The following is an 87,467-nucleotide window of genomic DNA, read 5'->3' on the forward strand; positions in this document are numbered from 1 at the left end:
CCGAATACCGGGATCACAGTAGCGCCTTCTTTGTTGTAGCCGGCGTTCTGGAGAGCGGTAACGGATCCGATCGCCATCTCGTCGTTGTTGGCGATAACAAGCTCAACCATGTTGTTGTTTGCTTCGCTGTACTGGGACAGGATCGTCTGCATATACTCGGTAGCTGCTGCTGCGGACCACAGACCGCCCTGGTCAACCAGATATTTGTTTGTGTTGCTTGCGTCATAGAAAGCTAACGGCTTCTTGCCGGCTGCTTCCAGGACCTTGTCCGCATCTTCCTGGCCAAACTGGGTACGTGCGATTGCCTCGGCGTTGCCCTCCTGGCCCTTGAACATTACGTAGGAGATCTGGCCGTCGCCGTTGAGATCTACGGTATCGTAATTCTCAACCAGGTACTCACCGATCATTTCGCCCTGCATATGGCCGGCCATCTCATAATCTGTACCTACGAATACAGCCTTGTCGTATGCGGAAACGACTTCCTCGCTTACAGAACGGTTGAAGAAGATCACCGGGATGCTCTGTGCCTTTGCCAGCTCGATGATATTCTTTGCAGCGTCGTCAGAACCGCTGTCCACCAGGTTTACTACCAGAAGAGAGGTTCCTTTTGCGATGGCTGTGGAAACCTGCTCGGTCTGGGTCGTCTGGCTGTTGTTGGAGTCGTAGTCCTGGTACTTGATGCCAGCCTTATCAAGAGCTGCATCCAGTGCGGAACGCACGCTGGAGATATATGTATCGCCGTATGTATAGTATAATACGGAGATCTCTCCTGCGTCTGCTAAATCCTTGGCGGCTTCTGTAACTGCTTCTGTAACTTTTTCTGTCTCTTTTTCGTCTGCTTTTGTTGTCTCTGCTGCTGCGGCTGTTGTCTCTGCCGGTGCTGCTGCGGACTCCTTCTTATCGCCGCCGCCGCATGCTGTCATGCTGGCTACAAGGCCGGCTGCAAGAAGAACGCTTACTAATTTTTTCATTTTGAATTCCTCCTCTTCTTTCGGTTTGTTATATATTAAACAACCATACCGTATTATACCCCATTCCATAGGTTTTGTAAAGGATTACCGATATTTTTTTATATAGCCTTCCATTTTTTGTATAAATCGGCCCAATCCGACAGAATCCGAGGAGAAATCTCTTGTTTTATATCTACAATTTTCCTTATTTACATCTTTTCACCCGGAACTACCGGTACTGCGCCTTCGGGAACCGGGCAGAAATAGCCGCCGTAGCGTTTCATTTTTGCCTCGTATTCATCCCTGGCCGCCTGTAAGACCTCCGGCTTTTCCATCAGATCCACAGCGGCTGCCGCCAGGACCTTGCCGGCCATGAGCATGGCCTTATGGGCAATGGAGGTGCGTCCGCAGGACACGTTCTGCCAGGAATGGCCCGGAGCCTTGGACGGATATGTGGCGGTATTGATCTGTGCCGTAGGAACCAGCCAGCTCACGTCGCCCACATCTGTGGAGCCCATGCGCGGATGCTCCGAATAGAAATACGGGATCAGGAAGTCGTTGATGGCTTTTGTCCCATGCTCCGAGGCTTTATCTACAAATTCGTAAAGCTCCTCGCTGTCCTCTGTAAAATCTCCTGGGAGCTTATTGTCCTTCATCTCCACAGAATCGCAGAGGGCCTGGGCGTAGGCGATCTCTTCCTCTGTATATTCCGGCATCTCCACCTGGCTGAAGTTTTCCCAGAGGAGCTTCTCCAGCACCTTATTGGGAACTGTATTGGAGCAGCCGTCAATGAACTTCTTCTCCATGGTGGTATCCGTCATCATGGACGCAGCCAGGGCGATCCGGTCCACACGCTCCTGAAGAGCCAGGGCCTCCTTGGCCCAGATGGAGCGCACCATATAGAGCACCTGTGCCCTGGGCTGCACCACATTGGGTGAATCTCCGCCGGCATCAGTGATGGAATAATGGATCCTGGCCGTATCCGGCATATGCTCCCGCAGGAACTGGACTCCAATGTTCATCAGCTCCACAGCGTCCAGGGCGGAACGGCCCTGCTCCGGGGCTCCCGCCGCGTGGGAGGCAACGCCGGTGAATTTATACTCTGTCTGGATGCAGGTATTGCAGGTACCGGAGGTTACCTGGTTTTCTGTTCCCGGATGCCAGGTGAGGGCCGCGTCGCATTCCTTAAATACGCCGTCCCTGGCCATGAAGGCCTTGGTGGCAGCTCCCTCTTCGCCGGGACAGCCATAGAGGATCACCTTTCCGCTCCCCTCTCCCTTTTCCTCCAGATAGTGCTTGATGGCAAAGGCAGCCGCCATGGATCCGGCTCCCAGAAGATTGTGGCCGCAGCCGTGGCCGTTGCCGTTGGATACCAGCTCTTCACGGCTCTGCTGTCCGGCCACCTGGGAAAGCCCTGTGAGGGCGTCGTACTCGGCCAGGATCCCGATCACCGGCTTTCCGGAGCCATAGGACGCACGGAACGCCGTCTCAATGCCGCAGAAGGGGTGCTCCACCTCGAAGCCCTCCTCCTTTAATACCTGGGCGTACAGCTCCCCGGATTTAAATTCCCTCAGGGAAAGCTCCGCAAAATCCCAGATCTTATCGGATGTGTCGATGATCACGTCTGCTTTCTCGTCAATATAGCTTAAAACCTTCTTTTTTTCGTCGGTCATGGTTCTGCCCCTCCTGTTTTCTTCTTAATACAATACCTTGCTTAAAAATTCCTTTGTACGCGGGTTGGACGGATGATTGAACACCTGGTCCGGACTGCCCTTTTCGGCGATGATCCCGCCGTCCATGAAAAATACCCGGTCAGAGACCTCCTTGGCAAAGCCCATCTCATGGGTCACGATCACGGTGGTCATTCCCGTCTTTACCAGGCTCTTTATAACCTGGAGCACCTCTCCCACCATCTCCGGGTCCAGGGCCGAGGTGGGCTCGTCAAACAGCATCACATCCGGCTCCATGGCCAGGGCGCGGACGATGGCAAGACGCTGCTTCTGGCCGCCGGAAAGCTTTTTGGGATACTGGTCTGCCTTTTCCTGAAGGCCTACCCGGGCCAACAGCTCCGCTGCCATCTCATCGGCCTCCTTCTGGCTCTTCTTCCCCAGGAGCACCGGAGCCAGGGTCACGTTCTTCCCCACGGTCAGATTGTTGAATACATTAAAATGCTGGAACACCATTCCCATCTTCTGCCGATGGAGGTTGATGTCCACGCTCTTGTCGGTGATGTCGGTGCCCTCAAAATAAATACGGCCGGAGGTGGGCGTTTCCAGCAGGTTCAGGCACCGCAGGAAGGTGCTCTTTCCTCCTCCTGACGGACCGATGATGGAGACCACCTCGCCCTTGGAGATGGTTTCAGACACGCCCTTTAACACCTGAAGGCTTCCAAACGATTTATGCAGATCCTCCACACGGATCAGTTCACTGCTAGCGCTCACTTGCGTTCATCCTCCTCTCCAGTAATGCGATCAGCTTGGACATAACGAATGTCACAAGGAAATAAATGATGCCCACGATGGTCAACGGCTCCAGAACACGGAAGGTAATGCCGTTGATGGTCTTAAACTGAGTCATCAGCTCTCCGATAAAGAAGGTGGATGCCAGGGATGTTTCCTTGACAATGGCCACAAACTCATTGCAGAGAGCGGGAAGGATATTTTTTACTGCCTGGGGCAGTACGATATGGATCATGGCCTGACGGCTGTTTAAGCCTAAGGACCGGGCCGCCTCGGTCTGTCCCGCGTCCACAGCCTGGATCCCGGCCCGGACGATCTCACAGACATAGGCTGTGGAGTTGACGCAGCAGGCGATCATCACGCAGGTGAACTCGCTGAGATCCAGCGCCGGAAACCACTGGGGCAGCATAAAATAGAAGAAATAAAGCTGTAAGAGGATCGGCGTTCCCCGGATCACCTCCACGTAGACCACGGCAGCAGCGTGAAGGGGCTTAAACCTTCCGATCCCCCAGCTGCTGCGGTGCATCATCGCCATCAGAGAGCCGGACACGGTGCTGATCAGCACCGTGAGAGCTCCCATATATAATGTCATCCATAAGCCATGAAGGAAGAGGGACGAATATTCGGTCCACACCTTTCCCATAACTGTGAAAAATTCCATTGGATCTTCTCCTTTCTTTCCGGCCTATTTCATCTCTATGCCAAGGCTTTCTGCCAGAGCCCGGGCTTCCTCGGTCCACTGGCTGTAAAGGCCCGATTCATTGACCTCTGCGATGATCCCGTTTAAGGCCTCCAGAAGCTCATCCTCGCCCTTTTTAACGGCGATGACATTGCCCTCGTCGGAATGATCAAATTTAAACTCCGTCATGGCGATCTCCGGGTAGGACTTCATCAGCATCTCTCCGTTATCGTAGGAGACTGCCAGAGCGTCGGCCTTCCCTGTGGTCAGCATCAGAACGCCGTCGGTGATAGCTGTAACTGGCTGGAACTGGATATCCGACGGAAGCTGTTCTGTCACCAGGGACTGCTGCAGGGAGGCATTCTGGGCTACGACCTTCTTTCCGGAAAAATCCTCCGCTGTTTTATAGGAAGCCGCATCCTCCTTCAGCACCAGAAGGGTATGGCCCTTATCCTCAGACTGGATGTTGTAACGGTCCGAAAGTCCCAGGGTCTCGGCACGCTCCTCAGTATAGGCAAATCCGGAGATTCCCATATCGATGGTGCCGGAGGCAAGTCCCTGCTGGATCGCGGAAAACTCCATAGCCTTGATCTCCAGCTCCACTCCCAGCTTTTCAGCGATATATTTGCCCAGCTCAATATCGGAGCCCACGTACTCGACGCCCTTCGCGCCAACGTTTTTAAACTCCATGGGAGCGAAATCCGGCGCGGTCCCCATGGTGATCTTTCCAGAAGCCAGGATCTTTCCCAGACGGCTTTCGGGATCCACATCCACGGCGGACACGGTGGCTTCTGCCTCACTTCCATCTCCGGCCTTTTCAGTCTCTTCTGCCGCAGCTGCTGTGCCGGAGGACTCTGCCTTCGTATCTGCTGCAGTCTCCTTGCTTTCTCCGCCGGAACATCCGGTCATCCATGCCATGGATATCATCGCTGCCATTGCCACAAATACATGCTTTTTCATAATTATTCCTCTTTTCTTTTTTTTATGCTTCATATATGCAGTTTCCAACGGCCATTTATTGGTGGCCTTTGTTTATGTTACGCATTATAATGCATAAATATTCTTTTGTAAAGAGATTTTTTGAAAAAATATGCATTTTATCCATTCCGTATAAATTTTTATGCATACCACCCGAAGGCGGTATGCATAATGGATAATCATTTATGGATTTAGATGTCTGCGATATTGATGAGCGTAAGCTCCTGGGCACGGTTCTCCATACTGGTCACCAGGGCCCTGGCCGTATCAATGGCTGTAAGGACCGTTACGCCGGTCTCGATGGCGTTTCTGCGGATGATAAAGCCATCGTGGCTGCGCTCGGCTCCCTGGGCCGGGATGTCGATGACCAGGTCGATCTCATGTCCCAGGATCAGATCCAGGATATTGGGAGACTCCTGCTCGATCTTGCGCACAGGGATGGTCACTACGCCCTTCTGGTACAGGTACCGGGCGGTTCCGTTGGTACAGAAGATCCGGTAGCCCTGGGCCTTGAAGCGGGCGGCAATGTCCACCATCTCCTCCTTATCGGAATCGCGGACAGTGATGATCATGTTCTTATACTTGGGCAGCTTGATACCTGCGCCCTGGAACGCTTTATAAAGGGCCTCGTTGAAGGTCTTAGCGATACCCAGGCACTCTCCGGTGGATTTCATCTCCGGCCCCAGGCTGATGTCTGCGCCGCGGATCTTTTCAAAGGAGAATACGGGCATCTTGATCGCAAAGTAATCGGCCTCTTTCTGGAGTCCGGGAGTATAGCCCAGTTCCCTGATGGTGTGGCCGCAGATGATCTGGGTCGCCAGGGGAACGATGGGGATCCCCGTTACCTTGCTGATATAGGGAACCGTTCTGGAGGAACGGGGATTTACCTCGATGATGTAAACATCCTCTCCGTCCACAATGAACTGGATGTTGATCATTCCCTTTACATGAAGGGCCCTTGCCAGCTTTTCTGTATACTCCACCAGGGTCTTCTTATTGCCCTCAGTGATGCTCTGGGCCGGGTAAACGGAGATACTGTCGCCGGAATGGATACCGGTACGCTCGATATGCTCCATGATACCCGGGATCAGGATATCGGTGCCGTCGCAGATGGCGTCCACCTCGATCTCCTTGCCCATGATATATTTATCCACCAGGATCGGATGCTCCTGGGCGATCTGGTTGATGATGCCGATGAACTCGTCGATATCCTCGTCGCAGATGGCGATCTGCATGCCCTGGCCGCCAAGAACGTAGGAGGGGCGCACCAGTACCGGATAACCCAGCTCGTTGGCTGCCTTTTTGGCCTCCTCTGCTGTAAATACGGTCTGCCCCTTAGGTCTGGGGATGCCGCACTGCTCCAGGATCTCATCAAACCGCTCTCTGTCCTCGGCCGCGTCCACGTCCTCGGCTGCGGTTCCTAAGATCGGGACACCCATTTTCATCAAAGCCTCCGTCAGCTTGATGGCTGTCTGGCCGCCGAACTGGACAACGGCTCCGTCGGGCTTCTCGATATCCACGATGCTCTCCACATCCTCAGGAGTCAGAGGCTCAAAGTACAGCTTGTCGGCAATATCAAAGTCCGTGCTGACGGTCTCCGGGTTGTTGTTGATGATGACGGTCTCATAGCCCTCTTTCTCAAAGGCCCAGGTGCTGTGTACGGAACAGAAGTCAAACTCGATGCCCTGGCCGATCCGGATGGGGCCGGAGCCCAGGACCAGCACCTTCTTCCTGCTGGTGGTTCCGTCCGCCTCATTCTCACTGCCGAAGCAGGAGTAGTAATACGGCGTCTCAGCCGCAAACTCAGCGGCGCAGGTATCCACCATCTTGAAGGCGGCGCGGATGTTGTTCTCATAGCGCATGGCCTTTACCTCATCCTGGGAAAGACCTGTGAGCCTTGCGATCACGTTATCCGGGAATTCGATGCGTTTTGCTTCCTTTAAGAGCTCCGGAGTCAGATCTTTTCCGGCGGCCTTAAGGGCAGCTTCCATCTCCACCAGGATCGCCAGCTTGTCGATGAACCAGATATCGATCTTTGTGATCTCATGGATCATGTCATAGGAGAAGCCGCGGCGCAGGGCCTCGGCGATGACCCAGATCCGGCGGTCATCCACACGGTTCAGCTCCTCTTTAAGCTCCGCGGATGTAAGTCCGGAATAGTCATAAGAAAGGAGGCAGTCCACGTGCTGCTCCAGGGAACGGATGGCCTTCATAAGGCCGCCCTCAAAGCTGGTGCAGATACTCATGACCTCGCCGGTAGCCTTCATCTGGGTTCCCAGGCTGTGGCTGGCGTTGATGAATTTATCAAAGGGAAGACGCGGCATCTTCACGACTACATAGTCCAGCATGGGCTCAAAGCTGGCGTAGGTTTTTTTCGTTACGGCGTTTTTGATCTCGTCTAAGGTATAGCCCAGGGCGATCTTGGCGGCAACCTTTGCAATGGGGTAGCCGGTGGCCTTGGAGGCCAGTGCAGAAGAACGGCTCACTCTGGGGTTTACCTCGATCACGCAGTATTCAAAGCTGTTGGGATTTAACGCGTACTGCACATTGCAGCCGCCGGTGATCCCCAGCTCAGTGATGATCTTTAAGGCGGAGGTACGGAGCATCTGGTACTCCTTGTCTCCTAAGGTCTGGGACGGAGCCACAACGATGGAGTCGCCGGTATGAACGCCCACCGGATCGATGTTTTCCATGTTGCAGACGGTGATCACGTTTCCGGCGCCGTCGCGCATTACCTCGTACTCGATCTCCTTCCAGCCGGCAATACACCGCTCCACCAGGACCTGTCCCACACGGGAAAGGCGCAGGCCGTTTTCCAGGATCTCAGCGCACTGCTCCGGATCTTCTGCAATACCGCCGCCGGAGCCGCCCAGGGTATAGGCCGGACGAAGCACCACCGGATAGCCGATCTTTTCTGCCACGGCCAGACCGTCCTCCAAGCTTTCCACGATCTCGGACGGAGCCACCGGCTCGTTGATCTTTTCCATGGTCTCCTTGAACATTTCACGGTCCTCGGCCTTTTTGATGGTCAGAGGCGTGGTTCCGATGAGACGCACGTTATTTTTTGCAAGGATACCGGCCTCTTCCAGCTCCATGGCCAGGTTTAAGCCGGCCTGGCCGCCCAGGGTCGGGAGAACGCTGTCGGGCTTTTCCTTCATGATCAGCTGCTCCACCACCTCTGTGGTCAGCGGCTCAATGTATACCTTATCGGCAATGTCCTTATCGGTCATGATCGTGGCCGGGTTGGAGTTTAAGAGCACGACCTCCACGCCCTCCTCCTTTAAGGAACGGCAGGCCTGGGTTCCTGCATAGTCGAACTCTGCGGCCTGGCCGATGATAATGGGGCCGGAGCCGATCACTAGTACTTTCTTAATATCTGGGTTCTTTGGCATTATCTTCCCTCCTCCATCATACGCATAAAGCGGTCAAACAGGTATCCGGAATCCAGAGGACCGGGACAGGCCTCCGGATGATACTGCACGGTGAAAATATTCTTTCCCACATACTTTAAGCCTTCGTTGGTCTTATCGTTCACGTTCACGAATGCCGGGACAGCCACGCTGGGATCCAGGCTTTCCTCATCGACTGCATAGCCATGGTTCTGGGAGGTTATGTATACCCGTCCTGTTTCCAGATCCTTGACCGGATGGTTTCCACCGCGGTGGCCGTATTTCAGCTTATACGTCTTCGCTCCGGTAGCCAGGGCCATTAACTGGTGGCCCAGACAGATGGCAAAGATCGGAACGCTGGACTCATATAACTTCCTTACTTCCTCAATGATCCCCACGTTCTCGGCCGGGTCTCCGGGGCCGTTGGATAACATGATCCCGTCGGGATTGGTCTTTAAGATCTCTTCAGCCGGAGTATCTGCCGGATAAACCGTCACCTCGCAGCCTCTCTTATTTAAATTCCGGGCAATATTGTCCTTTGCACCGCAGTCCAGCAGCGCAACCTTTTTTCCGTCTCCGGGAAGCACATAGGGCTTCTTCACAGAGGTCTTTAACACAACGCCCTTCACCGTATACTGACGGATCTTCTCCTTCACTTCCTCCAGGTCATAGTCCCCGTTGGTGGTGATCATACCGTTCATGGTTCCTTTTTCTCTTAAGATCTTCGTAAGGGCTCTTGTATCGATTCCGCTGATACCTGGAATATCCTGTTCTTTTAAGAAATGATCGATGGTGTCCCCGCTTCTGAAATTGCTGGGAATTCTGGATAATTCTCTGACAATATAGCCGTCCGGCCATGCCTGTCTGGACTCCATGTCCTCACGGCAGATACCGTAATTGCCAATTAAAGGATAAGTCATTACCACTGCCTGTCCCGCATAGGAGGGATCGGTAAGGACTTCCAGATAACCGGTCATGGATGTATTAAACACAATTTCACTGATTACTTCTCTGGAGGAGCCGATGCTTGTTCCTTCAAACACAGTTCCGTCTTCCAGTATTAAATATGCCTTCATGACGCCACCCTTTCTTTTTTGTTATCCGGGCTTTTCTATTTTAGCCCAAATTTTCACTATTCTATCATATTCATATGGTTTTTGCAAGCGGTTGCTGTCGATTTCTGGATTTTTTTTAGGAACAATTTTCAGATCCCCTTCTCAGAGCAGAAATCCGGCCCGGAAGCTCAGATCCGGGCTCCGGGCCAGGGTTCTTCTTATGATTTTAAAAGCTTTTTGTCAAACTCGGGGTTAAAATAATAATAGTTGGACGGATCCAGTTTCTCCTTGACCTTTTCCAGGGCCTCTCCGAACCTCTGGAAGTGGACGATCTCCCTGGCCCTTAAAAATTTCAGCGGGGCCAGCACGTCCGGATCATCGATGACCCGGATCAGGTTCTCATAGACCACCCGCGCCTTCTGTTCCGCCGCCAGGTCTTCAAAAATATCTGTGACGGCGTCTCCCTTACTCTGGAACTCGCAGGCGTTGAAGGGGATGCCTGCCGCTGCCGCCGGCCAGAGCCCTGTGGTATGGTCGATATAATAGGCGTCAAAGCCGGCCGTTTTTGCCTGCTCGGGAGTCAGGTTCCTGGTGAGCTGGTAAACCATGGCGCAGATGATCTCCAGATGTCCCAGCTCCTCGGTGCCGATGTCCGTCAGGAGGCCGCCCACTTCCTTACAGGGCATGGAATATCTCTGGGCCAGATACCGCATGGATGCCGACAGCTCCCCGTCGGGGCCGCCAAACTGGCTTAAGATCAGAGACGCTGTCCTGGGACACGTATTCTTAATGTTCACCGGATACTGCAGCCGTTTCTCATAATTCCACATTATAAAGCGCCTCCTTCCCATGGCATTGGTCCGTCTGACCAGGTAAAGTGCTTCTGGTCCGGGTATTTTGTGAGACTTCTGCTCTGGTTGTTGGTATCCGGGCATACCAGATCCATGGTCAGAGGCTCGAACTGGTCCGCGCGGATCTCCATCAGCTCCCTCCGCTTTTTCGATGCCTCCGAAAACGCCTTCAGAGCCTCCTGATCTGTGGGGTGGGTATCCAGATACAGAGTCAGATCGTTGACCATGAAGCTGGCCTCCCCGATCTTCTTCATAAGCTGCATACGGTCCATATTGTTATCCATGGAGCCCGCCTCCTTTCTCCGCCGCATAAAAGGGCTGGTCCAGGGACGGGAACACGGTGCCCTCCCGCAGGGCTTTTTCTGGATCGTACAGGGTCTCCCAGGGCTGGACTGGAGCCTGGACCATGGCCAGGACCGGAGCCGCCGGGACATTTCCATTTTTACACGTACAAAAATCCATTGCGCACACTCCTTTCGGGACTGACTTTGTCCTCCCCTTCAGTATGTGCCTGCAATGGATTTTCACACTGGTTAACCTTCGCCTTCCTTTACAATTTTGTCCAGAATGCGGATCAGGTCGTGGATGGACTGGATATCCTCTCCGCGGCTTAGGATCACATCCTGGAGCTCCGGCGACAGGCTGTTGAATTTTTCTCTGACATTCGGAGAAATATATGGCATATGATCACCCCATTTTTTAGTATGGGATATGCGCTCTTTTTTATACCGGTATTCCGGACCTCCTTTTTCCATTTCTGGAACGGACTTCCATCCCTTCCATCCCTTCCCTGGTGCAATGGAAGGAATTGTATGGTAAGATCTGTTTTGTAATATTTTATAACATTTTCGTAACATTTTCGTAATACAAGGAGGTACCCATATGAAAAAAACAGGATTTTATGCTATAACAGCCGCAGCCGTCCTGGCCGCTGCGGGAGCCGCTCCACTTTCTTCCCAGGCAGCCCAGGATCCATACCTGGCTGCGCCGGGCCGTGTGGCCGCCGTTTTTTCCGTCCCTGCCCCGGCGGTGGGAACCCTTCCAGGACTTTCGGGCCTGATCCGTTTCCCCATATGTACGGAAAAGCCGTCCATACCCCAGGCACCGGAATGGCCGGATACTCCTCTGATCCCGGAACAGCCAGACGCTCCCCAGTCTCCGGAACTGCCGGACGCCCCGGAAAACAATGGTTCACCCGAAACTGACGGCGGCGTCCAGGAGCCGGAAGCAGAGACCCCCGCAGCCCAGGTACTCGCTCTGGTAAACGCCCAAAGAGCCCGGGCCGGTCTTGGTTCCCTTTCCCTGGATCCGGAGGCCTCAAAAGCCGCAGGAGTCCGCGCCCGGGAGATCCAGATCTCCTTTTCCCATACCCGGCCCGATGGAAGAGACTTCTCCACCGCCCTCTCGGAAGCCGGGGCTTCCTTCCGCGCCTCCGGGGAAAACATCGCTTATGGCCAGAGATCGGCAGAGCAGGTCATGGACGTCTGGATGAACAGCGCCGGCCACAGGGCCAATATCTTAAATCCCGGATACTCGCGGATCGGCATCGGCCATGTGAAGGACAGCCGCGGCGTAGATCACTGGGTCCAGCTTTTCCTAAACTGACCGGAAGACCGTCCGGGTCATATGGAACGCCCGGCAGCATGAACCTGTACCAGGAGTATTCCATAAAAAAGAAGCCGCAGCATCGCGGCTTCTTTTTTAATCGTATGGTTCATAATCGTAATGACGAATGTATATGTCCCTTACAGAGATATGGTCTGGGTACGGCTGCTATTTCTGCATTTTCCGGTCATTGCCTTTTGTATCAGCTGATCTTCGGCAGGATTATGCCAGGTCCACGCGATTCATATATCTGATCAGACGGAAAATCTGGCTGGTGTAACCCCATTCATTGTCATAGAATGCGATCAGCTTAAAAAAGTGGGAGTTTACCTGAATGCCTTCCCTTGCATCGAAGCAGGAGGCGTGGGAATCGCCGATAAAGTCCGAAGATACCACCTCGTCTTCGATATAGTCCAGGATCCCGGAAAGCTCATTTTCACTGGCTTCCTTCATCTTCCGGCAGATATCCTCATAGGATGTCGGCGATTTTAACGCCACGTTCAGGTCCACGATGGAAACGTCGGAAGTCGGAACACGGTAGGAAATCCCGTTCATTTTATCCTTTAAAGAAGGGATCACCAGAGAGATCGCCTTTGCTGCTCCTGTGGTGGATGGGATAAGGTTTCCAAACACCGAGCGGCCCGTTCTCCAGTCCTTTAAGGATCTGCAGTCCACCACCTTCTGCTTTGCTGTTGCAGAATGGATCGTGGACATGAGTCCATATTCAATACCGTAATGATCTTCAAGCACTTTACAGATGGGGGCAAGACAGTTTGTGGTACAGGATGCATTGGAGACCACCATCATATCCGGTCTGTATGTTTCATGGTTGATGCCCATAACAAAGGTGGGAGTCACATCGTCCTTGGCCGGCGCCGTTACGATCACTTTCTTTGCGCCTGCCCGGATGTGCGCCATGGCCTTTTCTGTGGTGCAGAAAGCGCCGGTGGCGTCGATGATGTACTCGGCTCCGCACTCTCCCCATGGGATCAGCGAGGCGTCGCTCTCAGAGTATACCGGGATCTTCTGTCCGTTTACGACGATCCCGTTTTCATACGTATCCAGGGTTCCCTGAAAGCGGCCGAATATGGAATCATATCGGATCATATATACCATATACTCTAAATTTGCGTTGCGGACATTGATCCCGCATAAATGAAACTCTTCCGGTTTGTCGATGGCGATGCGGAATGCGACTCTTCCTATACGTCCAAATCCGTTGATGCCAATTTGAATTGCCATTGCAAATGTACCTCCTATAAAAAACATACCTTTTTCATTGGATGGCAATGACTTTTGCAGTAAATAACCGTGAATTGCTGTAACCCAAGGCCAGTGTAACATAAGTGTTCAGAAAAAGCCAGTGATTCGGAGGTAATTAAACATTTAACGGGATTGGCATTTTTTTTACAATAAAACTTCCTTTTATTTCCGACCCAGGAGGAAAAAGCTCTGGCTGTGATCCGCCGCTATCACAGGATGCTTTCCAGGTAGCACAGCAGGTCCTCCTTCCCCAGCGGTTCACAATGGCTGAGTATGCAGTATTTACAGTCCATGGAACGGATGGTCCGGATCAATGAAGCCAGCTTGTCCCGATCCATATATCCATCGTTAAAAAAGTCTTCGCTGGTGGAATCACCTAAAAATAAGACCTTCTCTTCCGGTATATAAATACAGGCCGTGTCTTCTGAATGCGGCGCTTCTGTATGAAAGATCCGGGCGGTCATTCCTCCCAGATCCACGGTCATTCTGTCCGAAAATTCCAGGTCTGACAATACAATATCCAGCCTGTCCAGATCTGCATATTCTCTTCTGAAATGGATGTCCTCTCTTTTCAGCGCTTCGATATAACCGAAGTCCTCCGCCTCTTCCTGCTGTTTTTTCAGAAACTCATTGGTCTTTTCATGGGCAATGCTGACCCCGCTGACCGCATGCATCCCGAAGCTATGGTCATAATGCCAATGGGTGATCACAGTAAAATCCGGCTTTTTTAAATGCTCTGCTTCGATGGCCCTGTAAAAATCTGCCACATGAGAAGACGAATATCCCGCATCAATGGCCAGAGACCATTTATCTCCCCTGATATAAGCTAACATCGGCCTGTCTGTTTCCGATTCATGTTCCAGATAATAGATCCGATCCGTTAATCTCTTTAATCCCATTTCCTGTCCCACCTTTCCGGCAATAATTCCTTCAATGTCATTTTCCTGTCGTGGTCAATGGCTGCCTGCTCCGCGCAGATCCCAATAGAGCATGGCCGGTCTATATTATAGTATATTCCATCTGACAAATAGTTTCAATTATTTTCCCCTTTCTTTTCCCCGTCTCATCGCCTTCTTAACGCCCTCCAGAACTCCAGTTTTTTACAGATAATCCTTCAGGGTATCCCTCACCTGCCCGGCATATGGAGATCAATATCCCACTTGATCTGAAATCTCAGTTCTTTTAAAAAAGGAAAAGCTTTTCCTCTCAATAACCATAGAAAATCATAATAAAAATGCCGTTACACAGAACAAATGTTGCTCCTGTAACAGCATCTTTACCCAAAATCCATTTTCCTCAATATCCGCGTTAATCTCTGTAAAATCTTTTTACAATTCTAATTTTCTTTTCCCTTTTATTTTCTCCATATCCCATGAAATTCCCTACAAACGCTGGATCGCCTCCGTGGCCAGAGATGACCGTTCACACTCCTCCGGCAAAAGAGTGATCTGCCAGCATAATGGACTTCCTTTCATGTGCTCCGCCGCATAGCTGAGCCCATTGGTCCTGTCGTCCAGATAGGGACGGTCGATCTGATTGGGATCTCCCAGGAGAATGATCTTCGTTTCTTTTCCTGCACGGGTAATGATTCCCTTGATCTGCGCCGGGGTCATGTTCTGCGCCTCATCTATGATCAGATACGTCTTAAGGATCGACCTTCCCCTGATGAAAGTCAGGGCTTCCGTCTGAATCAGCCCCCTATCGAAAATCTCCTGTATCTTGTCCTGCAATTCTCTTTCATCCGAATATCTTTCCCGGTCATTGGAATCCACCAGTTGTTCCAGGTTGTCCATAATCGGACGCATCAATGGAGAGATCTTTTCCTGCTCGTTTCCCGGAAGAAAACCAATGTCAGAGTCAAAAAGCGCATTGGGCCTGCAGATCAGGATCCTCCGATACTCCCCGGACGGATCATTGAGCACCTTTTCCAGGCCTACCGCCAGGGAATAAAATGTCTTACTCGTTCCTGCCATTCCCTTTACAATAACAAGCGGCGCTTTTTCTGCCGGCTGCATTAAGGCTTCCTGGAAGAAATATTGTCCTACATTTCTTGGACTGACACCATACGGCGTTGACTTCCTGTATTCTAATTTCCGGATAATGCCTTTTTCAACCCTCCCCAGCTGGGTCTTTTTGGATGACTGGTCTGCCCTTAAAATGATAAACTCATTTTCAAACAATTCCGGATGGATACACGCTCCATTACTGTCACAGCAGTATACGCTCTCCACCGGTACTCCTTTTTTCTTAAAATCCTTAAACAGAACCTCTGGAACAAATACTTCTTTCCGCCCCAGATACTGCTCCTCATGCCCAGCCACCTGTTCTGTTGTAAAGTCCTCTGCCTGGATTCCAAGAAGCTGCGCTTTGATACGCAGAAGAATATCCTTTGTCACAAGGATCACTTGTTTCGGACTCTCCTTTGACAATCCAATACAGACCTTCAAGATCCGATTGTCCGATTTATGATCTGGGAGATCCTCTGGCAGTTCTACGTTCAGATAATTTTTTTCCACCCGCAGGATACCGCCATGCCCCGTATACACTCCCTCCAGCAGATTTCCCTTTTCTCTGTAAGCATCCAGAATACGGATCACCCTGCGGACATTCGCCCCCTTTTCTCCCTCTTCTTTTTTCAGATTGTCAAGCTCCTCCAAAACAGTCATCGGCAGGACCACTTCATTTTCCTCAAAGCATTCGACGGCATACGGTGCCTGGATCAGTACATTGGTATCCAGGATATAGATTTTTTCCATAAAAAACCCCTTTACACATTTATTGTTTTCAGAGTACGATCTGACTCCACTCTGAAACTTCTTTTCAAGATTACCACCGAATTGTGTAATCTATCACCCTGTTATAATAAAATCTGTGTAAAAAAGAAATGACGTGCATTCTTTGCACAAAAAAGAAGCCCTCCCGGCCAGTTCACTGGACACGGTCAGGCTTCTTATGGTCATACCGTTCTAAAAGTTGTTCTTCCGTTCTTTTTTATGTTCTTCCGTTTTGCTAAGTGTCCTTCCGTCCTCTTTTATGTTTTTCCGTTCTGCTAAATGTCCTTCCGTCCTCTTTTATGTTTTTCCGTTCTGCTAAGTGTCTTTCCGTCCTCTTTTATGTATTCCCGTTCTAATGATTGTACTTCCGTTCCACATGTGGTTGTTTATTCTGATCAGATTTTATGTTTCAGCTTCGCTCTTATTTGCCAGCTGCTGCTTTTGCTTCTTTGATCTTCTGGGTAAGAACCGGAACGATCTTGTTCAGGTCGCCTACTACGCCGTAATCGGCAACGTCGAAGATCGGAGCAGACTCATCTTTGTTGATGGCAATGATGATGTCGGACTCTTCCATACCAGCCACGTGCTGGATGGCTCCGGAGATACCGATGGCAAAGTAAACATGGGGACGAACAGTCTTACCAGTCTGTCCAACCTGAAGATCCTTCGGCTTCCAGCCAGCGTCTACAACTGCACGGGAGCAGCTTACGGTGCCGCCGATGGCCTCAGCCAGCTCATCGAGGATCTTGAAGTTCTCCGGGCTTCCTACGCCGCGGCCGCCGGAAACAAGGATCTTTGCATCCATGATATCGGCAACGTTGGAAACAGCCTTAACGACTTCCATGATCTCAACGTATTTCTCGTTGGGAACAAATCCGGGATTGAACTCTTCGATCTCGGCCTTTCTTCCAGCCTCACGCGGAAGCTTCTGCATAACACCGGGACGAACGGTTGCCATCTGCGGACGGAATTCCGGGCAGGCGATGGTTGCGATGGTGTTTCCGCCGAATGCCGGACGGGTCATAAGAAGCTGGTTGTGCTTCTGCTCCTTGCCCGGTGTGGGAACCAGCGGGAAATCGCCGATATCCAGCTGTGTACAGTCAGCGGTCAGACCTGTATGGATGCGTGCGCAGACACGGGGACCAAGGTCACGGCCGATGGCTGTTGCACCGATCAGGAATACGTCCGGTTTGTACTTCTCGATCACAGAGGACAGAGCATGGGTATAGGGCTCAGTTCTGTACTCTTTTAATTCCGGATCATCTACAACGATGACTCTGTCAGCGCCGTACTCGCCAAGGATCTCAGTCAGTCCCATTACGTTGGAACCTACTAAAACTGCTGTTACAGTAGTATTTAAATCTTTTGCTAAGTCTTTACCTTTGCCGATCAGCTCCAAAGCGATGCTGCTCACTTCGTTATCAACCTGCTGCGCAAAGACATATACACCCTTATATTCTTCCAAGTTCATTACTGTTCACCACTTTCTTTATTCTATGAATTCGCTTTTTGACGTAGCTGTATCTTACAGCACGTGCTTCTCTGTAAGTTTGTCCACAATATAATTTACAGAAGCTGTCGGATCCAGAACAACCTTTTCACCGGCGCCCTTTCTTACCTTGTCAGATGCCTTTGCGATCTGAGTCGGGGATCCCTTCAGACCCAGGTTGGAGTCCAGAACGTCCTTTAAGTCGTTTCTGCCCCATACAGTGATGTCCTTCTTATATGCGTCAAAGATTCCGCCCGGAGTCATGTAACGCGGCTCATTTAATTCAGAAAGTGCTGTGATCAGACACGGCATCTTTGCTTTTAACATATGATATCTGTCATCATACTGACGTTTTACGATCACAGAATCGCCGTCGATCTGGATCTCCTGTGCATAGCTGATTACCGGGATCCCAAGATGCTCGGAGATCTGCGGTCCAACCTGTGCGGTATCTCCATCGATCGCCTGACGGCCCGTGATGATCAGATCGTAATCCAGGTTTCTTAAAGCGCCTGCCAGAGTCTGGGATGTGGCCCATGTGTCTGCACCGCCGAGCACACGGTCTGTAACGAGGATACCGTTATCAGCGCCCATAGCCATAGCCTCACGAAGAACCTCCTCAGCCTTCGGAAGACCCATGGTAACAACTGTAACCTCTGCACCATACTGGTCCTTTAAGCGGAGAGCTGCCTCCAGACCTGCCTTATCATCCGGGTTCATGATTGTGAGCATTGCTGCTCTGTCAAGAGTTCCATCTGGTTTAAACTTTACGCCGCCCTTAGTATCCGGCACCTGTTTAATACAAACAACTACTTTCACTGTATTTCACTCCTTAATTATTCGTTTATTTTCCGGTTTTTTTCGTGCTGTCAGATCTTATTTTAACAGAGCGCTGGAGATTACCATTCTCTGAACTTCGCTGGTACCCTCATAGATCTCTGTGATCTTCGCATCGCGCATCATGCGCTCTACGTCGTACTCTCTGATGTAGCCATAACCACCGTGGAGCTGGACAGCCTTGGTTGTTACTTCCATAGCAACCTCTGCTGCATACAGTTTTGCCATAGCTGCTTCAACAGAATATGTCTTCTGTGTTGCCTTTGCAACGGCTGCGCGGTATACCATGTACTGTGCGGCCTGTACCTTTGTCGCCATATCAGCAAGCTGGAACTGTGTATTCTGGAACTGACCGATCGCGCGGCCGAACTGCTTTCTTTCCTTTACATACTCGATGGTTCTCTCCAGAGCGCCCTCTGCAAGGCCAAGAGCCTGGGCAGCGATACCGATACGTCCGCCGTCAAGAGTATGCATAGCGATCTTGAAGCCCTCGCCCTGCTTTCCTAACATATTTTCCTTCGGAATGCGGCAGTCTGTAAAGATCAGCTCATATGTAGCGGATCCTCTGATACCCATCTTTTTCTCTTTTGTACCGAAGCTGAATCCCGGAGTTCCTTTTTCTACCAGGAATGCGGAGATCTCCTTCTGCATTCTGCCTCTCTTCTCAACCATTCCTGTAACAGCGATGATCACATAAACGTCAGCCTCTTTACCGTTTGTGATAAAGATCTTGGAGCCGTTTAGTACCCACTCGTCGCCGTCCAGAACAGCCTTTGTCTGCTGACCCTGGGCATCTGTACCAGCGCCCGGCTCAGTTAAGCCGAATGCGCCTAACTTTTCGCCCTTTGCCAGCGGAACCAGATATTTCTGCTTCTGCTCTTCTGTACCGTAGGTCTGGATCGGATCACAGCAAAGAGAGGTATGTGCGGAAACGATAACGCCTGTGGTACCGCATACCTTGGACAGCTCCTCTACGCACATTGCATAGCAGAGCGGGTCGCAGCCCTGTCCGCCGTATTCCTTCGGAACCGGAATTCCCAGGAAACCGTTCTTAGCCATTTTTTCAACGGTTTCTCTCGGGAAATGCTCTGTCTCGTCAACTTCCTGAGCGAGAGGCTTAACTTCTTTTTCAGCGAAATCATGGAATAATGTTCTCGCCATCTCATGCTCTTTACTTAATGTAAAATCCATGTTTTTAGTTCCTCCTTGTGAATTGTATCATATATAACATAAGAGAATGTGGATGCGGCATCCTCTCTATGTTCCCAGACATACAGTCCGGCCCGTGGGAATCCCCGCGGGCTGGACCCGTTTTCCTTCCCGGTAATTCCTAGCGGGAATAGTCATAAAATCCCTTGCCGGTCTTCTGTCCCAGAAGGCCTCCGCGCACCATCTTCTTAAGAAGCGGATGGGGACGGTATTTGGGATCTCCTGTTTCTGTTTCCAGAACGTTCATGATGGCCAGGACCACGTCCAGGCCGATCAGGTCGCCCAGGGCCAGGGGGCCCATGGGATGGTTTGCGCCCAGCTTCATGGCTGTATCGATGCCCTCCACAGACGCAACGCCTTCGGCGTAAATACCGATGGCCTCATTGATCATTGGGATCAGGATCCGGTTTACGACAAAACCGGCGGCCTCCTCCACCTGTACCGGCGTTTTTCCGATCTCCTCAGAGATCTTCTTTACCGCCTCAACCGCTTCGGGAGCCGTATTCAGTCCCGCAATGACCTCCACCAGCTTCATCACCGGAGCCGGATTAAAAAAATGCATTCCCACCACATGGCGGTTAATGCCTGCTCCGATCTCTGTGATGGACAGGGAAGAGGTATTGGTAGCGAAGATACACTCCGGCTTGCAGATCGCGTCCAGCTCTCTGAAGGTCTGCTTCTTGATCTCCATATTTTCAATGGCAGCCTCCACGATCAGATCACAGTCTCCGCAGATATTCTTCACACCTGTGGTGATCTTTGCAAGGATCTTATCTGCGTCCTCCTGGGTCATCTTCCCCTTGGCGATCCTTTTTTCAAACCCTTTTGCGATTTTATTTTTACCATTTGCAGCAAACGTCTCATTGATATCGCAGAGCATTACTTCATAGCCCTCTGTCTGGGCAAATGCCTGTGCGATTCCGGAACCCATGGTTCCGGCTCCAATCACACCAACCTTCATGATTCTGCCTCCTTACGTTTATGGGGGAGCTCCCCCGCCATTACCGGTTGTTGAATTTTTCAACCTTCCGTTTTTCAAGAAAAGCCTTCATTCCCTCTCTCTGGTCCTCTGTCTCGAAGCACTCGGAGAAATACTGCTCCTCTATGGCGATGGCATGGTCCAGATCCGAGAGGAACCCGTCCGTTACCGCACGCTTGCTGTTTCTCACGGCAATGGGCGCGTTGGACGCGATCTTCTGTGCCAGCTTCATGACTGCCGGCATCAGCTCCTCTCTGGGGTATACGCCGTTTACCAGGCCGATCCGGTATGCTTCATCGGCTTTGATGTTCTGGCCGGTGAATACCATTTCTTTTGCCTTTCCGGTCCCAACGACTCTCACAAGGCGCTGGGTTCCTCCAAAGCCCGGGGTGATCCCCAGGCCCACCTCCGGCTGCCCGAACACTGCATTGTCGGAGCAGTAGCGGATGTCACAGCTCATGGCCAGCTCGTTGCCGCCGCCAAGGGCAAATCCATTGACAGCCGCAATGGTGGGGATCGGAAGCGTTTCCAGCTTCCTGAAGATATCGTTTCCGAATTTTCCGAATTCACGGCCTTCCTTTACGGTCATAGTGCTCATGGCCGCAATGTCGGCTCCGGCCACAAAGGCCTTCTCCCCGGCTCCGGTCACGATGACGGCCCTTGTCTCATCCAGGTTGATATTGTCGATCACAGCATCCAGGTCCTTTAATACCTGGACATTTAACGCATTCAAAGCTTCCGGGCGGTTGATGGTGATCACGCCAACATATCCGTCCTGCTCGTATGTAACAAAGCTCATTCCGGTCGCCTCCTGCTCAGTTTAAGATCAATCCCTCTTTACGATGGTGGCGCAGCCCATGCCGCCGCCGATGCAGAGCGTTGCAAGACCTGTCTTTGCATCCATCTTCTGCATTTCGTGGAGCAGGGTCACCAGGATACGGCAGCCGGACGCTCCCACCGGATGGCCCAGGGCGATGGCTCCGCCGTTGGGATTTAATTTTTCCAGATCAAAACCAAGCTCTTTTCCTACTGCCACAGACTGGGCGGCAAATGCCTCGTTGGCCTCGATCACGTCAAAATCGCCGATCTCCATTCCAGCCTTTGCCATTACCTTCTTCGTGGCAGCCACGGGACCGATGCCCATGATACGGGGCTCAACGCCTGCAAGGGCTCCGGCTACCCATGTGGCCATGGGAGTAACGCCCAGCTCCTTCGCCTTCTCTTCGCTCATCACTACAACGGCTGCTGCACCGTCGTTGATGCCGGAGGCGTTGCCTGCGGTCACCATACCGTCTTTCTTAAACGCCGGACGCAGCTTTCCAAGAGCCTCCATATTGGAGCCGGCTCTGGGGCCCTCGTCCGTATCTACAAGGATGGTGGTTTTCTTTGTTTTTACCTCCACCGGAACGATCTCATCCTTAAATGCGCCTGCCTTCTGGGCAGCCTCGCACTTGTTCTGACTCACCATAGCGAACTTGTCCAGTTCTTCTCTTGTGAGTCCCCACTGATCGCAGATATTTTCGGCAGTGATTCCCATGTGGTAGTGGTTGAACGCATCCCATAACGCGTCGTTTACCATCGTATCCACCAGCTCGGCATTGCCCATGCGGTAGCCGTAGCGGCCCTTCATCATCGCATAGGGAGCCAGGGACATGTTCTCGCAGCCGCCGGCAACGACGATATCTGCATCGCCTGCCTCGATCATCTGGGCTGCCATGTTGACGCTCTGTAAGCCAGAGCCGCATACCACGTTAATGGTAACTGCCGGAACCTCGATGGGAAGTCCTGCATTGATGGAAGCCTGACGGGCCACGTTCTGTCCCTGTCCGGCCTGGATCACACAGCCCATGTAGACCTGGTCCACCTGGTCGGGAGCCACACCGGCTCTCTTTAAGGCCTCCCTGATCACAACCGCGCCCAGATCAGCCGCCGGTACGGTGCTTAAAGCGCCTCCCATTGTGCCGATGGCTGTACGGCATGCACCTGCCAGTACGATTTTCTTTGCCATATGATTTTCCTCCTCATTATACCATCGCCGGAGGTCGGAAAAAGCCCGTATCCTCCGACAATATGATGTATCATAATCATATCACCAAATAATTGGCCTGTCAAATAACAAGCATGGTTTTTCATGTATTTTTTATAAACATTCAGCCTTCTTTTTTTATAATTTCGTGAAATTATTGACCGTCCATTTAGAAAATGCTAAAATGAAAAATGAATAAAAATTCTGCCCGGGTTTCTGGCTCCGGACAGTGAAAGAATATCTTAGAAATGAGGTCCTAAACCATGGATATCAGAAAAATGTATCAGGACAAGCTTGTGTCCGCCAGCGAAGCGGCAAAAACCGTAAAATCCGGCGACTGGGTCGATTACGCCTGGACTACCAGCACTCCGGTGGCTGTGGATGCGGAGATCGCCAAAAGGCTTCCGGAGCTTTATAACGTCAACTTCCGCGGCGGCATCCTCATGTGGGTCCCCGAGATCTTCAAGATCGAAAACCCGGCTGACCACTTCACCTGGAACTCCTGGCATATGAGCGGCATCGAGAGAAAAGCCATTGCCCAGGGCTTTGCCTTCTACGGCCCCATGCGCTATTCGGAGCTGCCCCGCTTCTACCGGGATATGTCCGAAGAAAACCGTCCGGATGTGGCCATCTTCCAGGCAGCCCCCATGGACGAGCACGGCTTCTTTAACTTCGGCCCCAACGCATCCCACCTGGCTGCTGTCTGCGAGACTTCCAGGACCGTGATCGTGGAGGTCAATGAAAATATGCCGGTCTGCTACGGCGGAACTGAAGAAGGCATCCACATCTCCAAAGTAGATATGATCGTAGAGGGCGATAATCCTTCTATCCCGGAAATGGCCGGAGCCCCCGCCACAGAGGTGGACGAGGCCGTGGCAAAGCTGATCGTAAACGAGATCCCCGACGGCGCCTGCTTACAGTTAGGCATCGGCGGAATGCCCAACGCCGTTGGCTCCCTGATCGCAAAATCTGACTTAAAGGATCTGGGCGTCCATACAGAAATGTATGTGGATGCCTTCGTCGATATCGCCATGGCCGGAAAGATCACCGGCGCAAAGAAAAATATCGATAAAGGCCGCCAGGTCTACGGCTTCGGCGCAGGTACGAAAAAGCTGTACGACTATCTGAACCGGAATCCGGAATGTATGTCTGCTCCCGTAAGCTACACCAACGACATCCGCACCATCTCTGCCCTGGATAACTTCATGTCCATCAACAATGCCGTGGACCTGGATCTGTTCGGACAGGTAAATGCCGAATCCGCAGGGATCAAGCACATCAGCGGCGCCGGCGGACAGCTGGATTTCGTTCTGGGCGCATACCTTTCCAAGGGCGGAAAGAGCTTCATCTGCTGCTCCTCCACCTTTAAGACAAAAGATGGCCAGTTAAAATCCAGGATCCTTCCCACCTTAAATCCGGGCTCCATCGTTACAGACACCCGTGCCAATACCCATCACCTGGTAACGGAGTACGGCATGGTGAACTTAAAGGGCCTGTCCACCTGGCAGAGGGCTGAGGCCATCATCTCCATCGCCCATCCCCAGTTCCGCGACGAGCTCATTGCCGAGGCGGAAAAAATGCACATCTGGAGACGCAGCAATAAACGGTAAGGACCAGAAACGCTGCATCCATCCTGAACCTCATAAAATTTCAATGGCCGTCCCGGGAGCTGTTCCAGCTTCCAGGGCGGCCATTTTTTTCTGCTCCGTCTTTCTTTTTTATTCCTCCTCCACCCGGATCCCCTCTTCCTGGGACAGCTTCTGTCTGCAGAGCCTTAAAAGGTGCTCCTGGTACGGTGAGCTGTCATCCAGCCGGTCCAGGTAATAAAGGGTCCGGCTTGGAGGCTCCACATCCAGGGTATGGATGGACACCGGCGCATCCCTTAAGACCGTTCTGGCGATGGAGATGGGAAGAAACGCCCAGTTATCTCCGCTCTGGGTAAAGTACTGAAGAAATCCCATCTCGTCCAGATACATCCTGGGAATGGCTTTATCTCCAAAAAAATAGCTGTGCCAGGCTTCAAAATTCCGGTCCCACATGGTGCGGATCTCCAGCTGCGGATCCAGCTCCCGGATCCTCACATGCTCCGGCAGGTTCAGCTCCTTTCCCGCCACCAGGCAGAGCTTCTCCTTAAAAAGGATATGGGTTCCGACTGAAGAAGAATAAATGGGATCTGTGATAAAGGCTATGTCCACGGACCGGTTGCCCACATAGGAATAAGCCTCGCTGGAGTGAAGGGTCGATACGTGGAGGCTGCATTCCGGATTCTCCTTCATAAAGGTGCGGAACACGGTGGGAAGCATGAACGCCAGCAGGCTCCCCACGCTGGCCACATAAAAGTTTCTGGACGGCGCTAAAAGCGCCGCCTCCCGGGTCTCGTTCCACAGGGCCTGCCACCGGTGGGCGATCCCGATGAAGGCGTGGCCCTGACGGGTCAGCTCCACCTTTCTAAGGCCCTTCCCGCGGACAAAAAGAGGATATCCCAGCTCCTCCTCCATGGCGCGGATCCTGCGCCCCAGAGCCGGCTGGGTCACATAAAGGGCCTCGGCGGCAGCAGAAAAGCTGCCCGTTTCTGTTATCTTTAAAAATGCTTCGATCTCCAGGAATGTCATATACGGCCCCCCTGCCTAAAATGTTAATAGTTATTAACATTATATCAAAAAATTAAACATTTTACAACGAAAGCCGGGAGTGTTATAGTATGCCCATGAGAAAAAGCAACGGGAACGCGGCTTCGGATCCACCGCTTCCCAGGAATGAATGTCTTGATTCTAAGGAGGGATCGATATGACCACGGAACTGAACGAGCTTTGGGAAAACTGTGAGCCCAACGATTAAATACGGGATTCAGGGGCCTTCCTTCCCCTTTCCATATTGATATTAATACTGAAAAAAACCGCCGCGTATCTGGTATGCGGCGGTTTTTTCCGTATGGAGCAGAGGCTCTCCGGGACGATCCTACGCCCCGGCGCGGCCAGAGCGGCGGCGTTTTACAAGCCACAGGAGAGCCAGGACTGCCAGGGAGCTCCCGGAAATGACCACTCCCGGAATAAAGCCTCCTGGCATGTAGGTTAAGGAGATCTCATGGGTCCCCGCTTCCACCGGAACAGACAGGAATGCCTCCAGGATCTTTTCCCCCTCCGCCGGCTGACCGTCGATGGTGATGGTCCAGCCCTCATCATAGGGGATGGAAAGGAACAAAGTACCGGATTCTGCGGCAGTTACCGTTCCTGTAAGCTTCGTGTCCCTCCAGTCATCCAGGTGGAGCGGCGACTGGGACAGGCGGTCATAAACCTGGATCATGGCCCTGGGAGAGAAGCGGTAAACAGCTGCCGTAAGAGTCTCCCCGGACTCTCCCGGCGTCAGGGTGATCCGGCTCCCCTCAGAAAGATTTCCCATTTCCAGCAGGTATCCCCGGTCCACATTGCTGAAATTCTTTTCTCCCGATGGCAGGGAGGCCTTGACATTCTTTACCTTTTTATTCTGGATATATACATAATATTCCCCGGCCATATCAGCGGTGAAGGTACACCCGGATCCGGAAACCTCTGTCTCCACCGGCACCAGGACATCGTCGGTTCCCAAAAGCAGGCACAGATCATTCTGCACCTCCGCCGGATTCTCCATCTGATACTGCCAGTTGTCCGCCAGATCGTAAGGAAGGACAAAGCCCAGGGGCAGGGTATACAGATTCTCATACAGGTAGGTCCCTCCGCTCTCCTGGATGTAATTGACCAGGTCCGTATTGGGAATATATTCCGAATACAGGGCATAGCGGACCGACAGCAGGCTGTCCACCAGGGGGGTGCTCCCAGTGATGCTGTATGCATTGGTGGAGGCCTCGCAGCCCATGCGCTTGAAAAACTTCGTCAGATCTGCGTTTGCAGTGGACGAAAACAGGGATACTGACGGAAAATTCATCCATGCTCCGTCATTTTTTGTCTTTCTCGTTTTTTTCTCCACCCGGTAAAAGTCCTCCGCCGGCTCCAGCTTCTCCATCAGAGCCTGCACCTCTTTATTATCCCTGGTGTAAGCCTCCCGGCTGGTGGTGGTGACGCTGGTGACTGTGGTATTGACAGCCGCCTCCACAGCCACCAGGGCCAGAGCCAGAAACGCCGCCAGTTCTCTTCTTCTCTTCTTATATAAATATATGAGTCCTGTATAGGCCGCCAGGAAGAGGATGGCCACGTAATATACAGCAAAGTGGAAATGCTCCTGCTCCACCAGCTTCTCCGCCAGGATCACAAAGCAGACGCTTCCCCAGAACGCCGCGGCAACATGGCGCCTGGGAATATCCCGCAAATACTGGAACGCCCGGAAGCAGACAAACAGCATGAGGAAAATATAAATAAACGACTGGCGGCAGGGGAGGCTGTTGGGATAGTGGAGCCCGTGCCAGATAAAATTCAGGGCGTTCACAGAGAAGCTGGCAAAAAAGAGCAGCAGCAGGCCGCAGTAAACGCTTTTTTCCTTTGCGGAGATCTTTTTGCACGCCAGGTACAGCAGGAAGAATAAAAATACCGCCACGCCGCAGTAAATATTGGGCCAGTGGTCCAGTCCCGTCTCCGTCTCCACATTGCCGATGTGACGGGCCAGCATGTCAAAGATCGGGAAATAGGACGTAAGGGTCTTTGGAAAATTCATATTTCCCGAAGCCGTGCTCTTTAAAACGGCCACCTCCGGCAGAAGAACAAGGGCCGCCAGCCCTCCGGCGATCAGGGAAAATAGCCCGAACCGGACGCAGGCCATCACATATTTTTTTATGGGCCCTGGCTTCTCCAGGATCAGAAGGGCAATAAAATACAGCACCATGAACAGGCAGGTCATGATGGAAATATAATAGTTGGAAAGGATGGAAAGCCCCAGTGTGATGCAGTAGAAAAATCCATTCCCGTCCTTCACCAGCCGCTCCAGTCCAAGAACGATCAGCGGGAACAGGATGATGCAGTCCAGCCACATGATATTCCAGCTGTACGCAGCCATATAGCCGGAAAGGGCGTAAAAAATCCCGAAATATCCAACCGCAGCCGTTTCTGTATGGCAGTGCTTTCTCAGATACCAGGCGAAGCTCAGGCCCGAAAGACCGATCTTCACAACGATCATACCGGTCATAAACTCGATGATATACGCCTTGGGGCACAGGATCACCAGCCAGTTTAAGGGGCTGGCCAGGTAATAGGCATAAAGGGCCGCAAAATTGACTCCCATCCCCACATCCCAGCTGTACAAAAGACTGCCTCCGGTCCGCAGCTTATGCTGGAATTCCGAGAAGAACGGCGCATACTGATGGTACATGTCCGTCCGTAAAAAGCTCTCCTCACCAAAGGGGAAGATCCCTCTCTGGATAAAAATGATGATCATAATGACCACCGGAACAAAAAATGCAATGACCAGCCCGTCTCCCGGCCGGATCAGGGTCGATCTTTTTCTGCTGTTTGGTTCCATGACTCCAAGCACTCCTTTTTCTGTCCGTTAATTTTTATGGGTAAAGATCACCAGCTTGCTGAGCACGTAGTTTAAAACCACCACCACCACGGAAATGGCCAGCTTGCAGATGAAAAATTCCATTTTTAGGATATCCACCATGATGAAAATGGCGGCCAGATTAAATAAAAAGGTGGCGATCCGGCACAGGACGAAGGAGGTAAACTCCCCCCATACGGCCCTGGGTTCCAGGGTATGGCTTCCAAATACCCACCACTTATTGGTCACAAAGGCAAAGAGCACTGCCGCCGCCCAGGCAATGGACTGGGCAGGCACCGGGTCCATATGGGCCAGATAAAACAGGCCGTTGGAGATCACATAGTCAATGAGGGTCGTAAGGACTCCAAAGACCAGATACGCCGCTCCCTCCCGGACGGTCCCATGATTCCGGCTTCCGGCCGTTCCATCCGATTCTTTCTTTATATGTTTCATTTTCTTCTCCCATATCTTGGATCTTGTCTTCAAAAATCTTCCCTCATTTTATTATAGCCCGGCCAAAAAGTAAAGGGACTGGGCCCAAAATCTAAGGCCCAGTCCCAAAAAGAAGAAAAATATAAAATTTTATCCAGCGTGCTGACGCTTACGCCTCCAGTAATTTGTCGATGCTCACTAACTTCACGCATACGCAGAAGATCTCTGCAGCCAGCTTTAAGTCCTCTAAGGACGGGAAGGACGGAGCGATACGGATGTTGGAGTCGTGGGGATCCTTGCCATACGGGAAGGTTGCGCCTGCACCTGTCATCACAACGCCTGCCTCTTTACACTTTGCAACGATCGCTTTGGCGCAGCCGTCTAAAGCGTCGAAGGATACGAAGTATCCGCCCTGGGGCTTGGTCCACTGACCGATCTCAAGGCCTGCCAGCTCTCTGTTTAAGATCTCGTCCACAGCCTCGAATCTGGGACGAAGGAGCTCGGCGTGCTTCGCCATATGGGCCTTGATGCCGTCTAAGTTCTTGAAGAAACGTACATGACGAAGCTGGTTGATCTTATCGTGGCTGATCAGCTGGTTATTCATCTGCTTCTTGATATCCTCGATGTTGGCCTTGGAGGTAGCGATGGCAGAAATTCCGGCGCCCGGGAAGGTGACCTTTGCGGTGGAGCCGAATTTATATACCATATCCGGGTTTCCAGCCTTTTCACACTCGGAAAGGATATCCAGAACGTGGCACGGATGATCCGGATACAGGTGATGTACGCAGTAAGCGTTATCCCAGTAAATACGGAAATCCTTTGCAGCCGGTTTTAAGTTTGCAAAGCGTTTTACGACCTCGTCAGAGTAGCACTGGCCGGACGGGTTGGAGTAAAGCGGTACGCACCAGATTCCCTTTACAGCCTCGTCGTTGTTTACATACTGCTCTACCAGATCCATATCCGGGCCGTCCTCATGGAGCGGGATATTGATCATTTCGATGCCGAAGAACTGGGTAATGGCAAAGTGTCTGTCATAGCCGGGAACCGGGCAGAGGAATTTCACCTTGTCCAGCTTGCACCAGGGCGTATTTCCCATTACGCCGTGGGTATAGGAACGGGATACGGTATCGTACATTAAAGTAAGGCTGGCGCTTCCGTACATGATCACGTTCTCAGCGGGAGCGTCCATCATTCCGCCCATTAATTCCTTTGCTTCCTGGATACCGGTCAGAACACCGTAGTTTCTCACATCGCCGTCAGCGGTCATGAAATCGCTCTTGCTGTTTAAAACATCCAGCATCGGAAGAGACAGATCTAACTGGTCCGGGCTTGGCTTTCCGCGGGCCATATTAAGGCTTAAATTTTTCCCCTGATACTCTTTGTAAACAGCAGTAAGCTGCTCCTTTAAGGAAGCAAGCTCCTCTTTTGACATTTCACGATATGGTTTCATGTCCCAATAACCTCCTCTTTCTTAAACACGATATAGTGATTGCGTTTTATGTTTCCATTATAATCGAATCCATCGTTTCTTACAACAAAAAAATAAAGATTCCGGCTTTATTTTCGTACATTTTTCCCAGTTCCCGCAAAAGATTCTTAAGCCGGGTTCATTGACTTTTGACTTTTCTTAACGTATCATGACATTGAAGGATGAGAAAAACAAGGGGGAAAAATGCATGAATGAATGGAAACGCAGTCTTCTGACCGGGACCATCGTGGCCCTGGCGTCCCAGCTTTACTGGAACGTATTTGTATCCGGCTTCCGGATCTCCCCTGCTGTGATCCTTCTCCCGATCCTCCTTATGACCATCGGAAAAAGTGTCTCCACGATCCGGATCACGGTGACAACGGCGGCGGTGGTATTCCTTTTCCGCCTCTTTCTGGCAGCCAGCGGCCTCTCCTCCTCCCCGGAAACGGCGGGACAGCTGGCCACCAACTCTATCTTCTATCTCTGCTATGGACTGCTTTTTTCTGTCCTTGTCCCCAGCAAGCCCACTGTCTCCTACCGGCGGCTGTTCCCGTCGGTGTTCATCTGCGACCTGCTGTCCAATCTGCTGGAGGTCTGTATCTTTGAAAGCGGCCGCTCCGGGACCCTTTCCCCCTCCATGGCCGGATATCTGATCCTGGTGGCCGTTTTCCGTACCCTGCTTGCCTGTCTGTTCCTGGCGGCAGAAAGCCAGTACCGGACCCTGTTAAAAAAGGAGGAGCATGAAAACCGCTACCGGCGGCTGTTTCTTATGACCACAGGGCTGAAAAATGAGATCTATTTTATGAAGAAAAACTCCGAAGAGATCGAATCTGTCATGAGCAACGCATACCGGCTTTATGAGCGGCTGTCGGCCATGGACGTGCCCGACGACATGAAAAAAATGTCCCTGTCCATTGCCCGGGACGTCCATGAGATCAAAAAGGACTATATCCGCATCATTCAGGGCATCGAGCAGGAGATCTCCGAGGAATACGACGAAAAGCAGATGAGCTTCCAGGACCTTCTCCAGATCCTGGAGGCCACCACCTATCACATCCTGGAAACCAGGCCCGTCCATATCCGTCTGGTTTTCCAGTGCTCTGACAACTTCATCACCAGAGAACACTATGAGCTGATGGCTGTATTGAAAAATCTGGTCAATAACGCCATCGAAGCCATTGAAGCCGGAGCCAGACGGGGGACCATCCAGATCGTGGAGCATTTAAAAGACGGGCAGTATGAATTTTCCGTTTCCGACGACGGGCCCGGGATCTCCGCCCGCCATCTGCCCAATATCTTTAAAATGGGCTACTCCACCAAATTTGATTATAAAACAGGAAACATCTTCCGCGGAGTGGGACTTTACGGCGTAAAGGCCACCGTGGAGGAAAAATTCAGCGGAACCATTTCGGTGGAATCCGAGCCGGGCCGGGGGACCCGGTTTCTGATCCGGATTCCGGCCGGAGCCCTGGAGGAGGTAAACTGATGCGTATCTATATTGTCGAAGATGATATTTCTGTCATTCATATCCTGGAGGATATCGTGGAGTCCGGAGATCTTGGCGAGATCTGCGGCGACTGCGGCGGAGAGCCCGCCGACGTCCATGAAGTCCTGCGGGCCAGGCCCGATGTGGTCCTGGTGGACTTTTTCATGCCGGTCATGGACGGGGTGGAATTCGTCCGCGAGCTACGCTCCTTCAACGCCACCATCAAATGCATCATGATCTCCCAGGTTTCCGCCAAGGAGCTGATCAGCAAGGCTTATACCGCCGGCGTGGATTTCTTCATCAGTAAACCCATTAACCTGATCGAGGTAACGTCGGTCCTTAAAAATGTGGCGAAGCAGATCCAGAACGAGCGGACCCTGGACAATATCCGCCATATGTTCATGAACGAGATCGGCCAGAAGCCCCAGAACAGCCGGGAATCCTCTTCCTATTCCAAAAAGCTCCGTTATATCTTAAACAGGATCGGCATGTCCGGGGAAAAGGGCTGCTCTGATATCCTGAAGATCTGCGATTATCTCCACCGGGAGCGGATCCCCGTATCCCAGATGAGCGTGGCCCAGCTGTGCGAGGCCGTCAGCGATTCTCCGAAAAACATGGAGCAGCGGGTCCGCCGGGCTATCGCTGCCGGAATGGCCAACGTGGCCCACATGGGCATCGAGGACTTTATGAACGAAACCTTTACCGCCTACTCCTCCACCCTGTTTTCCTTTGAGGAGATCCGTACTGAAATGGACTACATCCGCGGAAAACGGACGGACGGCGGAAAGGTCAGCATCAAAAAATTCATTGACGGCCTGATGCTGGAGGCTGACCGGGAAATTTGATCTTTTTTATCTCCATTCTGATTTTTTTTGTATTTTTTTGAAGGGGGCTTCTTATAGTTATATCCAGAGAATCCGTACAATAAGGAATGGAGGTAATATAAAATGATGTATGCGATCCAGCTTGACATGTACCAGGCTGCTGCTGTGGCGGCCCTTGTGCTGCTTTTTGGCCGTTTTCTTGTGAGAAATTTGGATCTGCTCAGACGCTACTGTATCCCGGAGCCTGTTGCCGGCGGCGTTGTTTTTGCCCTGGCCCACCTGGCCCTGCGCCAGGCCGGTATCCTGGAGATCTCCTTTGACTCCACGCTCCAGACCTTTTTTATGGTCGTATTTTTCTGCAGCGTGGGCTTTACAGCCTGCTTCCGCCTTCTGAAAAAGGGCGGGCTCCAGGTCCTGCTGTTCTTAGGGATCGCCGTTATGATGTGCGTACTCCAGAACAGCCTGGGCGCCTTCATTGCCAGCGCCTTTGATCTGGATCCCCGGCTGGGACTGGCCACCGGCTCCATCCCCATGGTGGGTGGCCACGGGACCGCGGCCTCCTTCGGCCCGCTCCTGGAAAAGGCCGGAGTCTCCGGAGCCAGCGCCGTTGCCATCGCTTCCGCCACCTTCGGGCTGGTGGCCGGCTGTGTGATCGGCGGCCCCACGGCTGTATCCCGGATCCGGCAGAAAAAACTGCACTCCTTTGAAACAGCCACCGGCTCCAACGAGGTGGTGGTGGATAAAAATGAGGTCACAGGAGCCATCGACTCCAGCCGTTTCTTAAACGCCGCCCTCTGTCTGGCCCTGGCCATCGGCGCAGGCACTGTGGTCTCCGCCTGGCTGAATAAGGTCTTCACCTTTCCCATCTACATCGGAGCCATGCTGGTGGCTGCCTTTATCCGCAATACCACCGATATGGCCGGGAAGGAGATCCCCATGGAGGAGATCAGTACCATCGGAAGCTTCAGCCTTTCCCTGTTTCTGGGCCTGGCCATGATGGGCTTAAAGCTCTGGGAGCTGGCCGACCTGGCCATTCCCATGGTAGTGATGCTGGTGGCCCAGACAGTGCTGATGATGGTCTATGCCTACTTCGTGGTATTTAATCTGCTGGGAAAGAACTACGATGCGGCCGTCATGACCTCCGGCTTCTGTGGCTTCGGCATGGGAGCCACTCCCAACGCCATGGCCAATATGCAGGCCATCACCCAGAAATACGGCCCAGCCCCCACCGCCTACTTCGTGGTTCCCCTGGTGGGAAGCCTGTTCATCGACTTCATGAACACGATCATCATCACCAGCTTCTTAAACCTCCTGTGATCCCATCCGCGGGCGCCTTCCCAATCATATAGCGGGACCTTTTTAAAAGGCCGCGTACAGACCTCCTGTATCCTGCCGGAGCCTGGCGCGGCCCTTTTTGTCTCTCCGTTTTATCCCCATGCAGCAGTTCTGTCCGGATCTCCATAAGGCAGATGCCCGGCGCCTCCTGCCCGCTGCGGGCAGACAGGAAGCGGCACGGCTGGACGGTTCCATTCTCATATGGATTCTCTGTATTTTCCCCTTGCATTTCCTCCATGACGATGCTATAATGTTCAATATCACAAATAATTTTATAAAATTGAACAAGAGGAACGCATATGAACAAACAGAATCCCCATACAGAATCCCTAAAGGGAAAGATCGACTGGTCCACCGCCGTCATTCCCTTCGTGCTGATCGCCTTTTTATGCATCAGCTTCATGGCCGCTCCGGACGGCTCCAGACAGATCCTGGACAAGATCCGGGTGCTTCTGGGAGACACCTTCGGCCTTTATTATCTTGTCATCGGCCTGGGCGTGTTCCTGCTCTCCATTTATCTGGCCTTTTCCCGGTACGGCTCCATCCGTCTGGGCGGCCCCAATGAAAAACCAAAATACTCAGATTTTGCCTGGAGCAGCATGATGTTCACCGCCGGGCTGGCCGCTGACATCCTGTTTTACTCCTTCTGCGAATGGATCCTTTACGCCAACGATCCCCATATCGCGGAAATGGGATCCATGCAGATCTGGTCCAGCACCTATCCCATCTTCCACTGGGGCCCCATCCCCTGGAGCTTTTATCTGGTGCTGGCCGTAGCCTTCGGCTTCATGCTCCATGTACGGGGCTGCCACAAGCAGAAATATTCTGAGGCCTGCCGTCCCATCCTGGGAAACCGGGTGGATAAGCTTCCTGGAAAATGTATTGACCTTCTGGCCCTGTTCGCTCTTCTGGCCGGGACCGCCACGACCTTTTCCCTGGCTACGCCGCTGATGGCCCAGGTGCTTTCCAGGCTCACAGGGCTCCCGTCCTCCAAATGGGTCACCATCGGGATCCTGGTGGTCACCTGCATCATTTACACCTACGCCCTGGTCCACGGCATGAAGGGGATCTCCCGGCTGTCTGCTGCCTGTATGTATCTGTTTTTTGCCCTTCTGGCCTATGTGCTCCTGGCCGGAGGCGAGACCCGCTACATCCTGGAGACCGGCTTCTCTGCCATCGGAAATCTGGCCCAGAACTTCTTTAGCCTGGCCACCTTCACCGATCCCCAGCGGACCACCTCCTTCCCCCAGACCTGGACCATCTTTTACTGGGCCTACTGGATGGTATGGTGCGTGGCCTCTCCCTTCTTCATCGGCTCCATCTCCCGTGGGCGCACCGTGAAGCAGACCATCCTGGGCGGCTATGTATACAGCCTGGGCGGCACCTTCTTAAGCTTCCTGATCCTGGGAAATTACAGCCTGGGCCTCCAGGTCAGCGGAAAGCTGGACGTTCTGGGGATCTATGGCAGCGCGGGAGACCTGTACTCCACCATCATTGCCATTGTGGATACCCTCCCCCTGGCTCCCATGGTGCTGGTACTTCTGATCGCCGCCATGATCGCCTTTTACGCCACCAGCTTCGATTCCATCGCCCTGGTAGCCTCCTCCTACACCTATAAACAGATGACTGGAGACGAGGAGCCCCACCGGGCTGTGAAATTCTTCTGGGCCGTAATGCTGATCCTCTTCCCCATTGCCCTGGTGTTTTCCGAAAGCTCCATGGCCAACCTCCAGACGGTTTCCATCATCGCCGCCTTCCCGGTGGCCCTGGTGATCCTTCTGATCATCGCCAGCTTCTTAAAGGATGCGGGCCGGTATCTGGACAGCAGTAAAAAATAGGATCTCAAAAGGCGCCGGAACTCAGCGTTCCGACGCCTTTTTCTTTACCTTCTTATAGATCTCCCTGGCCTCTCTCTTAAAAGCCTCCGTTTCCTCCTTTTCTCCATACCGGACCTTCCGATACAGATCCCGGAATGCGGTGATCTCCTCCTCCATTCCCCAGGAGCGGACCGCATCGCTGCACACGGTCTCGCTGCTGGCGGACCGTTCATCTGCTGGAAGCTGGAAGGCGACGCAGAGCTTTAAAAATTTACGGAAATAATACCGGACGCCCCGGTCTCCCATATACTCTCTGGCCCCGGCCCGTTTTCCCGTCTCCGGAGCCGCCTGGCTTCTTCTCACCGTTCCGGCCGGCCTCCGGTCCGTTTCCCGGCCGCGGCCGGACAGCATCCGGTACAGAAACCAGAAAAACAAAACCAGGGCTGCGGCTGCCGCAAGAGTTCCCAAAAGCTTCAGAAACGCCGGCGTTTCAGAGGCCGCCGTCCCCTCAAAGCCCGGGAGCGCCTCCGGAGCCATCAGGCCGTCCAGGGCATTTTCGGGCATCTCGTAGGAAAAATCCTTAAAAAGCCTGGAAAAGATCCAGGAGATCCCCATAAGGGTACCTGCCAGTAGGCGGACCATAAGCTCCAGCACCGGCACCACCAGGGTCATGTACAGAAATTTCAGGCCGTACAGAAGCCCTCCGGTCACAGCCCGGCTGGAAAGGATGCCGGCCGCCGCCAGCACCGCCAGAAGCTCCCCGGCAGTCCTTCCCCAGAAGCCGCCTCTCCCCTGTCCCGTCCTGGCCAGGCGCAGGGCCCTTAAAAGGAAGATCCCGAGAACCAGGAAGGCTGTAAAAAACGGGACACACCGCCTCCCCCAGACCTGCGTTCCCAGGGAAAGCCACTGGATGCAGCCCGCCGCAAGAAGAAGCCTGGCCTCCGTCATGAGGCTGTCATGGGCCCGCTCCTCCATGTTCCGTTTTTTCCAGCAGATCAGAAGCCAGACGCACCAGGATGCCAGCGCCAGAAAAAGCAGCACCCGCACCCAGAGGGGGCCGGAAAGGAACAGGGGCATGAACATGGCCATATAAAAACACACGTCCGTCAATATCTTAAAAACCAGTATGTCCATTTTCTACACATCCTCCCCATAAAGCGCCAGCAGCCTCCGGCCGGACCGTTCTTCCAGGGACGAAAGGTACGGTGCCGCGTCCTGGTTCCGGTCCGGAGCCACATAGATCAGGCTTTTTCCAGACCGGAGCCCCTTCCGGATGCCGGAAAGGAATTCCCCGCTCCCCATCCGGCAGTCGTAGGTCATCCTTCCCAGCCCCTCCAGTACAGTCTCCAGATGGCCCGGCCCCAGGCCCTCTCCGATCCGGTTCCAGTTTCCCATGGCCCCGGCGATCACGCCGTTGGTCTGGAAATCATAGGCGATCCTCCGCTTTTCCAGCTCCTCACAGATACTGCGGACCATGGAAAAGCACTGCTCCAGAAGCTCTGCTTCCCGTTCCTCGTCCCGGCACTCCACATCCAGGAGGATGGTACAGGAAAGATCCGTCATATTTTCCTGCTCCTTGACCAGAAACCGGCCCTGTCTGGCGCTCTGGACCCAGCTGATGGACCGCAGGGGCTCCCGGCCCGTGTATTCCCTGAACCCACGGATCAGCACAGGATCCTCAAAAAGGCTCCGTTTCACCACATATTCGCCTGCATATCCGCCCAGGAGCCTGGGAAGCTCTTCCCAGCCGCTGGGGGCCGGCTTTACCACGATCTCCTTTAATTCCGGATACGTCTCCAGCGCGGTCTGGAGCCCCAGGAAATCCCCGGCCTCTGCCGAAACGCCCCGGAAGAAATATCTTCCCCTCTTTTTTAAAAGGACCCTCCGTTCTAACTCCGTCTTCTGGCGTCCCTTAAGGTAAAGCACCGAAAGGTGATCCCCAGAGGACTTTGCCGCCACGTTCTCTCCGTTTTCAGAAAAGACAAGTCCTGCGGGGATCTGCTCCCTCATCTGGAGATAGGGGACCATAAGACGCTTTCGGTTGTTTATGGTCATGGTCCAGGAAAAATCCTCCCCCGGCTCCACCACGGTCTTATCCAGGGCCGTGGCAAAGTCCAGTCCGTCCAGCACATGGTCCATGGAATATTTCTCCGCCAGCCATACCAGAAGTCCCAGGACTCCAAGAAATACGATCATCGCAGGTTCTCCATGGGAACCGGGATATCCTCCATGATCTGTCCCAGATATTTTCTCGCATCCTCAAAGCTTTCGCCTCCCCTGGAGATGATCCTGTGGCTGAGGACCCAGGGCGCTGCGGCCTTCACATCCTCCGGGATCACAAAATCCCGTCCCAGGGACGCGGCCATGGCCTGGGAGGCTTTATAGAGGGCGATGGCCCCTCTGGTGGACACTCCGGTAACAAATCGGCTCTCCGTCCGGGTCTTTTCCACAATGTCCATCATGTAGCCCAGGACATCCTTCTGGACCCGCACCTTCGTATATAGCTCCTTCATCTCCTGGATCACCTCCTGGCTCACCACCGGCTCCAGGGAGTTTAAAATATCTGCTGTGGACGGCCTGGACACCACCTCCATCTCCTGCTCCCTGGTCATGTAGCCCAGGCTCAGCCTCATGAAAAACCGGTCCAGCTGGGCTTCCGGCAGGGGAAACGTCCCATAGGATTCCACCGGGTTCTGGGTGGCCATAACAAAGAACGGCTCTGCCATGGGATAGGTGACGCCGTCCACGGTGATCTGGCTTTCCTCCATGGCCTCCAGAAGGCTGGACTGGGTCCTGGGCGTGGCCCGGTTGATCTCGTCCGCCAGCACGATATTGGTAAACAGAGGGCCCTCGCGGAACTGGAACTCCCCTGTTTTCTGGTTATAAAAATTGATGCCCGTAAGATCCGACGGCAGAAGATCCGGCGTAAACTGGATCCGCTTAAAGCCGCTGCCCACGGTCCTTGCAAATGCCTTTAAAAGCATGGTCTTTCCCGTTCCCGGCACGTCCTCTAAAAGCACGTGTCCGGAGCATAAAAAGCTGATAAAGATCAGCCGGACCGTTTCTTCCTTGCCGACGATCACCCGGGAACAGCTTTCCACCACCCGGTCTGTATGTTCCTTAAAATGGCTGTATTCCATTGCCTGTCTCCTCCGTTTTTGGAATATTTCTCTACTTATTATAGACGGCTCCGGCCACGGGCGCAAGAAGGTTTTCACCAGGATCCGGCTCCATAACGGCGGTTCTGCGAAAATGTTCTTAATTCTTAAACAATTCGTAATGCCATGCCACACTTTTACCCCAACTTAGTTCTGGACAGACCTTACCACTTAGTGGTATGATAGTACATAACAGGAATAGAAAAAAACGCGCCCTTCAAATCATGCGCGATACAAGGAGGAGAGTACATCTATGAAAAAAGCAAATTTCTGCTACGCTGTTCTGACAGCTTCCGCAGTTCTCACCCTGGGAACTGTATTTTCCGCTTCTGCTGCCCAGTGGCAGGCTTTAGGAGACGAATGGGTATATGTACAGAACGACGGAGAATACTTTAAAGACGGCTGGAAACAGGACGGAAACCTGTATTATTATCTCGGAAGCGACGGCATCATGCTCCGCCGTACCCTGATCGAAGACGACGACAACTACTACTACTTAGGTTCCTCCGGAGCCATGGCCACCAACGTATGGAAATTCATCCAGAACCCGGAATGGCAGGGCGACGAGCTGGTAGGCGAGGGAAGCTGGTACTACTTCGGCTCCAACGGAAAAGCCATCAAGAGCGACGGCAGCAAGGCCAAGGTTTATGAGGTCGGCGATAAGAAATACGTGTTCGACCATTACGGACGTATGATGAGCGGATGGGTCACTGAGAGCGGCGAATATGTGGAATCTGAGGACGACTGGGCCAACGGCTTATACTATGCCGACGGCGAGGGCGACGGCAGTGTAGTGACCAACGCCTGGGTATACACCACAGTTCCCGACGACACCAACGAGGACGAGACCGAGCCCACCTACCACTTCTACTTCGGCTCCAACGGCAAGAAGACTGTGAGCACCAAGAAATCCATCGGCGGCAAGGAGTACTTCTTTGATGAGAGAGGTGTGGCGCAGTATGGATGGCACAAGGGCGACGACGGCGATTGGGATTGGTCCTACTACGGAGATTCTGAAGAGCCTTATCTGCGTACCGGATGGTTCCAGGCGGTTCCTGACTCTGAGATGCACTCCAGTGCCCACGACGACGGAAGCGTATACTGGTATTACTCCACCAGCGCAGGAAAGACCGCAGTCTCTGAGTTCCGGACCATTGATGGAAAAACATACGCGTTTAATGAATATGGCGAGTTAGTGACAGGTCTTAAAAAAGTTAAAGTTGACTCTTCTGATAAGAAGAAAATTGAAAGTATCAGTTCCATTGACTATATCAGCGATATCGAAAATGTAGAAGAAAATGTTTATGTATGCTACTTCGGCGGTGACGGAGCTGCCAAAACTGGTACCCAGACTCTCACCATTGACGGAAGTTCCTATACCTTCGATTTCAAATCCAGTGGTTCTCCTAAGGGAGCAGGTACCAACGGCATCAATGACAACTACATCTATGTCAACGGCAGACGTCTGGCAGCAGAGGAAGACAGCAAATACGGTATTGTTGAATACGACGGAAAACGCTACCTGGTAAATGAAAGCGGCGCAATCCAGAAGAACAAGAAAAACGTTAAAGATGCTGACGGATACTACTACTGTACCGGTAAGCATGGAATTGTAGTCCATGAGCGTCTGGAAGACAAGTGTACTGAAAAAGAGCACAAAGAAGAATAAACCCCTTACCACAAAAGCGGCACCCCATAGACAGGAAATTGTCTATGGAGCGCCGCTCCTTTTTCTCTCAAATCACACCGCTCAGATCCAATAAGATCCGTTTCCGGCCAGCCTCCGGTCAGCCTTCAAACGCATCCTTCATAACCCGCTCTCCCAGATATCTGCTGAATCTCTCAAACGCTTCCCCGGACAGACGTTCCGGGCTGGTCATCAGCACCAGATTGTGGCCATGGCTTTCCTGATGATACGCCGGATGCGTATGCTCATAGGGATTGTCTATAAACCCGCATCTCTCATAAAACCCTTTCCTGCGCCTGGAAATATCATCCACAGGGGGATCGATCTCAAGGATCCGCGTTTTCTCCCCTTTCCCCAAAAGCGCCAGCACCCTCTCCCCGTACCGCTTATTTCTCATTTCCGGGCAGATACAGAAATGCTCAATGTAAATAAATTCTTCATTCTCCCAATACAGGATCAGCCCCACGAACCTATCCTCATCATAGACCAGATCAAAGCAGTATTCACTGTCCCCTAAGATCCTTTTCTGGGACAGCTCCTCTCTCTGTTCATGATAAGGGAAACTTATCTGATACAGCCTTAAGGCCTCGTTATACATGGGATGTGACGAATCCGTGACCCGCTCCAGACGCATACGTATTTCCTCCTGTTCCACATTTTTCCGGCTGAGATCCGGCATTCCTTCCATCAATACCAAACAGACCGGTCCCAGGGCACAGGCCCAGGAACCGGTCCTCTCTTTTCTTTTTATCCATCTTCCCGCAGACCGGGCTCTGCCAGGCCAGAAACCAGCGAAATCCTCCGCTTCCGCCCAGAATCTGCTTATTCGCTCTCTCCGCCCTTCACCTGCGGCCGTCCCAGGCTTTCCCACTTGAGGTATGCGCTGATGAATCCGTCGATGCCGCCATCCAGCACGCTGGTCACATTCCCGCTCTCAAAGCCGGTCCTGTGATCCTTAATGAGCGTATAGGGCTGGAGCACATAGGAACGGATCTGGCTGCCCCAGGCGATCTCCTTGACATCGCCCCGGAGATCAGAGATCTTCTCCGCATTCTCCTGCTGCTTCAGCATATAAAGCTTTGCCTTTAACATCTGCATGGCCCTGTCCTTGTTCTGGAACTGGGACCGTTCATTCTGGCACTGTACCACGATCCCTGTGGGGATATGGGTGATACGCACCGCAGAGGAGGTCTTATTGATGTGCTGCCCGCCGGCGCCGCTGGACCGGTAAGTATCGATTCTTAAGTCATCCGGATTGATCTCCACATCCAGATCCTCCTCAATATCCGGCATCACGTCGCAGGATACAAAGGAGGTCTGCCGCTTTCCGTTGGCGTTGAACGGAGAGATCCGCACCAGGCGGTGGACGCCTCTCTCGGATTTCAGATATCCAAAGGCGTTCTCCCCGTTGATCTGGAGGGTCACTGACTTGATCCCGGCCTCTTCACCTGCCAGATAGTCTAACATCTCCACGGAAAAGCCCTTGCTCTCCGCCCACCGGCAGTACATCCGGTAAAGGATGCTGCACCAGTCGCAGGATTCGGTCCCTCCGGCTCCTGCGTTGAGGCGCATGATGGCATTGTTTCCGTCGTATTCTCCCGTCAAAAGGGTACGGAGCCGCAAAGCCTCCAGCTCGTCGGAAAACTCATCCACCATCTTCTGTATCTCCGGAACGATGGCCGGATCGTTTTCCTCGTACCCCATCTCGATCATCAGACCGATCTCCTCATACTGGTTCTGAAGCCTGTTAAACTCCGCGACCGTATCTTTTAAATGCTTCGCTTCCTTCACAAGCCTTGTGGATAATTCTGCATCTTCCCAGAAGCTGGGCTCCTCCATGGTCTTGTCAAGCTCGTCGATCCGCCTGATCTTCGCATCCAGGTTTAAGGATTCCCGAACTTCCTGAAGCGGTTTTTCATATGTGGATAACGTATATTTAAACTGATCTAACTCAACCATAGAATCTCGTCCTCTCTTACTGGGCTAACGGTTTTCTGCCGTGGCACTGTTTATATTTTTTACCGGATCCGCAGGGACAGGGATCGTTGGGGTAGATCTTCTGGGCGGCCCGTCTCTGGGGAGTTCTGGCGGCCGTGTTGTCCCTGTTGGTGCCTGTCACCCGGGCCGCAGCCTCTCTCTCGATCTTCTGCTCCACACGGATATGGCAGAGGATGCGGACCGTATCTTCACGGATGGCAGAGGACATATCCTCAAACATCTCATATCCGCTCATCTTATACTCTACCAGCGGATCCCTCTGGCCATAGGCCTGAAGGCCGATCCCCTGGCGGAGCTGGTCCATATCGTCGATATGGGACATCCACTTATTGTCGATCACCTTTAAGAGCACCACCCGCTCGATCTCACGGATCTGCTCTGCATCCGGGAATTCTGCTTCCTTGGCCTCATAGAACTTGGTGGCCTTTTCCTTTAAGGCGTGCTTCAGTTCATCCTTCTTCATATGACGGATCTCGTCATTGAGCTCCAGGGGCTTTAAGGGAATGATCGGAAGAATCAGCTCGTTCAGCTCCTTAAAGTTCCACTTATCCGCAGACTGCTCGTCTCCAATGGACATATCCACAGCGCCTTCCACGATGTCGTTGAGCATCTTCATGATCACGTTGCGCATGTTCTCTCCGTTTAATACCTGGAGACGCTCTGCGTAGATCACCTCACGCTGCTCGTTCATGACTTCATCGTATTTTAACAGGTTCTCACGGATCCCGTAGTTATTTGTCTCAATCTTTTTCTGGGCCTTTTCGATGGCTGTGGACAGCATCTTATGCTCGATCTGCTCGTTCTCCGGAACTCCCAGGGCATTAAACATGCTCATAAGCTTATCTGAACCGAAGAGACGCATCAGGTCGTCCTCCAGGGACAGGTAGAAACGGGATTCACCCGGATCGCCCTGACGGCCGGAACGGCCGCGGAGCTGGTTGTCGATACGTCTGGACTCATGGCGCTCCGTACCAATGATCTTTAAGCCGCCCAGGGCCTTGGATTCGTCATCCAGCTTGATATCCGTACCACGGCCGGCCATGTTGGTGGCAATGGTCACAGCGCCGTGTACGCCGGCCTCTGCAACGATCTCCGCCTCCAGCTCATGGAACTTGGCGTTTAATACCTTATGGGGAACTCCGCGCTTTTTCAGCATGTGGCTTAACATTTCGGAGGTCTCGATGGTGATGGTGCCCACCAGCACCGGCTGTCCCTTTTCATGGGCCTTTACGATTTCCTCCACCACAGCGTGGAATTTTTCCTTCTTCGTCTTATAAACGGCATCCTCCAGATCCTTACGGACCACCGGACGGTTGGTGGGGATCACGATAACATCCATTCCGTAGATATTCCGGAACTCCCGCTCCTCTGTCTGGGCCGTACCGGTCATACCGGCCTTCTTGCGGAACTTATTAAAGAAGTTCTGGAAGGTGATGGTGGCCAGGGTCCTGGACTCTCTTCTTACGTTTACGTGCTCCTTCGCCTCGATGGCCTGGTGGAGACCGTCGGAATACCGGCGGCCCGGCATGATACGGCCGGTGAACTCGTCAACGATCAGCACCTCGTCATCCTTTACTACATAATCCTTATCCCGGAACATCATGTAATTGGCGCGGAGGGCCAGGATGATGTTGTGCTGGATCTCCAGGTTCTCCGGATCAGCCAGGTTTTCAATATGGAAGAACTGCTCTACCTTCTTAACGCCCTCGGCCGTTAAGTTTACCACCTTATCCTTTTCGTTTACGATAAAGTCTCCGGTCTCTTCGATCTCCTCGCCCATGATGGCGTTGAACTTATTGAACTCTCCGGACTCCTCGCCCCGGGTCAGCTGCCTTGCCAGCACATCGCAGACCTCGTAGAGCTTTGTGGATTTTCCGCTCTGGCCGGAAATGATCAGAGGTGTTCTGGCTTCATCGATGAGGACAGAGTCCACCTCGTCGATGATACAGTAATCCAGGTCTCTCAGCACCATCTGCTCTTTGTAGATGGCCATGTTGTCGCGGAGATAGTCAAAGCCCAGCTCGTTGTTGGTCACATAGGTGATATCGCAGTTATAGGCGGCCTTTCTCTCTTCGGAGGTCATGGAGTTTAATACCACGCCCACTTTAAGGCCTAAGAATTCATGGACCTGTCCCATCCACTCGGCGTCACGCTTTGCCAGATAGTCGTTGACCGTTACGATCTGGACGCCCTTTCCGGACAGCGCGTTTAAGTAGGCCGGACATGTGGACACAAGGGTCTTTCCTTCACCGGTCTTCATCTCTGCGATACGGCCCTGGTGCAGGACGATACCGCCGATGAGCTGGACCGGATAATGCTCCATTTTTAAGGTTCTTTTTGCTGCTTCCCGGACGGTGGCAAAGGCCTCCGGAAGAAGATCATCCAGAGTCTCTCCGGCTGCCAGGCGCTCTTTAAACTTCCTGGTCTGGTCCTTTAACTCCTCGTCGCTCATTTTCTGCATTTCCGGACGCAGCTTTTCAATTTTATCAATAATCGGGTAGATCAGCTTCAGCTCCCGCTCACTGTGCGTTCCAAATACTTTTTCAACAAGATTCATTCTGCACGCTCCTAAATCTAAAACATTCTTTTTCCCCGGCTTTCTGTGGCCGGAGGACAATTCTGCTATCATACAATCCTTTATATTCTATCACCTTCATACGGTTTATTCAATGCTTTCCTTTTTTTTTAACAATTTAGACATATTTCTGTCCATGGCTCCGGCCGCCGGATGGGACCATTCCGCCGCTTTCACCCGCCTGGAATGTAAAATTATTGTAAACTGGCAGATTGCACAAACCATACATTCGATTTTCTGGTTATCCACTTTATCCACCGTCGTCCACAAAACTTTTGTTGAAAGTTGTCCCCCCTGTTTTTCCTTTATTTTACTGAAAAATGCACTTATACACCAAGTTATCCACATTATCCACAATTTATCCCATGGTTGATTCCTATTTTTCGGTGGACGCGTAATTTTTCATATTTTTGTACACATCTCATAAAATTCACTTTTTCGACCAGTTTTTCCAGCAAAACCATTGACAAATGGCGAAGGCTGTCGATAGTACCCCTATCGTTTTACAGATCTGTACACCCCTTCAAGTTGTCGCACCTTTTATAATTTTAGTTGTTTTTTACAGAATTATATGCTATAATAAGACCATCCCAAAAGAAGGAGTTGATTCTATGCGTTATATCATCAGCGGAAAGAACATCGACATTACACCAGGTTTAAAAGAAGCAGCAGAAAATAAGATCGGAAAGCTGGAACGCTATTTTTCTCCTGATACGGAAGTACAGGTAACCATGAGCGTAGAGAAAGGACGCCAGAAAATTGAGGTAACGATCCCTGTCAAAGGCAGCATCATCCGTGCCGAACAGGATTCCAATGATATGTATGTTTCCATTGACCTTGTGGAAGAGATCATCGAACGTCAGATCAAAAAATATAAAACAAAACTCATTGATAAGAAACAGAGTGCGCTTTCCTTCAGTGAGGCCTTCCTGCAGGAGGAGCCGGAGCATGAGGAGACCATAAAGATCGTAAAGACCAAACGCTTCGCAATGAAGCCTATGGATCCGGAGGAGGCCTGCATCCAGATGGAGCTTCTGGGCCACAACTTCTTTATGTTCCTGAACGCAGATACCAACGAGGTCAATGTTGTTTATAAGAGAAAATCAAATTCCTATGGTCTGATCGAACCGGAATTCTAATGACCCCCATGGACAAGCTTTTTAAAGGCCGGTGCGCGGAATCTCCCGCACCGGTCTTTTTATGAAAGAGAGGAATCACAATGAAAATATCCATCGTTTACCATTCATCCACAGGCCGCACAGAGGCAGCCGCAAAAGAGATCGTCAAAGGCATTGAGGCCGTAGAGGACATGGAGGCCGTTCTGATCCCCGTTTCATCCTTCAGTGAAAAAAAGGACGAGTATGTAAAGGAGCTCCAGGAATCCGCCGGCGTATTATTCGGAACGCCGGATTATTATGCCGCTGAATCCTGGCAGCTAAAGCAGTGGCTGGATACCTGCCCTGTAAGCCTGGGCGGAAAGCTGGGCGGCGCCTTCGCCACCTCCAATGTTCCCCAGGGCGGCCCGGTCATGGCCATCGAAAGCATCCTGACCCAGCTCCTGGTAAAGGGAATGCTGGTCTACTCCGGCGGGACCAGCCTTGGAAAACCCAATATCCATCTGGGGCCTGTATGTACCGGGCCGGAAATGACTGGAATGGACCTCTTCCCCGTATTTGGACAGCGCTTCGCCTCCAAAGCAGCCGAGCTCTTCAGGTAAGCTCCGTAAATAGGACGTACATTCCTAAGACAAAAATGTCCCCTGGCTATCCATAATAACTGGTGGCCAGGGGACATTTTTGTTTTGATCCTATTTTTTCATTTTATTCCGTTTATTCGCACATGCCATACAATTCTCGCAGGCGCTCTTGGCAACAGCCATACCGCCCAGAGAGGTCTCCCTGAGCTCCGATGGGATGGAACGTCCCACGGCGTACATGACCCCAATGGTCTCGTCGATGGGCGTGATGCTCTTTACGCCTGCCAGAGAAAGCTCCGCAGAGATCAGCGCATTGGAAGCGCCCATGGCGTTCCGGTTCTGGCAGGGATTCTCCACCAGGCCGCCGATGGGGTCACAGACCAGACCCAGGATGTTGACCATGGCAAAGGAGGCCGCGTCCATGCACTGCCTCGGAGTGCCTCCAAAAAGCTCCACAGCCGCCGATGCAGCCATGGCGCTGGCAGACCCCACCTCTGCCTGGCAGCCGCCCTCTGCTCCCGCTGTGGTGGCGTTTCTGGTGATCAGATAGCCGATGGCAGCCGCGTTGAACAGTGCCTGGCAGATCTCGTCATCGGTAAAGCCGTACTGCTCCTGGAGAGCGCAGAGGGTTCCCGGGATCACGCCGGAGGAACCGGCTGTGGGAGCCGCCACGATAAGTCCCATGGAAGCGTTGACCTCCAGGACGCCCACCGCATAGGCAATGGCCTTGGAGACCACGTCGCCGCAGATATTTTTTCCCTGCTCCCGTAAGGCGTGGAGCTTCTTGCTCTCTCCACCGATCATGCCGCCCATGCTGACGATGTCCTCCTTCAGGGGCTTCTTTACCGCCGCCTGCATGATGGAAAAGGCCTTTTTCATTCTGGCTTTTGTCTTTTCCCCGTCCTGCTCCAGGAACGTGGTCTCCCGCTCGAACATGGCCTCGGAGATCTTTTTATTTTCTTTTTCACAGTATTCTAAAAGCTGCGCACCGTTGATAAAATTCATATCCCTTTCCCTCCGTTAATCCAGCTGGATGGCCGGCACTACCAGCACATTTGTCACTGATTCCACGCCCTTTAAGGCGCTGACTACCTGGTTTGACACATTGGTATCCACTTCGATGATGGCGTAAGCCCGTTTTCCCTTGCTCTCCCGGTAAAGGCGCAGGGAACCGATGTTCAGATCGTAGGCGCTTAAAACCGTGGTCACAAAGGCCAGGGTCCCCTTCTTGTCCACATGCTCCACCACTAACGTGCAGTAATTGCCCGTCAGCTCCACATCCACGCCGTTGAGCCTTGTGATCACCGCATTTCCGCCGCCGATGGATTTTCCCCGCAGGGACACAACGCTCCCGTCCTTATCCGTCACGTAGATATCCACGGTATTGGGATAGATCTCCTTGTCTGTAAAGTTCTCTTCAAAGGAAAACGCCAGGCCGGCCTCCTTTGCGTGCTCAAAAGAATCCCGGATCCGCTCATCGTCGGGATGGTATCCCAGGATACCGCCCACCAGGGCCCGGTCCGTACCATGGCCATGGTACGTTCTTGCAAAAGAGCCGTAAAGCACAAATTTCACAGACACAGCCCTTTCTACCATACGGCCCGCAACAAAGGCGATCCGCAGCGCTCCTGCTGTGTGGGAGCTGGAGGGACCGATCATATTTGGTCCCAGAATATCAAACGTTCCAATCTCGTTCATACCCTTTGATTCCTCCTGAATGTTAATTTAAAAACGTAACCGCCTTATACGGCGTCCTGTAATATGCAGTTGTGGTCATGATCCCATTTTTAGGCGTGCTGGCGTGGATGATCTGTCCGCCGCCGATGTACAGGGCCACATGGTTGATGTAGTCGCCGCTGGCGTAGAACAGCAGATCTCCCGGCTGGACCGAATCGATGGGGATCTCTTTTCCCTTGGCCGCCTGGTCCCTGGAGCTCCTTCCGGTGCTGATCCCGAAGTGCTCAAAGATCTTCATCGTAAAGCCTGAGCAGTCCGCTCCCTCTGTAAGGCTTGTCCCGCCGTATACATAGGGATTTCCCAGGAACTGCTTTGCATAAGCCACAATGGCTGTTCGGGTGGCAGAGGCCAGCTCTGCGCTTCCGGGGCCGGACGGAGCCAGGATCCCCTGGGAAGCGTCCGTATCCCCGCCGGGACCGGACTGGCTGCCGATGGTTCCGGAATTTCCAGAGCCAGCTCCGCTGTCCGGGCTATTGGTTCCGGAACCTCCAGCGTTCCCGCTGCTTCCGCTGCCTCCAGGCCCGGACTGGCTTCCAACACCCGTATTCTGGCCCTCCGCAGGCTTCATCGGGTTCTTGGAGACCGGCTCCTCATTGGGGTTTGCCTGGATAAAACCGATCTCCGACGAGGAGATCTCCGGTGAGATCACGGTGCCTTCATTCTGGACGCCCTCCTCTTTCCGAAGCTGTTCCATGGCGGCGATGGCCTCCTGGGCCTCCTTCTGGAGCTTTTCCGTTTCCTCTTTCTTTTTCTTTTCTTCCTCTACGCTGACCGCCTGGTCGAACTCCACCCGCTGGGTGATATAGTCCTTATGTACATAGCCGCTCAGCTCATAGTCCACCTGGATCTGTACAAAATCGCCCTCTTCCTTTGTGGCGATGTATTCGGCATCCCTGGACAAAAGCGTCAGCGTGGCGCTGGTGGTGTTGGGTTCCTCCCTGAGCCGCAGAGTATCGGTATTGATGGTAGCGTATACGGTTCCCACCTGCTTTGCAACCTTCTCCGCCTCCGCTCCGGTGATAAAATATTCTGCTTTTATGTATCCGTTGACAGAGCCGGACTGGATCTGATACCAGGCGCCGCCCTCGCCGTCCACGGTTTTTAAAATAGTGGCTGCGCAGTTATTATAGATCTTTCCAACGATGCCGCTGCTGGTGTTGGGCTCGGTCCGCACATTGACATAATTGCTCACCCGGGAAATGGCCACATTGGCGTACGCCTCCCCGTTGGAGCCCACCACCGGGATCCCCAGGCGGGGGCTGGTCTGGGCCGCCGTATCTGCGTAAACCGTCGCAGGAGCCAGCATAAGCGCCAGGGCGCATCCAACGGTCAGTATGATCTTTCTGTTTTTCATTCTGTCTTTCCTTCCTTATTGCTGTCCGTTTAAATACCGCTCTGCGCTGGTCACACAGTTGGCTCCGTCAGCCACGGCTGTAACGATCTGGCGCAGGTTCTTCGTGCGCACGTCTCCGGCCGCAAAGATCCCAGGCTGGGACGTTTTTCCATCCTCTCCCGCCAGGATATAATGGCCTCCGTCCATGGCCACCAGGTCCTCCAGGCCCTCTGTATTGGGAGAGATCCCCACGGCAATGAACACGCCGTCCACGGGAAGCTCCCTCTTTTCTCCCGTTTTTTTATTGGTGAGGCTTAAGGATTCCACCTTGTTTTCCCCGTTGATGGAATCTGCCACCGTGTCCCAGAGGATCTCTACATTTTCCATCTCCATCAGCTTTTTCTGGAGGCTCTTTGCTCCTCTGAGCTCGTTCCGGCGGTGGATCAGATATACCTTCTCACAGATCCTTGCCAGGAAAATAGCGTCCTCGATGGCCACGTCTCCGCCTCCCACCACGGCGGCTGTCTTCTTTTTAAAGAAGGCTCCGTCACAGGTGGCGCAATAGGAAACGCCCATGCCCATGAGCCGTTCCTCACCGGGAACGTCCAGCTTTCTGTGGCGGGCGCCTGTGGCGATGATCACTGTCCTTGCCAGATACGTGCCGTTTTCCCCGTTCAGCTTCCAAAGAACAGGGCCGCCGTCTCCGGCCTCAGCAGCCCTTAAAAGGCCCTCGCCGTCCTCTCCGGCCTGTTGGATCCCGATGATGGAGTCCTCGGCAAATTCTGCTCCCAGCCGGTCCGCATGCTCCCGGAATTTCATTCCCAGGTCAAAGCCGTTGATTCCCGGAAGGCCGGCGTAATTATCTACCTCGTAGGTGGTCAGCACCTGTCCGCCGCTGACCATCTCTTTTTCTATTACCAGTGTCTTTAATTCTGCTCTCTGGGCGTATATGGAGGCTCCAAGGCCCGCCGGGCCGGAACCTAAGATCACAAGATCATAAATCTGTTCCATGCTCTCCTCCCATTCCTGTCTCCGCCTCCCGGACCTGGATATCCATTGGAAACCAGGCCGTTCCGGCCGCAGACATTCCATTTTTCGGCCTGGTCCTTCCCAGGCACATAATTCCTCCTTAGTATATCACAGTCCTGGGAAAGAATACAAACGGTTTTCCAGGAAATATTCGTGGCATTATTGTGGCAGCTCCTGGCCTTTCCCTGGAAAAACGATTCCGGAGCGTGTATAATAAAGCTGCGGCAGCGATAAAGATTTTCTGTCCATGGGAATTTTCCCGAACATAAAAATTTGGGGAAATTCATAGTTTTTGGGAAAATAATTTTTCTCGGAAAATTTTAGTTTTTAGAAAATATTTTCAGGGAAAATGGTAAGATCTTTCTGGGAATCCCAGGAAACTGCCTGCAAGTGAAAGGAGACATACGTATGAAGAAAACTGTCCTGGTGACTGGCTCCTCCCGTGGGATCGGGAGAGCCATCGCCTTAAAATACGCGGAGCACGGATATAATGTGGTCATCAACTGTGCCCGCAGCACAGACCGCCTGGAGCAGGCAAAAAAAGAAGCAGAGGCACTGGGAGCCGCCTGTCTGGCAGTCCAGGCAGACGTGGGAATCTGGGAGGACTGCGTCCGCCTGTTTGCCCAGATCCAGGAACATTTCGGAGACCTGGATATCCTGGTCAACAACGCCGGGATCTCCTGGATCGGGCTCTTACAGGATATGGACGTTTCCCAGTGGAACACACTGATCGCCTCCAATCTGTCATCGGTCTTCCACTGCTGTAAGCTGGCGGTTCCGGGCATGGTGAAAAAGCAGTCTGGCCGCATTGTCAATATTTCCTCTGTATGGGGCGTCTGCGGCGCTTCCTGTGAGGCAGCCTATTCCGCCTCCAAGGGCGGCGTGGGAGCCCTTACCCAGGCTCTTGCCAAGGAGCTGGCTCCCTCTGGGATCCAGGTCAATGCCATTGCCTGCGGCGCCATCGATACGGAAATGAACGGGTTTCTGTCCGCAGAAGAGGAAGAAGCGCTCCTGGACGAGATCCCGGCCGGCCGCATGGGGCGGCCGGAAGAGGTGGCCGATGTGGTCTTTGCCATGACAGGATCCCCGGACTACCTCACCGGCCAGATCCTCCGTCTGGACGGAGGGTGGATCTGATCCAGAGGAAGACCGTTCCTAGCACGGATCGGAACCTTGGAACAGCGCTCCAGGATTCCGGCAGTGCGGACTCCGGACTCTGGATCGAACTTTTAGCCGACATAGATTCCGGCTCCGGGACGGGGTTTTTGGGGCAGGTGCGGATTCCGGCCCGAAGTGTGAAAATCCGTCTGGTTAGTCTGGACTATTGGGCATAAACATATCTTTTTTCCCGGTATGCCCAATTTCTTCCGGAAATCCAGTCTTTTTCCCGCTTTTCCCTGGTCTTATGGACATACACCCCCATATTTCTTCCCCTATGCCCAAAATTCCCCTAATTTCTGGGTATGGGGGAAAAAATTTCCCCCTTTATGCCCAATAATCAAGACTAACCACAAAAATATACAGAATAATCGGCCAGAGAGGCTGACCTGGGATGGGCAAGGACAGGGGAACAAAGAAGCTAGCTAGGGGATGACCGGGGCGCGAGACCAAAAAAGCTGACTAAAGCGGGCAAGGACAGGGGGACAGGGGAACAGAGAAGCTGACCAGGGGGATGACTGGAGCGCGAGGCCAAGAAAGCTAGCTAGGGCGGGCAAGAACAGGAGAACGGGGAACCTGATCAGAGGGGAGGCCTGGAGCGCGGGGCCAAAGAGCCAGCCTGGGGCGGGCAAGGATCGTAAGCTGGAGGAGCTGGCTGAAATTACCGGCCGGAACATCGGCCGGGGAGAATAATAAAATGAGACGGCTTCCAAAAATCCTTGGCTAGCCGCTTCCTTAAAAACGGAACGCGGAGCCCTGGAAGAAAGTCCCAGGGGTCCGCGTTCTGTATCCAGGCCGCCCGCAAAGCGGGCGGCCCATCTTCATCTACCTAATTATCTCTCCTGCCGCGTAAAGTCCTCTTCAATGACCTTCCAGGCGGCATCCACACTGAAATGCTCCCGGATGTAGGCCTGGGTCTTCCGGCACATGGCGGCGCAGGTATCCGGATCGTTATAAAGGCTCACCACCGCCCCGGCAAAGTCCTCCGGCTCGTCGGCGATCCGCATGATATCCCCGGCCTCCGGAATGCCTTCCGCCCCGATGGATGTGGTAACGATGACAGAGCCGTTATAAACAGCCTCCACCACCTTACCCTTGACCCCCGCTCCATACCGCAGGGGCACCACCACCAGGCGGCTGCCGGCGTAAAGCGCCGCCAGCTCCTCTTCGGATACGAAGCCCTTGACCACAATGCCGCTTCCCGGCTGCTCCAGGGCCCGGATCTCCTCCGTCACCTTGGAGCCCACCACGTAAAAGGTCACATCCAGCTTCTCCCGGATCAGAGGGAATACCTCCTTTGCAAACCACAGGACCGCGTCCGCATTGGGCGGATGGGCAAAGCCGCCTACAAACAGGAGGCCCTCCCGCTTTGCAAAATCCATGTCGATGTTTTCCAGGAACGTTTCATATACATACGCTGTAATGGCCTTCACCGGCAGCTCCGGCTTCACCGCATGGATGGCCTCCTCCTCCACATAGGACGGATAGTAGGCCGCTGCCGCCTTCTCCATCAGAGAAAACTCGATGGATTTCCAGTAATCGGAATCCCGTTTTTTCTGGATGTCTCCGGTCAGCTCATACTCCCGGTATTCCCTGAGGAAATGGAGATCGTGGCCATAATAAATGATCTTGATGTCCGTGTTCTGCTTCAGGAAATCCACGTACTTCACTGCAATATGGGGCCGGTTCAGATAAGCAAAGTCGATCTCATCCTTATTTTTCATGATCCAGTCCCAGATCCCTGCCTGGTATTCCGGTCCATAAAGGATCTCCACGCCCATCTGCTGCAGGACCGTGGAATACGGCTCCTCATGAAGGAAATTATCCCCCAGGAACTTCACCACATATCCCTTCTTCAGGAACATTTTCAGATACTGGTAGGTGGTCTTGGAACCGGCGTCCTTATCGAAGGTGGGCACATAATGATCCACCACCAGGATCACCGGCTTTCCCTGGCTCCTTTCCCTGGCCCGGAACGGGTTGGGATTTCCCGTATTGACACACTGCTTTTTAAACTCCTCGGCCCATTTTTCCCTAAGCTTCCGGCTGTTCTCCACCTGGTAGCGCTTTAAGCCCGTTCCATTGACATCCGTGCCGTTGGACACGCCCTCAAAGTGGATCACCTTGGAAAGGGGCTGGTATACCACCCGCAGGCCGGCCTTCCGCACCTCAAAGGCCAGGTCGGAATCCTCGCAGTAGGCCGGAGCGAACCGGTCGTCAAAGCCGCCGATCTGGTTCCACAGCTTCCTGGATAACAGGATGGCGGCTCCGGAAATATAGTCCACGTCCTTCACATAATTATATTCCGCCTTGTCCGGATCGTCCAGGCGGCCATAATTCCAGCCGGAGCCGTCGCTCCAGATAATGCCGCCGGCCTCCTGGAGCCGTCCGTCCGGGTACACCAGCTTGGAGCCCACCATACCGATGGACGGATCGGAGCCGATCAGGTCTACCAGGGAGGAAAGCCATCCCGGCGTCACCTGGGTATCGTTATTTAAGAACATGATATATTTTCCCCGGGCCTTTTTCGCCGCATTGTTGCAGTTTCTTAAAAAGCCCTGGTTGGTCTCATTGCGGCAGATCACCACATTCTCCGCATATCTGGAAAGCTCTCTGGTGGCGTCGGTGGAAACGTCGTCGGCAATGATGATCTCATAGGACACGTCCGGCGTGTTCTCAAGAATAGACACCAGACAGGCGTAGGTATAGTGGATCTGGTTATAGACCGGGATCACCACAGAGACCTCCGGCTCCTCAAAATATGGGAACCGCAGCTTTCCGTGCTCCAGATATCCCTCGCCGATCTGGAAATCGCCGCCGATCCGGTTCCTTCCTTCGCCCGTCAGATAAAGGCCCAGATATTTTCCCGGATGGCGGATGGTGTTTTTCACATATTTTAAGACCTTTCTCTTTCTGGTCCCCTCCGGGAAGGCCCGGTCCACCATCCTGTGACACTTTCTTAATCCCTTCCATATCACCGACTCGTGCTTAGAAAGGTACTGCAGCGTTTTTGCGATCTCTCCGTTTTCCCGGCGGAGATCCGCGATGATCACGTCCAGGTTCGCCACATGGTTATTGGTGAGCCGCTGGACCTCCTGCTGCTTCTGAATGGTCACGTCCCGCTCAGCCACCGTCTGGTTCAGAGTCTCGCACCATTCCACCACCTCCGGCAGCTTCCTGTGGGCCTCCAGGAGTTCCTCCAGGCTCTTCACCGGCTGCTCATACTGCTTCATGTACTGGAAACCGCCGTTTCCATGGACATACCCCTGGAAGTGCTCCTCCATGGAGGCAAAAAGCCCCTGCTCCTCTTCGCCTATGCCAAAGTGGGCGAAAAGCTCCTCCTGGGCGGAAGAGACCGAAGCCTCGCACCTGCGGTAAAAATACAGCAAGTTCCTGTAATGAAGGAATTTTGCAGGGATCTCCATGTCAAAGACCCACTCATAATCAATGCCGTAAACATGGCCGTCCGAGATCATGAGATTTTCAAATAATCCGTCCACGTTGGGGGCCTCGGTGAGCCGTCCCAGTTCCTCCAGCCCCTCCGGCACAGACCCGAATACCTCTGTAAAGCCCTGGCCGGGAGTGAAGGGGCCGCCTGTCTGTTCTTTTATGGAAAAATGCCCGCCGTCCACAGAAAAATCCTCCGGGAACACCAGGGCCATGACCTGCTCCAGTTCCTCATAGGGAATCTGGCCCATATGGATCCGGTCTGCCAGGGCGTCTGCCAGGGTCTCTCCCTCCAGATACCGGAAGCAGACTGTCTTTCCTCCGTCCTTAAACTCCGGCTCCAGGAAACGGATCCTGGGATTCTGTTCCCGGATCATCTGGTACTTTTCCCAGAATGAGCCCATATGGCCGGCTCCCGCTTCCGTAAGCGCCGTCTTTTCCACGGAAAGGGCGCCGTTTTCCCGGACGATGGCCGTCTTCAGCTGGAATTTCTCCGACCGGGTCCGGTTATATTTCACATATATGATCTGTCTCATGACTGTCCTCTCCTGTACGCTCCCAGGAACGAATTGGCAAAGCTGGAAAATACTCCGTTCCTGCATGCCATGGCCATGGCCTGCTCCTCGCTTCCGAAGGTCAGTCCCGGCCCATCGAGCCTGGCGGATATATTGGTCACCTCTCCGTTCTCCGGCAGATATGCGTCTGAGTAGACTGCCGCCGGATACCGGTAATCGGGAACGGGATAATAAAGAAGGGAGCTGCCTCCGTAAGTCCCCTCCAGGGACTCCAGAAGTTCCAGTACCTCCGCCCGCAGGAAGGAAACGTCAAACCGCTCCGCTCCCATCCAGTAGCGGACTCCCGCCGCGTTCTCCGCTGCAAAGTACAGGGTCCCCTCCGGCTTCAGAAGCCCGACCGCCGCCTTTAGGACTGCCTCTGCCTCTTCCTTCTTATACTGCTCCAGGGTTCCGGCCATAAAAATAAGGTCAAACCCTTCCCCCGGAAACTCCAGAGGAGCTGTTCCATTTCCTGGCTTATACTCCTTATATCCGGCTTCCGGCTTTAAGATATCCCCCCGGACAAAATGGAGATTTTCATGCGTTCCATGGCGCAGACGGTTCACCTCCAGGTTTTCGTCCCTGGGATCCAGTACCACCGTCTCTCCGGCCCGGCGGGCCAGGAGCCCTGTGTAAGAACCGTAATCGGAGCCGATCTGCAGGACCCGGGAATCCCCCTGGATCTCCGTCCACTCAAACAGGTTCTCCCGTAAAGGAGAAAAGGCATACAGGCACTCCGGGGACGTCTCCGCCTTTAAAGCTGCCTCTGTATCATTTTCATATCTGGCCATCAGATCCAGGATCTCATAGCTGGCATCGTTCTTCATCATGATCCGACTCTCTATCCTCTCGTTAGCTTCGTCTCCACCTCTGACTCCATATCGTAGACCCCTACGGTGTTCTTATTGGAGATCACCGTGATGTTGGCCACATCGTAAAGCCGGTGGTATACCACATGCTCCTCGCCCTCAAAGCCGGTACAGCTCATGGATAACAGATATTCTCCTCCCTGAAGCGTCATCTTCTGGGTAAAGGACACATCGTATATGTCGCCCTCGTTTACGGGCTTCACATCCGCACCCTCGTACATGGTGTTGGTGCCGGAAAGATCCGTTCCCTTTTTATCCTTGATGGTATACGTAAAGATCGGGCATTTTAAGGGAGCATGGAAGCGGATCCGCTCTTTGATGGTGAACATCTCTCCCTTTAATAAAAGGTTGGTCAGGTTCCCTCTCTGGTCAAACAGGCCCAGATCAAAGATCTCCGCCCGTCCGTCCCCGTACTCGGTCCGGCTGGCGTTGATGGTGATCTTATCCTTCATAAGGCCTCCGCTGCCGGAGGCTCCGCCTGCTTCCGCGTTCCCGGTCCCTGCTCCGTCCGTCTTCTTCCCGTCCTCTTTGTCCATGCCGCCGGAATAATCGCTTTCCAGCTCCTCCTTCAGAGAATCCATCTGGTTGGCCAGGATCTTCTTATAAAGATCCACCATATGGCCCGGCTGGCCCTCGGCAATGAATTCGCCCTTATTCAACAGGACCACCTTATCGCAGTATTTGATGATGCTTCCCATATCGTGGGTCACCATTAAGATGGTGGTGCCGTTCTTCCGGATCTCCTCCATACGCCGGTAACACTTGGCCTGGAAAAACACATCGCCCACAGACAGGGCCTCGTCCACAATAAGGATCTCCGGCTCCACGTTGATGGCCAGGGCAAAGGCCAGACGGACGAACATACCGCTGGAATACGTCTTCACTGGCTGATAGACAAAATCCCCGATATCGGCAAAGTCCAAGATCTCCTGGAGCTTTTTATCCATCTCCGCCTTTGTGTACCCCATCATGGTGCCGTTCATATAAATATTTTCAATCCCTGTATAATCCATATTGAAGCCGGCTCCCAGCTCCAGAAGAGCCGATATCTTCCCATCCACCTGGACCGAGCCGGTGGTGGGCGTCAGAACGCCGGTGATGATCTTTAAAATCGTGGATTTTCCCGAGCCATTGGTGCCGATGATCCCCACGGTCTGGCCCTTCTCCACCGTAAAGGAAAGGCCGTTTAAGGCGTAGAAGTCCTTATGGAGGCTCTTATGGGTCATGCTTAGGGATTCCTTTAACCGGTCGATGGGCCGGTCGTACAGACGATATATTTTTGTTACATCTTTTACTTCGATCGCATTCTGGGACATTCCATCCTCCTATAATACATCCGAAAAATGCGGACGCAGCTTTTTAAATACCTTCAGCCCCACAAGCATCATGACAATGGTCACGCCCCAGAAATAGACCGTAAGGGTGGGACGCATATAAAACCAGTCTCCGGTGAGCATACTGTCACGATACCCGGCCGCAATATAATAGAACGGGTTCAGCTTCAGGATCGTGGGGGCCATGGTCAGTCCCTTGTCCAGGAAAAGCTGCTCGCTGTACATAATGGGCGTCAGCCACATACCGAACTGCAGGCAGATGCTGACGATCTGGGCCATGTCCTTAAAAAATACCTGGATGGCGCTGGTAAAATACGTCAGCGCCAAGGCGAACATGGAGGCCGCAAAGCCATAGTAAAGGACCTGAAGCCAAGAGATCTGCGGAGCCTTCCCGCTGATAAGGAATACCACAAACATGATGGCCACAAAAAATCCATGAACGAACAGGCAGGAGATCAGCTTTATAATAGGAAGGATCTCCACCTTAAACACAACCTTCTTCACCAGGTAATTGTATTCCTGGAGACAGCCGGTGCCGCAGTTTAAGGCTTCTGCAAAGAAAAACCAGGGCGCAATACCGGGGATCAGCCACTGTACATAGGAGGCGTTGGGCACCGGAGGCGCGCTCTTAAAGCCGATGGGGCCAAAGATCAGCCAGTAGATCAGCACGGTCACCACTGGCTGCACAAACATCCATACCACGCCGAAATAGGACCCCACAAACCGTTTTTTAAAATCGGCTTTTGAAAGGTCCCAGATCAGACGGCGCCTGGTTATGATCTCCTTTAAAAGAGAAATTACATAATTCACGCTGTTTTAAACCTCATTATCTCTCAAACTTGAACGTATCGTTGAAGCCGCCCCACTTCTTATCTTTCTCAGAAATGATCAGCTCCATTCCCTCCTCGATGGGCCACTGTACGCCGATGGTCTCATCGCTCCATAAAAGGCCGCCCTCGTCGCCGGGATGATAGAAATCGGTGCATTTGTAGGCGAATTCGGCCTCATCAGACAGCACTAAAAAGCCGTGGGCAAAGCCTTCCGGAATATAAAACTGCTTTTTATTTTCCGCAGACAGCTCCACGCCGAACCACTTTCCATACGTCTCGGAGCTGGTCCTCAGATCCACCGCCACGTCAAATACTGTGCCGCGGACCGCGCGCACCAGCTTGCCCTGGGGAAACTGCTTCTGGAAATGGAGGCCCCGGAGCACGCCCTTTACGGACATGGACTGGTTGTCCTGGACGAATACCATATCAAGGCCGGCTTCCTTAAAATCGTTCTGGTTGTATGTTTCCATAAAATATCCGCGCTCATCCTTAAATACGGTGGGCTCGATCACGAAAAGCCCCTCAATGGTCTTTCCTTCCACCTGGCACGGAGTCACTTTAATCTTTCCCATTTTTTTACCTCTCTTTTGTTTTCTGGTCTGCTAAACATCATACCACTGTGCGGGAAGAGTTACAATACCAAATTGGATCCCGCCCTATTTCCCCCAGTAGGCCTTATTCATGGTGCACCACAAAACCACCGGACGGGGCAGCCTCCGGTACCGTTTTCCCATGAGAAAGCCCAGGTATTTACACCCGCTGGTATAAATGAGCTTCGGGATCAGATACGCCTTCCCCGACCTTACAAGGAAGGCCGCCGTCTGCTTTACCATACGGATCCCCTCTCCCTCGGACCGGATGCCGGAGAACACCTCCGGGTGGTCGGCCTGGGATACCGCCAGATCGAAATTCCTGTGAAACTGCTGGATCCCCGAATAATTATGGGAATGGATCACCCTGGCCCCGGCGGAGTAAAAGACACCGTATCCCCGTTCCATAGCTCCTGCCGCAAAGATCATATCCTCGTTGAAGATGGTCTTTTTCGTAAAGCCGCCCAGCTCCAGATATACGCTCCGCTTATAGGCGGCACATACGTTGGAGCAGAAATACGTTTTGATCCCCAGCTCTGGCAGGTCCTCCCTGGTCTTTAACCGGCTTTCCTCCGGATAATTAAAGGCCCTGGTATAGCGCTCAATGATCCCGCAGTCCCGGTCCGGAAGCTGACGGCCATAGGCCACAGCCGTGCTTTCCTTCTCCGTAAGACCGCGGACCAGGTTTTCCAGAAGATACTGGTCTGCCGGAAGGGCGTCGTCGGTCATACAGACACAGATCCCGGCATCCGACTGCCGGATCCCGGCGTCCCTGGTGGCTCCATGGTCAAAGGTCTCTCTTGTCACATGAAAGACCGAAAGATTTTCCGGCAGACTGTATCCCGTTTCAGAAAGCCACCGGTCCCAGTATGCCTGTTCCGTATTCATGATGATATACCGGTTTACAGGCTGGGTCTGGGCGTCCAGGCGCTTTAAAAGCTCCCCGAACCGTTCCCCCGGCCGGTAAACGGGAATGATCACATCCACAGTTATTTCCTTCATTCTAAATTCCTCTGCTCCGGATTTTTCCGTTTATGTTCCAGGATCCCCGCCAGGTCAATGAGGCCGAACAGCACCATTAAGGCACCGGTCAGGACCACATAGGCCAGGGCTCCCCCGAAGATCCCGCCCCACCGCACAAAGGGCGTGGAGACCAGGACTGCCATAAGGCTTACCAGGCCGTAGACCCCGAAAATATATTTCTGCTTTTTCATGATCACCAGCGAATAATAAAACAGGTTCATGTACGCATTCAGGGCTCCGCCGAAAATGATCAGCACCAGGGCCGGCCGGCACTGGGAAAGTCCGGTCCGCAGGTTGGGATACAGAAGGCTTAACACCGGGATCCCCAGAAGCCACGCGCCTCCCACAGCCAGCACCGTCAGGGCCGCGATGATCAGAGCGATCCGCTTCTGGATCTTTAAAAACCGCCGGGTCCTCCCCATCTCCCAGGTAAAGGACATTTTCGTAAGATAAGGCCGGATCACGAACCCGGCCACCAGATTGATGATGCTGGTGGGCATGAAGATGGCTCCGAACACGGCCATATCCCGGTCCGCCATACAGCCCTCAATGGCGTATTTGGACGCGGAAAAAATATAAAAGTCCAGAACTGCCGAACAGAACAGCAGGATGGTCTCTGCAAAAAGCTCCTGCTTCTTTCCCTTCGCCGATCTCCACTCCACGTTGGGAAGCTCCCGGATCACCAGCACGTCAAACACCAGGAACCCTGCCGCCTGGGCTCCCACGGCCCACAGGCTGGCGGCGGCCAGATCTTTCGTATACGCCAGGGAAGCCAGGAATACGCCCACGGAAAGGATCGTCCGGAAAGCGTTGGATTTTCCCGTCAGATAAAGCCGCCCGCCTCTCTGGAATTCCGCCTCATAGGCATCCGCCAGGGCGTCGATGACCTTATAGACCACCATCAAAAATACCACGGCCGCCTTTTCAAAGGAATAACCATTTAAGAATACGTATCCCATGCCCGTGAGGACAGCCGCCCCGCAGGTCAGAAGCCGCAGTCCCAGGTAATCCCCGAAGGAGTATTTTCCTCCCGTGTCGGTGATCTGGAACGGGCGGATCCCGAAATACGCCATCATGAACATATGCTGTCCGAAGGTGGTGAAGGCAAAGGTAAAGATCCCTCCGGCATCCTCCCCGGCGATCTGCACCACGGCAATGGAAAGGACCATGGATGCAAACGCATACAGGAAGCTTCCGGCCATATTCCATATAATGTCACGTTTTTCCGGATTTTTCGATTTTTTACCTATGATCAGCCGCGATATTAATTCCATGAAACTCCTTCTTCACACAGGCAAAGGCGGATTCGATCACCTTATCCATATCGTAATATTTGTATTCTGCCAGCCGGCCGCCGAAGATCACGTTTTTCTCCTCTGCCGCCAGGGCCTCATACCTTTTATACAGCTCCTGGTTCTTTTCGTCGTTGACCGGATAATACGGCTCCATGCCCTCGGTCCACTCCGCCGGATATTCCTTTGTGATCACGGTCTTTTCCTGGGTGCCGAACTCAAAATGCTTGTGCTCGATGATCCTGGTATAAGGCGTCTCCCGGTCCGTGTAATTGATGACCGCGTTCCCCTGGAAATTATCCGTGTCCAGGACCTCCGTCTCAAACCTCAGGCTGCGGTACTGGAGCCTGCCGAACCGGTAACCGAAATAGCTGTCTATGGTTCCCGTATAGACCACCTTTTCTGCCAGAGCGTCGTATTCTTCCTTATTCTCCAGATAATCCGTACCCAGACGCACCTCACAGCCTGCAAACAGCTTGTCAACGATCACATTATAGCCGCCCATGGGGATCCCCTGGTACAGATCGTTGAAATAATTGTTGTCGTAGGTATAGCGCACCGGGAGGCGCTTGATGATAAACGCCGGAAGGTCCTTACATTCCCGTCCCCACTGCTTTTCCGTATAGCCCTTGACCAGCTTCTGGTAGATATGGGTCCCCACCAGGCTGATGGCCTGCTCCTCCAGGTTTTTGGGCTCGCCCTTTATGACCTTTCTCTGTTCCTGTATGATCTTTTTTGCCTCCTCCGGTGTGGAGATCCCCCACATACGGCTGAAGGTATTCATATTAAAAGGCATATTGTACATCTCGCCCTTATAATTGGCCACCGGGCTGTTGGTATAGCGGTTGAACTCAGCCAGGCTGTTGACAAAATCCCAAACCTCCCAGCTGCTGGTATGGAAGATATGGGCGCCGTATTTATGGACATGGATGCCCTCGGTCTCTTCACAGTAAATGTTTCCGCCCAGATGATCCCTTTTTTCCAGCACCAGACATTTTTTTCCCTGTTTTCCTGCAAAATACGCGAACACTCCGGCAAACAGGCCGCTCCCCACCAGCAGATAGTCGTACTGCTTCATTCTACTTTTCCTCCGTTTTCCCGTATAAATCCATGATCAGATCCTTTAAAAAGCCTGCCGCAGTCCCTGCTGCCATCAGAAACGCTCCGGCAAAAATAAACAGATCCCCCAAATTAAAGACCACCTTTTTAAGAGCCTTCCACTGGAAGCTGAAATAGTCCACCACATAGCCGCGCTTCATCCGGTCGTAGAGGTTGCTCACTCCTCCGGCCAGGGTAAGGGTCAGGGCCAGCTTTTCCAGTATCCTTCCCCGGGTCCCCATGAGGTACGCCCAGGCTCCGGCAAAGGCCGACGTAACACATAAGGGCACCAGCTGCACTGCCCTGGATCCCTTTAAGATCCCAAAGGAGAATCCTTCGTTATGGTTTTGGTAAAGCTTTATCTTTCCTTTGGAGATGGCAAGCTCCCTGGGGAATGTGCCTTTCTCCTCCTTCTCGATCCGGGCCTTGAACGCCTGGTCCAGGAATGTGAGCGTCGTTCCAAACGTCAGAAATCCAAACATGGCAAGTCTCCTTTCCGTCCTTATCATCCTATCTTACACTATTTTCCCTGCTCCGTCCATCTTTTCCGGAGAATCTCCCCTCTGCTTTTCATGTTCTCCCGTATTTTCACATATAATACAGCAATCGTATGAGCAGCTTTGCACCGGAGTATCAGAATGCCTTGTTCTTACAGCGTCACATCCGAAGACACCGCCGATTTTATCTCCACATACAGTGCCCTGCCGGAGCAGCTATCTGCCATGACCGGCATCGAATGCATCGATTTTGTCAGCCGCCAGTTCGCCGTGCTCCACATTCCCATGGACGATCTGGAAAGGCCCATGAATTTTTCCTACTATACCTATTCGGCCATCCCGAAGCTCTATTCCCTCCTGGCCACCGACAGCATGGAGGCCTCCGGGATCCTTCCCGCCTCCCGGATCCCCGCCTTCGGGAACCAGGGCCAGGGCGTCCTCATCGGCTTCGTGGACACAGGCATCGACTATCAGAATCCCCTGTTCCGGAAGGCGGACGGAAGCTCCAGGATCCTGGGGATCTGGGACCAGACTCTGGAAACCGGCGCCCCGGATCCGGTAAACGGCTTCCAGGCCCTTTATGGGACCCAGTATTCCAGAGAGGAGATCGACCAGGCGCTGGCGGCCCCGGATCCCCTGGCCCTGGTCCCGTCTGCCGACGAAAACGGCCACGGCACCTTTCTGGCGTCTGTGGCAGCCGGAGGAGAGGATCCGGACCAGGATTTTACCGGAGCCGCCCCAAGGGCTTCCATTGCCATGGTAAAGCTGAAGCCCGCCAAGGCGTACCTCCGGGATTTTTATCTGATCCGGGAGGGGGCAGATGCCTATCAGGAAAACGATATCATGATGGGCGTCGCTTACCTGCTCCATCTGGCCCGCCGTTTTTCCATGCCCCTGGTGATCTGCCTGGGGCTGGGGACCAACCAGGGAAGCCATGTGGGAAAATCCCCTCTGGGGCTTTATCTGGATGATATCAATATCTATGCCGGGACCGCCGTCATCACAGCGGCAGGCAACGAGACCGGCTACGGCCATCACTACCGGGCCGTCACCAGGCCGGAGGAAACGCTTCAGACTGTGGAGCTGAACGTGGGAGAAAAGGACAGCGGCTTTTCCATGGAATTCTGGGCCCAGGATGTGGATATCTACCGGGTGGGCTTCATTTCTCCCACAGGAGAGGTGGTGGATCCGCTCCCCTCCTCCACAGAGGAAGAAAACGTCATCCGGTTCCTGGTGGAGCAGACGGAGATCACAGTTTTTTCCAGCATCGTCAACACGGCCACCGGAAGCCAGATGGTCTTCATCCGCTTTAAGGATCCCATGCCGGGGATCTGGAACCTTACGGTCTCCAGCGCCTTAAACGTCACCGGAGCCTTCCATATCTGGCTCCCCAGCCGCGGCTTCATCTCCGACACCACATATTTCCTCCGGCCGGATCCCGATACCCTGGTCACTGGTCCCGGGAATTCCCAGTACGCCCTCACGGTCTCTGCCTACGACCATACCACCGGGGGAATCTACATCCATTCCAGCAGAGGGTTCAGCCGGTCCGGCCAGATAAAGCCGGAGCTGGCGGCCCCGGGCGTCAATATCACCGGAGCCGGCCTCCGTTCCGGCTTCGTACAAAGATCCGGCACCTCCGCCGCTGCCGCCCACGCCGCCGGAGCCGCCGCCATCCTGCTCCACTGGGGGATCCTGGAGCGGAACGATCCCTTTATGAACACCTCCGCCATCAAGACCTATCTGATCCGGGGAGCCAAAAGAAATCCAGCGCTCACCTACCCAAACCGCGAATTTGGGTACGGAACGCTGGATCTCTACCAGGCGTTTTTAAGACTCAGGCTGTGAGTCTCCTGCCCCGCGCATGGCAATGCGGGGGCCTCCTTTTTTCTCCAGATACGCCCTTGTGATGGTCACAGAGCCAATGTTGGAATCCTTTGGGATCTCATACATGATATCCAGCATAAATTCCTCCAGGATCGCCCGCAGGGCCCTGGCCCCTGTCTCCTTCTTTAACGCTTCCTCTGCGATCCACTCCAGGGCGTCTTCGTCAAAGGAAAGCTCCACCTCATCCATCTTAAGCAGCTTTTCGTACTGCTTCAGAATGGCGTTTTTCGGCTCCTTTAAGATCCGCACCAGGAACTCCTTTGTCAGCCCCTGGAGGGTCACAGTCACCGGAAGCCGTCCCAGAAACTCAGGAATCATCCCGAAATTCCGCAGATCCTTATTGGTCACCCTGCTTAGGATGTCCGGATCCTTATCAAACTTATCCTTCAGATCTGCATTGAAGCCGATGGACGCCTGTTCCGTCAGACGCTCTTTAATGATGTTCTCCAGATCCGGAAAGGCTCCGCCGCAGATAAAGAGGATATTGTCCGTATTGATGGTCTCCATGGGCGTCATGGCATTCTTCTGGTTGGTCCCCACAGGAACCTCCACAGACGCCCCCTCCAGAAGCTTTAAAAGCTCCTGCTGCACCGATTCCCCGCTGACGTCCCTGGTGCTGGTGGATTTCTTTTTGGCGATCTTGTCGATCTCATCAATGAACACGATCCCCATTTCTGCCCGCTCCACGTCGTTTCCGGCGGCTGCCAGAAGCTTGGAGATCACGCTTTCAATATCGTCGCCGATATACCCGGCCTCCGTAAGGGAGGTGGCGTCGGCGATGGCCAGGGGCACGTCCAGAAGCTTTGCCAGGGTCTTGACCAGATACGTCTTGCCGCTGCCGGTGGGCCCGATCATTAAGATGTTGGACTTTTCGATCTCCACATCGGTCCCGAACTGCTGTGCATCCGGGGACGTATGCTCGAACACCCGCTTATAGTGGTTGTAAACGGCCACAGAGATCACCTTTTTTGCCTGCTCCTGGCCGATCACATACTGGTCCAGCTTTTCCTTTATGGCATGGGGGGCCGGGATATCCTTCAGCTTAAAAAGCTCCTTTTTCTGGCCCTCTTTCTTTTTCTTCACCCGTTTTTTCCCAGTGATGGCGTTGAGATCAATCTGGCCGATGGGGATCCCAAAGCCCATATTTCCCCAGGGAAAGCCTCCCTGGTACGGCGCTTCGTCCTCCTCCCCGGCGTCCGGATCTTCCACCGTCTGAGTCTCCTCCGGCACATTCTCCGGCGTTCCAGGCGTTTTTGGAGCTGTCTCCTTTTTTTCTCCGTTCTCTGGAAGCCCGCCTCCGGTCTGGTCCTCCGCCTTCTTTTCCCCAGCGTTTCCAGTACCGGCGCTTCCTCCCTTCCCGGGGATATTCTGCCACATTCCCATGGGCATTCCGGCGTTCCACAGCTGTTCCGGCGTGATCCCGGACAGACGGCTCATATCAAACCCGCTGTTCATGACCGTATCAAAGGCCTTCTGCATACAGTCCCGGCAGATATCGATGCCGCCGGGCAGCGTGATCATCTTTCCAGCCTTGCTCTCCGGTCTCCGGCAGACGTAGCAGACCTTATCGTATTCGTCCCCGTCGTTTCCATTTATGTTTTTTTCTCTCTCGTCCAATTTTTTTCTCCTTCTTGTGAATCCCTCATCTGTCAGAAAACCATTATACGGTATTTTCACCGGGTCTGCAAGAGAGGGGAAGAAGAATGTATAATTTCCCTGCTATACAGTTAATTCCGCAATCTCACCCATATCGCACGATAAGGTCTGATTCATCCTTTTATCAATCATCATCGACCATTGCCTGCCATAACTGACTGGCATAATTCATTGCCGGATCCTTCCGGCTTATACCTTATTACGCACATGGCAGTGAGGTTGTCTGCCAAAAGATGAGCGTATATAAATATTATACAAATGAAGCGCGCTGGAACTGACGGGAACAGGAGGGGGGACTTTCTGAGCCTCCCCCAGCTGCCCTTATGTCCGCTTTTTACTTATTCCCGCCCGATAAAACAATCCCATGGACCGCCTCTGTCAGATCCACTGCCTGGGATCTGGGTACCAGGGACACAGGCTCCCCGTCCACTTCTGCCAGACAGTACTCCCCGTCGTAGCGGTACAGGGCCACCGTTACCTGCGGATAGTTTTCGTTATCCAGAAATACTGCCATCCGGATCTCCTCCTTCCCAACGGGCGCTTCCTCTGTAAAACTTTCTGCCTCCAGGGCCAGCAGTGCATCCAAAAGGGCCGCAGTATCCGTCTCCTCTCCTGCGCATGTCCATTTCCGGTCCGAATCCTTTCCTCTTGATTCCAGCTGGTACGTCTCTCCCTCCAGAACGACTGTAAGTCCTGTGATGTCGTACCGGTCCGCAGGCAGAACCTCCTGGTGCCGCAGGTCGTTGTATGTCATTTTCATCAGCTTCTCATAATCGCCGGAAAGCAGCCGGTAGATAATGCCGGACTCTCCCACCCGTGCATAGGCGGTGACCGTCTCATCATCCTCTTTTTCCTCCGGATCCCGGCTCACAGAAAGAGTAAATGTCCCGGTCTCCTCTTTTCCATCCTCATTCTCTGTGGTGTACTCGGTCTCCACCACCAGCTGCGGCTCATCCAGGCCATATCCGGAAAGCTCCTCTTCTGCCGCATTGTAGGAAACGTAATCGGAAAGTCCCAGTCCCATGACGGTGTTTAAGTACGTTGTCACCCGGCTGGTGTCCAGAGGCAGCGTCTTCTCATCCCGGCTGGTAAAATATATATCCCCGGGGCTGTAAGTGGCTGTGCTGTCCTCTTCATAAAAAATCTCATAGGCTTCCGGTCCGGTAAAGCGGATCCTTTCCACCTGGTCCATGGCCGGGACCTGGTCGTTTTTAATTACGCTGCTTAAACCGATATTAAAGGAATCCATAGGATCCTCCTTTACCAGATAGGCGTTGCCGTCTCCAATGGACACATACCGCTCCGAATCCATGGCGCTGAAATCCCCCAGGAGAATTTCATAGCTTTCCTCTCCCGCCTCCAGGCGGATGGTACCTTCTGGATCATCCAGGCCGTACTGGCCGTAATCCTCCACATCCTCGATCACAAAGGACACGCCGAACTCCTCAAAGATTTCCAGAAGCTCCCCGATCTTCTCCTCGTCCACCGGAAATGCCGCATCCTCATCATATGTCCACATCTCTTCCTTATGAAATGAGAGATTCTCCGTTCCCGTCTCCCAGGAGAGAGCTGTCACTGTGTCCGCCGGGATGGTAAGAATGACCGCATCGCTGTTTTTTATCTTTTCTTTCTGTTCTTTCGTCCGGACCACTCCAAAGGTCACGGCGCAGGCGGCGCACAGGACGCCTGCCAAAAACATTAACCGCTCAGACCGTTTCATTCTGCTTCCTCCTTCTTCTTAATACCACGACTGCCCCAACTCCAAGATACAGGAGCGGGAAGACTCCGATCATCATCACCTGGAGCATAGACGAGACCGATTCGCTGATGGTCAGGTAGTTATAATTTAACGACTTGCTTCGAATCGCCATGGCCTCCCGTTCACCATTTAAAAAGGCCAGGGCGTTCATGGCCAGATCTCCGTTGGCGCCGGAAGAGAGGGCATTGTACATATCCATTAAGAACTCCGATGATGCAAACCACACGATTTTTCCATCATTCCCGCAGTCCACTGCGACTGCCGAAGCAAAGGGGCCGTCCGTGTCCCCTTCTTCCTTTTCATACGTCTCCAGCCCGTAGCCGGCTTTCTTGCTGAACGCCAGCTCCGATGTAGTCAAAAGCTCTGTAACCCGGCCGCTCTCCTTTACTTCTTCTGACGCCTCAAGACCGCTGGAAATGGGAATGATGGGGAAATACCTTGCCTCGGCCAGAGACGCTGTAATTTCATGGTCCGCCAGCTCCGGGATCAGCGCATGGGGCGTCTGGAGCGCATAGTGCTCCCGGTCTCCTTCCACCACAATTCCGTCTGCCACTGTAACCCCATAATCCTCCAGAAGGCTGTTTAAATTTTCCAATGCTCCATCCTTCACCGGCCCGGCTGCCACAAACAGCTTTCCTCCGTTTTCCACATATCCTGAAAGGATTTCCTTTTCCTCCGGGGAAATATCGCTCTGGGGTCCGAAAATAACCACGCAGTCTGCGTCCTCCGGAACCGTCTCCGCCGTCAGAAGGGAGAGTGCGGACAATTCCATATTATCCTTCTCCATCTGCTCCTTAAAGGAAGCCGGAAGCTCTGTTTCCCCGTGTCCCTCCAGAATGCTTATCTTTGGAAGATCCTCGCTCACCACATAATCGATGGCAGAAGTAATGGCCCCCTCTCCGTCAAAGGAGGTGTTATACGTATAGGAGTAAAGATCCGGCTCCTGGATATAGATGTCCTGGTATCCGATGAACCGGCTTCTCTCCCCTGCTTCCACCACCAGGCTGTTGTTCTGGACCGGCTCGTCGGTATACTGCTCCGCAAAGGCCGGATACACGTCCGGATTCTTTTTCACCACCTGGATGTGCTCAGAAAGACTTTCATATCTGCCCAGAAGATTTTCGATCACATCATCCTCTTCTCCTGCCTGGACGATCCAGTAAATGGTCACGTCGTCTTCCAGGGCGCTTATCACGGCCCTGGTGTTTCCCGTCACAGAATAGAGTTTGGTGGCGCTCATGTCATATTTTGTCATATTTTCCGGCAATGCCCCGGCCAGAACATTAAGGACCATCACCAGGGCCAGGACAACGGCTGTTAAAATCAAGGAATACGATCCGCCGCGCAGGGAAAGTGATGCAGGTTTTTTCTGTTTTTTCATCAGTTATACCTCCTTTTTTCCAGGGACTGTACTGACAGAAACAGGAAAAATGCCGCAAAAGTCACATAGAATACGATCCCTGTCATGTCAAAAACCCCGTTGACAAAAACGGAAAAACGCTCAAACAGGGATAGCTCCTTCATAAGCGCTGGAAGAAGCCCCTCAAATTTTTCCGGGGTCGTCAGGTACACGGCCAGAAGCCCGGCCACGGCCAGAAAATAAAAGCCATAGGCCAGGCTTTCATTTTTCGTCAGGTACCGGATCAGAAGGCCCAGACCGATCACCAGCACAAACACAGCGACCAGGGAACCCGCCGCTGTGGACGACACATGCTCTGCCAGGCTCACACTGTAATAGTTGAACAGGATCACCGCAATGCCGATCCCGGCCGCAAAGCCCTGGTTGTCGGTCAGGGATGAAATAAAGACCCCCAGGGCAATGAGCGCCGCTCCCAGGAAGAAAAACGCCGCCAGGGAACCGTAGGCCACCGGAAGGTACACGTCTCCAAACTGAGAAAATACCAGGGGATACAGGGAAATAATCGCCAGAGGGATCAGATAGACCACCAGGAGAGCCAGATATTTTCCCATGACCACCTGGGTGGTGGTGATCGGAAGGGAGTACAGAAGCTGGTCTGTCCGCTGTTTTTTCTCCTCCGCAATAACGCGCATGGTGAGAACCGGAACAATGACCACAAAGATCAGGCTTCCGAAGCTTAAAACAAATTCAAAATTACTGACCGCAGCCTGAAGGTTATACAAAGTGGCTCCCATACCGGTAAAGGCCAGCAGAAACGCACCAAAGACATAGGCTGTCATGGTGTGAAAATAATTTCTTATTTCATGCTTAAAAACTGCGATCACGGCTCGTTCCCTCCCTTTTCTTCACTGTCCTCTTCCCGGCTGTCTGTCTCCCGGCCTGATTCCGTCTTTTGGCCATTTTCCGCCTCTGCTTCCCCGTCTGACGGAACCTCTCTGTCTCCGTTCTCTGTCAGCTCAATAAAAATGTCTTCCAGGTCCGCCTTCTTAAGTCCCAGCTCCAGAAGCACCTTTCCGCTCTCTGCAAACTTTAGGAAAATGCTGCGGGACACGGCGTATATATCCTCCTCACTGGTCCTCAGAACCGCTCTGGCATACCCGTTCTCTTCCTTTTTAACATCCATGCCAGAGACTGCCCCAGTTTCCTCCAGAAGCGCCTCCACTTCTTCCGGCTCCGCCTCTGCCGTAAGCGTAATTTCTCCCGGCGCAGTCAGACTTTTTTCCAGATTCTCTGGCTCATCAAAGGCCACCAGTTTCCCTCTGGAAATGATCAGGACCTTCTCACAGCTAGTCTGGACCTCCGAAAGAATATGGGAACTGAAAATTACCGTGTGCTCCTTTCCCAGCTCCCGGATCAGATCGCGGATTTCAATAATCTGCAAGGGATCCAGTCCCACGGTGGGTTCGTCTAAAATGATCACCCTTGGGTCCCCCAGAAGGGCCTGGGCGATCCCCACACGCTGCTTATACCCCTTGGACAGCGCTGAAATCCTCCGGTTCCTCATGGCCGTCAGCTTCGTTTTCTCCAGAACTTCCCCAATCTGTTTGTAAAGCTCCGCTCCCCGCAAGCCCTTGGCCTCGCCTACGAACCGCAGATATTCCGCCGGAGTCTCATTCATGTAAAGGGGTGGCTGCTCTGGAAGATACCCGATCAGCCGCTTTGCCTTATCCGGTTCCTCAAAAATATCATATCCGTCAATTTTCACATGACCCTCTGTGGCGGAAAGACAGCCGGTCATAATATTCATTGTGGTGGACTTTCCAGCTCCGTTGGGGCCCAGAAAACCGTAAACATGGCCATCTCCGATTTCAAACGAAAGATCGTCCACAGCCGTAACATTTCCATATCGTTTTGTCAGATGCTCAACTGCAATCATCTCTGTCCTCCTTTTTCTCATTTTCCTCCAGAAAGTATATCAGCCGAAGCTGAAACCACGCTGAAAAGCCTGTGAAAAAAGGATGAACTTTCCAGGCTCAGAGTTCCCCCGCCTGTACCTCCAGATGGTATCCCATGCGGCGGATGGAACTGATCCGCACGTTGGAGCCTGTCCTGGCCAGCTTCTTTCTTAAGAATCCCACATAGACCTCCACGTTGTTTTCCACTGCGTCCGTATCGTATCCCCAGACCTTCTGGAGAATCGTCTCCTTGGAAAGATTCTTCCGTCCCGACTGGAACAGGAGACGCAGGATCTCAAATTCCTTTGCCGACAGCTGCACATGCTTCATACCGCAGCGCAGCATTCCTGTGGAAAGCTCCAGGGAAGTGTTTCCAAAGGAAAGCGCCTCCGTCTCTTCCTCCTGTCTGTGCAGAAGGGAATGGATACAGGTCTCGACCTCTTCTGCCACCTGGCGGCTGTTTATTCCCGGTGCCGTCACATCCAAAATCACCAGAGCCTCCGGCAGAGGCGGCTTTAAGAGCTTTTCGTCCTCCATGATCAATATTTTCATTTTCTCTTTCCTCCTCCTTCTATCTGCCGCTGGCATGGAAAAGGCAGCCGGTCCGTTTAAGAACCGCCTGCCTTTTGTACGCTTTTCCTTATTCCGGCTGTTCTGCCGTCTCTTCCTCCTGGGGTCTTGCATTCAGGGTGATGGGAATCTCCTTTTCCACATACTCACCGTTTTCCAGTCTCTGGACCGTGAGATTTACAGTGGTGCCTTCTTTATAATAGGTCAGGAGCTTTGTAAGATCCGCATAGTTTCTAACGGTCTCCCCATCAAATTTTGTGATGATATCCTTTTCCTTCAGTTCAGAATTGGCAGCCGCGGAATCCTCTGTGATCTTATAAACGTATACGCCCTCGGGCATTCCATAGAGCTTTGCCATGGAGGCGTCGATGTTCTGGATCTGGATCCCCAGATATCCCTGCTCCTCTTCGCCAACCTCCACCTTGGTGGTACGGGTCTTTAAGTCGTCAATGATATCCTTCGCATGAGAAATGGGGATCGCGTATCCGACACCTTCTACCTTTTCATCTGCGTATTTGGCCTCGTTGATGCCGATGACCTCTCCCTTGGAGTTTAACAGAGCGCCGCCGCTGTTGCCGGGGTTGATGGCCGCATCGGTCTGGATCACAGTTTTTGTAACGCCGTCCACAGTGACCTCACGGTTTAATGCGCTCACATGGCCCACTGTCACGCTCTGGCCCAGTCCCAGGGCATTTCCGATGGCAATGACGCCCTGGCCCATTTTTAAGGAATCCGAGTCCCCGAGAGTGGCTGCCTTGATCTGGGATTTAGTATCTGCGGAGATATCCTCCAGCGGGACTGCGATCACCGCCAGGTCGGAAGCAGAATCCGTACCCTTCACTGCCGCCTCCACGCTGCTTTCATCGATGAAGGTGACGGCCAGGGTCGTGGCTCCCTCGATCACATGGTTATTGGTCACCACCAGAAGCTCTGTGTCGTTCTGGCCTACAATGATGCCGGAGCCGCTGCTGGGCACCTCATACGTCTGGGTCTGGCCAAACCAGGTGCTTCCCTGGTACAGCATGGTGTTGGTGATGGCCACCACCGAGGGCATCACCGCATCCACGATGGGAGACACATCCTCAATGAACACACCTCCGGAAGAGGTGGAAGTGGACTGGGGAGCTGCCTGGACCACCTGGGTCTGCTGGATCGGGGCCGTCTCCTCCGGGAACAAAGCGTTGGCCGCCCGGTTGACGCCGAACATGGTGCCGCCGGATACCACTCCGAAGAGGAGGGCCGTTGCTGTGACCATGGCCGTTGTTTTCATAACGGAACGTTTCTTCGGAGCCTTATGGCTGCTGCCGTTCTCCCCATGGCCTCCTCCATTCATCCCGCCGTTTCCGTCCTGTCCCGTATAGGGATACGGAGAGGAGTGATGGTACTGGTTCTGCGGGCCATTCTGGTACTGGGGCTGCTGGTACGCCTGGCCCTGATTCTGGTTCTGGGGCTGTCCCTGGCCGCTGAGCCCGTACACCTGCTGTCTCACCGGCTGGGACTCCCGGCCCGCCGCCTGGCCCATACCCGGCTGGCTCCCGGCCTGCGGATCATTCTGAATGTTCTGGCTGTTATTAACCTCTGTCCATTTATCGTCGTACATAAAAATTCTCCTTTCACAACAAAGCTTATCTATCGGAATTTCTTTGATCTCCTTGTTTATGTAAGAGAGTTTACCAGAGATTTGTGATAAAATTGTGATAACTTTTCAAGGGAATTGTGAAACCGTGATACACAAAAGCGCCTCCGGAAGACCGGAAGCGCTCTTACAAAATCTTATCTTTCATGTCCTGCCCGTTACAGTCCCATCACTGCCATTACCCCAAAATATGCCAGAACGATCACACCCAGGATAATGCGGTAATAACCAAAGAAACGGAAATCATGCTTCTTCACATATCCCATAAGGAACTTGATGGAATACATGGATACGGCAAAGGCGATGACCATGCCGGCCAGCAGGAAGAAAAACTCTATACCAGAAAAATCCAGGCCATAATGGAGGATCTTTAACAGGCTGGCCCCGAACATCACCGGGATCCCCAGGAAGAAGGTAAATTCCGCAGAAGCCGTTCTGGAGCAGCCTAAAAGCATGGCCCCCAGGATCGTAGCGCCGGACCGGGAGGTTCCCGGGATCAGGGCCAGAAGCTGGAACAGGCCGATATACAGGGCGTTCCGGTAGCTGATCTGGGAAACCTTTTTAATGGGAAAGTCCACAAACTCATTATGCTTTTCCAGGACAATGAAAAGGATCCCGTAGATGATCAGCATGGCCGCCACCACGTAAGGGTTATACAGGTATGTGTCCAGGACCTCGTCCAGAAGGAGACCCACCACAGCTGCCGGAAGGCAGGCGATGAGGATCTTGATCCACAGATGCCAGGTGGCAAGCTGCTGATTTTTCTTCTTTCCCGGGGCCCATGGGTTCAGACGGTTGAAGTAAAGGACCACCACAGCCATAATGGCTCCCAGCTGGATCACCACCCGGAATACCTTCATAAATTCTGCCGACGCATTCAGATGGACGATGTTCTCCACCAGGATCAGATGGCCTGTGCTGCTGATGGGAAGCCATTCTGTAAAGCCCTCCACCAGACCGAATACGACGATCTTCAGAAATTCGATAAAATTGCTCATGTTTACTCTCCTATATTCTCAATCTGCCAGTCAATGGGATCAAGGCCGTGGGCCGTGAGGAATTTATTGGTCCGGCTGAAGGGACGACTTCCAAAAAATCCGCGGTACGCCGACAGGGGACTGGGGTGGGGAGACTCTAAGATCAAATGGGCCGGATTGTTTAACATGGCCTTTTTCATTTGGGCCGGTTTTCCCCATAAAATAAACACCATGGGCCTGTCCTGGGCGTTTAATACCCGGATGGCCGCGTCGGTAAACTCCTCCCAGCCGATGTCCTTGTGGGAGTGGGCCGCATGGGCCCGGACCGTCAGCACCGTATTCAGAAGAAGCACGCCCTGGTCGGCCCATTTCTTCAGATAACCGTTATTGGGGATATAGCAGCCGCAGTCCTCATGGAGCTCCTTATAAATATTCACCAGGGACGGCGGCGTATCCACCTCCGGCCTCACGGAAAAGCAGAGGCCGTGGGCCTGGCCCGGTTCATGGTAGGGATCCTGTCCCAGGATCACCACCTTCACATCCTTCAATGGCGTAAATGCGAAGGCGTTGAAAATATCGTCCGGAGCCGGGTATACCTCCCTGGTCTCATACTCATGCTTCACTGTCTCGTACAGCTTCCTGTAATAGGGCTTTTTAAATTCCTCGCTCATGGGCCCCAGCCAGTCGTTACTGATCGCTGCCATGCTCTTCCTCCCCAAAGCCTTCCATGAATCCCACAGAATCCGCCTTTACGGCGGCGGCTTTTTCCTTCAGTTCTTCGGTGATCTGATAAAAAGTTTTGTGGACACGGTACAGGCGTGCCTTCCGGTTGATGGCTGCCGTCCGCTCAAAGGGCCACCGGATCAGGGACGGATGGGCAAAGCCCTCTCCCAGCTCCAGGAGCACCGTAGTCCTGTTTAAAGTCCCGGCCAGCCAGCCGGTATAACCATTCCATTGCTCCTCCGTTAAAGATACGTCCAAAGGGGCCACCATATGCTCCTTTTCAAAACCTCTGTCCTCCATCTCCCCCAGAGTCAGTGTGGATATGATAAAAGCATCCTTCCCCTCTAAAAGCTCTCTCAGGGCTTTTGAGGCTCTCCGGATCTGCTCCTCCCGGTCTTCATCCCCGCGCTTCCACTCTGCGCCGATCCCCACCAGGATCTTTTCCGCCTTCCGGACCTCTTCCTGTATCTCCTTTCGGATCTCACTGTTATCCATAGCCGTCTCCTATCTCATAAGTGAACTAAGTATACCATAAAATCCGGTCCCTGTGAACCACCCTTTGTCGAAAGCCGGGGAGGACCTCCCCAGCCACTTGCATTTTCTGCCGGATTCCGCTATACTTTTACCATAAAATGCCGGAATACAGAAAGGATCCAATGCATATGGAAAAAACATCCGCGTCCGTTTATATAAAAAAAGGCCAGGGCCGGGCTTTAAAAGCCGGAGGGCTCTGGATCTATGACAACGAGATCGACCGTACCGAAGGGGAATTTGAGAACGGGGACATGGTCAATGTCTTCGATTTTGACGGTTATCCCCTGGGATGCGGCTTTATCAATACCCGCTCCACCATCACCATCCGCATGATGTCCAGAAAGCCCCACACAGTGGTGGACGAGGACTTTATTGAAATGCGGGTACGGAACGCCTGGGAATACAGAAAATCCACTGTGGACACAGGAAGCTGCCGGCTGGTCTTCGGGGAAGCTGACTTCCTTCCCGGGATCGTCATTGACAAGTTCTCCGACGTGCTGGTGGTGGAATCCCTGGCCCTGGGCATCGACCGGTGGAAGCCAGTGATCCTGGAAAAGCTGAAAAAGGTGCTGGCCGAGGACGGAATCTCCATCCGCGGCGTCTATGAACGGAGCGACGCCAGGGTCCGCCTCCAGGAGGGCATGGAACGGTTCAAGGGCTTCATCGGAGACTCCTTTGATACAAAGGTGGAGATCGTGGAAAACGGCGTCCGGTATATGGTAGATGTCCAGGACGGCCAGAAAACCGGCTTCTTCCTGGACCAGAAATATAACCGGCTGGCGATCCAGCGGCTTTGTAAAGGAAAACGTGTTCTGGACTGCTTTACCCACACCGGCTCCTTTGCCTTAAACGCCGGGATCGCCGGTGCCTCGGAGGTCCTTGGGGTGGATGCCTCCGAGCTTGGCGTGGCCCAGGCTGCCGAAAACGCGGCCTTAAACGGTCTGTCGGACCGGGTCCGCTTTGTGGCCGCCGACGTGTTCGACCTGCTTCCGGAGCTGGAGCGCCAGGGAGAAAAATTCGATATGGTGATCCTGGATCCCCCTGCCTTTACCAAATCCAGGAATTCCGTCAAAAACGCCGTTAAAGGATACAGAGAGATCAACCTCAGAGGCATGAAGTTAGTAAAGGACGGCGGCTATCTGGCCACCTGCTCCTGCTCCCACTTTATGACCCCGGAGCTCTTTGCAAAGACCATCCGGGAGGCCGCAGGGAACGTCCACAAGCGTCTGCGCCAGGTGGAATACAGGACCCAGGCCGCTGATCATCCCATCCTCTGGGGCGACAGTGAATCCTCATACTTAAAGTTTTTCATTTTCCAGGTGTGCGACGAAAAATAAGCGGCCGGCAGATAAGCCGGAATATGTACGGGCGCTGGAAACGGGACGCCATATGGCGCAGCCCGCTTCCAGCGCCCGTATTTTTACAGATAGGCCTTCATTTCATCCCTGAGGGCTTCCTCTGTCCGGATCAGACAGTCCGCCAGGTCCATGCTTTCCCTGGAGGCTCCCGCATACTGGTTCCGGAAGCCACAGATGGACTGGATCCCCATGTTGCAGCCGTCCATGAGGATCTTTGCCGCCTGCCGGTTATCGTCCTTCATGAGCATTTTCATCCCGGTGGACATACGGGAAAACGCCGCCGCCATCATCTCTGGCTCCTTCCCGCCCTCTCCCAGGCTTTTTAACTGCTTATATGCCTCTTCCTCCATGGCCTGGTGCTTTTTCTCATACCCATCTATGGTATTTTTCAGTTTCTGGTCCGACACGTAGCCCTTGATCTGGGCCATGCTGTCCAGAGCCATCTTACAGCCGGAATCACATTCCTTTAAAAGGCACACCGTATGATCTCTCATGTTCCATCTCCTCCTTCATTCATAAACAGCTCCATACTCAGTATGCGCCGTCTCAGGAAAGAATATGCCGCTCGTGTTTTTTCTTTCGTTTTTTCAAAAGAAGAGCATTGATATAAGCGGCAACAGGCACCGTAAAGATCACTCCCAAAGTGGCCGATATGCCCTGGATGATCTCAATGCCGATGGAATACATATTGATGGTCTGGTTTAAGCTGTAACCGTAAGCATAAATAAATATCAGCGTGTTGATGGAGGTTCCTGTAAATGCCAGGATCAGCGTATTGGACATGGTCCCCATCATATCGCGCCCCACATGGATCCCGGACCGGAACAGCTCCTTAAAGCCCAGCTCCGGTGCCCGGGCGGCCACCTCATGGACAGCGGAGCTGACCGACATGGCCACATCCATGATGGCTCCCAGGGCCGAGATCAGGATCCCTGCGTACAAAAGCTCTCCCACCTTGATGTCGGTCATCTGGGCCACATATTCCAGCTGCTCGATGTCCGACACGTTATATCCGCTGATTCCTGCCAGCCGTCCAAAAGCCGCCGCCAGCGATCCCGAAAGCATGACCCCCAGGATCGTAGCCAGAATGGCCGCTGCGGTCTTTGTGGACCTGCCGCCGATGAGATACATGGTCACAACTGTGGTCAGGGCCGCCACCAGCATGGAGGCTCCGATGGGCGAAGCTCCCCGGTAGATCATGGGGATGAACATGAAAATGATGCACAGGAAGGTAAAGATCAGGCCGATGGCTGAATTTAATCCCTGTCTGCCTCCGATGGCCCAGACGGAGATCAGGAATAAGGCTACGATCCCGTAAAGTACCAGGCTCCGGTCCTGGCTGTATACAGTGACATACAGCTCCTCTCCGCTTTCGTTGACGGCCGCAATGACCCTCATGCCAGGCCTGCAATGGGCTCCGTACAGGTAACTGGAGGAGCTGACGGCCTCCACCGTTTCCCCCTTTCTGCTTCCGGAGTCCAGGACCAGCAGGACCTTCTGCTGCCCCACATACTGGCCGCTTTCCTGCTCATTATCCTCTAAGACCTCCAGGACTCTGGCCTTTTCAAAGGACCGTCCCTGGGTTCCGTAAAGCTCCGTCCGCTCGGTCTTTCCAAGAAGGAAAAGAATAAATCCGAACACAGCCACGAAAGCCAGGGCCGCAAGCTGCCGTTTCCTTACACTTCCCATACGTTCCTCTCCCCGGTTATTTTGTCTTCACGATGCGGACCTGCTCATCGATCTTTTCGTTGGTATCGGTCCGGTAGGTGTTGATGGTAAAGGACTCGCTGTCAATGTCCACCACTGAATAGGTGGGCACGTCCTCCTGCCATCTGCTTGCAATGTACGTCTGCTTTCTGGGAGTAAGATCATAATATTTACTGCCTGAGGAGGAGCCGGCCGTCATATAGAGAATCCCTTCCGGGTCCACAGACTCCCTCTTCTTTGATACGATGGCATCAGTGTCCATCACTGCCGCCAGGTACTGGAGATACGTGATCTCATCTGGATCCACCGTATTCTTTTTAATGTTTAAAGGCGCTGTAAACAGAATCTCCTTGCTGTCTCCATTGTCGATATCCTTTTCCAGCTGTGCCTCAAAGGAATCGTCGTCGTACTCAAAGCTCTTTTTTCCGCCCTCCAGAAGATACGTTCTGGAATATGCATGGTCATGGCCTGTGAGTACCACGTCCACATCGTTCTCCTCAAAAATGGGGACCAGCTCGTAGCGGAGGTTTGTGATCTCCGGTTCATTGGAATGCTCGGCAGAACCATAAATGTCCTGGTGAAGGGTCACGATCCTCCATTTACAGTCTGCATTGGCCTTTATGGTCTCCTCCATGAACTGTCTGTGCTCTGCCACATTGGTATCCTGGGTATTTAACATCATGAACAGGGCGTCTCCATAACGGAAGCTGTAATCTCCGCCCACAATGCCGTTGGAGCCCAGGGTACTCAGGTTGGGAACATTGAAGTGCCAGGTGTAGTTGGCATTGTCCGCGTCATGGTTGCCCACCGTTGTGGCCACCGGAAGGGACTTTAATACCTCCGGGCTTAAATATCCGGCGTACTCGATCTCGCTGACGGTCCCGTCCTTCACCTTTTTGGCATTGGTCTGGATCTGATCTCCGGCGGAAAGCACAAAGGCAGGATCGCTGCCGGCCTTTTCCACTGCCAGCTCCAGGGTATGGTTCCAGTTGAAACTGTCGCTCATGACCGATTCATACTGGGCCGTCTTAAAAGTATCCTTTAAAATGTCCTCTGGTTTTTTGGCCTTTTCCTCATTGGAGGAGCCGATCTGCGGGTCTCCCACAAAAATGAAGCTGAAGGAATCCGGATCCCTTGTCTCCAGCCTGCTGACCGCTTTTCCGCCTGCCTGGTAGTAATAGACAGAGCCCGGCTCCAGCCCCGTGAGCGTCACCTTGTTGGACTGATAGCCCTCCTGGGCGTCTGTGCTCTTTACCTCTGCGTCCGTTCCGTCGGACAGGTCTGCCTGCTTTCCATACCGGAAGCCGGCATCCTCCCCCTTTCTGGAATACCAGGCGAAATTCATCTGAGTCTCGTCTGCGCCGGGGGTGATGGAAACCTGGGTCCAGTCGCCGCTTAACTCCTTCCACCGTTCCTTCCACGCATCGTAAGCGCCTTCCTGGGCTGCCTCTGTGTCCTGCGCCAGGGTTTTTCCATCCGGAGCCGCACCGCCAAAGGCCGGGAAGGTCTGACAGGCCAGGACTGCCGCCAGGGCTGCCGCCATAATACTCTTTTTTCTGATCATCGATTCATCCTCCTCATAGCATGATAATACAAAAACTCTTTTTTCCGGCCCCAATATAGCATCGGAAAAAAGAGTTTTCAATAGGACTTACGAATCTTTAAGCGGAGTATTTCCAAAGTTTTACATAGATTTTAGGGAGGTTTTCCCCGGTTTACGTCTGGATCTCCAGAAGCCTCAGCATATCTTCCCTGGTCATGGGAGCCGCCTGCTCCGTTCCCTGTCCGATGATCCGGTCTGCCAGCTCCCGTTTTGTCTCCTGAAGCTCCAGGACCTTTTCCTCAATGGAATCCTTGGTGATCAGCTTGTAAACCGTCACATTTTTCTGCTGACCGATCCGGTGGGCACGGTCTGTGGCCTGGTTCTGGGCCGCCAGGTTCCACCAGGGATCGTAATGGACCACCATATCCGCTCCTGTCAGATTTAATCCCACTCCCCCGGCCTTTAAGGAGATCAGGAATACTGGGACCTCTCCCCCGTTGAAGGCATTTACCAGCTGAAGCCGCTTCTCCTTGGGCGTAGCTCCAGTGATCATAAAGTGCTCCACATGTTCTCCATCCAGTCTGGAGCTTAAAATATCCAGCATGGAGGTAAACTGTGAGAACACCAGAAGACGGTGCCCTCCGTCCACAGCGCTCTGGACCAGCTCCATGCACGCGTCCGTTTTGGCCGTCTCATCTCCATAATCCTCAAAGCACAGGGCCGGATCGCAGCAGATCTGGCGGAGCCTGGTCAGCTCTGTCAGGACCTGGAACCGGCTGTTATTAAATTCCTCCTCACTCTGATGGTCCAGGAGGGATCTCAGATGGATGGCCTGGCCGTCGTACAGCTTCCTCTGCTTTCCTGTCATCTGTACATACCGGACCTCCTCCGTCTTTTCCGGCAGGTCCCGGAGCACATCCTGCTTCAGCCGCCGCAGGATAAAGGGCCCCACCATTCTCTGGAGCCGCTCCATGGCCTCCTGGTCATTGTTTTTCACCACCGGGATCTCAAATTCCCTCCGGAAGGTATCGTAGCCATACAAAAAGCCCGGCATCAGATAATCAAAAATGCTCCAAAGCTCGCTGAGCCGGTTCTCAATGGGCGTTCCCGTAAGGGCAAACCGGAAACGGCTTTTGATCACCTTCACCGCCTTCGCCGCCGCAGTGGTATGATTCTTGATGTACTGGGCCTCATCCAGGACCTGATACAGAAACTCCCGTCCCTCGTAAAGGGCCGCATCCCGTTTCAAAAGATCATAGGAGGTGATGAGCACGTCCGAGTGAACGGATTCCTCCAGCCTTTTCTGACGCTCTGCCTGGGTGCCTGCCGCCAGCGTCACCTTTAATTCCGGGGCAAATTTTTTAAATTCCTCTCCCCAGTTGAATACCAGGGATGCCGGGGTGACGATCAGGGACGTGCCTGTCTTTCCCTCCAGCTTTGCAGCCAGAAGGACCGCGATCATCTGGAGCGTTTTTCCCAGTCCCATATCGTCGGCCAGGATCCCGCCAAAGTTCCAGCTTTCCAATGTCCTCAGCCACCGGTACCCGTTTTTCTGATACTGGCGCATGGTGGCGGAAAGGCTTTCCGGCTCTTCAAAATCCGCGTCCTTTATGGTCTTAAAGCTCTTTACGATCTGCTTGAAATGACTGTCCCTTTTACTGTAAACGTCCTCGTGCTCCTCCAAAAGCCGGTCCAGATACAGCGCCCGGTAAACCGGCAGATGCATATTTCCCCGGATCATTTCCTTCGGCGTAAGCCTTAGTGCCGCCGCCATTTCCTCCAGCATTCCGACAGAGGATTCCTCCATGCGGACAAAGGTCCCGTTTTTCAGGCGGTGATATTTCTTTTTCTGCCGGTAGCTGTGCAGAAGCTCCACCAGCTCCTCCGACGGAATGTCTCCCGTGTCGATCTTCAGATCCAGCATTCCGCTGGAAACCGATACGCCCACAGCGGTCTGCACCCGCCGGACCACATGACAGCCGCGGAACCGGTCCGTACACAGCACTTCCCCCAGGGAAGCAAGTGCAGCGACTCCGTTCTCCGCCACCTGGTACATGACCTCCTCGTCTCCACCGCAGGAAAACTCCTCCTTCTGCGGAACCTCCACAGGAAACCATCGCTTCACCTCCAGGGCAATCCCCGCCTCCTCTGCCAGAGCGCGGAAGGGTTCCATAAGATCCTGTCCGTTTTCTATGCACCGGACCGCCTCCACGGGAGAATATTCCTGATTCCCGTACCGGACCACCGGTCGGCAGACAAAATCTCCCCCCTCCGCATCCAGATAAAACTGGTATTCTCCCCGGGGCGGCAGAAAGGAGCGGATCAGCTCCCCGTCCTTCTCTGCCACCTGGGCGATCTCCCTGAACCTGGGCAGGATCATATGGTAAAATTCAGCCAGCCTGTTCCTTCCCACAAAAAAACGGAAGCTTCCGTCCATAGAAACGTCAGCCAGACGCTCCAGACCGTCTGAAAGCTCCCCGCTCTGCCGGTACAGCCCGTCCGCCTCAATAAAATATGCTGTGTCCATGCCGTAAAAAAGCTCCGGCATGGTCCCGCTGACCTGGACCCCGTCGAATTTTTCCGCCGGACCAGGTTTTCCGCCAGCGTACCTGGGTTCTATTTCCACCTGGATCCTGGGACTTCCCGTTCTGGCATACAGCACCTGCTTCTTCTTTCCATGATCCCTGTCCTCCGCTTCCACGCCAGACGGACCCATAAGCTCATAGAACTGGTCCAGCCGCCAGCCAAACAGCTCCAGGAGCATTCCCACAGAGGGTCTGTTTCCGGAAAACCGCCAGGAATCCTCCATCCGGTCCGCAAAGCGCACCTCCTCCTGAACGATCCTGTTCACAAACTCCAGCCATGGGAGAGAGCCTTCGGTAAAATTTTCCCTTTTATGGCTGAGGACTGTTGACGAGCCATAAACGGCCTCCTCGCCATTTTTCACATGCTCACAGAATTCTTCCAGATTTTTGACCACAAACATCCGTCCGGCCCCTGTTTTAAAGGACACATACAGCTTTTTATCCTTCTGGATCAGCCTGGGCTCCAGGCGCATGGGATCCGCCGGCCCTTTTGTCTGCTTCATGAACTTTCCCCACAGGGTACTCTCAATAATATACTGTCCGGCGGCATCTGTCATATCTCCAATGTTATGGTCCTTCAAATACTCTTCCAGCAGCAGAGCGAGCCCTGCGGTATATTTGCACCGGCAGTCCCCTGAATATTGGCGGTAGCTGCGCGCACACTCCGGACAGCCGCATTCGGCCCGCAGGGCCTCATCGCTGGAGAATACCAGGCGGATCGGAAAGTAAGATTTCCTCCCCCTCTCCGTTTCCCCAATGGCGGATGCCTGGCCGAGGACCTGGCCTCCGCTCCTCTCAAAGCCCTTGCCCACCTGCTCCAGCCGGAGCCGTCCACCGGAAATGGCCTTTCTTCCTCCTGTCTCTGCCTCTGTAGAAAGCTTCAGGGACTTACGGATCTGGTCTCCATGAAAGTATCGGTAGCCCTGGAGCATTCTGATTGCTTTCTTTTCGTCCTCGGCGCTGCCCCGGTCTGTCTCCGTTCCATCCAGATGGGAGTATGCCGCCGCTTCCTCCTGCTCCGCCCTGCTTTTCTTTTCCTCTTCTGCCTTTTCCTGCTCCGCCGCATACAGCACCGCCGCCATATGGGCGCACTTTCCCCGTCCTCTTCCCACAGCGCAGCTGCATTCTGTCCGCACCGGGATCCCGTGGTCCATGGATATTTTCACCTCATACCGCTCCCGGCCCAGGACCGCCGCGCTGTATTCATTTTCGTTCACAGACAGCTCCCGGATCCGGCCATTCTCCAGAAGCTCCCGGCCCTTTTTCCTGGTATTCTGTGGGAATAATTCCTCCCATTTTTCCATATCTCTCATCCTCGTCTATTTTATCGCTGCAGCTGCTGCGCCCATCTGATCCAGTCCCTTTTCATCCAGCTCCAGCACAGTCTCATACAGCACGTCCGCCCCCAGATCCACATGATGCGGCGCTGTGTATTCTTCTCCCTGGTGGCTGATCCCCTTCACGCTGGGGACAAAGATCATGCCGATGGGAACGCCCGCCTGGGCCATGGGGTTCGCGTCATGGAACGCCCCGCTGGGCATGATCACATGGCGGATATTCTTTTTCTCACAGACCTGGTCAATGAGCCGGATCAGCCGCGGATCACAGGGAGTCGAATATTTCGCTGCGGAATTGCTGAACTCAAAGGTACAATCCGGGATCTCCTCCGCCATTCTTTTTATGTCCGCGAACAGCTGATCCGTCATGGTCTTATCCATATGGCGCATTTCAAAGGTGGCCTCCGCCTGGCCCGGTATCACATTCTCCTGGCCAGGAAGCACGGAGAGCTTCCCTACTGTGAAGACCAGCGTATCGTTCAGCTCCCTGGCCCGCTTTTCCGCCCCGACGATCAGCTTCGCCATGCCTGTCAGGGCGTCTTTCCGGCTGTCCATCATAGTGGTTCCCGCGTGATTGCTCATACCCCTGGCCGTCACATCGTATCGGACAACGCTGACGATCCCGCTGACGACTCCGATATCCGTACCCGAAGCATCCAGCCTGCCGCCCTGTTCAATATGATACTCCAGATAGCATTTATAATCTTCCAGATCCCGTCGGACGCTTCGGACAATCTCTGGACTTAATCCAAATTTCTCCAGCTTTTCCTTATAGCCCGGCACGTCCGGATCGATCTTTCCGGTCACACAGCGGCTTCCAAAGGTCCCCCCGAGAACACTGGATTCTTCCATATTGAACCCCCAGATTTCCAGGGAATGACGGAGCCTGCGCCCCTCCTCCCTTAACCGCGCGGCTGCCTCTATTGCCCCGGCCACACCCAGCATCCCGTCGTATAGTCCTCCCCTGATGACTGTATCCAAATGGGAGCCAATGGCAATGATGCCAGCCTTGGGATCCGTTCCCGGCAGGATGCCGTGGAGATTCCCCACCGGGTCCGTTTCCGTGCGCATCCCCAGCTCCTCCATCTTCTCCTTTAACAGCTCCAGGGCCTGGAAATATTCCCTGGAGAATCCCACCCGGGTAATGGAGCCATCTCCATTCCTCCCAATACTGCCCGCCTGGTGAAGCAATTCGTTCAATCTGCTCATGTTCCCTTTTCCTCCATGGTTGCCATAATCTGTTTCCAATATATCCTCGCCCAGTCTGTTTGTCAATGACAATCCGTCTGCCTGACACTGGCTATCCCTCCTTCAGGCCCTAAAATCATCCATTCTTCTATGTTTCCATGGCGTATTTCCGCTTCCGTATGCTATACTGGAGCTGTGAATCAGTAAAGAAAGGCAGATTACATTTATGAACATTCAGATTTTTGGGACGAAAAAAGATTTTGAAACGAAAAAGGCAGAACGCTATTTTAAAGAACGCGGGATCCGGTACCAGTTCATCGACATGAAGGAAAAGGGGTTGAGCAAGGACGAATTTCTATCTGTTCTCCAGGCCGTCGGCGGATATGAAAAGCTGATCGACCCCAAATGCAAAGACAGAGACCTCCTGGCTCTGATCACCTATCTTGCCGAAGAGGACCGGACAGACAAAATATTTGAAAATCAGCGGATCATAAAAACACCCATTGTACGCAATCAGAGACAGGCGACGGTTGGATGCCAGCCGGAAGTATGGAAGACCTGGAAATAATGGAGGTACACCATGAAGAACAACCAGACCGGTGAGCTGCCGGAAGTCCGGTGGGACCGTCTCCTTCGCATTAAGACTGCTGGAAGAGATGATTCCAGCGCCGATCAGTACCGGTATCCCTATGAGCCCACGCCCTATTCCGTTCTGGAACGCCTGGCTGGATCCGGCTGGATCCGGAAGGGGAATATTCTGCTGGACTATGGCTGCGGCAAGGGACGGGTCGGGCTTTTTCTGTCCTGCCAGACCCGCTGCCGCTCCATTGGCGTCGAATATGATCCGCGCATTTATGAAAAAGCTCTGGAGAACCAAAGTTCCTGTGTATCCCCTGGAAGATCCTCCTTTGTCCTGGCCAATGCCGAACATTATGCCGTTCCCTCCTCCGTCGACCGGGTTTACTTTTTCAACCCATTTTCTCTGGAGCTTCTCCAAAAGGTCATGGCCCGGATCCTGGACTCATATTATGAGCATCCGCGGTCTATACTGCTGTTTTTTTATTATCCTTCAGACAGCTCTCTCTCATATCTGACCTCTGTTCCAGAGATGGCGTTTTTCGACGAAATTCCATGCGGTGACCTGTTTCCAGGAAATGATCCCCGGGAGACCATCATGATCTTTGAGCTTCCGTATCCGATGTAGGATACGGACTCAATGTGTGTTTGTGCTTAGACACTCCCGTGGGGACCTTGCATGATCCAGATATTTATCAAGCAATTCTGAGATGAAAAAAAGCACGAGACGGGAGGGTCTGCCCCAGCGCAGCCCACGGCAGTGGGCGCAGCGAGGGCATTCGGACCTGGGCGTCAGCCCTGCGGGGGCGGAGACTGTCTCGTGCTTTCAGACTCTTTTTTATC

The 87,467-nt window shown here is 53.2% G+C and carries 72 protein-coding genes and 1 pseudogene (1 of these 73 only partly in view); 14 read left to right on the forward strand and 59 right to left on the reverse strand.

Annotation, left to right across the window (positions count from 1 at the left end; genetic code table 11):
- From OCV69_RS00550 to OCV69_RS00600, 11 genes are all read right to left on the reverse strand, one after another.
- Positions 1 to 971 carry the 5' portion of a galactose ABC transporter substrate-binding protein gene (locus OCV69_RS00550; RefSeq protein ID WP_022272387.1) on the reverse strand. 214 nt of this gene lie to the left of the window's left edge, so 971 of the gene's 1,185 nt are visible here — the first part of the coding sequence; the start codon lies at positions 969 to 971; its stop codon lies off the left edge, out of view.
- A 188-nt stretch (positions 972 to 1,159) separates the two neighbouring features.
- On the reverse strand, positions 1,160 to 2,623 hold the full coding sequence (locus OCV69_RS00555) for a M20 family metallopeptidase (RefSeq protein WP_022272386.1): 1,464 nt from the start codon (positions 2,621 to 2,623) through the stop codon (positions 1,160 to 1,162).
- Between the two features lie 24 nt (positions 2,624 to 2,647).
- Positions 2,648 to 3,373, reverse strand: a complete 726-nt coding sequence (locus OCV69_RS00560; RefSeq protein ID WP_158358430.1) for an amino acid ABC transporter ATP-binding protein — start codon at positions 3,371 to 3,373, stop codon at positions 2,648 to 2,650.
- A 7-nt stretch (positions 3,374 to 3,380) separates the two neighbouring features.
- Positions 3,381 to 4,070: an amino acid ABC transporter permease gene (locus OCV69_RS00565; RefSeq protein WP_022272384.1), complete on the reverse strand. Its 690-nt coding sequence runs from the start codon at positions 4,068 to 4,070 to the stop codon at positions 3,381 to 3,383.
- Positions 4,071 to 4,094: 24 nt separating this feature from the next.
- The gene (locus tag OCV69_RS00570) at positions 4,095 to 5,048 is read right to left on the reverse strand and encodes a transporter substrate-binding domain-containing protein (protein ID WP_158358374.1); all 954 of its coding nucleotides are present in this window, start codon (positions 5,046 to 5,048) and stop codon (positions 4,095 to 4,097) included.
- Between the two features lie 209 nt (positions 5,049 to 5,257).
- The gene (gene carB, locus OCV69_RS00575) at positions 5,258 to 8,458 is read right to left on the reverse strand and encodes a carbamoyl-phosphate synthase large subunit (protein WP_158358375.1); all 3,201 of its coding nucleotides are present in this window, start codon (positions 8,456 to 8,458) and stop codon (positions 5,258 to 5,260) included.
- Positions 8,458 to 9,531 (reverse strand): carbamoyl phosphate synthase small subunit, encoded by a 1,074-nt coding sequence (locus OCV69_RS00580; RefSeq protein WP_022272381.1) that lies wholly within the window; start codon positions 9,529 to 9,531, stop codon positions 8,458 to 8,460. Before OCV69_RS00580 ends, carB begins: the two co-directional genes overlap by 1 nt.
- Positions 9,532 to 9,728: 197 nt before the next feature.
- A complete protein-coding gene (locus OCV69_RS00585; RefSeq protein ID WP_158358376.1) occupies positions 9,729 to 10,340 on the reverse strand; it encodes a manganese catalase family protein in 612 nt (203 codons plus the stop codon).
- A complete protein-coding gene (locus tag OCV69_RS00590) occupies positions 10,340 to 10,645 on the reverse strand; it encodes a spore coat protein CotJB (RefSeq protein ID WP_262562902.1) in 306 nt (101 codons plus the stop codon). The genes OCV69_RS00585 and OCV69_RS00590 overlap by 1 nt, the downstream gene beginning before the upstream one ends.
- Positions 10,638 to 10,823 (reverse strand): spore coat associated protein CotJA, encoded by a 186-nt coding sequence (locus OCV69_RS00595; RefSeq protein ID WP_022272378.1) that lies wholly within the window; start codon positions 10,821 to 10,823, stop codon positions 10,638 to 10,640. Before OCV69_RS00595 ends, OCV69_RS00590 begins: the two co-directional genes overlap by 8 nt.
- Positions 10,824 to 10,894: 71 nt before the next feature.
- Entirely contained in the window at positions 10,895 to 11,044 is a 150-nt protein-coding gene (locus tag OCV69_RS00600) for a hypothetical protein (protein WP_215652882.1), read from the reverse strand.
- Positions 11,045 to 11,243: 199 nt separating this feature from the next.
- Between OCV69_RS00600 and OCV69_RS00605 the strand changes: the two genes are divergently transcribed.
- Positions 11,244 to 11,966 (forward strand): CAP domain-containing protein, encoded by a 723-nt coding sequence (locus OCV69_RS00605; RefSeq protein WP_158358377.1) that lies wholly within the window; start codon positions 11,244 to 11,246, stop codon positions 11,964 to 11,966.
- Between the two features lie 222 nt (positions 11,967 to 12,188).
- On the opposite strand, the gene gap is transcribed toward OCV69_RS00605, so the two are convergent.
- From gap to OCV69_RS00650, 9 genes are all read right to left on the reverse strand, one after another.
- The gene (gene gap, locus OCV69_RS00610) at positions 12,189 to 13,208 is read right to left on the reverse strand and encodes a type I glyceraldehyde-3-phosphate dehydrogenase (protein ID WP_022272375.1); all 1,020 of its coding nucleotides are present in this window, start codon (positions 13,206 to 13,208) and stop codon (positions 12,189 to 12,191) included.
- A 230-nt stretch (positions 13,209 to 13,438) separates the two neighbouring features.
- The gene (locus OCV69_RS00615; protein ID WP_158358378.1) at positions 13,439 to 14,128 is read right to left on the reverse strand and encodes an MBL fold metallo-hydrolase; all 690 of its coding nucleotides are present in this window, start codon (positions 14,126 to 14,128) and stop codon (positions 13,439 to 13,441) included.
- A 483-nt stretch (positions 14,129 to 14,611) separates the two neighbouring features.
- Positions 14,612 to 15,985, reverse strand: coding sequence for a PhoH family protein (locus OCV69_RS00620; protein WP_158358379.1), 1,374 nt, complete (start codon positions 15,983 to 15,985; stop codon positions 14,612 to 14,614).
- Positions 15,986 to 16,424: 439 nt separating this feature from the next.
- A complete protein-coding gene (locus OCV69_RS00625) occupies positions 16,425 to 17,474 on the reverse strand; it encodes an electron transfer flavoprotein subunit alpha/FixB family protein (protein WP_158358380.1) in 1,050 nt (349 codons plus the stop codon).
- 54 nt (positions 17,475 to 17,528) lie between these two features.
- Positions 17,529 to 18,311 (reverse strand): electron transfer flavoprotein subunit beta/FixA family protein, encoded by a 783-nt coding sequence (locus OCV69_RS00630; protein ID WP_022274193.1) that lies wholly within the window; start codon positions 18,309 to 18,311, stop codon positions 17,529 to 17,531.
- 57 nt (positions 18,312 to 18,368) lie between these two features.
- The gene (locus OCV69_RS00635; protein WP_022274192.1) at positions 18,369 to 19,520 is read right to left on the reverse strand and encodes an acyl-CoA dehydrogenase; all 1,152 of its coding nucleotides are present in this window, start codon (positions 19,518 to 19,520) and stop codon (positions 18,369 to 18,371) included.
- Positions 19,521 to 19,659: 139 nt separating this feature from the next.
- Positions 19,660 to 20,499: a 3-hydroxyacyl-CoA dehydrogenase NAD-binding domain-containing protein gene (locus OCV69_RS00640; RefSeq protein WP_158358381.1), complete on the reverse strand. Its 840-nt coding sequence runs from the start codon at positions 20,497 to 20,499 to the stop codon at positions 19,660 to 19,662.
- A 40-nt stretch (positions 20,500 to 20,539) separates the two neighbouring features.
- Entirely contained in the window at positions 20,540 to 21,316 is a 777-nt protein-coding gene (locus OCV69_RS00645) for an enoyl-CoA hydratase-related protein (protein WP_022274190.1), read from the reverse strand.
- A 27-nt stretch (positions 21,317 to 21,343) separates the two neighbouring features.
- Positions 21,344 to 22,525: an acetyl-CoA C-acetyltransferase gene (locus tag OCV69_RS00650; protein ID WP_022274189.1), complete on the reverse strand. Its 1,182-nt coding sequence runs from the start codon at positions 22,523 to 22,525 to the stop codon at positions 21,344 to 21,346.
- A gap of 281 nt (positions 22,526 to 22,806) precedes the next feature.
- Between OCV69_RS00650 and OCV69_RS00655 the strand changes: the two genes are divergently transcribed.
- Entirely contained in the window at positions 22,807 to 24,153 is a 1,347-nt protein-coding gene (locus OCV69_RS00655) for a butyryl-CoA:acetate CoA-transferase (RefSeq protein WP_158358382.1), read from the forward strand.
- A 108-nt stretch (positions 24,154 to 24,261) separates the two neighbouring features.
- Here OCV69_RS00655 and OCV69_RS00660 read toward each other — a convergent pair whose 3' ends face one another.
- The 4 genes and pseudogenes from OCV69_RS00660 to OCV69_RS00675 form a co-directional block, all read right to left on the reverse strand.
- A complete protein-coding gene (locus OCV69_RS00660) occupies positions 24,262 to 25,155 on the reverse strand; it encodes a LysR family transcriptional regulator (RefSeq protein ID WP_158358383.1) in 894 nt (297 codons plus the stop codon).
- Positions 25,156 to 25,501: 346 nt separating this feature from the next.
- Positions 25,502 to 28,009 (reverse strand): annotated as a pseudogene (locus tag OCV69_RS00665) (YfhO family protein); the annotation flags it as partial.
- 6 nt (positions 28,010 to 28,015) lie between these two features.
- Positions 28,016 to 28,459 (reverse strand): GtrA family protein, encoded by a 444-nt coding sequence (locus tag OCV69_RS00670; RefSeq protein ID WP_158358385.1) that lies wholly within the window; start codon positions 28,457 to 28,459, stop codon positions 28,016 to 28,018.
- Positions 28,460 to 28,607: 148 nt separating this feature from the next.
- Positions 28,608 to 29,888 (reverse strand): aspartate aminotransferase type Ic, encoded by a 1,281-nt coding sequence (locus OCV69_RS00675; protein WP_158358386.1) that lies wholly within the window; start codon positions 29,886 to 29,888, stop codon positions 28,608 to 28,610.
- 226 nt (positions 29,889 to 30,114) lie between these two features.
- Between OCV69_RS00675 and OCV69_RS00680 the strand changes: the two genes are divergently transcribed.
- The 4 genes from OCV69_RS00680 (at position 30,115) to OCV69_RS00695 (ending at position 35,389) form a co-directional block, all read left to right on the forward strand.
- Entirely contained in the window at positions 30,115 to 31,392 is a 1,278-nt protein-coding gene (locus tag OCV69_RS00680; RefSeq protein WP_158358387.1) for a sensor histidine kinase, read from the forward strand.
- The gene (locus OCV69_RS00685; RefSeq protein ID WP_022274179.1) at positions 31,392 to 32,237 is read left to right on the forward strand and encodes a response regulator; all 846 of its coding nucleotides are present in this window, start codon (positions 31,392 to 31,394) and stop codon (positions 32,235 to 32,237) included. The genes OCV69_RS00680 and OCV69_RS00685 overlap by 1 nt, the downstream gene beginning before the upstream one ends.
- A 105-nt stretch (positions 32,238 to 32,342) precedes the next feature.
- Entirely contained in the window at positions 32,343 to 33,533 is a 1,191-nt protein-coding gene (gene gltS / locus OCV69_RS00690; protein ID WP_158358433.1) for a sodium/glutamate symporter, read from the forward strand.
- Positions 33,534 to 33,850: 317 nt separating this feature from the next.
- Positions 33,851 to 35,389: a BCCT family transporter gene (locus OCV69_RS00695; RefSeq protein WP_158358388.1), complete on the forward strand. Its 1,539-nt coding sequence runs from the start codon at positions 33,851 to 33,853 to the stop codon at positions 35,387 to 35,389.
- Positions 35,390 to 35,410: 21 nt separating this feature from the next.
- On the opposite strand, the gene OCV69_RS00700 is transcribed toward OCV69_RS00695, so the two are convergent.
- Genes OCV69_RS00700 through OCV69_RS00710 form a run of 3 tightly spaced genes read right to left on the reverse strand, consistent with a single transcriptional unit; the run spans position 35,411 to position 38,508 of the window.
- Complete coding sequence (locus tag OCV69_RS00700) at positions 35,411 to 36,502, reverse strand: hypothetical protein (RefSeq protein ID WP_158358389.1); 1,092 nt, start codon at positions 36,500 to 36,502, stop codon at positions 35,411 to 35,413.
- 3 nt (positions 36,503 to 36,505) lie between these two features.
- Complete coding sequence (locus OCV69_RS00705) at positions 36,506 to 37,564, reverse strand: DUF58 domain-containing protein (RefSeq protein WP_158358390.1); 1,059 nt, start codon at positions 37,562 to 37,564, stop codon at positions 36,506 to 36,508.
- A complete protein-coding gene (locus OCV69_RS00710; RefSeq protein WP_158358391.1) occupies positions 37,561 to 38,508 on the reverse strand; it encodes an AAA family ATPase in 948 nt (315 codons plus the stop codon). Before OCV69_RS00710 ends, OCV69_RS00705 begins: the two co-directional genes overlap by 4 nt.
- Before the next feature lie 271 nt (positions 38,509 to 38,779).
- Here OCV69_RS00710 and OCV69_RS00715 point away from each other — a divergent pair, with 271 nt between their 5' ends.
- Positions 38,780 to 40,195 (forward strand): PspC-like choline-binding domain-containing protein, encoded by a 1,416-nt coding sequence (locus tag OCV69_RS00715; RefSeq protein ID WP_158358392.1) that lies wholly within the window; start codon positions 38,780 to 38,782, stop codon positions 40,193 to 40,195.
- A gap of 118 nt (positions 40,196 to 40,313) precedes the next feature.
- Here the strand turns inward: OCV69_RS00715 and OCV69_RS00720 are convergent, their stop codons facing one another.
- The 3 genes from OCV69_RS00720 to secA form a co-directional block, all read right to left on the reverse strand.
- The gene (locus OCV69_RS00720; protein WP_158358393.1) at positions 40,314 to 40,847 is read right to left on the reverse strand and encodes a GNAT family N-acetyltransferase; all 534 of its coding nucleotides are present in this window, start codon (positions 40,845 to 40,847) and stop codon (positions 40,314 to 40,316) included.
- 188 nt (positions 40,848 to 41,035) lie between these two features.
- Positions 41,036 to 42,172, reverse strand: coding sequence for a peptide chain release factor 2 (prfB, locus tag OCV69_RS00725; protein WP_158358394.1), 1,137 nt, complete (start codon positions 42,170 to 42,172; stop codon positions 41,036 to 41,038).
- Positions 42,173 to 42,188: 16 nt separating this feature from the next.
- Positions 42,189 to 44,768, reverse strand: a complete 2,580-nt coding sequence (gene secA / locus OCV69_RS00730) for a preprotein translocase subunit SecA (protein ID WP_158358395.1) — start codon at positions 44,766 to 44,768, stop codon at positions 42,189 to 42,191.
- A 629-nt stretch (positions 44,769 to 45,397) separates the two neighbouring features.
- On the opposite strand from secA, the gene hpf reads away from it, so the two are divergent.
- Together hpf and OCV69_RS00740 are read left to right on the forward strand one after the other, a co-directional pair.
- Positions 45,398 to 45,925 carry a ribosome hibernation-promoting factor, HPF/YfiA family gene (gene hpf, locus OCV69_RS00735; RefSeq protein WP_022274169.1) on the forward strand — a complete coding sequence of 176 codons (528 nt, stop codon included), beginning with the start codon at positions 45,398 to 45,400 and terminating at the stop codon, positions 45,923 to 45,925.
- An 80-nt stretch (positions 45,926 to 46,005) separates the two neighbouring features.
- Positions 46,006 to 46,503, forward strand: coding sequence for a flavodoxin family protein (locus OCV69_RS00740; protein WP_158358396.1), 498 nt, complete (start codon positions 46,006 to 46,008; stop codon positions 46,501 to 46,503).
- Positions 46,504 to 46,593: 90 nt separating this feature from the next.
- On the opposite strand, the gene sdaAA is transcribed toward OCV69_RS00740, so the two are convergent.
- The 5 genes from sdaAA to OCV69_RS00765 are packed head-to-tail and all read right to left on the reverse strand — an operon-like array spanning position 46,594 to position 50,672.
- Positions 46,594 to 47,487 carry an L-serine ammonia-lyase, iron-sulfur-dependent, subunit alpha gene (gene sdaAA / locus OCV69_RS00745; protein WP_158358397.1) on the reverse strand — a complete coding sequence of 298 codons (894 nt, stop codon included), beginning with the start codon at positions 47,485 to 47,487 and terminating at the stop codon, positions 46,594 to 46,596.
- A gap of 15 nt (positions 47,488 to 47,502) precedes the next feature.
- Complete coding sequence (sdaAB, locus tag OCV69_RS00750) at positions 47,503 to 48,180, reverse strand: L-serine ammonia-lyase, iron-sulfur-dependent subunit beta (protein ID WP_158358398.1); 678 nt, start codon at positions 48,178 to 48,180, stop codon at positions 47,503 to 47,505.
- Positions 48,181 to 48,202: 22 nt separating this feature from the next.
- On the reverse strand, positions 48,203 to 49,573 hold the full coding sequence (locus OCV69_RS00755) for a C40 family peptidase (protein ID WP_158358399.1): 1,371 nt from the start codon (positions 49,571 to 49,573) through the stop codon (positions 48,203 to 48,205).
- A gap of 15 nt (positions 49,574 to 49,588) precedes the next feature.
- A complete protein-coding gene (locus OCV69_RS00760; protein WP_158358400.1) occupies positions 49,589 to 50,563 on the reverse strand; it encodes an NAD(P)/FAD-dependent oxidoreductase in 975 nt (324 codons plus the stop codon).
- Complete coding sequence (locus tag OCV69_RS00765) at positions 50,547 to 50,672, reverse strand: hypothetical protein (protein WP_262562903.1); 126 nt, start codon at positions 50,670 to 50,672, stop codon at positions 50,547 to 50,549. Before OCV69_RS00765 ends, OCV69_RS00760 begins: the two co-directional genes overlap by 17 nt.
- A gap of 317 nt (positions 50,673 to 50,989) precedes the next feature.
- On the opposite strand from OCV69_RS00765, the gene ymfI reads away from it, so the two are divergent.
- Positions 50,990 to 51,718: an elongation factor P 5-aminopentanone reductase gene (gene ymfI / locus OCV69_RS00770; protein WP_158358401.1), complete on the forward strand. Its 729-nt coding sequence runs from the start codon at positions 50,990 to 50,992 to the stop codon at positions 51,716 to 51,718.
- Positions 51,719 to 52,572: 854 nt separating this feature from the next.
- Here ymfI and OCV69_RS00775 read toward each other — a convergent pair.
- From OCV69_RS00775 to OCV69_RS00815, 9 genes are all read right to left on the reverse strand, one after another.
- Positions 52,573 to 55,722 (reverse strand): glycosyltransferase, encoded by a 3,150-nt coding sequence (locus tag OCV69_RS00775; protein ID WP_158358402.1) that lies wholly within the window; start codon positions 55,720 to 55,722, stop codon positions 52,573 to 52,575.
- Positions 55,719 to 56,570, reverse strand: coding sequence for a class I SAM-dependent methyltransferase (locus OCV69_RS00780; RefSeq protein ID WP_158358403.1), 852 nt, complete (start codon positions 56,568 to 56,570; stop codon positions 55,719 to 55,721). Before OCV69_RS00780 ends, OCV69_RS00775 begins: the two co-directional genes overlap by 4 nt.
- 11 nt (positions 56,571 to 56,581) lie before the next feature.
- Positions 56,582 to 57,925, reverse strand: a complete 1,344-nt coding sequence (locus tag OCV69_RS00785; protein WP_158358404.1) for an ABC transporter ATP-binding protein — start codon at positions 57,923 to 57,925, stop codon at positions 56,582 to 56,584.
- A 9-nt stretch (positions 57,926 to 57,934) separates the two neighbouring features.
- On the reverse strand, positions 57,935 to 58,753 hold the full coding sequence (locus OCV69_RS00790; protein ID WP_158358405.1) for an ABC transporter permease: 819 nt from the start codon (positions 58,751 to 58,753) through the stop codon (positions 57,935 to 57,937).
- A gap of 16 nt (positions 58,754 to 58,769) precedes the next feature.
- Positions 58,770 to 59,345 carry a dTDP-4-dehydrorhamnose 3,5-epimerase gene (rfbC, locus tag OCV69_RS00795; protein WP_022274392.1) on the reverse strand — a complete coding sequence of 192 codons (576 nt, stop codon included), beginning with the start codon at positions 59,343 to 59,345 and terminating at the stop codon, positions 58,770 to 58,772.
- An 84-nt stretch (positions 59,346 to 59,429) separates the two neighbouring features.
- Positions 59,430 to 60,365: a glycosyltransferase family 2 protein gene (locus tag OCV69_RS00800; RefSeq protein WP_158358406.1), complete on the reverse strand. Its 936-nt coding sequence runs from the start codon at positions 60,363 to 60,365 to the stop codon at positions 59,430 to 59,432.
- A complete protein-coding gene (locus OCV69_RS00805; RefSeq protein WP_158358407.1) occupies positions 60,362 to 61,660 on the reverse strand; it encodes a lipopolysaccharide biosynthesis protein in 1,299 nt (432 codons plus the stop codon). Before OCV69_RS00805 ends, OCV69_RS00800 begins: the two co-directional genes overlap by 4 nt.
- Positions 61,629 to 62,756, reverse strand: a complete 1,128-nt coding sequence (glf, locus tag OCV69_RS00810; protein ID WP_158358408.1) for a UDP-galactopyranose mutase — start codon at positions 62,754 to 62,756, stop codon at positions 61,629 to 61,631. The genes OCV69_RS00805 and glf overlap by 32 nt, the downstream gene beginning before the upstream one ends.
- 1 nt (position 62,757) lies before the next feature.
- The gene (locus OCV69_RS00815) at positions 62,758 to 63,258 is read right to left on the reverse strand and encodes a signal peptidase II (protein ID WP_158358409.1); all 501 of its coding nucleotides are present in this window, start codon (positions 63,256 to 63,258) and stop codon (positions 62,758 to 62,760) included.
- Positions 63,259 to 63,414: 156 nt separating this feature from the next.
- Between OCV69_RS00815 and OCV69_RS00820 the strand changes: the two genes are divergently transcribed.
- Complete coding sequence (locus OCV69_RS00820; protein ID WP_158358410.1) at positions 63,415 to 65,121, forward strand: S8 family peptidase; 1,707 nt, start codon at positions 63,415 to 63,417, stop codon at positions 65,119 to 65,121.
- Here the strand turns inward: OCV69_RS00820 and clpX are convergent.
- From clpX to OCV69_RS00870, 10 genes are all read right to left on the reverse strand, one after another.
- Entirely contained in the window at positions 65,104 to 66,777 is a 1,674-nt protein-coding gene (gene clpX / locus OCV69_RS00825) for an ATP-dependent Clp protease ATP-binding subunit ClpX (RefSeq protein WP_262562904.1), read from the reverse strand. The two genes, OCV69_RS00820 and clpX, sit on opposite strands and share 18 nt — an antisense overlap.
- Positions 66,778 to 67,150: 373 nt before the next feature.
- The gene (locus OCV69_RS00830; protein ID WP_158358411.1) at positions 67,151 to 68,536 is read right to left on the reverse strand and encodes a DUF4340 domain-containing protein; all 1,386 of its coding nucleotides are present in this window, start codon (positions 68,534 to 68,536) and stop codon (positions 67,151 to 67,153) included.
- Entirely contained in the window at positions 68,523 to 69,956 is a 1,434-nt protein-coding gene (locus tag OCV69_RS00835; RefSeq protein WP_158358412.1) for a GldG family protein, read from the reverse strand. The genes OCV69_RS00830 and OCV69_RS00835 overlap by 14 nt, the downstream gene beginning before the upstream one ends.
- Entirely contained in the window at positions 69,956 to 70,819 is an 864-nt protein-coding gene (locus OCV69_RS00840; protein WP_022274528.1) for an ABC transporter permease, read from the reverse strand. The genes OCV69_RS00835 and OCV69_RS00840 overlap by 1 nt, the downstream gene beginning before the upstream one ends.
- Positions 70,816 to 71,871: an ABC transporter ATP-binding protein gene (locus tag OCV69_RS00845; protein ID WP_158358413.1), complete on the reverse strand. Its 1,056-nt coding sequence runs from the start codon at positions 71,869 to 71,871 to the stop codon at positions 70,816 to 70,818. Before OCV69_RS00845 ends, OCV69_RS00840 begins: the two co-directional genes overlap by 4 nt.
- Before the next feature lie 97 nt (positions 71,872 to 71,968).
- Positions 71,969 to 72,442, reverse strand: a complete 474-nt coding sequence (locus OCV69_RS00850) for a winged helix-turn-helix domain-containing protein (RefSeq protein WP_022274526.1) — start codon at positions 72,440 to 72,442, stop codon at positions 71,969 to 71,971.
- Between the two features lie 88 nt (positions 72,443 to 72,530).
- Positions 72,531 to 73,793, reverse strand: coding sequence for a S1C family serine protease (locus OCV69_RS00855; protein WP_334307922.1), 1,263 nt, complete (start codon positions 73,791 to 73,793; stop codon positions 72,531 to 72,533).
- Positions 73,794 to 74,254: 461 nt separating this feature from the next.
- On the reverse strand, positions 74,255 to 75,094 hold the full coding sequence (locus OCV69_RS00860) for an undecaprenyl-diphosphate phosphatase (RefSeq protein WP_158358416.1): 840 nt from the start codon (positions 75,092 to 75,094) through the stop codon (positions 74,255 to 74,257).
- Between the two features lie 2 nt (positions 75,095 to 75,096).
- Positions 75,097 to 75,777 carry a uracil-DNA glycosylase gene (locus tag OCV69_RS00865; protein WP_158358417.1) on the reverse strand — a complete coding sequence of 227 codons (681 nt, stop codon included), beginning with the start codon at positions 75,775 to 75,777 and terminating at the stop codon, positions 75,097 to 75,099.
- Positions 75,761 to 76,291 carry a hypothetical protein gene (locus OCV69_RS00870; protein ID WP_158358418.1) on the reverse strand — a complete coding sequence of 177 codons (531 nt, stop codon included), beginning with the start codon at positions 76,289 to 76,291 and terminating at the stop codon, positions 75,761 to 75,763. The genes OCV69_RS00865 and OCV69_RS00870 overlap by 17 nt, the downstream gene beginning before the upstream one ends.
- Positions 76,292 to 76,458: 167 nt before the next feature.
- On the opposite strand from OCV69_RS00870, the gene OCV69_RS00875 reads away from it, so the two are divergent.
- Positions 76,459 to 77,667 (forward strand): class I SAM-dependent rRNA methyltransferase, encoded by a 1,209-nt coding sequence (locus OCV69_RS00875; RefSeq protein WP_317258412.1) that lies wholly within the window; start codon positions 76,459 to 76,461, stop codon positions 77,665 to 77,667.
- Between the two features lie 83 nt (positions 77,668 to 77,750).
- On the opposite strand, the gene OCV69_RS00880 is transcribed toward OCV69_RS00875, so the two are convergent.
- The 5 genes from OCV69_RS00880 to OCV69_RS00900 all read right to left on the reverse strand — a co-directional run bounded on the left by OCV69_RS00880 (position 77,751) and on the right by OCV69_RS00900 (position 86,069).
- The gene (locus OCV69_RS00880; protein ID WP_158358420.1) at positions 77,751 to 78,182 is read right to left on the reverse strand and encodes a hypothetical protein; all 432 of its coding nucleotides are present in this window, start codon (positions 78,180 to 78,182) and stop codon (positions 77,751 to 77,753) included.
- Between the two features lie 52 nt (positions 78,183 to 78,234).
- The gene (locus OCV69_RS00885) at positions 78,235 to 79,377 is read right to left on the reverse strand and encodes a YibE/F family protein (RefSeq protein WP_158358421.1); all 1,143 of its coding nucleotides are present in this window, start codon (positions 79,375 to 79,377) and stop codon (positions 78,235 to 78,237) included.
- Between the two features lie 16 nt (positions 79,378 to 79,393).
- Positions 79,394 to 80,959 (reverse strand): purple acid phosphatase family protein, encoded by a 1,566-nt coding sequence (locus tag OCV69_RS00890; RefSeq protein WP_158358422.1) that lies wholly within the window; start codon positions 80,957 to 80,959, stop codon positions 79,394 to 79,396.
- 151 nt (positions 80,960 to 81,110) lie between these two features.
- A complete protein-coding gene (locus OCV69_RS00895; protein WP_262562905.1) occupies positions 81,111 to 84,827 on the reverse strand; it encodes a DEAD/DEAH box helicase in 3,717 nt (1,238 codons plus the stop codon).
- Between the two features lie 15 nt (positions 84,828 to 84,842).
- Entirely contained in the window at positions 84,843 to 86,069 is a 1,227-nt protein-coding gene (locus OCV69_RS00900; RefSeq protein WP_158358424.1) for a Zn-dependent hydrolase, read from the reverse strand.
- 205 nt (positions 86,070 to 86,274) lie between these two features.
- Between OCV69_RS00900 and OCV69_RS00905 the strand changes: the two genes are divergently transcribed.
- A complete protein-coding gene (locus tag OCV69_RS00905) occupies positions 86,275 to 86,616 on the forward strand; it encodes an arsenate reductase family protein (protein WP_158358425.1) in 342 nt (113 codons plus the stop codon).
- A 12-nt stretch (positions 86,617 to 86,628) separates the two neighbouring features.
- Positions 86,629 to 87,252 (forward strand): class I SAM-dependent methyltransferase, encoded by a 624-nt coding sequence (locus OCV69_RS00910; protein ID WP_158358426.1) that lies wholly within the window; start codon positions 86,629 to 86,631, stop codon positions 87,250 to 87,252.
- Positions 87,253 to 87,467 lie beyond the last annotated feature (215 nt).

The sequence above is a fragment of the Alitiscatomonas aceti genome (assembly GCF_025567195.1).
GTDB lineage: Bacteria > Bacillota > Clostridia > Lachnospirales > Lachnospiraceae > Alitiscatomonas > Alitiscatomonas aceti.

Coding starts and splice junctions, on each gene's coding strand:
- OCV69_RS00555 (WP_022272386.1), bottom strand. CDS start 2,623: ATGACCGACGAAAAAAAGAAGGTTTTAAGCTATATTGACGAGAAAGCA.
- OCV69_RS00565 (WP_022272384.1), bottom strand. CDS start 4,070: ATGGAATTTTTCACAGTTATGGGAAAGGTGTGGACCGAATATTCGTCC.
- OCV69_RS00570 (WP_158358374.1), bottom strand. CDS start 5,048: ATGAAAAAGCATGTATTTGTGGCAATGGCAGCGATGATATCCATGGCA.
- carB (WP_158358375.1), bottom strand. CDS start 8,458: ATGCCAAAGAACCCAGATATTAAGAAAGTACTAGTGATCGGCTCCGGC.
- OCV69_RS00580 (WP_022272381.1), bottom strand. CDS start 9,531: ATGAAGGCATATTTAATACTGGAAGACGGAACTGTGTTTGAAGGAACA.
- OCV69_RS00585 (WP_158358376.1), bottom strand. CDS start 10,340: ATGTGGAATTATGAGAAACGGCTGCAGTATCCGGTGAACATTAAGAAT.
- OCV69_RS00590 (WP_262562902.1), bottom strand. CDS start 10,645: ATGGATAACAATATGGACCGTATGCAGCTTATGAAGAAGATCGGGGAG.
- OCV69_RS00595 (WP_022272378.1), bottom strand. CDS start 10,823: ATGGATTTTTGTACGTGTAAAAATGGAAATGTCCCGGCGGCTCCGGTC.
- OCV69_RS00600 (WP_215652882.1), bottom strand. CDS start 11,044: ATGCCATATATTTCTCCGAATGTCAGAGAAAAATTCAACAGCCTGTCG.
- OCV69_RS00605 (WP_158358377.1), top strand. CDS start 11,244: ATGAAAAAAACAGGATTTTATGCTATAACAGCCGCAGCCGTCCTGGCC.
- gap (WP_022272375.1), bottom strand. CDS start 13,208: ATGGCAATTCAAATTGGCATCAACGGATTTGGACGTATAGGAAGAGTC.
- OCV69_RS00615 (WP_158358378.1), bottom strand. CDS start 14,128: ATGGGATTAAAGAGATTAACGGATCGGATCTATTATCTGGAACATGAA.
- OCV69_RS00620 (WP_158358379.1), bottom strand. CDS start 15,985: ATGGAAAAAATCTATATCCTGGATACCAATGTACTGATCCAGGCACCG.
- OCV69_RS00625 (WP_158358380.1), bottom strand. CDS start 17,474: ATGAACTTGGAAGAATATAAGGGTGTATATGTCTTTGCGCAGCAGGTT.
- OCV69_RS00635 (WP_022274192.1), bottom strand. CDS start 19,520: ATGGATTTTACATTAAGTAAAGAGCATGAGATGGCGAGAACATTATTC.
- OCV69_RS00640 (WP_158358381.1), bottom strand. CDS start 20,499: ATGAAGGTTGGTGTGATTGGAGCCGGAACCATGGGTTCCGGAATCGCA.
- OCV69_RS00645 (WP_022274190.1), bottom strand. CDS start 21,316: ATGAGCTTTGTTACATACGAGCAGGACGGATATGTTGGCGTGATCACC.
- OCV69_RS00650 (WP_022274189.1), bottom strand. CDS start 22,525: ATGGCAAAGAAAATCGTACTGGCAGGTGCATGCCGTACAGCCATCGGC.
- OCV69_RS00655 (WP_158358382.1), top strand. CDS start 22,807: ATGGATATCAGAAAAATGTATCAGGACAAGCTTGTGTCCGCCAGCGAA.
- OCV69_RS00660 (WP_158358383.1), bottom strand. CDS start 25,155: ATGACATTCCTGGAGATCGAAGCATTTTTAAAGATAACAGAAACGGGC.
- OCV69_RS00670 (WP_158358385.1), bottom strand. CDS start 28,459: ATGAAACATATAAAGAAAGAATCGGATGGAACGGCCGGAAGCCGGAAT.
- OCV69_RS00675 (WP_158358386.1), bottom strand. CDS start 29,888: ATGAAACCATATCGTGAAATGTCAAAAGAGGAGCTTGCTTCCTTAAAG.
- OCV69_RS00680 (WP_158358387.1), top strand. CDS start 30,115: ATGAATGAATGGAAACGCAGTCTTCTGACCGGGACCATCGTGGCCCTG.
- OCV69_RS00685 (WP_022274179.1), top strand. CDS start 31,392: ATGCGTATCTATATTGTCGAAGATGATATTTCTGTCATTCATATCCTG.
- gltS (WP_158358433.1), top strand. CDS start 32,343: ATGTATGCGATCCAGCTTGACATGTACCAGGCTGCTGCTGTGGCGGCC.
- OCV69_RS00695 (WP_158358388.1), top strand. CDS start 33,851: ATGAACAAACAGAATCCCCATACAGAATCCCTAAAGGGAAAGATCGAC.
- OCV69_RS00700 (WP_158358389.1), bottom strand. CDS start 36,502: ATGGACATACTGGTTTTTAAGATATTGACGGACGTGTGTTTTTATATG.
- OCV69_RS00705 (WP_158358390.1), bottom strand. CDS start 37,564: ATGATCGTATTTCTTGGAGTCCTGGGACTTCTGGTATGGCTGGCGGAG.
- OCV69_RS00710 (WP_158358391.1), bottom strand. CDS start 38,508: ATGGAATACAGCCATTTTAAGGAACATACAGACCGGGTGGTGGAAAGC.
- OCV69_RS00715 (WP_158358392.1), top strand. CDS start 38,780: ATGAAAAAAGCAAATTTCTGCTACGCTGTTCTGACAGCTTCCGCAGTT.
- OCV69_RS00720 (WP_158358393.1), bottom strand. CDS start 40,847: ATGCGTCTGGAGCGGGTCACGGATTCGTCACATCCCATGTATAACGAG.
- prfB (WP_158358394.1), bottom strand. CDS start 42,172: ATGGTTGAGTTAGATCAGTTTAAATATACGTTATCCACATATGAAAAA.
- secA (WP_158358395.1), bottom strand. CDS start 44,768: ATGAATCTTGTTGAAAAAGTATTTGGAACGCACAGTGAGCGGGAGCTG.
- hpf (WP_022274169.1), top strand. CDS start 45,398: ATGCGTTATATCATCAGCGGAAAGAACATCGACATTACACCAGGTTTA.
- OCV69_RS00740 (WP_158358396.1), top strand. CDS start 46,006: ATGAAAATATCCATCGTTTACCATTCATCCACAGGCCGCACAGAGGCA.
- sdaAA (WP_158358397.1), bottom strand. CDS start 47,487: ATGAATTTTATCAACGGTGCGCAGCTTTTAGAATACTGTGAAAAAGAA.
- sdaAB (WP_158358398.1), bottom strand. CDS start 48,180: ATGAACGAGATTGGAACGTTTGATATTCTGGGACCAAATATGATCGGT.
- OCV69_RS00755 (WP_158358399.1), bottom strand. CDS start 49,573: ATGAAAAACAGAAAGATCATACTGACCGTTGGATGCGCCCTGGCGCTT.
- OCV69_RS00760 (WP_158358400.1), bottom strand. CDS start 50,563: ATGGAACAGATTTATGATCTTGTGATCTTAGGTTCCGGCCCGGCGGGC.
- OCV69_RS00765 (WP_262562903.1), bottom strand. CDS start 50,672: ATGTGCCTGGGAAGGACCAGGCCGAAAAATGGAATGTCTGCGGCCGGA.
- ymfI (WP_158358401.1), top strand. CDS start 50,990: ATGAAGAAAACTGTCCTGGTGACTGGCTCCTCCCGTGGGATCGGGAGA.
- OCV69_RS00775 (WP_158358402.1), bottom strand. CDS start 55,722: ATGAGACAGATCATATATGTGAAATATAACCGGACCCGGTCGGAGAAA.
- OCV69_RS00780 (WP_158358403.1), bottom strand. CDS start 56,570: ATGATGAAGAACGATGCCAGCTATGAGATCCTGGATCTGATGGCCAGA.
- OCV69_RS00785 (WP_158358404.1), bottom strand. CDS start 57,925: ATGTCCCAGAATGCGATCGAAGTAAAAGATGTAACAAAAATATATCGT.
- rfbC (WP_022274392.1), bottom strand. CDS start 59,345: ATGGGAAAGATTAAAGTGACTCCGTGCCAGGTGGAAGGAAAGACCATT.
- OCV69_RS00800 (WP_158358406.1), bottom strand. CDS start 60,365: ATGAAGGAAATAACTGTGGATGTGATCATTCCCGTTTACCGGCCGGGG.
- OCV69_RS00805 (WP_158358407.1), bottom strand. CDS start 61,660: ATGGAATTAATATCGCGGCTGATCATAGGTAAAAAATCGAAAAATCCG.
- glf (WP_158358408.1), bottom strand. CDS start 62,756: ATGAAGCAGTACGACTATCTGCTGGTGGGGAGCGGCCTGTTTGCCGGA.
- OCV69_RS00815 (WP_158358409.1), bottom strand. CDS start 63,258: ATGTTTGGATTTCTGACGTTTGGAACGACGCTCACATTCCTGGACCAG.
- OCV69_RS00820 (WP_158358410.1), top strand. CDS start 63,415: ATGCCTTGTTCTTACAGCGTCACATCCGAAGACACCGCCGATTTTATC.
- OCV69_RS00830 (WP_158358411.1), bottom strand. CDS start 68,536: ATGAAACGGTCTGAGCGGTTAATGTTTTTGGCAGGCGTCCTGTGCGCC.
- OCV69_RS00835 (WP_158358412.1), bottom strand. CDS start 69,956: ATGAAAAAACAGAAAAAACCTGCATCACTTTCCCTGCGCGGCGGATCG.
- OCV69_RS00845 (WP_158358413.1), bottom strand. CDS start 71,871: ATGATTGCAGTTGAGCATCTGACAAAACGATATGGAAATGTTACGGCT.
- OCV69_RS00850 (WP_022274526.1), bottom strand. CDS start 72,442: ATGAAAATATTGATCATGGAGGACGAAAAGCTCTTAAAGCCGCCTCTG.
- OCV69_RS00855 (WP_334307922.1), bottom strand. CDS start 73,793: ATGAATGGAGGAGGCCATGGGGAGAACGGCAGCAGCCATAAGGCTCCG.
- OCV69_RS00860 (WP_158358416.1), bottom strand. CDS start 75,094: ATGAGCAATTTTATCGAATTTCTGAAGATCGTCGTATTCGGTCTGGTG.
- OCV69_RS00865 (WP_158358417.1), bottom strand. CDS start 75,777: ATGGCAGCGATCAGTAACGACTGGCTGGGGCCCATGAGCGAGGAATTT.
- OCV69_RS00870 (WP_158358418.1), bottom strand. CDS start 76,291: ATGGATAACAGTGAGATCCGAAAGGAGATACAGGAAGAGGTCCGGAAG.
- OCV69_RS00875 (WP_317258412.1), top strand. CDS start 76,459: ATGGAAAAAACATCCGCGTCCGTTTATATAAAAAAAGGCCAGGGCCGG.
- OCV69_RS00880 (WP_158358420.1), bottom strand. CDS start 78,182: ATGAGAGATCATACGGTGTGCCTTTTAAAGGAATGTGATTCCGGCTGT.
- OCV69_RS00885 (WP_158358421.1), bottom strand. CDS start 79,377: ATGGGAAGTGTAAGGAAACGGCAGCTTGCGGCCCTGGCTTTCGTGGCT.
- OCV69_RS00890 (WP_158358422.1), bottom strand. CDS start 80,959: ATGATCAGAAAAAAGAGTATTATGGCGGCAGCCCTGGCGGCAGTCCTG.
- OCV69_RS00895 (WP_262562905.1), bottom strand. CDS start 84,827: ATGGAAAAATGGGAGGAATTATTCCCACAGAATACCAGGAAAAAGGGC.
- OCV69_RS00900 (WP_158358424.1), bottom strand. CDS start 86,069: ATGAGCAGATTGAACGAATTGCTTCACCAGGCGGGCAGTATTGGGAGG.
- OCV69_RS00905 (WP_158358425.1), top strand. CDS start 86,275: ATGAACATTCAGATTTTTGGGACGAAAAAAGATTTTGAAACGAAAAAG.
- OCV69_RS00910 (WP_158358426.1), top strand. CDS start 86,629: ATGAAGAACAACCAGACCGGTGAGCTGCCGGAAGTCCGGTGGGACCGT.